Raw genomic sequence first — 109860 nt, forward strand, 5'->3', positions numbered from 1 at the left:
TTGCTTGGTGCCTTCGAGGGACAGATACGCGGGTGTTGGCATGAAAGCGCTCCTTGCCGTGATGAAGTGATGGGCCCCGGGGTCACATGACACCGCGGACATCGCTTTGCCAACAAGTTCCATGCCGGATATGGTGAGGTCACCGTACCACTTGGGCTGCAGCGTGTTTCGATAGCGACTCAAAGGCTGTATTTGCGGGCTGGAAGGGAAAATCTGAGCAGCTTCTTGCGCACTGCTGTGCAGCTTTCTGCCATCTGGCTCCAGGCCGCGAAAACACGGGGTTACAAGTAATATCAGGGTTCCAGAGGCGGCAATGATTTGCACAGCTGAGCATGAGCATGGTCTTGCCGGATACCGGCAGGATGAAGAGCGACTACTTGAGCAGCAAATAGCAAACCCTGCTGTACCCGCAAGCATGCCGCCCATTGTCGTGGACCTTGGTTTCGGCCTTGCACAGGTAGCCCATGCGGTAGAAGTACCCCGAGTAGCCTTCTGCGGCTATGCATGGGTGACACAGGGAAGGCACGAGCCATCGCTACCATGCTCTCTTCGTTTCTCTTGGGCTTGTCGGGGCGCTGTTGCCCGGCAGTGCTTCAACCGGACCTCAGAGGCCTTCCATCCCGATCCGGGAAGGCCGCGAATCCAGTCATGGTGCTCGTGGGCCGCTCGTTACCGTCATGCGATGAGGTGATGGTCCGAGCGACAGCTCGTGGTTAGTACCACGAGCTGTGTGGTGGCGGGTTATTCGGGTATGCGTTGCAGGTGTTGCTGCAGGCGGGTGAGGAAGCCGACTGCGTAGGCGGGCTGTGCATCCTTGGGCTAGATCGGTGGCAGGCCGGGTTGGTCGGCGAAGGGAGGAACGTTGCGGGTGAAGGTGTTGGCGGGAGGGTCGAGGGTGTTGTTGTCTGAAGTCATGAATGGAGCTCCGATGTAGGAAGGGAGCTGCCGCTTCGCTGTCAAACGAAGGAAGGCAGACCACGCGGGGTTGACAGACCGGACATCGGGCCGGCAGACCGCAAGCGGTCTCCCCGCGCGATCTGCCATGACGTCTTCAACCAAAAAACGTGGTCGAAACAGGTCCTGCAAAAAGCATTCGCCGCTTTTCGCATGCACCTGTTGGCGCAATCGCGCCGATGTTCCAGGCTGTCAAACCCGATCACGGATTTGGCCGTGACGGGTGCAGCAGAGGGGCGGCGTCGGAGGCGGACAAGGGGCAGGGTGCGCGCGCGGTAGCTATCGGCCGGGTCTGACAGGAGTTGAGGGCATGGCGCCGTCAGCGTAGCGCGCTCTTGCCCTGCTGGCTGTTGCCGCCGTCATCGATCCACAGGTAGCGCACTTCCCCGCCGCCCGCCGGCAATGCCTGGGTGGGCGTCAGCGTGCGCTTGCTGAACGGCGGCAGCAGCCCGGCTGGCAGGGGCGTGCCGGCGTTGCCCTGGCGCACGTCGGCGCCGGCCAGGGTGACGAAGTAGGGCGTCGGGTTGTCCACCTGCACGGCATCGCCCAGGCGGCGGAAGGTGAGCTGGCCGGGCGCCTCTTCGGCGTCGTTGGCCAGTGCGCGCGGACGGTAGATGACCTTCATCTGCGTGCGCAGGGTCACGGTCAGCCGGGACTGGCCCTCGGCGAGCGGTTCGTTGGACTGCGGCGGGATTTCGTAGAGGTTCAGCCAGTACAGCGACTCGCGGTCCTGCGGTAGCGCCTCCCCGGTATGGAGCAGGCGCAGGCTGCGCTGCTGCTCGGGGTTCAGGCGGAATACCGGCGGCAGCGGCATGATCGGCGCCTGGGCGGTCTCCGGTGCCGATTCGAGGTCGCCGTCGTCGATCCAGGTCTGCACGATCACTGGGTAGGCGTTCTGGTTGACCAGCAGCAGCGAGGCCTCGCGCTGGCCTTCGTGGAAGATCACCCGGGTGCGTTCGGCGGTCACGCCGGCCTGGGCATCCACGCCGGCCAGCAGGCACAGGCACAGCAGCAGGCCGCGCAGGCGTTCACTGGACACGGATCACCACCTGCGCGGTCGCCTCCACCCGGCCGGGGGTGACGGTGGGCATGCTGCCGATGCCGAGCTTTTCCAGGCGGGCGCGGAAGGTCTCGCTGTACTGGGTGATGCCGCCGTTGTCGCCGGTCTGGTTGGAGGCTGCGCCGATCACCGGGTACCAGCCGCGCGCCTCGGCGTTGCTGCCGTTGGCCGAATCGTCGTTGGCCAGCAGGTTCATTACGCTGCCGTTGCGCAGCAGGCGGATGCCCACACCCTGGGCCATGCCGGGCTGGCCGTAGCGGTCGGAAACCAGGTAGGACAACCCGCCGTTGGCGTTGACCAGCCCCAGGCCCGAGGATGCCGCCAAGGCCCCGGCGGAGACCTTGATGCCCAGCGCGGTGCCGCTGGTGCCGGTTTGGCTGGTGCTGGGGGTGGTGCTGCTGAGCACGCCGCTCTGGCACTTGAAGTCCACCTGGAACGGCATCTCGCGCGAGTTGCCGGCATTGATCTCGCCGATGGAGATCGATGGGAACACCACGTGCGGGGTAACGTTGGTGACGGCGCAGGTCGGGTAGCGCTTGAGCGTGACGTCGTTGTACAGGCTGATGGCGCCCGGCCAGTTGGTGTACCAGCCGGACCAGTTGCCGTAGTGGGTCTGGCCAACGTTGGGATAGGACAGCCCCGGCCCCTTGATGGCGATGTAGCCGGCCGGCTGGGTACGGCCATATATCTGCGATTTCGTATTCGGTGAATAGCCCTGGGTGGACTCCAGCGGCGCACTGAAGAGTTCGGCGCGGACCGCGCTGAGGTTCTTCGCCTTGACCAGTTGGAAGCCGCGCGAGTCGATGTCCAACCCGCTCAGCTGGCGTTCGCGCCAGACGTCGGTGAAGTACTGGCCGGTCTCCACGTGGGTCAGGCGCAGCAGCACGTTCGGCCAGGCCGTGCGGTAGGCGGCGGTCAGGCCGATGCTGTTGCCGACGCTGTCGCCGCCCTGGTACCAGCCGCTGTAGAGGTCGTCGCCGTTGGTGGAGAACATCTCGTACACCGCGTCGTCGGCGGCGCAGCGGAAGAACACTCGCTCCGGATCGTAGCCGGCGCTGGCGCCGTACTGGGTAAGCGGTACCACCGAGGCGGCGAGCAGGGTCGGGTAGGGCTGGAAACTGGGGTCGCTGACGTTGACCACGCTGGGCAGCCCCAGCTTGCCGTTGCAGGTATCGCAGGCACCGGTCCAAGCGTCGGCAGTGCCTTCTCCTGGACGAATCTGGTAGGTGGCGGTGGTCGTCGCGGAGCCGACAGAGGTAACCCTGTAGCAGGTTGCCCAGGCGCTCGGCGCCAGCAGCACGGCTACCAGCGGCAGCAGCCGGAGTGCGGAAGTCATGACGCCTCCTTGGTGGGGGTACAGGTACCTTGCAGGCGGATCAGCACCTGCTTGGGGTCCGTGCCTTTCAGCTCGTAAGGCAGCAGGCAGGCATCTTCGGCGCGTTCGCCCCATTGCACGCGCAGTTGGCCTTTCTCGCCCTCGGCGCGGGCGTAGACCTGCCCGCCCTGGCCGACCATGCCGATGTTCACGCCGTGGCTGTCGAGCACGTCGGCGCCCAGCGGCAGGGGCGAGTCATCCGGTAGCCGCGCCTGGATCAGCAACGGGTGGCCGGTCAGGGTCTTGAACTCGACGCGGACGGTGGCGCCGGCATAGGGCGCGATCTTGCGTTCGGTCTCGACCAGTTCGGCGTCTTCGCCGATTCCCTGCGGGTCGAGGCTGATGGGGTTGTAGCGGTATGGCGAGAGCGACGGCACCACGGCATAGCCGTTGCCGTCCACCCGTGCACCCTGGCCGCCGCGTACGCCGGCACCGCTGGCGCCCTTGGCCTCGACCAGGGCGAAGGTGTCGCCGACATAGGGGCCCAGGGTCAGGCCACCGCTGTGCAGGACGGCGGCGCCGCGCAGGCCGCCGTTGATCTGGCGGTAGCTGGAGCTTTCGGCGTAGCCGGCGTTGAGGGTGGCCACCGCGGTCTGTTTCTGCAGGTTGCCGTTCCAGTCGGTGCCCTGGCTTTCGCTGTCGCGTCCGGCGGAGAGCGCGTAGCTCAGTGTGCGGTCTGCGCCGAGGGTGCCATTGATACCGGTCTGGTAGCTGCTGCCACGGCTGTCGCCGGAACGCCGCGAAGCCATCGCGCTGAGGTTCGGCGCATTGCTGGTGGAGCCCAGCGGCATGGAAATGCTCAGGGTCAGGGTGTTGCTGCGGGTGTTGCCGTGCTGCACGTTGTAGTCGGGCGGCAGCGCCGGGTCGTAGTCGGTATCGATGTTGCGGTACCAGGTGGTCTGCTGGCGCGAGTAGGCCAGGTTGTAGCTGAGCTGGCGCCAGGTGTTGGAGTAGCCGAACTGCAGTTGGGTGTCGCGGCTCTTGCCGTCGTAGTAGTCGCTGGTGGAGCCGGACAGGTACAGGTTGCCGTAGTGGCCCAGCCCCTGGTTGACCAGCAGGGTGAACTGGTTGCGTTGCTTGTAGCTGCTCGAATCCCAGTTGTCGCCGTGGTCCGCCGCGTCGCGCGAGGCGAGCGCATCGCCCAGGTCGCGGTAGCCTTCGGTGGAGTAGCGGTAGCCGGCCAGGGTCAGCGTGGTGTCGGTGGGCTGGAAGGTACGGCTGTAGTTCAGCCCGACGCGCCAGCCTTCCTTGCGCTGGCCATTCTCCACGGTGGCGCTGGAGAACGTGGTATTCAGTCCGAAGGCGCCGTAGGGCGTGGCCAGCACGCCGCCGCCGAGCAGGGCGAGGTAGTCTTCCGCCACGCGCGTGCCGAGGTTGGCGGTGAGGGCGTTGGTCAGGCCGCGCTGGTAGGTGACGTCGCCGAACAGGTCGTTGCCGTCGCCGTACTGGCGCGCCTGGCCCACGGTGGCGCTGTAGCGCGACTGTCCCGGACGCATGGACTCGGGGACTGCGGAGAAGGGCACGGTGAAGCTCGAGACGCTGCCGTCGGCCTCGATCACCTGTACGTCGAGGTCGCCGTCGTAGGCGGTACCGTAGAGATCGTCGATCACGAAGGGGCCGGGAGCGACGTTGGTCTCGTGGATCTTGTTGCCGTTCTGGCTGATCACCACCCGCGCATTGGTATTGGCCGTGCCGCGTACCTGCGGTGCGTACTGGCGCTGCGAGTCGGGCAGCATGCGGTCGTCGGTGGCCAGGCGCGCGCCGCGATAGCCCATGCTGCCGAACAGGTTGCCTTCGGTGTAGCTGTCGCCCAGGGTCAGTTCGCTGCGCAGGCCGGGAACGGCGCGCTGGGCATAGGTGCGGATGCTGTTCCAGTCGCTGCGGGTCTGGCCGTCATAGCTGGAATAGGTGTAGTTGGACTGGTGGCGCAGGCGCCACAGGCCGAGGTTGATGCCGCCATTGAGACCCAGGTAGCCATAGTCCGAGTCGCCGCCGCCGGCGCTGTCGAAGGTGGAGCGGTACAGGTTGGCGTCGTAGTTGACGAAGGCCATCGTGCTGCCGGCGTCCCACTCGTCCGGGCTGACATAGCCGCGCGGCTTGATGTCCAGCAGGGCCTGCGGAACGGAAAGGTCCAGGCGCAGGCGGGCGGTGTCGAGGTTGAAAGTGGAGCCGGGCAGGCGCTCGCTCAGGCTGTGGCAGCCACCCTGGTCGTCGCGGCCGGCCTTGGGATCCGGGCGTACTCCCAGGCTCTGGCGCAGGAAGCGTTCGCTGAGGCAGGGTTCCACGCTATCGCCGCGTGCGCGGAATTCCACTTCCGCGCGGCTGGCGTACTTGCCGTTGAGGTAAAGGTCGACGTGGTAGTTGCCGGGGTCGACCTGGTTGGCGCGGTTGAAACGCTCCAGGCTGCCGCCGGCCAGCCTCGAACCCATCAGCAGGCTGTCGTCGAAACGATAATCCGCGTCCCCGTTGGCCACCCCCGCCACCGCCAGGGCCAGGCTGCCGAGGGCGATAGGGACGATGGGGCCGCGGAAGAGTTCAGCGCGGCAGGTCATGGCGAACGTCCACTCGCGCGCCATAGTCGTTGATCAACAGGGCGTGCAGGCGGGGAGTGCCGGCCGGCAGTGCGGCGGGTTTGTCCGCGGTCCATTCCGCTGTGCTGCGGGGAGGCAGCATGCTGGTCCGCAGTGTCCATTGGCGCTCGCCGACGCTGAGCGTTGCGCTGCCGAACGAGGCATGGAAACCGGTGGGGTTCTCTACCCGCACGCGCCAGTTGCCAGCGCTCTGCACCAGGCTGAAGTTCAGTTTTTCAGGCAACTGTTCCGGGCTGCCGGGGATGCCGGCCGGACGGTAGAACAGCTTCAGGCGGTTGCGCAGCATCACCAGCATCTGGTTGCGGTCTGCCTTCGCCACGTTGCGGGGCGGGATCTGCAGCACGTTGAGGTAGAACAGCGACTCGCGGTCCTGCGGCAGGCCCGAGCCGGTGAAGAGAATGCGCAGGGTCTGGCCGCTGCCGGGGGCCATGCGCGAGACAGCCGGATTGACCAGGAACGGCGCCTTGGCGGTGTCCGGGGTGGAGGCCGGATCGTCGACGTCGATCCACGCCTGCACCACGTTGGGGAAGGTGTCCTGGTTGGTCATCTGCACGGTTTTCTCCCGTGCGTCGCCGGGATAGATCACCCGGGTGCCGGTGATCACCACGCTGGCCTGGACCATCGAGGCGGCGGCCGACGCCAACAGCATGGCGAGCGCGAGCGTCGCCGCACGGAGGGGCCGCAGTGGGAGGGCATTCATCATGTTCACCTTAAGCCGGGCCGTTCAGGGCGTGGCCGCCCTGAACGGATCGACGCAATGAGGTGCGGCACCTGGGCGGTGCCGCTGGATCACTCGTAGCGCAGGGTGTAGGTCACCGAGCCAAGCACCGGGCCAGGGGTGACGGTGGCGGCTTCGGCCACATACTGCACGGCATAGTCGTAGGTGGTGCTGGTCTCGCCGTCGGCGAGGACGATGTCGCCCGCCTCGACCGCCGCGCCGCCCGCCAGGTTGATGGCGCTACCGCCCGGGGCCTCGAGCAGTTGCAGGGCTACGCCGGTGGCGCCACCGGCGGCGGTGTTGGTCAGGTTGCCGGCGGCGCTGGCGTTGGTCGCCTGGAACAGGGTGGTGAAGTGCTCGGCAGCGCCGGACGGGGCGACACAGCCGGTCAGTTGCATGGTGAAGGTGGTTTCACCGGTGACCGAGCCCAGACCGCTGAAGGCACTGGTCGGTACGCTTTCGAGGATAACGGTCGGGTCGGTGTTGCCGTCCACGACTGCCGAACAGGTCTGGTCGGTTACCTCGCCGCTGAAGTTGATGGTATTGCTGGCGGATGCAATTCCCGGCGCAACGATGATTGCTGCGACAGCCAGGGCAGTTGCGTGAAGTTTCATTCTCTTTGCTCCATGGTCAGGGGGCGTTTCCCCAAGAGAATGCTGCGGCCACTGCGGCCCAGAGTATCTGAGAGGATTCTGAAAAGGACTGCGATGGGGGTAGCGGAGCGTCCAGGGGCGGTTGCCGACCAGTGGCGAAAAGAACGTGGCAGAGCGTCGCGTGGGCTACTCCGGTGGCGCCGTCGAAAAAATTCGCCAGGGTCTGTCGATTTCCGTTGCCGCGCTTCGACTATGGGTTGAACGAGGTCGCCAAGCCGGGAGCCGAGCATGAAATACCTCTGCCTGATCTACGTCGACGACACGCGCGTCGCCAGCCTGCCGGCCGCAGTGTTCCGCCAGGTGATCGACGAGTGCCGCTGCAATGAGGAACGGCTGCGCGAAAACGGCCAGTTGCTGGCGGCGCAGGCACTGGAGCCGGCGGAGACCGCCACCACGTTGCGCCATGCCGAGGGCGTGCCGACGATCACCGACGGGCCGTTCGCCGAGACCAGGGAGCACCTGGGCGGCTTCGTGCTGCTGGAGGCGCGTGATCTCAACGAGGCATTGCAGATCGCCGGCCGCCTGCCGTCGGGCCGGTTGGGCTGCGTCGAGGTTCGACCGGTCCGCGACTGGGATCGCTACTTCGCCGGGCAATGAGCCCATCGACACCATCAGGAGGATGTCATGTTCAAGTGGATTGCAGTGGTCGTGGTACTGGCGGTGGTCGTGGTGCTGGTCCTGGCGGCGAGCCGGCCGGACAGCTTCCGCGTGGAGCGCACGGTGCGTATCCAGGCGCCACCGGAGAAGGTCTACGCCTATATCGAGGACTTCCACCTGTGGCCGCAATGGTCGCCCTTCGAGAAACTCGACCCGGACATGCAGCGCAGCTTCTCGGGCGCGGCCAAGGGGCTGGGCGCGGTGTACGCCTGGGCCGGCAACGGCAAGGCCGGGGCAGGGCGCATGGAAATCATCGAGAGCACACGGGCTTCGCGGGTGACCATCGCGCTGGACTTCCTCAAGCCGTTCAAGGCCAGCAACACCGCCGAGTTCACCCTGCTGCCGCGCGACGGCGCCACCGAGGTGACCTGGGCGATGTTCGGCCCCACGCCCTTCGTGGCGAAGATCATCCACCTGTTCTTCAGCATGGACGGCATGGTCGGCCAGGACTTCGAGACAGGCCTTGCCACCCTCAAGTGGCTCAGCGAGCAGGGCTGAGCCCGCCAGGGCGCCGCCCGAGGAGGTCCGCCATGTGCCCCGTGTGCCTTTCCACCCTGACGCTGGCAGTGTCCGGCGTCCTCTCCGCCGGCGGCGCCAGCGCGTTCGCCATCATCCGCCTGCGTGGCAAACGCCGCGTACGTCCCAACCGCAACCGGGTCATCCCCAGGAGCGTGCATCATGAATCTCGCCAACCAAGCCTTCCCCCGCGTGGTGTCACGTGATGAGTGGCTGCAGGCGCGCAAGCGCCTGCTGGAGCAGGAGAAGGCCGCCACCCATGCCCGCGATGCGCTGAGCGCCGTGCGGCGGGCGCTGCCGGTGGTGCGCATCGACAAGGACTACCGTTTCGAAGGCCCGCGCGGCCCGCTGCGGCTGGTGGACCTGTTCGAGGGGCGCCCGCAACTGATCGTCTACCACTTCATGTTCCACCGCGACAAAGCCCTGGGCTGCGAAGGCTGCTCCTTCCTTATCGACAACCTGGGCCGGCTGGAGCACCTGCATGCGCGCGGCACCACCCTGGCGATGGTTTCCCGCGCGCCGCTGGAGGAGATCGCACCGTTCCGGGAGCGCATGGGCTGGCACCTGCCCTGGTATTCCTCGTTCGGCAGCGACTTCAACTACGACTTCCACGTCAGCATCGACGAGGCGGTCGCGCCGGTGCAGTACAACTACCGCGACAAGGCGGAACTCGAACGTCTCGGCCAGGGCTACCACGTGCAGGGCGAGCAGCCGGGCATGAGCGTCTTCCTGCGCGATGGCGACCAGGTGTTCCATAGTTATTCGACCTATGGACGCGGACTGGAAGCGCCGCTGTTCACCTACCATCTGCTCGACCTCACGCCGCTGGGGCGCGGCGAAGGCTGGGGTGGCATGCCCGACTACCAAGGCAAGGGCATGAACTGGACGCGCTTCCACGACGAGTACGACGAGCCCGCCAAACCGCACGGCTGCTGTGCATCCTGAACCGACGAAGAGAGGAGGACACTCCCATGACCACCGCCGACAACACCCACGCCGAACTGCACGCGCTGCTGGAAAACTGGGTGAGCGCCGTGCGTGCCCTTGACGTGCCGGGCATCACCGCTCACTACAGCCGCGATATCCTCGCCTTCGATGCGGTGAAACAGTTGCAGTTCAAGGGCGTGGACGCCTACGCCAGGCACTGGAGCGAGTGCCTGCAGATGTGCACCCAGCACACCTTCGACATGCATCAGCTGAGCTTCGAGTCCTCCGGCGACATCGCCTTCGGCCATTACCTGGCCTACTGCGGCGGGACCGACCAGGATGGCGTCCAGAACGCCTCCTGGGTACGTGTCACGGTCGGCCTGCGCCGCGAACAGGGGCAGTGGAAGATCGCGCATGAGCACTACTCGATTCCGTTCGACCCGCTGACCGGACAATTGCTGTTCGATGCCAGGCCGTAAGCCGCCCGCGCATGGGGACCGCCCCGCCTGTAGGGGCGAGCTTGCTCGCGAACCGCCCAATACCGATACGGCCTGGGAACACTGTTCGCGAGCAAGCGCGCTCCTACGAAAGACGCGAGCCAGGGCGTTACCGCCATCAAGCGAAATACCCCGCAACGATCTCCCCCGCACACCCGTCCGGCCGCTTCCCACGTCGCCGAAAACCCGTGCAGGATAGGCAGACCCCTCTCCGCCAAGGACGCCGGCAACCATGCACGACTACGCCCCACAGGCCCTGCGCGATGTGGTGGACGATATCTACCGCCGCGAATCGCGCCGCGTGCTGGCCACCCTGATCCGCCTGCTGGGTGATTTCGACCTGGCCGAGGAGGCGTTGCACGAAGCCTTCGTCGCCGCCGTGGAGCAGTGGCGGCGCGACGGCGTGCCGGCCAATCCGCGCGCCTGGCTGGTGTCCGCCGGACGCTTCAAGGCCATCGACGGCCTGCGCCGTCGTTCGCGCTTCGACGCCTCGCTGCTGCAGATCGCCGAACAACTGGAGATCGACACCCAGGCGGTGGAGGAACAGGCCGACGAGAGCGTCGAGGACGACCGCCTGCGCCTGATCTTCACCTGCTGTCACCCGGCGTTGCCGGTGGATGCCCAGGTGCCGCTGACCCTGCGCGAAGTCTGCGACCTGAAGACCGAGGAAATCGCCCGCGCCTACCTGGTTTCGCCCTCCACCATCGCCCAGCGCATCGTCCGCGCCAAGGCGAAGATCCGCGATGCGCAGATTCCCTACCAGGTGCCGGAGGCCGCCGAGTTGCCCGAACGTCTGGCCAGCGTGCTGCGGGTGATCTACCTGGTGTTCAACGAAGGCTATTCGGCGTCGGCGGGCGATTCGCTGACCCGCACCGACCTGTCCGCCGAAGCCATACGGCTGGGCCGCCAGTTGCTCGAGCTGCTGCCCGATGCGGAAGTGATGGGGTTGCTGGCGCTGATGCTGCTGCACGAGTCGCGGCGCGAGGCGCGTACCGGCCGGGACGGGCGGATGGTGCTGCTCGAACAGCAGGATCGCCGGCACTGGAGCCGCGAGCGGATCGACGAGGGCCGGCAGTTGATCGTCGCCGCGCTGGCGACCCGCCAGGTCGGCCCCTACACCCTGCAGGCGGCGATTTCCGCCGTGCATGCGGTGGCGCCCGACTTCGCCAGCACCGACTGGGTGGAGATCGTCGACCTCTACGACGCGCTGCTGGGCATCCAGCCCTCGCCGGTGATCGAGCTCAATCGCGCGGTAGCGCTGGCCATGCGCGACGGCCCGCAGGCCGGGCTTGCGCAGGTGGACGCCATCCTCGCCCGTGGCGAGCTGCAGGATTACCACCTGGCCCACGCGGCCCGCGCCGACCTGTGCCGGCGCCTGGATCGTCGCGACGAGGCCCGCGAGTCCTACCTTCGGGCCCTGGAACTGGTGCGGCAGGAGCCGGAGCGGCGTTTCCTGGAGCAGCGCCTGCGCGAACTGGCCGAATGACCGCCGCGTGCGCCGGTAGGCTCGAGCCATTGCGAGCGCCATCGGTGGCATGATCGCCGGTCCCGCGCGTTCGCCCCCGCTGCCAGCGCCGGAGGGCCGCCACCGCCTTCATGCTTCGGAACAGACTGGCAGGGCCGATCCGAACCCACTGATCAACGGCGTTTTTTGTGCGCGCGACGGCGTCGTGCGGGCTGCGCCTCGGCTACGCTGGAACATGGGGATCGCCCGCGGCAACCGGGCCATCGACGACAGCGTGCGGACCTTGGAAAGCCAGCGAAAGACTGGACATTCCACGGCGGTAGTCGGAGATCGGCTGACAGGGGCGGAGCGGACATTCACACCTATGCCGATCCGCTTCGACGATCCAGGCGGTCGAGCCGATCCGGCCTGTTTCTGGGGCTCGGGTCGGGTGCGAACAACCCGCGGCAGCGCGCGGCGCAACGGCGCAATGAGATTTGAATCGATGGCCATTTCGAGGAAAGACCATGCTTGATTACTTTGCCCTGGGGGTGCTGTGCTTCGTCGGGGTGGTGCTGTTCTACGGCATCATCGTGCTGCACGACATACCCTATGAGATCGCGGTGCACCGCAAGCACCCGCACCAGGACGCGATCCACGCCGCTGGCTGGGTCAGCCTGTTCACCCTGCATGCCCTGTGGCCGTTCCTGTGGATCTGGGCGATGCTCTACCGCGAGGACCGTGGCTGGGGCTTCCGTGACGGCGGCTCGCCCAAGGAACACGTGCAGCACCTGGAAGCCCAGGTCAGCGAACTGCAGGCGCGCCTGGAGCGACTGGAGGCCAGGGTGCCACCGGAGCCGCAGGGCTCCATCCAGGAAGGAGGGCGCTGAAGATGGATCTCCTGCTCGTCCTGACCTATACCGCGTTCTGCATCGCCATCTTCAAGATCTTCAAGATCCCGTTGAACAAGTGGAGCGTTCCCACCGCCGTGCTGGGGGGCGTGGTGCTGATCGGTACGCTGATCTTCACCATGAACTACAACCACCCCTACAGCGAGGCGGCGCGCACCTACTTCATCTCCACGCCGATCGTCCCCGTGGTGTCGGGCGACGTGGTCGAGGTGCCGGTCAAGGGGAATGAAATGCTGAACAAGGGGGATGTGCTGTTCCGCATCGATCCCTTGCCGTTCCAGGACAAGGTGCATTCCCTGCAGGCGCAACTGGTTTCGGCGCGCGCCGACCTGAGCCGGGCCAGCGAACTGTTCCGGCGCAACGTCGGCAACCGCCGCGACGTCGATGTGCTTAACGCGCGCGTCAACGATCTCTCCGCGCAACTGTCGACCGCCCAGTACAACCTCGACCACACCACGGTGCGCGCGCCGTCGCGCGGCTATGTCACCCATGTGTCGTTGCGCCCGGGGATGCGCGTGAGCAAGCTGCCGCTGCGCCCGCCGATGGTGTTCATTCCGGATGAAGGCCAGTACTTCGTGGCCTGGATGCGCCAGAACAGCCAACTGCGCCTGAGCCCCGGCGACCAGGCCGAGGTTGCGTTCGACGGCATTCCGGGGGAGGTGTTCCAGGGCAAGGTCAAGCAGGTCATCGCGGTGATCGGCGAAGGCCAGGTGCAGCCCTCGGGCACGCTGATCAGCTACACGACGTCGCCGCCGCCGGGACGGGTGCCGGTGTTCATCGAGATCACCGATCCGGCCTACGATCAGTACAAGAACCTGATGCCGGGTGGCTCCTACGGGCAGGCGGCGATCTATACCGAGCACTTCCACCACGTGGCGATCATCCGCAAGGTCCTCCTGCGCATGGCTGCCTGGATGAACTACATCTTCCCGTTCCACTGATGGCCTGAGCCGATGACCGCCATGCGCCTGTCGCATTGGCGGTTTATCCTCGGACGGTCCTGGCCGTCCGAGGAGGGCGGTGTCTGTTCCCGGAAGGTTGTCGCCACGCATGTTCCCGCCACGCCGGACCGAAGCGTCCGTTTCCGTTCTCAGGGTCTTCCTGATCTTCCTGCGCCTGGGGCTGACCTCCTTCGGCGGCCCGGTGGCGCACCTGGGCTACTTCCGCGAGGAGTTCGTCCACCGGCGCCGTTGGCTGGATGAAGCCCACTACGCGGAGCTGATCGGCCTCTGCCAGTTCCTGCCGGGGCCGGCCAGCAGCCAGGTCGGCATGGCCCTGGGGGCCCTGCGCGCCGGCCAGGCCGGTGCCGTGGCGGCCTGGCTGGGCTTCACGCTGCCTTCGGCGCTGCTCATGGCTCTGTTCGCCCTGGGACTGAGCGGCCAGGCCGGCTGGCTGCCCGCCGGCGCCTTGCACGGGCTGATGCTGGTTTCGGTGGCGGTGGTCGTGCAGGCGGTCTGGGGGATGGCCCGCTCGCTGTGCCCGGACTGGCCGCGACGGGCGCTGATGCTGGCGGCGGCGCTGCTGGCGTTGCTCTGGCCGGGCGCCGTGGGGCAGGTGCTGTTGATCGTCGCGGCCGGCGTGATCGGCGTACTGGCGCTGCGTCCGCCGCCGGTGCCGGAGAGCCCGTCCTGGGCCGGACTGCCCTCGCGCCGTATCGGCGCAGTCTATCTGCTGCTGTTCTTCGTCCTGTTGGCACTGCTGCCGGTGCTGGCCGGTCTGGCGTCCAGCAGCGCGCTGGCGCGCTTCGAGGCCTTCTACCGGGTAGGGGCGCTGGTGTTCGGCGGCGGCCACGTGGTGCTGCCGTTGTTGCAGGCCGCCGTGGTCGAGCCGGGCTGGGTCGACGGGCAGGCTTTTCTCGCCGGTTATGGCGCTGCCCAGGCGATGCCGGGGCCGCTGTTCAGCTTCGCCGCCTTCCTCGGGGCGGCGATGCAGTCCCCTCCCGGCGGCGCGTGGGGCGCGCTGCTCTGCCTGCTGGCGATCTTCCTGCCGTCCTTCCTGCTGGTGCTCGGCGTGCTGCCGTTCTGGGACAGCGTGCGGCGCCGGCGCTGGCTGCGCGCGGCGCTGGCGGGGGTGAACGCGGGCGTGGTCGGCCTGCTGCTGGCGGCGCTCTACCAGCCGATCGGCCGTGACGCCATCGCCGGGCCACTGGACATTGGCCTGGTCGCGCTGGCCTACCTGGCGTTGGCCAGCGGCAAGCTGCCAGTGTGGGCGCTGGTCCTGCTGGCGGCGCTGCTCGGAGTCCTGGTCGGCGCCTTGTAAGGACTGGCCCGCCGCGAAAACCGGCGGTCTTCGCGGCGTGGCGAGGGGTTACAGGCTGCTCACCAGGTGTCCGCCATCCACCGCCAGCACGGCGCCGGTCATGAAGGCGCCGGCGTCGCTGGCCAGCAGCAGGAAGGGGCCTTCCAGCTCGCGGAGCTGGCCCAGGCGGCGCATGGGCACGGTATCGCGGATATAGGCCTGGCCCTTGTCGCTGTCGAAATAGGCGTCGTTCATTTCCGTCTTGAAGTAGCCCGGCGCGATGGCGTTGACCCGCACCTGGTAGCGTGCCAGCTCCAGGGCCAGGGACTTGCTCAACTGCACTACGCCGGCCTTGGCCGCGCAGTAATGGCTGTAGCCGCCGCCCACGCGCAGGCCGAGGATCGAGGCGATGTTGACGATGCTGCCGCCGCGCTGGGCCTTGGCCAGGCGCTGCGCCGCGCACTGGGCGACGCGCCAGACGCCGTCGAGGTTGGTGGAAAGCATGCTGCGCCAGTCGTCCTCGTTGATCTCCAGCGCGCGCTGGCCATTGCCGATGCCGGCGTTGTTGAGCACCACGTCGACCACGCCGAACTGCGCTTCGGCGCTGTCGAAGGCTGCCTCCACGCTGGCGCGGTCGGTCACGTCCAGCGCCACCGCGAGGGCTTCGCCGCCGTCGTGGCGGATGGCGTCGGCCAGCTGCGCCAGGCGCTCGGTACGCCGTGCGGCCAGTACCACCCTGGCTCCGGCCTGGGCGGCGACCCGCGCCAGATGGGCACCGATACCGCTGGAGGCGCCGGTGATCAGTACGGTCTTGCCGGCCAGGGAGAAGAGGTCGTTGCTCATGGCTGTACCTTTGTCGTCAGAGCGAAATCGCTGATCGCCAAGGTTAGCCCGAAGCGCCCTCAAGGGCATGCAGGGTGCGCCATTCGCACCGCGAATGACGAGCCCCAGGGGCTCTTCGTAGGAGCGAGCTTGCTCGCGAACGGCCCAACGCAGGAGCACTACTGAAATCCGTTCGCGAGCAAGCTCGTTCCTACAGGGAGCAGAAAGGAAAAAGCCCGGCGCAAGGGCCGGGCTTTTTCAGGGCGCGGGAAGCGAATCAGGCCGCGAGTGCGCGGGCCTGCTTCTTCTTCACCTGCGCGCGGCAGGCATCGCCGAACGCCTTGAAGATCTTCACCGAGTCGGGGTTCTGCGCGGCCTTCCATTCCGGGTGCCACTGCACCGCGAAGAGGAAGGGCGACAGGGTTGGGGCGTGGATCGCCTCGACCAGGCCGTCTTCGGCATGGGCGATGGGTTCGATGCCCTTGCCGAGGTTCTTCAGGCCCTGGCCGTGCAGCGAGTTCACGCGGATCTCGTCGCCCAGCAACTGCTGCAGCCAACTGCCCGGGATCGGACGAACGCCGTGAACCTGGCTGTACTGCACGTCGACCGGGTCTTCGGGATTCTCGCGATGGTCGTTGAAGCCGGGCTCGGCGTAGACCTTCTGGTAGATGTCGCCGCCGAGGGCAACGTTGATTTCCTGCATGCCACGGCAGATGCCGAAGATCGGCAGGCCACGGGCGATGGCGGCCTTGATCAGCGGCATGTCGAAGTTGTCGCGGTCCTTGTCCTGGCCCTTGCCGGGAGTCTCGTTCTCCTGGCCATAGAGCGCCGGATCGATGTTGCTGCCGGCGCCGGTGAGGTACACGCCGTCGGCCATGTCCAGGTATTGCTCGAGGTCTTCGATACCGCAGCAGGTCGGTACCAGCACCGGCACGCACTCGGCCTGTTCGACCAGGGGCACGATGTATTTGTGGGTCATTACCTGATAGTCGTGGCCTTTGCGCTCTTGGCTGCCCATGGACATCAGGACGACGGGTTTGCGGAGGGTCTGTTTCTTGTTGCCAATGTTGCTGTTGGACATATGTCACCTTTGGACGGGCTGCAGCCCATCGTTTTTGTGCAGGCGCGCAGCTGAAGAGCACGCTACCTGAGGTCCCGAGCACTGCCGGGAACGCACAGAAGGCGAAGTTTCCCGGTCGAAACCTGCCTACCAGCCTGCCAGAGCCGTTAAATATGTCAAACGAAATCGCTGATTGGCGTCAAAAATAATGACCGAAGTCTTGTCGAGAAATAAGAGTAATGCTTTGTTTTTTAAGGATTTTTTAAAATAACCAAGCAAAGCAAAAAGTCCATTATTTACAACGTTCGTAAATAATGGTGAAAAATTCTGAACATTTTTTCATGGCAGCGGCAGGGCGCGCCGGGCGGCGCGCTCTGCCTCGCGGGTTGCCGCTCAGTCGCACTCGATGCGGTTACGGCCGTTCTGCTTGGCGCGATAGAGCGCGCTGTCGCTGCGCGAAAGGGCGGCCTCGGCGGAGACGTCGTTGGCCTGGAGGGTAGCGACGCCGATGCTGATGCTCAGCGGGATGCGTTCGCAGCCCAGGAGCAGCGGCCGGTCGGCCAGTTGCTGCTGCAGGCGCCTGGCGAAGGTCACCGCGCTGCTGACGTCGGCGTCGCCGAGCACGATGGCGAACTCCTCGCCGCCCATGCGTCCGGCGAAATCGATGCGACGGATCGCCCGCCCGAGAATGCCGGCGAAGTGGCGCAGCGCCTCGTCTCCGATGCCGTGGCCCCAGCGGTCGTTGATGGCCTTGAAGTGGTCCAGGTCGCACATCAGGATCGCGGCACTGCGCGTCAGCGAACGCTGCACGCGGCCCAGCTCGGCCTCGATCAGTTGCATGAAGTGGCGGCGGTTGGGCAACTGGGTGAGGAAGTCGGTGGTTGCCAGCACCTGTAGCTCGACTTCGATGCGTTTGCGCTCGGTGACGTCGGTGACCAGGCCGTGCCAGATCACGCTGCCGTCGGCCAGGCGCTTGGGCTGGGCGTTGCCCTGGCGCCAGAGGATGCCGCGTCCGGGAAGCTGCACGCGGAACTCATGCCGCCACGGATGCAGCGTCGAGGCGGAGAGGTCCAGCGAGGCGAGGAGCGCGGGCAGGTCGTCCGGGTGGACCCGGTCGTGCAGGACCGCCGCATTACCGCTGATCTGCTCGGCGGTCATGCCGTAGATGTCCATCACACCGGCGCTGACGTAGGGGAAGGTGCTGGTGCCATCGGGCCGGTGCCGGAACTGGAAGACCATGCCGGGGATTTCATCGGTCAGGTCGGTCAGCAGTTCGACGTTCTGCCGCAACTGTTCCGAGACGCTCCGCAACGCGGTGATGTCGGTGGTGGTGCCGATCATGCGCAAGGGGCGGCCGGCATCGTCGCGCTCGATCACCTTGCCGCGGCTGCAGACCCAGATGTAGTGACCATCCTTGTGGCGCAGCCGGTGCTCCACTTCATAGGCCGGGGTGTGGCCGTCGAAGTGTGCGCTGATGGTCGCCTGGACGTAGTCGAGATCGTCGGGGTGAACGCGCGCATAGGCGTCTTCGATGCGCTTGCCGACTTCGTCGTCGGTGTAGCCCAGCAGGGCCTTCCAGCCGGGGGAATAGTGAATCTCGCCGCTGGGGACGTGCCGGTCCCACACGCCGGTACCGCTGCCGGCGATGGCCAGTGCCAGGCGTCGTTCATCGGGGCGCTCCAGCAGTTCCCGGGCGATGCTGGCGGCATCGTCCAGCGCGCCGCGCGCGGCGACATCCAGTGCGCGTGGTTGGTTGTCCAGCACGCACAGCCAGCCGAGGGCGGCGCCGTCGGCGGCATGCAGGACGACGACCGCCAGCGGGTACAGGTCGGCTTCGCGGGTGCGCAGGGGAGCCGAAGCGGCATTCAGGCAAAGCAGGGTGGCGAAGGATTGCGCCGCTTCGCGGGCCAGGCCATCGAAACCCAGCAGGCGGCCGTGGACGTCGGCCAGCAAGGCGGCGGCCGCGCCGAGTGGATAGCGGGCAAGGCGTAGGAGACTGTCGAATCGCCCGTACTCCTGAACATCAGGATCACTGGAAGTTTGCATCGGATGGCTGCTTCTTCACCGGAGAGTGGGGGCGTTTCCCTGTCTGGCGGAGGGGCGGGGGGCCTCGCGTCCGGCAGATGGCCCTATGAGATCACGCGCGGGCACGCGCCACAATCTCCACATGAAGGACGGGCGACGAGTGAACTGATGGCCCGCGTCCGCCACGCTGCGTGCGCAGCGCGGGGCACAGGTCGATTAGCCCAGGAGTTGGTCGATCAGGACGGCATTGGTGTAGATCAGGCTGCCATCGCTGGCCCGGTGGCCGACCAGGTGGAAGTGCCCGCGCTGGTCGCCGTGGCTCAGGTAGACGCGGTACTGGCAATCGGAGAGCGGGCCGAAGCCTTCGGGCATCTTCAGGTCGAGGTTGTCCAGGTCGGCGTCCACCATCACGTCATGCGCCCCACTGTTCTGCAGGTATTCCTCGGCGTGTTCCAGGCGCAGGTGGTCGGCATCGCTGACGAAGAAGTGGATGTCTTCCAGCGGGGTGGGTTTCTGGTCGGGGCGGGTCTTGCACCAGCCTTCGAGAGTCATCGCGCTCATGGTAGTGGCCTCCTTCAGCTATGTGGGCATTCGGATTGCCGCGACTGTCTCTGTTTTGACCGCCGATGTTCCCGTGTGATTCCGCCAGGAGTGCGCCAGCGATGGGCGGGCATAAAAAAAACCGCTCCAGGGAGCGGTTCGGAAGGACGTTGAAGGAGCAATCACAATATCAACGTCAGGAGTCATCTTTCGATAATCGGCAAGAGACGATATCGAAAGCGGGAAAGATGGTGGGGATTCTAGAAAGTTTGCCGGAGTGGATAAACCCCGATCCGGGGAAGAGACTTTATATCGCAGTGCAATAATGGACGATGAAATAGCAAGGGCAACTCTCGAATGAGTCCGAAAGTTGCCCTTTGATTATTCGCGCCGAATTACAGGATCGACAGCGGATAATCGACGATCAGACGCAGTTCGTTGTTGTCGGACTCGCCCTGATCGGTATTGGAGCGGTGGAAGGCCTGGCGCAGGCGGAAGGACATGTCCTTCACCGGGCCGGACTGCACGACGTACTTGGCTTCGAAGTCGGTTTCGTGGTGCTTGCCGTCTTCACCGTACATGCCGACGTACCGGCCGTTCGGGTCGGCGTGGGTGCCGTCGATGTTGTCGCCGTTGATGTAGCGGGCCATGAAGCTCAGGCCGGGTACGCCGTAGGTGTCCATCGCCAGGTCGTAGCGTGCCTGCCAGGAGCGTTCGCCCGGGCCGTTGAAGTCGGAGAACTGCACGGAGTTGGCGAGGAAGATCGAGTCGCCGCCGGCGCCCGAGCCGTTGTCGCCGAAGCCCACGTAGTCGAACGGGGTGTCGCCGTGGACCTTCTGGAAGGCCAGGGTGACGGTGTGCGCCTGCAGGAAGGCGTACGCGGCTGCCAGCGACCAGGTGGTGTTGCTGATCTCGCCGGCCTTGGCCTGGCCGTAGTCATTGGTGCGGTAGATGTTGAAATCCAGGCCCAGCGACTGGTCGCCGCCCAGCGGCTGCAGGTAGTTCACGTTGGCGTAGTACTGGCGCCAGATGTCCTCGAACTCGGAACCGTACAGCGAGACGTTCAGGTTGTCGGTGATCGCGTACAGGCCGCCGACATAGTCGACGCTGTCGGCTTCGACGTCCGCGTAGGTCGCGTACAGGCCGCCGTCGTGGCTGGTGGTGATCGGGCTGGTACCAGCGGTGAAGTGGCCGGCTTCCAGGTCCAGGCCCTCGATTTCGCTGCTCAGCAGGTTGAAGCCCGACGCGGTTTGCGGAATCAGGCGGCTGCCGCCGGCGGCGAACACCGGTGCGACCGGCTGCATGTCGCCGAATTTCAGCTCGGTCTTGGAAATACGCACCTTCAGCGCGCCACCGGCCTTGCCGTAGTCGTCCTCGGGCTTGCCGTGGTTGTCCACCGGCAGGTTGCCGGTGCCGGTACGGCCGCCGCCGGCGTCGAGCTTGATGCCCAGGTAGCCGAAGGCGTCCACGCCGAAACCGACGGTGCCCTGGGTGTAGCCGGAGGAGAAGTTGGCGAGGAAGCCCTGGGTCCAGTCGCGGTTATCGGCGGTGTGATTCTTGCCGTCGTGGTCGTAGTAGTAGTTGCGCAGCAGCACGTCGAACTTGGCATCGTCGACGAAGCCCTTGGCATCGGCCTGGTCGGTGACGAAGGGTTCGGCGCTGGCGAACTGGCTGGCGGCGGCGGAAACGGCAAGCACGATGGCGCTGCGTTTGAGGTGCTTCATGGATATTGCCCCTAGAGTCTTGGAGAACCGGCCTGTTCAATTGCGTGAGGGCCGGAATTTTTATAGGCAGGCACAATGAATCCGATCATGGAATAACCACGGCGGAAATCGCAGGAAGTTGCGTTGGCATTGTTGCAATCAACTTTCCCCGGCCCGCTCCAGGCAGGGAAAAGCCAGCGTCATAATGCCGAAAGAGTGCCCGGTTTAAATAACGGATTGTGAAAAGGTCTATATCCCAAACTGTAATAATCCTCGTGGGAAGTTCTTGGAAAATATGGTCCGCCTATACGATGGATGTATTGACTGGCGACAAAAATAAAGGGTCTGGGCGAGGTGGAAGGTCGCCGTCCGGCGTGGCGGCGAGGGGAGCAATGGGGCTAAGCTGCGCGTCCCGGGCGGGCCGAACGGGCACCGCTCATACACCCGATAGTAGAGAGCATCTCATGGCGCAGAATGACAGCCCCTTCTTCATTCCCGACGCGGACCCCGAATCCATCTCTTCCGACGTGGCCGGCTTCGGCGGCCTGCTGGTTTCCACGCAGATCCCCACCCGCGAGGACGGCAGCCTGGAGCTGGGCGACATCAAGGCCCAGAGCGAGGCCACCCTGCGCAGCCTGAAGGTCGCGCTGGAAAAGGCCGGCAGCGGCCTGGAGCACGTCCTGCACCTGACCATCTACCTGACCAGCATGGCCGAGCGCGCCGCCTTCAACGAGGTGTACTGCAGCTTCTTCGGCAAGCCTTATCCGGTGCGCGCCGCCGTTGGCGTGTCCGAGCTGGCCTTCGATGGCATGAAGGTGGAAGTCACCGCCATCGCCGCGCGTCGAGCGGGCTGATTACCCCGAACATGGCCCGCGCTGCTCCTGCAAAAGCGCCCGAAGCCGACCCGCTCTTGTAGGAGCGAGCTTGTTCGCGAATGGATTCGCCAGCAGCCCCGAAGCCGGGCGCTGCGCTCCCGTAGGAGCAACTGTCTTCTATCGGGGAAATCCGTACCAGCGCTTCCCCCTCACCCCAACCCTTTCCCTCAGGGAGAGGGGGCAGACCGTGCCGACTGAGACCGAGATTTCCTCCTGCACCGAACGGTCCCCTCTCTCGCTCCTGCGCGCACCCCCCACGAAGGGCTGACACGTTCGCGCCTACGGTCCCGCACCCGGCCACGCCACCGAGCCAACCGTTCCCGCCCATGTATTCCTTTGTATCCGCCATCCCCTGAGCGGGCACTGGCATACAAAAGACTCCCGCTCCAGATACGCCGGCGATACATCGCTACGGCGAAATAGCCCTACCCGAACGAGCAACGCGACGGCAGGGCAGAACCTCCAGCGCGCTTCGTTCCAGGGATTCCGCCATCAAGGCATGAACCGGCGTGTGAATGCGCCCAAGCATCTGGAGAAGCACCATGACGCGTATTTCGAAAACCCAACTCGGCTTGCTCGCTGTCGCCCTGACCGGCGGACTGAACATGGCGTCCTCCGCCTTCGCCGTCGAAGCGCTGCCGCAGGGCTACCAGTTGGCCTCCGCCGCCAAGACCGGGGAGGGCAAGTGCGGCGAGGGCAAGTGCGGCGCCGCCGAGACCAAGACCAAGACCAAGGCCACCCAGGGTGAAGGCAAGTGCGGCGAGGGCAAATGCGGTGCCGCCGGTGCCCAGGCCAAGGCCACCGGCGCCGAGGGCAAGTGCGGTGAAGGCAAGTGCGGCGATGCCTCCTTCGCCCGTACCGACACCGACCACGATGGCCGCGTCTCCCGCGCCGAACTGCTGGCCGTGGCGCCCAAGGCCAACGCCGAGTTCGATGCCATCGACGCCAACCACGACGGTTATCTCTCCGAGGGCGAGGTCTACCAGTTCCGCAAGAATCAGTTCGACGTCAACGGCAAACCGTTCCCGTCCGATCTGTACAGCAAGCTGAGCCAGGCCAGGAACTGACCCGCGCCGACAGCCTCCCCGCGCCGCTGGCCGGGGAGGGCACTTCGCCAAGGAGACTGCCCATGAGCACTTCCGTATCCCTGCAAGGAGCCGGCCTCGGCCTGCGCCGCGCGCTGCTGCCCGACCTGCTGACGATGGACGCCGGTGCCGTCGACTTCCTCGAATGCGCCCCGGACAACTGGATCGGCGTCGGTGGCTCCTACGGCGAAGGCCTGGTCCGCCTGGCCGAACGCTTCCCGTTGTCCTGCCACGGCCTGTCGCTGTCCCTCGGCGGCCCCGAGCCTCTGGACCACGTCTTCCTGGGGCGCATCCGCGGGTTCCTCGACCAGCACAACGTCCCGCTGTTCAGCGAACACCTGAGCTACTGCTCCGACGAAGGCCACCTCTACGACCTGATTCCCATACCCTTCACCGACGAAGCCGTGCGCCACATTGCCGGCCGCATCCGTGAAGTGCAGGACGTCCTCGGCCGCCGTATCGCCGTGGAAAACATCTCCTACTACGCCGCGCCCTACCAGGCACTGAGCGAAATCGACTTCCTCCGCGCGGTGCTCAGCGAGGCCGACTGCGACCTGCTACTGGACGTCAACAACCTCTACGTCAACGCCCACAACCACGGCTACGATGCCGCCGGGTTCCTCGCCCGCGTACCGGCGGAGCGCGTCGTCTGCCTGCACGTCGCCGGGCACTACGACGAGGCGCCGGACCTGAAGATCGACACCCACGGCGCTGCCGTGAAGGACGACGTGTGGAGCCTGCTGGCCAGCGCCTACCAGCACCTGGGCAGGGTGCCGACCCTGCTGGAGCGCGACTTCAACCTGCCGCCGCTGGCCGAGCTGCTGGGCGAGATCGGGCACATTCGTGGCCTGCAGTCCGCCGCGCAATCGAAGGCGGTGCGCCATGACTGAGAGCCTGCGCGAACAGCAATTGCGCATGACCCGCTTCATCCGGAACCCGCAGGCCCATGAGCCGCCGCCGGGCATCGAAGCGCGGCGCCTGGCGGTCTACCGGCAGCTGTTCTTCGGCAACCTGCAATCGTTGCTGGCCGGCAACTTCCCGGTGCTCCACGCCAGCCTGCCACGCGAGCAGTGGCAGGGGCTGACCGAGGACTTCTACGCCGTTTTCCACTGCCGGACACCGTTGTTCACCGAGGTTGCCGGCGAGTTCGTCGACTACCTGGAAGGGCGCGCCGGCCAGCCCGGCTGGGTGGCTGAACTGGCCCACTACGAATGGATCGAGACCGCGCTGTTGCTCAGCGACAAGGCCGAACCGGACCACGATCCGGACGGCGACCTGCTCGACGGCGTGCCGTTGCTGTCCAGCCTCGCCGCGCCACTGGCCTATACCTGGCCGGTCAGCCATATCGGTCCCGACGACATTCCGTCGGAAATGCCGGCCGAACCCACGCTGCTGCTGGCTCGCCGGGGCGCCGATCTGCAGGTGCATTTCTCGCGCCTGGCGCCGCTGGCCCATGCCCTGCTGGTATCGCTGCAACAGTGGCAGCTTACCGGCCGCGAACACCTCAAGGCGCTGGCGGAGATCGCCGGCGTCGAACCGGCCGCCATCGAAGGACAGGGCATCGCCCTGCTGCGCAGCCTGAAAGAACAGGGCGTGGTGCTCGGCACCCGCCCCAACTGCGGCGCTCCACGTCGTTCACCATTGGCTCGCTTCTGAAGGAGAAGCATCATGACCGATACCCTGGCAACCGTGATCTACACCGCCCACACCCACACCACCGGCGGCCGCGACGGACGCGGCCAGACCGTCGATGGTGAACTGGACCTGCCGCTGAGCCCGCCCGGCTCCGGCCGTCCCGGCACCAACCCCGAGCAACTGTTCGCCGTCGGCTGGTCCGCCTGCTTCATCGGCGCCCTGCGCCGCGCGGGGCAGAAGTACAACCTTCGTCTTCCCAATGACGTGGCGGTGGACGCCGAAGTTTCCCTGGGCAACACCGACGACGGTGGTTTCGCTCTGGCCGCCCAACTCACCGTGCACCTGCCCGGCCTGACGGTGGAGGACAAGGCGAAACTGGTGGCCGAGGCGCACCAGATCTGCCCGTACTCCAGGGCGACTCGCGGCAACATCGAGGTTGGGTTCGTCATTCCCTGATCGCGGTTATCCACAGCCTGGCCCGCGCACCGTCATCGGTGCGCGGGCTTTTTGCTTTCTGTTGTTCGTAGGCGCGGGCTTGCTCGCGAACCTGCCCAGCGTTGGCGTCGCCGGGAAATCCGTTCGCGGGCCAGCTCGCCCCTACCGTTTGGGCCCGCCTCCGGCCGTTTGGATCGAGCCCGCCTATGGCTGTGTGTTTCCTTGTGGGCGCGGGCGATGCCCGCGATCGCGGACAAAGTCCGCTCCTACAGGTGGGGCCTGCGTCGGTGTTGGCGCGCGTGAACGTATGAATCGAACGCACCCGCAGGAGGGGGCGCGCAGCGATACCCAGGCTGCCATGCACATGGCTGGACGCGTGGCACCCCAGTCCTCCACGGCAGCACGACCGTTACGCGGACAAATGAAAACGCCCTCTCCAATGGAGAGGGCGTTTCTGTCGAGCCGCCGGATGGCGAAAGCGATCAGTCGATCCGCGAACCCCCCAGGAAGCGCTGTGCCAGGCCATCCACGCTCAGCGCCCCAGAGCCCTTCAGCAGCAGCGGCAGCAACGCCACCAGGTAGATCAGCGGCAGCTTGTAGTTGCCGAACCCGTGGTCGGTGATCGAGTATCCCTGGGCCAGCTCGGCCAGGCTCGACCATTGCGCCGGCCAGTGCACGGCGGCGATGGCGACGAGGGTCACGACGATCAGTGAGGCCGAGGCGAAGCGGGTCGCCAGGCCCAGCAGTAGCAGGACCGGTGCGATCAGCTCGGCCCACATTGACACCTGCCAGTCGAAGCCGGCGGAGAAGTGGTTGAAGGGGAAGGGGAAGCTGGCGTGGATCTGTTCGAACCAGTTGTCGCCGTGCCATTTCTCCAGGCCCGATTCGAAGAACTCCCAGGCCAGGAACAGCCGCAGGGGAATGTCCCAGCTCCAAGTGGCGAGACGGTCGAGTTGGTCGAAGGCGGTCTTGAGCGGATTCAGGGTGAGCAGGATCATGGTGCACCTCATGGGCAAGGTCGTGGGCAAGGCAGGGGCGGCCGGGCGATGGTTTCGCCCGGTCGCGGGGGAAGTTGGAGTCACGCGTTCGGCAGGGCCGGGCGGACGCTACGGCGCAGGCGTCCGGCCAGCTTGGCGATCAGCTTGAAGGCGAGGGCGCTGAAGATCAGGCCGAAGCCCAGCGGGTACCAGGAGCCCATCGGCAGGCGCTTGTAGAAGGACAGGAGGAACACCCCGGCGATCACCCAGGTGCCGGTGCTGTGCAGGCCCTTCCAGAGGCGGAAGCCGAGCAGCTTCACCGCAGCGGGGAAGGAAGTGATCGTCAGCAGGATGATGAACAGGTAGCCGATGGAGCCGGGGATGTTCGCAGCGGCGCTGCGGCCGTGCCAGAAAGTCTCGGGGAAGAACTTCACGTAGAGGAGGATCAGCACCGCGTGCACGGCGTGGGAGAAGGCGAAGGCCAGGCCGAGGAAGCGTCGTTCGCGCAGCAGGCCACGGGTGAAGGCGCTCGGCACCAGCGCCGCCAGGGACGAGGCGAGGAAGGTGGCAAGGAACAGCGCGAAGGAGGTGCGGGCGGTGACGCGGATCGAACTGCGCAGCGCTTCCACCCATTGCGGCTGCGCCCACAAGGCCAGCGCGGTGACGATCAGCACCAGCAGCGAGAGCAGGGAGAACAGGCGCCAGCCCTGCAGGCTGGCGGTTTCGACGGGACGGTTCATGGCAGGCTCCGAAGTGTGAACGCGGCGTGCGGGATGCCGCCGCGATTCGTGGAACCATGCTGTCAACGGGCCTTATCTCGGATGTGTCCGGTAAGGCCCGTCATGTATCGCTTTGTACATTCCTTTCACGGGCGTTCCTTTCACGAGCAAGCCTTTCGCGAGCAAGGTGTCAGGCGGTGGGGCGCAGTTCCAGTTGCGCACACAGCCCGCCGGTCGCGCGGTTGGACAGGCTCAGCGTGCCGCCCAGCGCCTGGCTCAGTTGCTGGGCGATCGCCAGCCCCAGGCCGGTGCCGCCGGTGCTGCGGTTGCGCGAGCTCTCCACCCGGTAGAAGGGTTTCACCACGTCTTCCAGCTCTGCCTCGGGGATGCCGGGGCCCTCGTCCAGTACACGAACACACACGACGCCCTGCGTATCGCGTTCGACTTCCACCTGGGCCGAGCCACCGAATTTCAGCGCGTTGTCCACCAGGTTGGTGAGCACCCGGCGCAGTGCGTGCGGGCGGGTTTCCAGCACGGCGTGGCTGTTGCCGTGCAGCTCCACGGCCTGGCCGCTGTCCTGGTAGTCGAGCACCAGGCTGTCGAGGAAGGCATCGAGGTTGACCTTCACCGCCGCCTCGCTGGCACCGTCCATGCTGCGGGCGTAGGCCACGCCTTCGCGGACCAGGTGCTGCATTTCTTCCAGGTCGCTCCACAGGCGCTCGCGCTCGGGCGAGTCGTCCATTTGCTCGACGCGCAGCTTCATCCGCGTGATGGGGGTCTGCAGGTCGTGGGAGATGGCGGCGAGCAGTTGCATGCGCTCCTTCAGGTAGGCGCCGATGCGGCCTTGCAACGCATTGAAGGCGCGGGCCGCATAGGCGACTTCGCTGGGGCCGCGTTCGTCCAGTTCCGGCGCCGGGGCGTCAGGGTCGAGGTGGTCCACGGCTTGCGCCAGGTGCGTCAGCGGACGGATGGCCAGGCGCACGGCGATCCAGGTGCAGAACAGCAACAGCGCCAGTTGCACGACCAGCACCCAGGGCAACCACTGCGCCACCGGCACGCCCTTGGGCGTCACGTCGATGGTCAGCGGGCTGCCGTCCCTCAGTTTCAAGTGCACCTGGAAGTGCGGGATGGAGCCGGGAATGTTCTCGAAACGCAGCGGGTAGCGCGGCCCGACGACATCGGCAATGGAGGTGGCGGCCATCGGCGCCCGCGCCATGTTCATCGGCTCGCCCGGTTGGCCTTCGCTCAGCAGGTAGCGGTAGTTGGGCCGCTGCACCATCGGCAGCCACGCCTCGCGTTCATCTTTCGGCAGGCGGTCGAGCAGGGCGACGGCGGTGCTGACATCGGTTTCCAGGTTGCCCAGCATCATGTTGCGCGCGCTCTGGTAGCGCTCGTAGAACTGCGAGCAGAACGACAGGCTGTAGGCGAACACCAGTCCGGCGAGGAAGATCAGCGCCAGGCGTGCGGCCAGCGTGCGTGGCCAGTGCAGGACGGATTTCATTCGTTGGGCTCGAGCAGTTCGACCGCGAGGGCGAAGACATAGCCTTCGCTGCGCACCGTCTTGATGTAGGCCGGCTCGCGGGCGTCATCCAGCAGGCGCTGGCGCAGGCGGCTGACCAGCAGGTCGATGGAGCGGTCGAAGATGTCCGCTTCGCGGCCCTGGGTGAGGTTCAGCAGTTGCTCGCGGCTGAGCACCCGCTGCGGGTGATCGACGAACACCCGCAGCAGACGGTATTCGGCGCCGCTCAGGGCGACCAGGGTGCCGTCCTCGTCGAGCAGGTGGCGCGCGGTGGTGTCCAGTTTCCAGCGGCCGAAGCCGATCAGCCGGCTGGCCTCGCTGACCTGCAGGTTCGGCGGCAGCATGCGGGTGCGCCGCAGTACGGCATTGATCCGCGCCAGCAGCTCACGGGCGGAGAAGGGCTTGGTGAGGTAGTCGTCGGCGCCCATTTCCAGGCCGATGATGCGGTCGGTCTCGTCGTTGCGCGCAGTGAGCATCAGCACCGGGGTGGACTTGTGCTTGCCCACGCGCAGCTCGCGGCACAGTTTCAGGCCGTCGTCGCCGGGCATCATGATGTCGAGGACGATCAGGTCGACCGTGTTGCCGTCGAGGAAGGCGCGCATCTGCCGGCCGTCCGCCGCCAGGCTCACGCGCAGGCCGTTCTTCTTCAGGTAGTTGCCGACCAGCCCGCGGATCTCGCGGTCGTCATCGACGATCAGTACGTGATCGACATGGTCCATGCCGGTTCCTCGTTCGTAGTGGGTTGAAACGAGTGTATAGCGCCGCGCCGCGCTTGCCTGCCGGGCTTTGTATTGCACTGTATCCAGGGCCGCCGGCGATACCCGGCGCCGCAAACCCAGGGCTGGCGCGACACAAGCCCGATACCTCCTGAGCGTGAAATGGGTACCAACGGCGAGGCACACAGCCGCCGCCGGGCAAACCCGACACAGGACAGGAGAACCACCATGAAAGCCATCCAGCTCGCCAACGCTTGCCTCTTCGCTGCCATCGCCGCCTTCGCCAGCTTCGGCGCCCAGGCTGCCGATACCCAACCCGCCGAGCAGTACCACTACGGTCAGAAACTGGATGTGAAGCGCGTCCTGGCCATCCACGAAGAGAGCGCCTCGCCGTTCGACTGCGGCATCGTCGACGCCCGCATGGATTACCTGGATTCCAACGGCCAGCCGCGCAGCCTGGCCTATCGCAAGTTCGCCACCAACTGCAACGAAGGCGGCTGATTCCCCTGAAGCCGCGGCCACGGACGGCCTCGGCGTTCATTCCCTGGCGTTCATTCATTGCGACCCCACGGGCCGACGGCTCACTGAGGTACCCATGCTGCTCATCGCCTTTCTCGGCGGGGCGCTGACCCTGCTCAGCCCCTGCATCCTTCCCGTACTGCCCTTGTTGCTGCAGCGCGCCGGCGGCCCGGCGTGGTCGCCGTGGGTCACGTTGCTGGGCCTGGCCAGCGGCTTCACGGTGCTGGCGAGCCTGGCGACCGTCTCCAGCAACTGGGTGATCGCCGCCAGCGAGTGGGGGCGCTACGTCGCCCTCGCGCTGCTGTCGGTTTCTGCAGTTGCGTTGCTCTGGCCGCGCTTCGGCGACACTCTGGCCAAGCCCTGGACGTGGATCGGCGATCGCCTGCAGGGCGAATCCCGGCGCCTGCCGCCGGCGCTTTCCGCGTGGCTGCCGGGCTTCGCCGCCAGCTTGCTGTGGGCGCCCTGCGCCGGGCCGGTGCTCGGGCTGATTCTCTCCGGCGCCATGCTGCAAGGGCCGAGTGCGCAGACCAGCCTGCTGTTGTTCGCCTATGGCCTGGGCAGTGCCACCGTACTGGGCATCGTGCTCTTCGCCGGTCGCCGCCTGATGCGGCATCTGCGCCCGCGCATGGCGGTCATCGAAGGCCTGCGCCGTGCCACTGGCGTGCTCGCCCTGCTGGCTGTGGTCGGCATCGCCAGCGGTGCCAGCGCACAACTGGCTTCCGGCAGCTCATCCACGCTGGTGAACAGCCTGGAGCGCAAGGTCGTCGAGGGCGTGCCCGTACTGCTCACCCGGCTCATGCCCGGCGACACCGCCCAGGGCGCCGAACGCCTGCCCGACCTCGGCCCGGCTCCGGAACTGCTAGGCGCCGTGGAGTGGATCAACAGCCCCGAACTGCACCTGCGTGACCTGCGCGGCAAGGTGGTGCTGATCGACTTCTGGACCTACGACTGCATCAACTGCCAGCACAGCCTGCCGTACGTGAACGCCTGGGCGAAGACGTACGCCGACCAGGGCCTGGTGGTGATCGGCGTGCACACCCCGGAATACCCCTACGAACGCATCCCGGCCAACGTCCGCGAAGCGGTGAAGAAACACGACATCCACTACCCCGTGGCGCTGGACAACCAGTACCGCATCTGGAATGCCTTCGGTAACCAGTACTGGCCGGCGCACTACCTCATCGATGCTCAGGGGCGGATTCGCTACCTGGCGATCGGGGAGGGCGGCTATGGGGAGCAGGAGGCGGTGATCAAGGCGTTGTTGAAGGAGCGTGATGGCGCTGCTGGATAAAGCGGCTAGGTTGCCGAGTTGCCAGGGGCTGGCCGAACCCGTTCCTCCTTTTCGTGTGATCGAAGTAGCGATTGTCGGCTCCATTGCAGAACAGGCAGGCGGTAACAATGAAGTCTTCGTTGTCGCGGTTCGGATCTCCTGTGGGGAGCAAATGATCCCAGGAAGGTGCAAGCCAATTAGCGAACGACAAGGTTCCGTCTAGGCCGCAGTAGCGGCAGACGAAATGGTCGCGTTTATGGCCGTTATGGGAGTACCCGCGGAGGGAGTCGTTGACCTTCTGCATCGTTGTTCCCTGTCGACGGTTTCGGTCTCAGCGATTGAGTTGGGAGTGCCAATCGCCAAGTCGTGAGAGTACGCACGGTACCGCAGGGGCTCCCACACACAAGTACAGTGGTTTCGAATCGTTTTCGGGCTACTGGAGTCAGCTGGAGGCTTATAGTGATTAGCGTGGTCCGCCTCGTTCTTCGGCGGGGCGAGCAGCGGAGCGACGAAACGCCGGTGCCCTACGGTCTGTTGCGGTAGAGCGGGCAGGTGATTACGGGGCACCTGGCCCACGCATTCGTGGTGAGCCAGGAGCGCGTTGTTGGTGACGGTCCTCTGTCAGGCCGTGCCCCGCGCCGGACGCCGCACCGCGCGCAGCTTGCCGCTGCCGCCACCGCCGCAGAAGAAGCGCTCGCCACCGTCGGACTCCAGCCCGGACACGCCGATGCCGGCCGGCATTTCCACGCTTTCCAGGACGTCGCCGCTGCCGGGGTCGATGCGCCGGATGTCGCTCTGCTCGTTCTCCCAGGTGCCGTGCCAGAGCTCACCGTCGACCCAGGAAACCCCGGTGACGAAGCGGTTGGATTCCAGCGTACGCAGTACCTTTCCGCTGTCCGGGTCGATCTGGTGGATCTTCCGTTCGCGGTACTGCCCGACCCAGAGCGTGCCTTCGGCCCAGGCCAGGCCCGAATCCTCGCCGTTGCCGGGAGCGGGAATGCTGGCGAGGATTTCGCCAGTCGCCGGGTCGATCTTCTGGATGCGCGCGTCGGTGATCTGGTACAGGTGCCGGCCATCGAAGGCCGTTCCGGCATCGCCGGGGGTGTCCAGGGTGCGGACGGTTTCGCCGCTGTCCGGGTCGAGGGCGACCAGCCGCTCACCCGCGGCGAACCAGACGCGTTCGCCATCGAAGGTGACGCCGTGTACCGCGTCGACTCCGGGGAAGGGACCGAACTCGCCGAGGATCTCGGCTGTTGAACGCTTCATCTGACAGTCCTCGCTGATGGGTCTGAGACTCCAGCCTAGTTCCCCGACCAGGGCGTGGGGAGTAACAAGGTCGTCGCGAAACCCGGCACCGTGGGAGCGGTCCAGCGCCGCGCGCGGCCCTGGCCGAAGGACTGCACCTTGCCGCTCTCGGCCAGCGCATCGAGCGCGCGCTGCACGGTGCGCTGGCTGCCGCCCAGGGCGAGGGCCAGCGCCGAACTCGACCAGGCCTCGCCATCGGCCAGGCACGCCAGCACCGCCGCGTGGCGCTCCTCCAGCGGCCGGGCCAGCACGTACACGTCCCGCGTGGCCAGTGGGACCAGTATGAAACCACGCGGCGTCGCCTTGACCCCGGCCAGCGTGGCAAGCGACTTGCGCAGCCGGCCGATCTCGACTCGCAGGCGGGCGCGATGGCTTTCGTCCGGCGCGCGAGTGCGGAAGGCCCGGGCGATCAGCGTGTTGCGCGGTACATCGGTCGGCCAGCTTTCGGCGAGCGCCTGGGCCAGGCAGAACAGCACCGGTCGCCGCGCCAGCGAAATCACCTGCTCGCCCCGGCACACCGCGTAGCGACAGGCATTGACCAGCAGCGCGTCGGACGCCCGCAGCCGCTCCACCTCATCCAGTCGCAGCGGACGCTCGTCGTTGTCGTCGATCAGGCGGGCGGCGGGCGCATCGAGCAGCGCCGTGGCCCGTTCCACCTCCGCCAGCAGCGCGGGAATGCCGGCACGCCGCGCAGTGAGCCGCGCCTGTGAAAGAGCCTCCCGAGCCGCCGCGCTCTGTACGCGGCGCAGCGCGATGCCGGCGGCGATCAGCGCGTGGGTCGTGCCCAGGGCCGGGGGCAGGGGCGAGGGATCCAGATCGGCCAGTTGCCGTTCGGCCTCGTCGACGTGGCCGATCAGTAGCAGGCGACGGATTTCCAGGTAACTGGCGTGGGCGGCATTCACCCGGTCGCCGTGGGTCACCAGTGTCGCCCGTGCGGCGGCCAGCGCACGGGGCGGCCAGCCGAGGTCGCGGCTGGCGAGCGCCACCTCCGCCTCGGCGACGATGCAGCGGGCGCGCGACGTCGCTTCCCGTGGCCCGAACGCGCGGGCCGCCCGGCGCAGCAGCAGGCGGGCGCGGTCCAGGTCGCCCAGCTGCGCCATCGCGATACCGCGCAAGGCCAGCGCCGGCGGATCGTCGCGCAGGGCGATGCGGTTCAGCGCCGCCAGCGGATCGCCCGCCGCCAGCGCCCGCGCGGCGGCCGTTACCAGAGCGTCCATCGCAATCCCGCCACACTTGTCACTCCCGCCATGCCTGGTCCCGAGCCTAGCCTATCCCTCGCCCATCGACCGACTTGTCGCCACCGGCGACCGGAGGAACTCCACATGGCAACGCACCCTCTCGCCACCCGCGAACAATGGCTGGCGGCACGCCTGGAACTGCTCGACGCCGAGAAGGCCCTGACCCGCCACAGTGACGAACTCGCTCGCCGGCGCCAGGCATTGCCCTGGGTCAAGGTCGACAAGCCCTACCGCTTCGACACGGCGGACGGCCCCGCCACCCTGGTCGAGCTGTTCCAGGGGCGCTCGCAACTACTGGTCTACCATTTCATGTTCGGCCCGGACTACAGCGCCGGCTGCCCGTCCTGTTCGGCCATCGCCGACGGCTTCGACGGCATCGTCGTTCACCTGGCCCATCACGACGTGACGCTGTGTGCGGTTTCCCGTGCGCCCCTGGAGAAGCTGCGGGCCTACCAGCGGCGCATGGGCTGGCGCTTCCCCTGGGCGTCCTCGAAGGACAGCGACTTCAACTTCGACTTCAACGTCGCCTTCACCCAGGAACAGCAGCGCGTCGGTGACATCGACTACAACTACGGCCGTGGCGAGCCGGCCCTCGATGCTTCGTGTATCCCCGAGACCATGACCCGCTTCGCCGCCCGCTGCGGTACCGACGCTCCCACCTTCGCCCGCGACCGCCCGGGCTTGAGCACTTTCATCCGCGAGGGCGACGTCATCTACCACAGCTACTCCACCTATTCGCGCGGACTGGATGCGCTGTGGAACATGTACGCCTGGCTGGACCGCGCGCCGCTGGGACGCAATGAGCACGGGCTCTGGTGGCGGCGGCACGATGAATATGAGGCGTGATGGTAACTCTGGCGCTTCAGCCGCGGCCGCTGCCAGCACAACAGCCTGGAGATGACGGAGCGCCAGAGCACCGTTCAGTGCTCTGGCGGGAGGATGTCAGGCAGGTACGCCGACGATGACGTGGGATGCCTTGATGACGGCGGTGGCGTTTACGCCAGGGGCCAGGCCCAACGCCTGCAAAAGAAAGGCCGCCATGGGAAAGGAGTAAAGCCATGGCGGCCGCAGAGTGTCCTCAGCATGGACAGTGACAGGATAGATCAAAGTTGACTCGCGCGTCAGGAAAATGTGCGCGGCAGCGTCAATGGCTGACCTCGGGAACGGCGGTTACCGCAGTCGCCCCGCTCGACCTCGCAGCTTTCCGGGCGCCAGCCGAGCTCGCGTCCGCTTCGATGGCCGAGCGGTTGGCGATCAGCACAGAGGGCGGCAGTACGGCATTGAGCGGCCAGTGGTGCAGGTGATAGCGCGCGTCCAGTGGGTGGGGCATGCCGAAGGTGGCGCGGCCGATGCAAGTCTGCGCCGACACCACGCAGGCGACGAAGGCTACCAGTACGATGGCCACGAACGGCTGCTCGACCCGGGCGCCGAAGGCGTCCATCGCCGCCAGGGTCGCCGAGTCGACGATCTGGCCACTGACCACGGCGGCCGGGTCCTGGTACGACAGGGTGACGGCGAAGGCAGTGAGCATCACGGTCAGGCCGACCACCAGCATCGAGCGCAGGGTGGCGAGCCGGCCCTCGTCGTCACCATCGGCGAGTTTGCGGAAGTCAGTCATGCTGGCCTCCGTCGATCATGCAAAGGGGGATATCACGGCCCGGCTCCAGCGAATGAGCCGGGTTCAAGAGCTCTCGGCGGGAAACGAGGCCGGTTCCGGGTGTTATCATGTAACCCTCATGACGCATGTTTGGAGCAGGCTGCCCGCCAGCAGGGGAGCCTGTGCCTATCCAGCGTCGAAGCGGATCGGTGGCAATCTTGAATGGACAGGTGCAAGCGCGGATGCAGTGTGGTGATTTGAAGTGAAGCGAAACGATGTGAAAGCCCGGAATGCCGCCGGCATCTCCTTTTACACCCACGTGATTGCCAACCCGGCCAATACCCGGGAGTGGATCGTGTTCTTCAAGAAGGACGCGGGGCGCAGTTTCTTCCTGGTGGATGAGAACGAGGACGTCGAGTCGTTTGCGCACCTGGACGGCCTGATCGATGAGTTGCGCGCGCTCGGCATCAAGAATGTCGAAATCCATCTCTAATCCGAGAGGTGCCGCCATGTCAGTGACGATCACGGATCCGGCCCTGCGCAAGCGTTATCCGCGCAGGGCCGGCAAGGGCCTGGGGTGGACAACCCCATGAGCTGCACGACCCGTCGAAAGATCGACCATCTGCGCCGGCAGATCCCGACGTTCGCCTGTGTGCCTGGCTGCCACGATTGCTGCGGGCCGGTGACCGCGTCCTCCGAGGAAATGTCGCGGCTCCCGAGGAAAAGCGACGCCGAGCATGAGGCCGCCCTCGAGCAATGGAACTGCGTGCACCTGGGGCCCCAGGGCTGCGAGGTGTACGGGGAGCGTCCGTTGATCTGCCGTCTGTTCGGGACTACCCCGAGCCTGCCATGCCCGCGCGGCCGTGGGCCGGAAGCCGCAACGGACGAACAGGTTGAGCGCCAGGTGCATGAGCTGATAGCCAGTACCCGGCAAGTGCTCGTCTAGCCGGCGGGTGTGCCCGGGAACTACCGGGGCATGTAGCCCAATTGCCAGGCGCGCGGGACGAAGTGGACGACCACGGCCAGTGTGCAGGCCAGGGCACTGCTCGCGGCCATCGCCATCAGCCCCAGGTGATGCTCCAGAAAGGCCCCCGCCGTGGCCCCCAGCAGCATGCCGCTCCAGGGGATGAGCTGAACGCGCCAGCCGTTATTGCGCTCCCCGAGCAGCCAGCGCCCGAGGCCCCGGCCGAAACGGGACAGCGCGCCGGTGACATACGTGAGGCCGATGGGCATGCCATTCACCTGTTCCACGACCGCGTTCAGCATCCCCATCGAGACGATCGCGGCAGCGAAGGCCGGGAGGTTCCGGGCCTCAGGCCACAGCGCGGCAAAGCCCAGCAGCGCGGCGACGACGATGAGCAACGGCGTGGCCTGCCTCTTGAATCCGCGGGCGAGGACAATGCCCAGGGCATTGCCGGCGACGAAACACACCACCGCGAGCGACAGCCGCCACAGCGTGGTGAGGTCGTGGTCATTCACGGCGACGGCAAGGCGGGTGGTATTGCCGCTCATGAAGGACACGAAGTCCCCGGTCGCCAGAAAACCGATGGCATCGGTCATTCCCGCCAGCACCGACATGCCGGCGACGAGTCCCAGCCCGACACGTCCGCGCAGCACATGTAGCCGCGATCGTTTGGCGCTGCGGGGTTTTGCAACATGAGGGAGCATTTGCACTATCGCCTGGTTGGATGGGGGGCTTTCAGCATTGCGCGGTGGGCACTTCGTCTTCGCTGATGCAATGCTCGATTTCGGTCACCTTGCGCAACGCGAGATCGGCAGTGGGATAGGCGCCAAAGATACGCCCCTGGTAGAACACCACCCAGACGAAGCCCGCCGACTCCGAACCCGCGGGCGCCTGGAGCAGCGCCTGAAACCTGGCGGGCAGGTCGTCGATGTGCATGTGTGCCATACCGCGCAGAATCATGGCGGGTCACCTCGTTTTCAGCAGCCGGTATTCTCGATTCTCGCTGGCCGATGAGCAATACGACGGAAGTGTGGGATGGAACAATGGCGGCGCTGGCCGTAGCGGAAGCAGCGGGTTCCAGGGATTGCGCCGCTTCGTTGAAAGCGGCGACGAGGAGCGACGTGCTGGGGCGGGTGGGCCGGTTCGTTGATTGTCGAGTCGATCGTTGAGTCTGCTCGCTGAACCGGGTGGCGCGCCACAGATATGACCCTCCGGCATTGCCTCCGTTTGCCGGCGAGGACGGGGCCGGATCGAAGCGCCCGGACCGATATTATTGTGCTACTGCGAGTTTCGTTTTTTGCTACGAACGGTCGTACGTGGGCTGGGCCTGTGATCTAGAGTTCTGCGCAGGAACTTAGCCCTGCTGGATCTAGTCCGGGTGCTGTAGTAGTGAGCGGATGCTCCAAGGAGTGTGCCCTGAGCGGGGATTCTGTGCTGTTTCGATCGTGTCGCGACGTGTGCCGGCACCGAACGAAAGAGGAGAGAGTCCATGCGCTTTCCCATACGTTCTGCCTGCCAGTGGCTCGCCCTGTGCGTCCTGGGCTCCGCCAGTGAACTGGCCATTGCGGCCCCCGCAGGGGCAACGCTCGGCGCGCCGTCCCCCGTCCTTTGCCAACGCACGTTGCGTGCCGAGGTAGTGGCGCTGGAGCAGGCCTACGTACTCAACCGTTTCGGCGCGTTCAACCCGGCCGGCATGCTCTATGCGTTGCGCCGCGACGTGGTGTTTTCCGGCCATCCGCGGATCGCCGATGGCACGCCGGTCGACGACGGCAACCTGACCCAGGCCCCCGGCCACGTGCGCCTGCGTCCCGGTAAGCGTCCGCGCCCGCTGGTGTTGCGCGCCAACGAAGGCGACTGCCTGGAGGTGCGCTTCCACAACCTGCTCCTGCCGGGTGTGCCCGAGGAGCGCAGCAACCTGCCTGAGCAATATGCCGGAAAGGTCCCCGCGCACATGGAGGACAACTACGGCACGGTCTACCCCGCCAATGGCAGCGACGGCCGCAACCTGGTTCGCGCCATGTCGGTCAGCAACGACCTGCCCTATACCCGTGCCGCCGCGTTCCACGTCAATGGCCTCAACCTGGTGCCGATGCGCCCTGACGAGTGCCCGCCTTCGACTGCCGGTCACGCCTGGCTGTGCGGCACCGACGGGGATAACGTCGGCCTCAATCGCGCCGTGCTGAACCCCGCCACCGATGCCGCGCTGCGCCAGCGCCTGGAACAGCAGGGCGGCCAGGTCTACCCCGGACAGAGTGCCATCTACCGTCTGCAGGCGGTACGCGAAGGAACCTACTTCGCATACTCCACCGGCGCCAGCGTCGGCGGGGAGGGGGACGGCGGGCAACTCGGCGCGGGGCTCTTCGGCGCCGTCAACGTGCAGCCGCGCGGCGCCCGCTGGTACCGTTCGCAGGTCACTCACGGCGATCTGCAGGCCGCCGCCCATCCGGCCGCGTCGGGCAGCCATCCATTCTCCAATCTCGACTACGACAACGCCCGCTATGCCAGCGGGCCGCAGGCGGGCATGCCGATACTGGCCATGCTCGATGGCGACGAGATCGTCCACTCCGACCTCAATGCCATCGTCGTGCTCACCGGCGAGGCGCCAGACCACAACGACACCACCGGCCCCGACCGTCACTGCCAGGCATACGCCTTCGGTAACAGCTGCGGTCACGCCTACCGCGAATTCACCGTGATCATGCACGATGAGATCAAGGCGGTGCAGGCGTTCGCGGAACTGGAGGACGAGTCCAACCCGCTGTTCTACATCCGCGACAACATGGGGGTGAACTACGGCGCCGGCGGCATGGGCGCTATGGTGCTGGCCCGCAATCGGCGCACCGGTCCGGCCAGGGATTGCCCGGAGTGCCGCGCGGAAGAGTTCTTCCTGAGCTCCTGGGCCAACGGCGACCCGGCGCTGCTGCTGCGCTGGAGCGATGACGGCCGGAAACCGGTCGGCGCGCTGTATCCCGACGACCCCTCCAACGTGCACCACTCGTACCTGAACGACGCGGTACGTTTTCGCAATATCCATGCGGGGCCCAAGGAAACCCACGTCTTCCACCTGCATGCCCACCAGTGGGTGCAGAACCCCAGCGCCGCTGGCTCCACCTACCTCGACTCGCAGACCATCTCCCCCGGCGCCACCTTCAGTTACGAGATCGAGTTCGGCGGCTCGGGTAACCGCAACCTGACGCCTGGCGACTCGATCTTCCATTGCCATCTCTATCCGCACTTCGCCCAGGGCATGTGGGAGCTGTGGCGCACCCACGACGTATTCGAGGATGGCTCCGACGCACGCAAGCTGCCGGACGCCGAAGTCGCCGGCGGCACGGAAAGCCCGGCTCTGGTGCCGATCCCCGGTTCCGCACTGGCACCGATGCCCACCGAGCAGTTCGCCGGCTATCCCTTCTATATTCCCGGTGAGCCCGGTCACCGGCCGCCGCAACCGCCCAAGGACATGGACGTAGTCGACGGCCAGCCGGTCAACGGCGGCCTGCCGCGCCATGTGCTCACCGGCTGGGAGAACAAGGGCAACCTCACCGAGCGCGCGCTGGCCAACCAGGATGTGCTCGAAGCGGCGCTGGCCAAGGGCACGCCGAGCGCGCAACTGAACGCCCGGCGAGTCTTCGAGCAGAACCCCAATGCGTTGTACGCGCTGGCCGAGGAGTGGAAGTCCATCGCCGGCATCCGGCTGCTCGACGAGGAGGGCGAGCCGAAGGAGCGCAGCGCAATGGCGTTTCATGCCGGCACCCTGAGCGCGCCGGGGCTGGAGCCGGTGAGCGAGGCGGACGATCCGCGCAATCCACTGTGGGAACAGGAGGCGCGCGGCTACAAGTCGAGCCGCGCCAGCACTGTCGAACAGCAGGACACGCCCGAGGGCCCGCCGGTGTTCTGGGTCAATGGTCGCGCACCGGTGTCCGGCGCGCCCTTCGCCGACCCATGCCCGGCCCCGGCGCCGGTGCGCGACTATCGCGTGGGCGTGATCCAGACCGAACTCACCGTCAACCGCCACGGCTGGTTCGATCCGCAGGCGCGCATCCTCTCGCTGGAGCAGGACATCAAGGACATCATCGATCCCAACACCCGCGCGCGCCTGCCCGAGCCGCTATTCTTCCGCGCCAACTCCGGCGACTGCATCAACTTCAAGCACAGCAACCTGGTGCCCAACGCACTGGCGCTGGACGATTTCCAGATCTATACGCCGACCGACACCATCGGCCAGCACATCCACCTGGTGAAGTTCGACGTAACCGCCTCCGATGGGGCGGGCAACGGCTGGAACTACGAGGACGGCACGTTCTCCCCCGAGGAAGTGCGCGAGCGCGTGCATGCCTATAACAATACCGCCGGCGCCCGCGGAGTCGCCCCGCTGGCGCTGCGCACCCACCCGCTGTTCGCCGCTCCGTGCGCGCCGGGCAATGCGCGTTGTGCAGCGTTGAAGAAAAAGGGCACCTGTCCCGCGAATGCGGCCGGGCTGCCACTCAAGACCCTTGCCGAGAAATACCCGTTCTGCGGCGCCCAGCGCACGGTACAGCGCTGGTATGCCGACCCGTTGCTCGACCCGCGCAATGGCCGCGACTACACCTTGCGCACGGTGTTCACCCATGACCATTTCGGCCCCAGCTCGCACCAGCAGCATGGCCTCTACGCCGCGCTGATCGTCGAGCCGAGCAACTCGGTCTGGCTGCGCCTGGACGCCAGGGACCTCGACTGGAGCAAGCTGTGCAGCCGCGACGCGGCGCTGCGGGACAAGGAGCGCGGCAAGCTGATCGGCGGCGCCAATCTTTCCCAATGGACCATCGAACTGGACAAGCGCTGCAAGGTTCGCGCGCCCGACCCCGCCGCCCGTGCGGTGGCCGCCAACGAGCTGCGCGAGCCGCTGAAGTTGCGCGAGGACGGCGGTCCGACCGCGACCCGTGCCAACATCGTCTCGCCGCTGTGCCTCTGGGGTGGCGTGCCGACCCCGCAGCAAAGCGGATCGCGCAAGGACTCCAACCCGCTCGACCCGGCCCGTACCGACGCCAAGCTGGACTGCCCGCCGGCGCTGCGCGCCCCCGACACCCGGCGCGAATACGCGCTGACCCTGGCTGACTTCTCGATCCTCTACAACGCCGCGCTGGAGCCGATCAACCCGGAGGACCCGGACCGTTCGCAGATCCGCCTCGGGCATCGCCAGGTCGCCCTCAATCAGCCGCGCCCGCTGGCGATCTCCTCGGAGGACCCCGGCACGCAATTGATCAACTACCGCAACGAGCCGGTGCCGCTGCGCATCACCGAGCGCACGCCGAACACGTCACTGGGCGGCTTCGACTACCGCCAGAAGGATTGCCCGCCGGGGCGCTACGACTGTGTCGGCGACATGGCCAACGTGTTCAGCACCCAGGTGCATGCCTCTCCCGATCGGCTGCTCGCCACCCAGTCCTATGGCGCGGTGGTGTCGCCCCGGACACGGCAGATCCTCAAGCAGGCCGGCCTGGGCAACCGGCTGGACAAGACCCTAGCCGACATCGAGCGCTGGCGCCGGGACTTCAACTGCGCGCTCTATCCCGCCACGCAACTGCCGGGCGCCTGCCGGCTGCAACTCGAGGAGCCCTGGCGCATGCTGGGCGACCCGGCGACGCCGGTGGTCGCCGGCTACGAAGGGGACCCGCTGTACATCCGGCTGATCCAGGGGGCCCAGGAGGCCCAGCACGTCTTCGCCATGAGCGAGTACAAGTGGTCCCGCGAGCCGGACAACCCCCGTTCCGGCTGGACCAGCGCCCAGCCGCTGGGCATCTCCGAGCACATGGAGTTCGACATCAAGGTCAACCCGCTGGCCACTCCGGTGCTCGATTCGCTGTACTTCGGTTCCTCCGTAGACCAGCTCTGGGATGGCATGTGGGGCCTGGTGCGCAGCTACGGGCGCAAGGACAGCCCGGCGCGCAACGGCCAGGCGCCTGTCAGCGAACCGGTGGTCCAGGCCGGCATCGCCCGGCTCGACGGCTTGCCCGGCAACCCGGTGCCGTTGCCGCCACGGCCGGCGGACGACCAAGCTTCGCTCCGGGTCTGCCCGGCTGGCAGCCCGCAGCTGTTCTTCGATATCAGCGCGGTGCGCGCCTGCGAGCTGACGGGCGGATGCGGCGCGGGCCGGCGCGGCATCCCCTACAACCAGCGCCTGCGCCTGGACGATCCGAACGCCATCCTTTACGTGCGCAACAACCGCCTGCCCGGCGAGGACGAACCCAAGGGGTTCTACGACGACCTGGTGGAGGAAGACGCGGCCCTCGCGGAGGCAGCCGCCCCGTATCTCGATGCCGGCCAGTTGAACCGCTTCATCCTCACCCAGCTGCGCCAGCAGGTACAGAACGGCACGCGGCCAATCGAGCCGTTGGTGCTGCGCGCGCCGGCTGGCGCCTGCCTGTTCGTCAAACTGCGCAACCACCTGCCGGCGGTACTGCCGGATGGCCCGGTGGTCAATGGCGAACGCACCACGGCGCATTTCAGCGACAACTTCATGTCGATGATTCTCGACGGCTTCAACTACAACCAGCTGCGCATGTCGTCGAGCATCGGCCTCTCGACGCCGATGCTCGCCCGCTACAGCCGTGACGCCGATGGCGCCAATATCGGCAGCAACGGCCGCTGGGATGCCGGGCGCGACGACCCCGCCCAGGACCGCCCGCAAGGCAACCTGATACCGCCTTGCACTGCCGATGCGCCCGACGACAGCGCCTGTACGTCGGCATCGTTCGCCATCTGGTACGCCGGCGAGTACCGGATGGACGACAAGGGTCGACAGGTGCCCACGCCGGTGGAGTTTGGTGCGCTGCCGTTGAGCAGCTACGCCGACGTGATCAAGCACCCGGCGCACGGCGCCATCGGCGCGCTGGTGATCGGTCCGCAGGGCAGCCGCGTGTGCCGTTCCGAGAATGTCGAGGAGCGTGAGGCCGACCGTCGCAGCGATATCAGCGCCACGGTCTGCTTCTCTCCGACCCTGGACAAGGACGGCAACGCCATCGCCGAGGACCGGCGCGAGCAACGCCGCTACCGCGACCTGGTGCTGGTGCTGCAGGACGCGGTGGACGCCAAGATCGACGGCAACCGCCTGGAGAACCTCGCCGGCGCCGAGGAGCCGGACGACTATGGCGCCAAGGCCGTCAACTACCGTAGCGAGCCACTCTGGGGCCGCCGCGGCGGCGATCCGTCGGTGCCCTTCGAGGATCGCAACCAGCTCGATTACGCCGGGGTGCTCAGCTCCAAGGTGCAGCGCAATGACGCCCGGCGCATGCCGGTGAGCCCGGCCAGCGCCGACCAGTTGGTCAAGGCGAAAGGCGCGCTGGTCGCCGCGCGGGACATCCGCTGCCAGGCCGGCATCGACCTGCTGGCGCAACCCTTGCGGCATGTCTGCGACCCCGAGACGCCACTGCTGCTGGCTCGCGCCGGCAGCGAAGTGCGCCTGCGCATCGTCCACCCCGGCGGCCACACCCGCCAGCAGGCCATCGCCGTGCATGGCCATGAGTGGGACCCGATGCCGTACCACCTGGTCCGCGACGTGCAACCGGGCAACGCCGGCGTGCCCGTGCCCTTCGCCAGCCATGCCGACGCGGTGGAACACGGCTGGATCAACCAGGGCAGCTACAACGGCGTGGGTCCGCTGATGAGCGCCAACCTGTTGCTCAAGGCCGGCGGACGCCAGGGCGTGGCAATGGACTACCTGTGGCGCAGCCAGGCCAGCTTCGTCTTCGACGGCGGGACCTGGGGCCTGCTGCGGGTGACGTCGGGCGCCACTGAAGACCTCAAGGAGGACAAACCATGAGCGCGGACCTCGAAGCGGTGCTCGACCGCAATGCCCTCAGCGCCGATTGCCAGACGGCGTCCTGGCAATCGTTCGCCGACTTCAACGGCGGCGTTCGACCCCTCGTCCAGGACGTGTCGGTCAGTGGCCGTTACCGCGCCTTCGTCGTCGGTGACCAGCGCATCACCATCGTGCGCAACGGTCCGACACTGGTGTATTCGCAATGCCGTGACGGGCTGTTCGGCTACAACTTCGACGTCGACGAACCCCTGCTGCTGGGTTCGATCCGTGGCGCGGGTGAATTGATGAAACCGATCCACCTGAAGTTCTCCCAGCCGGTCAGCAAGGTCGGTGCGTGCCTCTCGGCCAACGGCAACCTCGGCGACTACTACATCGCCTCGCTGAAGGTCCGTCTGGACAACGGCCTGTGGTTCCGTCTGGTGGCGCCGGCCGTCGCCCTCAGCCAGCAGCGTGGCAGCGCGCCGGTCCTGGGCGCCAGGACCGGCAATGGACGCAGCATCGACGAGGTCAAGTTCGACCTGATCGACGCCAACAACACCGGCCAGTTCAAGCGCGTGGCCGTTGGCCGGGTGTATTTCCTGTGATGATCTGCATGGCCCGGTTTCTCCTCCTGCTGGCGTTGGCCGCGCCGGCCTTCGCCGGCGAGCCGAGCGTACTCAGCGCCACCCAGGGCGGGGTGACCGTGGAACTCAGCTACCAGGCGCTGCACGACGGCAACGGCCTGACCCGCATCAGCCTCAGCGACGCGCGCAGCGGCCTGCCCATCGAGGGTGCGCGGCCGGCGGCGTGGATGCTCAGGCGCCACTCCGAGCAGGTCGCCAACGAACTGGGGTGCACATTCAAGGCGCAGACGCTGATGGCCGGTTCGCTCGGCTCGCGGGCGGACGTAGACCTCAATGGGTATCGCCTGGTGACGCTCAACCAGGACGACACCGTGGCGTTCATCAACCCCCATGTCGGCCTGCGCAACAGTAAGCTCGAATCCATCGTCCAACTGCCGTCCCGGGGTTACGACTGGGTATGGCTGGCCCAGGCGCAGCGGCTGTTCATCAGCCTGCGCGAGATCGGCAAGGTCGCCCTGGTCGACAGCCTGACGCGGCGCCTGGTCGGCCTTGTCGATACCGGGGAAGGCAGCTTGCCCACGCGCCTGGTCGCCGACCCTGACGGGCGCAAGGTCTGGGTCGGCCTCGATGGCGGCGCCGAGCTGCTGGCGCTGGACGCCAGCGACGGCCGGGTGCTCGAGCGGCTGGCGGTGGGCGAGGGCCCGCACACCCTGATGGTCGATGCGGGCGCCCGATGGCTCGCCGCGACCAACGCCGATGGCAACAGCGTGTCGCTGATCGAGCGCGTCGGTGGCCGTATCACCACCGTCGAGGTGCCCGGTACGCCGGTGGCGAGCGCCTGGAGCGCAGCGGCGCAACGCTTGGCGGTGCTGGCGATCAACGCCGGTACGCTGAGTCTGATCGACCCCGCCAGCGGCGAGGTCGAACGCATCGCCCTGCAGCCGGGCGTGGAAGCCCTCGGGCTGTTCGACGACGGACGCTACGCGCTGGTGCTCAACGGCATGAGCAACCGCCTGAGCCTGATCGACCTGGCCACTGCCCGGCGCGTCGACGAGCTGGAAATCCCCGGTCGTCCCGACCACCTGGGGTTCTCGCGGGATTTCGCCTATGTGCGCAGCCAGGAGTCGGCCGACATGCGCCTGGTCAACCTCGGCGAGGCGCGGCGCGGCAAGCTGGTGACGGTCAATGTGCCGATGGGGCGCGGCACTCCGGCGGAGCTTGCACGGAGCCTGAACGTTGCCAGCCCGATGGCCCCGGCGCCGGAGGGCAATGGCATGCTGGTGGGCAACCCGGCCGACGCCATGATCTACCGCTATGTCGAAGGGATGATGGTGCCGGTGGGCAGCTTCAGTAACTACCGCCGGCCCATGCGGGGGCTGCTGGTCCTCGACAGCAGCCTGGTGGAGCGCAGGCCCGGCCGCTTCGAGGCGGCGACTCAGGTCGAGCGCAGCGGGCGCTATGACGTGGTGATCCGCAACCTGCAACCGTCGATCACCAGTTGCTTCGTGCTCGATCTGCAGGGCATGCCGGCCGCACCGCAGGAACACCCGTCGGCCACGCCGAAGCTGCAGGCGGTGCGCGCCGCGACGGAGGATGTCGCGCAGGTCGAATTTGCCCTGCACGATGCCGCCGGCAAGGCACTGGACACGGGCGACGTCACGCTGCTGGCAGTGCAGTGGCAAGGCCCCTGGCAAGGTCGCACGACGGCCGTGCCGCTGGGCGAGGGCCGTTATCGGGCCGAGCTGCATGGCTTGCGTGGCGGGCGTTTCGAACTGCTGGTGCGTGCGCCGGCGCTGGGCACCGGCTATGAGCGCGGCCGCCTCGGCACGCTGCGCTGGCCGCTGGAGGCGCCGCGATGAGACGCCGTAGCCTGTTCACCACCTTGCTTGCCGGGGCTTGCCTGTCCGGCTCCTGGTCACGTGCTCTGCTGGCGGCGGACTGGCTGGGTTCGCCGGCGTTGCCGGACGTCACCTTGCTCGACCAGCATGGCCAGTCCTGGCGCCTGGCCGAGGTTTTCGCCGAGCGCCTGGTCGCGGTGGGATTCATGTTCACCGCCTGCACCACGCTATGCCCGCCGCAGACCGCGCTGATGCGCGAGACCTACCGGCGCCTGCGTGGCGAGCCGGGCCTGGACGGATTGCGGGTCGTCTCCATCACCGTCGATCCCTACGGCGATGGCCCGGAACAGTTGCGCGCCTACGCCGAGCGCTTCCAACTGCCCGAGTCCGACTGGTTGTTGCTCACCGGCGAGGCGGATGACATCGGCCGGGTGCTGCGCGCCTTCGAGGTGCGCTCGACGAACCTCAGCGAGCATCCGCCGCTGCTGTGGCTGGGCGACACTCGCCGTGGCCGCTGGACGCGCACCTCGTCGCTCAATCCGCCGCAGACGGTGGTCGAGCTCCTGCGGGAGTTGGCCGCATGAGGAGCGTAGCGGCGCTGCTGGCCCTGGCGCTGGCGGGAGGGGCGCTGGCGGACGAGTCTGTCTTGCAGATGGGCCGCGCGCTCTACCGTGGCGAGCGCGAGTTCAGCCGTGCGCCGCGGCTCAATGGCGTCGAGCTCAGCGGCATGGCCTGTATCCAGTGTCATGGCAGCGAGGGCGCCGGGCTGCGTGAGGGCGGCGTCCGGGCTCCGGCGTTGCAATGGCACCTGCTGATGCTGGGCAACCCGGATGGGCCCGGCTACGCGGATGCCGACGCAGTGCTGGCGGCCATTCGCGACGGACGTGGCCGCGCGCAACGAGTGCTGAAGGCGCCAATGCCGCGCTTCGCCCTCAGTGCTGACGAAGGCCAGGCGCTGGTTGCCTACCTGCGGCAGCTAAGCGGTCGTGGCGATGAGCCCCGCGGCGTCACCGACGAGCGAATCACCGTCGCCAGTGTGCTGCCCTTGAGCGGACCGCAGGCCGCAGTCGGTCGGTTGGTGCGCAGCACGCTGGAGCAGCGCTTCGCCGCCCTCAATGCCGACGGTGGTCTGTTCGGCCGGCGTATCGAGCTGGTGGTGGTCGATGCCGGGGACTCGCCGGCCCGCGCCTCGCGGGCCGCCCGCGACTTGCTCGACTCCGGGGCTCCGCCGGTATTCGCATTGGTCGGCAGCCTGCTGCCCGAGCCGAATGCCGAGCTGCGCCAGGCGTTGGCGCAGCGCCAGGTGGCGATGGTCGCCACGCTGGGCGTGCCCCGGGAGGACTCGTCCGAGGCGCGGCTCAGCTACCTGTTGCCGAGCCTGGCCGCGCAGGTCGGCCGGCTGGCCGCCGAGCTGGCGCGTCAGTGTCCGCAGCCCGACGGTGCCACGCTGCTGCTCCATCACTCCGGCGACCCGCTGGCGGATCGGCTCGGCAGCGATCCTGGCGTGCGCACGCTCGCCATCACCGATACCCGGCAGTTGCAAGCGCAGTTGGCCGACGCCGGGGCTTCCCGCGTGATCGCGCTGCTCGATTCACGGTTGCTGGACGAGGCGCGCCAGCAATTGGCGCAACGCTCGGCCCGCGTTTGCCTGGGAAGCCTCGCGGTGATCTCCGGGGCGCCGCCGCAACGGACTCCGGGCCCCCTGCGCGAGTGGGTGGCGTTGCCGATGCCCGAGGCCGTATCACCGGGCGACGGCCTGTCGGCGAGCCAGCACCTGTGGACGCTGCTGGCCGACACGGCAGCACAGACCCTGATCGAAACCCTGGCCCGCAGCGGCAAGCGCCTCACTGCGGAAAATCTCATCACTGCCCTCGGCACGCTGCAGCAGTTCGAGCCCAGCCCCGGAGTGGTGCTCAACTTCACCCGGCAACAGCACCACGGGTTCGCTGTCGGCCTGTGGACAGGAGGCGACCATGCCTACACGCAACGGCAATGAATACGGGCTGGCCTTGGGGCAATGCGTGCTGGCGCTGCTCCTGCTCGGCGGGCTGGGCGATGCGCGCGGCGAAGACCCCAATCCATCGTTCCTGCTGACCGGATACCTGCAGGAGCTGAAGGTGGATAACCCCGGCGATCCGTTGTCGGGCGGTAGCCTCACCGTCAATGGCGCGCGGGTGATCCTGCCCAGGAACCTGCTGATCACCATGCCCGGCCAGTACCTCACCCTGAGCGATCTGTTCCGTGGCAAGCAACCGGGCTGGGGCGAGGCCTTGGCAGCGCCCCAGGCGGCCAGCGGTCTGGCGTTCGCCGACCAGCCACCGCCGACGCTGCCGGTGATGGTGCAGGCGCTGGGTAACATGGTCGGCGGACGGTACATCGCTGGCGTGGTCAACCTCATGCCGCAGGGGTTCAACGAAGAAGGCGAGGGTGCCGGCTTCATCCGCGCCATCGATTATGACAAGGGTGAGCTGCTGGTCGGCACGTTGACGGGCACCGCTACGGCGCGGGTACGGATCAACGACGCGTTGGGTGTCTACGGTCGCAAGAACAGCGAGAAGAGCGGTGGCGAGCTGATCGATGATCGTTTCACCTCCGATCCGGGTAACGCGCCGGTGACGGCGAGCACCGGCTTTCCCATGTGCATTCCCCGGGTCGCCCCGCCGGCGGAGGATGCATTGTGCCCGCGCGGGAACCGTCGCGCTGCCGGCGATCCCGGGCAGCCCGGGCGTTTCACCTGCGGCGCCGTGGCCGCCGAACCCACCGCTGCGCCGCTCTCGGGCTGCGACCCGGAAAAGCCCGCACCGCTGGTGGTCGGCGACTACATCACCTACAGCGGCATGCCGATCGTCGATGCGCCCGGCACCTCGTTCGTCGCCGCCCATGCGCTGCAGGCGCTGACCGGCATCTACACGTCGCCCCGTGCCGATCCGGCTTATGTGCTGGTGGAGGTGGCGCTGGTGGGGACGTTGGGGGAACCGTTCCCGGGCATCGACCAGGAGCAGACTTCCCGCTTCCGTATCGTCGGTTTCACCACCGACCCGGCGCGCCGCGTGGACGTTTTCGTCATCGATCAGGAGGGCGACCAGGAGAAGGAGCGGCGACTGACTACCCTGACGCCACAGCCCACCGCGCAGATCGGCCGCATCCGCATCGACCTGCCGGCCAAGGCCAACTTCCTGCCGGTCGCCCGCGATGTGCGCATTCGCATCGAGGGTCACAGTTCACGCAAGGTCGTCAACGGCCACCTGGACTCGGGACAGTACACCCTGCCGGTATCCGGCTATATCGCCCCGGAAAACACACGCTTCGGCATTCCACGCCTGCCGGTTGGCGTACCGTTTGAAAGCTTCTGTTTCCTGAAGAACGGCGGCGGCGCCCTGGCCACCCTTGGTCGCGAGGGGCCTGCCCCGAAGATTGGCCGCCTCGATCCTTTCCCTGCGTCGGGCCACGCTGATGCACAGCCGATGGCCGACGGCACGCGCGCGTGCCCGTGATGGGGAGCGCACGCTGCGGGATTGTGGTGTTCTAATGATTTCCTCTCTCCCTGAAAGCAAGCGAGCAGACCTGTTGTCCGGAAGGAAACGCTACCTGCCGATGTCCGTCATCGGCCCGGAGCGTGTAAAGACATTGGCATCACTCAACGAGTTGGCAGCAGCGCACCAAAGGCCACAAAGAGTCCACCACACACTCGATTGAAACGCTGTCCCGCCCTTGCTAGCCAGGGCCGCACGCGATTGGCGGCGCTGGCCACGCCGAATTCAACTGCAAATTCCACCGTCGCATAGGTCAGCGCCATGACAACCGTTTGGAGCAGAAGATTCCGATGCGGGTCGATGAAGGGTGTGATGAATGCGGTGAACAGCAGCAAGGCCTTGGGATTGGAGATGGCGGACAACAGACCCTGGCGAAACAGCAACAGTTGGCTGGAGTTTGAAAGATCGCCCAGGGAAAGTGTCACCGGCTCCGAACGCCAGAGATTGACACCCAGCCAGATGAGATAGAGCCCGCCGATAACTTTCAGGACGGTCAGCCAGAGGATCGAGGCCTTCAGCAGAGCGCCCAGGCCGAGCACGCACAGTGCGATCATGGCGATGAAGCCGATGACGCCGCCGGAGATCGTGAAAAGCGTCTTGCGGGTGCCGTGAAGGGCACCGTGGGTGAGGACGAGCAGTGCATTCGGGCCGGGGACGACCGAAATACCGCCGCAGGTCAGCAGATAGAGCAGCCAGGTGTCGAAGTGCATGAAATCTCCAGGATGAATGCCGCCGGCGGCGCGCCCATCAATCATGCAAAGACATTGGCTGGACGAAAAGCGCATATTCTGGCAATCAGCTATTCGTTTTTCGAATGCAGGAGTGGTGCAGATGTCGCCTCGGGATCTACAGATCGATTGGCTCAAATGCTTTGTCGCGGTGGTCGATACGGGCTCTCTGTCCAGCGCCACCGCCGAGGTGCATCGGTCCCAATCCGCCGTGAGCATGCAGCTCAAGAAGCTGGAGGCAGCGCTCGGCCGACAGGTGCTGAGCCGGGGGCCACGGCATCTTGAATTGACCGACGACGGACAGACGCTGCTGGGCTATGCGCGACGGATGCTGGCATTGCACGCCGAGACACAAGCAGCCTTCCGGGGCGAGGAACTGACCGGGAGAATCCGCCTGGGTGTCGCCGAGGACTACGCAGCGCACTACCTCACGCCGGTCTTGAAACGTTTTGCGCCAAGGCATGGCGGTGTTGAGATCGAGCTGACCTGCGAACAGTCGACCGCGCTCATTCCCCGAGTGATGAGCGGTGACCTCGATCTGGCATTGGTCTCGCGTGACAGCCCACGGCGCGGAGCGTTCCTGTTCCAGGAGCCCATGGCATGGGTGGGATCTGCGCAATTCGACCTGTGGCGGCGCGATCCCTTGCCGATTGCGGTCTACGAATCGGCCAGCCTCGCGCGCCGATGCGCCGTCGATTCCCTGGCCAGGCAAGGCCGTCATTACAAGGTCGTCTATAACAGCTCGAGCCTGGCGGGGCAGGTCGCTGCCGTCGAGAGCGGAATCGCGGTGGCGGTGCTGACACGCTGTACCGTGCCGGCCCATCTCCAGATCTTGGGAAGGGAGCATAACCTGGGGCCGCTGGATTCGATGGACGTTGCTGTCTATCGCAGCAAGGCGTCGCAGGGTTCCAAGGCTGTAGATAGTCTCCGGAGCTTCCTGATCAGAATGCTTGCCTCGTCATCAACGCAATGACGCTTGTTTCGCTTCTGGCCCAGGCTGTGTAAAAACGAGGCCAGTGCCCTTGCTATCCCTCCGTCGGCAAGCATAGCGGGGGTAGTCCATGAAGCCTTTCATCCAAGGCGGGCCCGAGGTCCATGCAGCGTTGCCGCCTGAGCGCCTGGGTGATTGCATCGCGGACAATCACTGTCGGCGATTGCCAGGCGGCTGGCTCATCGCAAGGGGGGCCAACGCTGCATGGCGTACCAGCATCGCGGTCGATCTGAATCAGGATCGACCGCGATCGGACGTTACTGCGAGCGCGGCGGGAAGCCGGCCTCGCGCAGGGCCGCAACGATCTTTTCCTCCGGTGCCGACGTTTGTACCCGGACCAGGCGGGTTGGCGGGTCCGTGACGATGTGAGCGCTGGGGTCTATGGTCTGGATGGCCTTGGTCACGGTACGGGCGCAGCCGCCGCAGGTCATGTCATCAAGATGGAATTGCATGGAAAACTCCTTTCGTGTTGGGGTGCCAGGCAGTGTGGTTCTTGCCACGGTTGGAAGGTCAAGGGATAGGCTGGCCAATGCGGTACGCCGCGCCTTAGGGGGTCTCCTTGGCATGGTTGATCGTGTATCTGGGGATTTCGATGGTCAGGTCTTCCCCGGCCAGGATGGCCTGGCAGCTCAGGCGCGACTGCGCCTCCAGTCCCCAGGCCCGATCGAGCAGGTCGTCCTCGTACTCATCGGCTTCCTTGAGAGAGCCGAAGCCGTTGCGCACGATGCAGTGGCAGGTCGTGCAGGCGCGTTTCATATCGCACGCGTGCTCTATGTCGATGCCATTTTTCAGCAGCGCCTCGCAGATCGAGATGCCGGCAGGTGCGTCCAGCACGGCGCCTTCTGGCGCCAGACCGGGATGGGGAAGAACGGTGATTCTGGGCATGTCGTGTTCCTGACGGTCAGTACGCTCACGTGCGTCTTGATAGCCCGTTGCCGGGATAGCGGCGCGGCACGGCGCCGGTGCGCGCTTCGGGCTCCTGCTCCCCGTCATCGGGGCGCTCGAGGATGAGCAGGATCGGGCAGTTGGGCCGCTCGTCGCCCGCACAGCAGTGGATCAGTGCTTTGAGCGTCGCGGCCATCTGCTGCAGGCTCTTGATGCGCCGGTCCAGCTCGGAGATATGCTGCTGTGCGAGATGCTTGACGTCGGCGCTCTGGCGCGACTGGTCGTTCCACAGATTCAATAGGTCACCGATCTCGGCCACCGAGAATCCGAGGTCGCGGGCGCGACGGATGAAATGCAACGGGTGAACGTCGGCCTGGGTATACGCGCGATAGCCCGAGTCGGTTCGCTTCGCGGCGGGGATCAGGCCGATCTGCTCGTAGTAGCGGATCATCTTGGCCGAGACTCTGGATATCCTGGATGCTTCGCCAATGTTCATGGCTATCCCCTTCGCTCAATGAGCTGTCTCGGACGCTGTTGCCAGCGGTGCCCGGAAGTGGCGAAGGCGTAGCGCGTTGCCCAGCACGAATACGCTCGACATGGCCATGGCACCTGCGGCGAAGACGGGGGACAGCAGCACGCCCAATGTCGGGTACAAGGCCCCGGCGGCCACGGGAATCAGCGCTGTGTTGTAGGCAAAGGCCCAGAACAGGTTCTGGCGGATGTTGCCAATGGTGGCCTTGGAGAGCGCGATGGCATTGGGCACGCCTTGCAGGCTGCCGGACATCAGCACCACATCGGCGGACTCCACTGCCACATCGGTGCCGGTACCGATGGCCAGGCCCACGTCGGCCTCGGCCAGCGCCGGTGCGTCGTTGATGCCATCGCCCACGAAGGCGGTCCGGCCATGTTCCGCCTTCAGCCTGCGTACCGCTTCCACCTTGCCTTCGGGCAGAACCTCGGCCACCACTTCATCGATGCCCAGTTGCCTGGCGATGGCCTGCGCCGTGCGTGCGTTGTCTCCCGTGATCATGGCGACCTTCAGGCCGAGCTGGTGCAGCGCCGCGATGGCGGCGGGCGTGGTGGCCTTGATCGGGTCGGCAACGGCAATGATTGCGGCCAGCCGACCGTCGATGGCGGCATAGAGTGGCGATTTTCCTTCATGCCCCAGACGCTCGGCCGCAAGGGCAAACTCATCCACGTCCAGACCCAGCTCACGCATATAGCGGTCAGCGCCCACTTCCACGCGCGCGCCGTTCACTGTGGCGCGCACGCCCATGCCCGTGACGGATTCGAAATCCGTCATCGTTTGCAGTTCGACTCCACCTTCCACGGCGGACTCTACGATGGCGCGGGCAATCGGATGCTCCGAGCGCGATTCCACCGCGGCCACCTTTGCCAGAACCTCGTTGCGCTCAAAGCCAGGGGCGACTTCCAGGTCAGTCAGGGTCGGGCGGCCCTCGGTCAGGGTACCGGTCTTGTCCACGGCTACCACTTGGGCATCCTTGAGCAATTGCAGTGCCTCGCCCTTGCGGAACAGCACGCCCATTTCCGCGCCGCGGCCCGTGCCGACCATGATCGAGGTCGGTGTAGCCAGCCCCATTGCACAGGGGCACGCGATGATAAGCACCGCCACGGCATTGACCAGGGCAAAGGTCAGGGCCGGTGACGGCCCAAGCGCGAGCCACAGCAGGAAGGTCAGTCCGGCGACCGCCATCACCGCCGGCACGAACCACAGCGTTACCTTGTCCACCACGGCCTGGATCGGCAGCTTGGAGCCCTGGGCCTGTTCTACCAGGCGGATGATCTGCGCGAGCATGGTCTGCCCGCCCACGGCGGTGGCGCGCAGCATCAGCGCACCTTTCTGGTTGACGGTGCCGCCAACCACCGCGCTGCCTGTCGCCTTCTCGACCGGGATCGGCTCGCCCGTGATCATCGACTCGTCCACGAAGCTGCGGCCTTCGGTCACTTCGCCATCGACCGGCACGCGTTCGCCGGGCCGGACCTCCACGAGGTCGCCCAGGATCACGTCGTTGATCGAAATGTCCACGATGCGGCCATCGCGTGAAACGTGTGCCATCTTGGCCTGCAAGCCGACCAGACGCTTGATGGCCTCGGAGGTACGACCCTTGGCCCGCGCCTCCAGAAAGCGCCCCAGCAGGATCAGCGCCACGATGACCGCCGCCGCCTCGTAATAGACGTTGACCGTTCCTGCGGGCAGCAGGCCGGGGGCAAAGGTGGCTACCAGCGAATAGCCGAACGCGGCGGCCGTACCGACTGCCACGAGTGAGTTCATGTCAGGGGCCAGGCGCACCAGGGCAGGAAATCCCTTCTCGTAGAAGCGCCAGCCCGGAATTGCCAGTACCAGCAAGGTCAGCACGAATTGCAGATACCAGCTTTCCTGGATGCCGATGACATCCATGACCCATGCGTGCATGCCTGGAATGAGGTGCGAGCCCATTTCGAGCACGAATACCGGCAATGCCAGCACGCTCGCGAGGATGAGGTCGCGTTTGAGCCTGGCCAGCTCGGCATCCTTCTTTTCTGCGGCCTCGTCCTCGGCCCGGGCGCCGGTATCAACCAGGCGGGCCTCGTAACCGGCTTTCTCGATGGCGGCTATCAGCGCCTGCACGACCGCCATGCCGTGCACGGTGGCGCGCTCGGTCGCCAGGTTCACCGTGGCATCCGTGACGCCTGGCACGGCCTTGAGCGCTTTCTCGACGCGCCCTACGCACGAGGCGCAGGTCATGCCCTCGACCGCCAGCTCGGTGGTGTCGACCGGTACGTCGTAACCCACTTTCCTGACTGCCTGGATCAGCGCCATGCGATCAACCGGGCCGGTCGGGCGGACGTCGGCGCGTTCGGTGGCGAGATTGACGGACACGCTGCCAACGCCTTCGATCCTGGCCAGGGCGGCTTCGACCCGGCCCACGCAGCTTGCGCAGGTCATCCCTTCGATAGGCAGGCTTATCGGGGCTGTGGCTGCGCGCGCATTGCTGGTACTCGGCATGCTCATGGTGTGCTCCCTGTCGGTGAACATTCGATGCAAGGGAGCCTGGGGCTTGCCATTGTTGGAAGGTCAAGCCTATTCGGTTCGTGCTGCCTGATTGGGAGGCTCGACGCACAGCGAAAGGGCGTCTGCCGGATCAGGCAGGTGATGGCCGCCAAGCGCTTGTGCCAGGCCGCCCCGGACAGGGGCACCGGTGTTGCTCGGGCCCATAGCGGCGAGCGCCATTGCGGTGTTGCCTGCACAATGAAGCACGGCTGGGCGAGGTGTCTGTTTCATGTCATGCGCGATTGCGCTTTCGACGATCGATCGGCTTGCTGCTAAAGCCTTCGATGCGCCGGTATTGTTCAGCCAGCAACGCAATTCCCTGGTGTTCCGCCGCAGCGTGCTCGACCGGCCGATGCCCGGTCGCGACCCTCGCTTGCTGGCCATCGTCATCGAAAGCATGCGCATGCTCGGCGGACAGGCAGGCGTACCGAATCGCCCAGGCATCGTCGATGACGTCAAGTCGCAGGTAAGGACGTTGCTTGGCGATGGCTATCCGAGCCTGGAGCAGGTCGCCGAGCAACTGCGCCTACCCAGCTGGACCGTGCAACGGCGCCTGCAGGAGCATGGCCTGAGTTTCTCTGCCTTGGTCGACACGGTGCGTCAGGAACTGGCCACCTATTATCTGCAGCAATCCGCTCTGCCAATCTCAGAGCTGGCCCTGCTGCTGGGCTATTCAGAGATCAGTGCTTTCTCGCGCGCCTTCCGACGCTGGTTCGATGTCAGTCCGAAACAGTGGCGGCAGGCACACAAGAGCCAGATGGCGAGAGCCTGACGAGGCTGCACGAACCTGCAACCGAACAGCCAAGTGCCGCGGCGTTGTCTCGAGCGTAGATGGGCCTTGGCAAGTCATTGTTGATCCCAGGCATCTGTACGCGGGTGACAGCAAGCGCTTCAAGGCTTGGCCAGCCCTGGTACCACATGAATAGAAACGACGCGCATAAGGCGCCATAGGCGCACTATTGGGTGGAAGCAATCGATGGTGGCCAAATGCCATTTTGCATGGAAGAATGCGTCCCTCCTGTCAACGTGAACAGGATTCGGAGCACAAAGTCGCCTCTAGTAAGGAGCACTCATGAAGAGGGTTGCGACCGCCATTGCATTGGCTTTGGTAATGCAGAATTGTCTTGCAGCCACAGAAGTGACCAAGGCGGCACAAAATAGCGGGATCAAGTCTTGCCTTGAGCAACTGCGCGGCGTATCGGACTTCGTAATTGGCAAGTCCGATCACGGTACCAATAGCGTCTGGAACACAGCACAGCCGAACAAGCGGCTTTTCGAGACATTCTCAGTGAAGAAATACTCGGATGCCTACTCGCAGATCATCATGACGGCGTCCCCCAATTCAGCCGGCAAGTGCGACCTCAGCAGCAACGAAACAATGGTGATGCGAGGTTCTTGCATGAAGATCAGGGAGACCACGTTCAAGGACTGGAAATATATTGGCTCAATCCTGAACACTGCAGTCATCGAGAATACCAACAAAGTGAGCGTGTTCCTCACTCCGCAACTGGATGACAGTGTCTGCCTCGTCAATCGACAGGAAGTTTCGTACGAGAAATAAGAGGCGAATCTGCTCCATCCCCGAAAGCCTGCTTCCGCCATCGAGACTCATCGTAGTGGTCCGTTTCACCTTCGACCGATCAATCAGGCCAGGAAGAACCCCCTGACCTGAAAGACCGGCTATGAAAGCGACGACCAGAAATGCACGCGGCCTGAATTCGTTCTCGCTGATGGCACTGGAACGAAAGCCCCGCCGGGGAGGCGGGGCTTCAAGACATCGAGCATTGTACCGACAGGGGATGAACGGCCAGTGTCCATCCGTGGCATGTTCGATGGGGCCAGATGAGGTTTTCCACGGCTATCCGGCAGGTCGATCAGTCCAGGACGTTGTTCAGGACTTCGTAGATGACACCGGTGGCGATAGTGACCAGGAGCAGATCGGTGCCGGCCTGCTGCCATTCGTAGCCATCGTAGCGGGGCAGGCGGCCAATCAGGCGGCCGTCGAGCTTCTTGGCGATACCGGGAGGCAGTGGTTTGCCGCGTGCGAGGTTCTTGCGGATGCCAGGCGGTAGCGCCGCGCCCGGACTCCAGTAGTCGCGGTTGTTGTCGAGGACGACGCGAACGCCACCGATATCGATCTGCGGGCCGCCTTGCCAGTTGCCACCGCCTTGCCCCTGATTGCCGTGTTGGGCGTTCTTGGCGTGGCCATTGCCGTTCCCGTTCCCATTACCGGCCAGTAGCGTCGGGCTGGCGCCAACCAGGGCGAGGCCGAGGGCCGTTGCCAGCAGGGTATTGGATCTGGACATGTTCGTTTGTTCTCCGTTTGGCCTGTGCTGCTGAGCGTAGCCGTTGTCACTCCGTTCCGGTAGCAGGCGAATGACCGCCAAAGTGCCTTCATCTTGTCGGAGCCCCAAGAGCTGCGGGGGTGTGGCGTGGCCAGGAGGTTTACTTACCGGCGCTCGAACTCTCCCGACTCCACGCCAAGCCCCATCGTTGGATCTGGTAAAGATTACTGAAAAAAACGGTATACATCGTTCCAAGTAACATTACGCCGAAAGACACAATACTTAAAAATGAGTCATTGAGATGACGCCACACCCCCGGGATCTGATTCTCAAGTTTCTTCTGAGCAGAGATGATGGTGTGCTCAGTGCCCGCGATGCGATTTCTGCTTGCGCCCTGTTCGGCATTCGCGAGAACAGCGTGAGAGTGGCCCTTGTCCGGCTGGCAGCCGCCGGCATGATCGAGGCGGCGGGACGAGGCGACTACTGCCTGGGAGCCAAGGCTGCGGATCTGGCGGAAGATGTGCGTGGCTGGCGTAACGCTGAAATGCGTATCGGCCACTGGCATGGTGCCTGGGTAGTGGCGCACTGCGCCGGCCTGGGCCGTACTGACCGCGCACAATTGCGTCGCCGCGAGCGAGCTCTGGAACTGCTGGGTTTCCGCGAGCTGGAGCGCGAGCTTTTCATCCGCCCCGACAATCTGGCGGGCGGTGTTGTCCTGGTGAGGGAGCGCCTGCTCAAGCTGGGCCTCGAATCGAGCGCCTCGGTCTTCCTGGCGGCAGAGTTCGACCCCATGCGCGAGGTGCGAGCACGCGCACTATGGGACGGCAAGGTGCTCAACCGCGGCTACCGCGAGACTGCCGAGAAACTCGGCAAATGGCTGACACGAGTCGATGAGATGGAAGTGGAAGTCGCTGCCCGGGAGTCCTTCCTGATGGGTAATGCAGCCATTCGCCAACTGATCTACGACCCACTGCTTCCCGAGCCGCTGGTCAATCCTCAGGAACGGCACGCCTTCATCGATGTGCTGCTGCGCTATGACGATGTCGGCCATGCCATCTGGCGTGGTCTACGAGCGTCGCCACCTGTCGAATCGTCGACCGGTACCACCCAAAGTCCTATCAACCACTGACCGCTACGAGGTAGCCATGCATCAGGACTCAACCGTTAGCCAGGAAAGCCTCCCCGGCATCCGCCGCAAGGTCACCGAAATTTTCAGTCGCGACGAAATACGCATGCTGACCGAGCGCTCCGACCTGATGGGATTCGCTGCCGTCGGTTTTACCTGGGGTGTCATTGCCCTGGCTTTCATCGTCATGGCCTGGGCCAGCACACAACCGCTGGCAGTCGCAATCCCGGTTTTCCTGATTGCGCTGGCGCTGCTGGCCGGCCGCCAACTGGCGCTGGCCATTCTCATGCATGACGCATCTCACGGGACGCTGTTCAAGACCCGCTTTCTGAATGAGGTCCTGGTCGACTGGATCTGCGCCAGGCCCATCTGGAATGACCTGAAGAAATACCGCACACACCATCTGGTACATCATGCAAAAACTGGCCAGGCAGAAGACACCGACCTCTCGCTGGTAGCTCCCTTCCCGACGACACGAGCTTCGCTGATACGCAAGCTTGTACGCGATATCAGCGGACTGACGGGCCTGAAGTTCTTTGCCGGGCGATTTCTCATGGATGCCGGATACCTGAAGTGGACAGTGGCCAACGACCTGACCAGGCTGCCCACCGAGGGACAAACGTTCGCCAGCCGCAGCCGACTGTTCCTGCGCAACGTGACGCCTACCGTCATCACCAATGCCGTGCTCTTCGGAGTGCTCTGGGCGACCGGATACCCCTGGCTGTACCTCGCCTGGATATTCGCTTACATGACCCCCTTTGCCGCCTTCGTGCGCATCCGCTCCATGGCCGAACACGCCTGCACGGAAGTCTCCGCCGACAGTTTCCTCAATACCCGAACTACTCGCGCCGGCCTGATCGCCAGGGCCACGGTAGCGCCCATCAATGTGAACTATCACATCGAGCACCACGTCATGGCGTCGGTGCCCTACTTTCGCTTGCCACTGATGCACCGGATGCTGCGCGAACGCAACGCGACTGGCGAGCCCCCAGGCTATCTGGAAGTACTGCGCATCGTGTCTTCGGGGGCCGGAGTTACTGACCGCGCGTGATGCTCGAACCGCCTTGCCGCATCCGGGGCTGACCGTCGCCAACGCCAAGTCGAAGCGTGTTCGCTCAGTGCCGATTTCGCAAGGATTGGCCAAGGAGATTCGCCAGCACTGGCAGACTCCCGGCCCCTTCACCAACCGCCTTGGGGTGTTCCGCATCGTGCTGCTGTCCACCTCGATCAAGCTACCGAGAGGGCAGGCCAGCCACATGCTGCGGCAAACCTTCGCCAGTCACTTCATCATGAACGGCAGGCACATCGTGACGTTGCAGCACATCCTGGGGCATGCCTCGCTCTCGATGACGATGCGGTATGCGCATTTGTCTCATCGGGATCATCTGGCCGAGGCCGTGCTGCCAGGAGGGTGTAGACAAAATAAAAAACTGTCCGCCCCATTTCCCTGGACGGCCTTGAAGCCATGCCTCGAACCGGCCGCCTGCCCTCGATCGTCGCTGCCGGCCTGGCCCCCGACAACCTTGCCGTGAGGACCCGAGCAAGATGAACTTCGGCGGCGACGCGAAGAAGGCCTGGAAGGACATCTGGGGTTGCGGGCAGGGCATCGGGCCGATTACCCGGGTACAGAAGACGGCCGAGTACATCGCCCGGCTCAAGCGCGGATACGCGCAGGCCAAGCCCCGCCTGGCCGAGCTCTGAGGGCGCGGGCGGCGGGCCTCCAGCACGCTTCAGCGTTCATCAGATGGAACACTGAGGATCAACAGCTGGGGCTACCGGGCTTGTCGTTGCGGACCTACCGTTATTCCCGTTGTGTTTCGGGAGGTGCGCGATGAAGAAGGTGCTTGGCGTCTACACCAGCCACCGGTCCCACTGGATGGGAGACGGATTCCCGGTTCGTACATCGTTTTCCTACGACAGTCTGGGAAAGCACATTAGTCCTTTCCTGCTGCTCGACCTTGCCGGTCCCCAGGATTTCCAGAGTGGCCGCTTCGGCCAGATGGACCGGCCGAATCCCGGTCCACAGCGCAGCAGGGGAGCCAGGCCATGAGTAGCCATGCAGTTCAGTGCGAGCTGTCATCCCGCGCGCTGGGCAAGCCACCGCGAGGGCGAGGGCCATACCGCCCCGGGAGCGCCGACGGCGACTCCAGTACCGATGGGTACCACCCAATCGGTTATCCGGTGAGCCTGTCCTGAGGCGTTGAATGTGAAACCCTTGATCGCATATTTCAAGCTGGCCCTGCGGCCAGGCCCCGATATCCTGCTTTTTGCTCTGCGCACAGTCGCTGCCGGCCTGCTTTGTCTGTACCTGGCTTTCGTCTTCGACCTGGACCAACCCAAATGGGCGCTGATGACGGTGATCATCATCAGTCTTCCCCTGGCTGGCATGACCCTCAAGCGCAGCTTCGCCCAGGTACTGGGGACTGCGGGCGGTGCCTCGGCGGCGGTAGTGATCATGGCGCTGTTCCCGCAGCAGCCGGTGCTGTTCATCGTCGCCCTGGCGTCCTGGCTGGCCTTCTGTACCGCAGGTGGAACCCTGCTGCGCTACACCGATTCACATGCCTTCGTGCTCAGTGGGTTCACCGCCGTAGTCGTGGCGATGCTGTCCGTCCCCGAGCCGGATGGAACCTTGCTACTGGCGATCACCCGCTTGAGCGAAACCCTCCTGGCGGTGGCTTGCGTGGCAGTCGTCAGCCTGTTGACGGCACGCCCCCAGGCCGTTGCCAAGGGCTACTTCGCCAAGGTCGATGGCCTGGTCAGGCTGATTGCCCAGCACGCGGCCGCGACCATCAGGACGGAGGAGGCGCCGGAGGCGTTCCACCAGCGCCAGGCGCAGTTGGTCGCCGAGGTCAGTGCGCTTGAGGGCCTGCGCCGCCACCTGTATTTCGACGCACCGCATCTGCGTAACTCTGATGGCCTGGTGCGGTTGTTCGCCAACCAACTGGTCCTGCTGGTGTCGCGCTTGCTGGTGCTGCGGCAGCAGCGGGAATTGATCGCACGGCAATGGGAGGGGCCGCTGCCGGCTGATATCCAGTTGTTGCGCGAGAGGGAGCTACAGAGCCTGGATGAGGTGGCGCGCCGTGGCGTCGCCTTGCCGGCGAACGACCGTGCCGCGCTTGGCAGCTTGCGCCAGGGGTTCGACGAGGCTGCCGATCGCGCCGAGCACCTCGCCGAGCCGCTGCCCGCGCCGCTGCGTTCCCTGGCCTGGGCGCTACGTTGGGAGCAGGCCCGGTTCCTCCAGCAGTTGGAGGAGTTGCTCGAACTCGACGAGGCGATCCGCCACGGCCGGGCGGCCAGTAGCCCTAACAGCGCAGGGCAGGCGAACGCCTTGCACCTGGACTTCCGTCTGGCCGGTATGAACGCCTTGCGTGCGTTCCTCGCCCTGGTGGTCGCGGGCGCGATCTGGATTGGTAGCGCCTGGGACGGAGCTCGCTCGGGGGTGATCCTGGTCGGTGTCATGTGCTCGCTGATGGCGACCTTGCCGCGGCCATTGCTGGCCAGCCAGAACTATAACCGTGGCCTGCTGCTGGCCATCGGCCTGTCGGCCCTCTACCAGTTCGCCCTTCTGCCAGTGTTCGACGATTTCGAGATGCTCGCCCTGTGCCTGGTCCCCTTGCTCTACCTCGCCGCGGTCGGCCTGGCCAACCCGGCGACCGCCGGCATCGGCATGGGTATCGGCCTGATCAGTCTGTTGATGATCGGACCGCAGAACGTCGGGGCTTACCACAATAGCGCGGTGCAGTGGTTCGAGTTCGCGGGGGGCTACTTCACCGGTGGGATGCTCTCCATGCTGGTGTTCGCCCTGGTGTTCCCCTTCGACCCTCAGAAGCGCATCGCCTGGTTGTTCCGTCACGTGCGCGAGGATGTGTACCGGCAGGTGTCGGATGGCAACGGCCTGGCCCAGCAGTTCGAGTTCGAGAGCCGCATGCTCGATCGGCTGGCCACGATGGCCGGCTTGCTTGCGGCTACCGGCGACCCGGTGTCGAAGGAGCGCTTCGAGTGCAGCTTGAGCTGCGTGGTACTGGCCGCTGCCCTGGGCCAGATCAATGCCCAGTGCACTCGCGGCGCGGCTCTCACGCCAGGGGCCCGGACCCGCCTGCGCCAAGGGGTGCAGGACATGGTCGATTTTGTCGGTGGCCGTCGCCCGGTGAAACTGGACGGGCTGTTGGCGACCCTGGATCAACTGGGTCGCTCGCTGGATGAGCAGCACGGCACGTACCTGGCGTTCGGTCGCGGGGAGCTGCGACGGATGTTCATCCTGCGGGTGTCGCTTTCGATCGCGCTCATGTTGCTGCAGCGCTATCGCGCTGTGCTGGAGGTGCCGGTGTCACCGGCCGTGGAGGAGCAGGCCCATGCCCGCTGATTTCGAACTGGGCGGCATCTACCTGCCGCCCATCGCCCAGGTCTTCTTGCTGGCTCTGCCGTTGTTCCTGGTGCTGGATGCCTTGCTGCGACGCGCGGGGGTACTGGCATACGCCTGGCATCCAGCGCTGTTCCAGGGCGCTCTGTATGCCGTGACCTGCGCTGTTCTGGTGCTGTTGATGGGAGCGATTAGCTGAAATGTCTTCGTTGAAACCTTTCCTGGCCGGGGCCCTGACCCTGGTGATGCTGGCGCTGGCCATCGTGCTGGGCGGTTTTGCCTGGGAGTATTACACCCGGGCGCCCTGGACCCGTGATGCCCGGGTGCGGGCCGGTGTGGTGACGCTGTCCGCGGACGTCGGTGGGCGCATCGTCGAGTTGCCGATACGCGACAACCAGTTCGTCGGCAAGGGCGATCTGTTGCTGCGTATAGACCCGGCCAGCTATGAACTCGCCGTGCTGCACGCGCAGCGCGAGGTCGATGTCGCGCGTGCCACGCTTGGGTTGTCGCAGGCGGCCATCGTCGCCCAACAGGCGTTGCTGAAGCAACGACGCAGCGAGGAACAGCGCCGTCGGCAGCTCAAGTCGCGCTCGGCGATTTCCGCCGAAGAGTGGGAACAGTCCAGCACCGACGTGGCGGTGGCGGCGGCCAACCTGCTCAGGGAACAGTCCAACCTGGTACTGGCGCAGACCAACGTGCAGCTTGCCGACGCCGCTCTGAAGCAGGCTCGGCTCGACCTCGAGCGTACCCGGGTCCTGGCGCCAGTCAGTGGCTACGTGACCAACCTGCTGACCCGCCAGGGAGACTTCGCCCAGTCGGGGTCACCCTTGCTGGCCCTGGTGGACAGCGACTCCTTCCACGTCAGCGGCTATTTCGAGGAGACCAAGCTGCCGAAGATTCGCGTCGGCAGCCGAGCGCGGATTTCCCTGATGAGCGGGGAGGAGCTGCAGGGCACGGTGGAGAGCATCGCCTATGCCATTACCGACCAGGAGAACCTCCCGGGCAGCCGCCTGCTGGCCAACGTCAACCCGAACTACACCTGGGTGAAGCTGGCACAGCGGATTCCGGTGCGCCTGCGCCTGGACCCGCGCACGGCAGAGGCTCCGCCGTTGCGCGCGGGCACCACCGCCACCGTCACTATCCTCGAATGAGCCCGGACGATGCCCTCGATGTTGTGCCTGGCCAATGCCCATGTCTGGTCTGAGCGACCGCTGAGCCGCCGCCGTGGCCTCCATTCCCTCGCGTCCACGCCTGGTCTCCGACGGCCTGGCCATCCTGCGCGAGGGTGTGCTGGCGGGTATGGGCTGGGGATGACGTCTCGGGACGGGGGAGGTAGTCGCCATCTTCTCCCGCCGTTCGGGGGCGTCGTCATGGTTCGGTCTGTCCGAACTCCGGGTTCGCGATTCCGGGCAGCACAACGCGCCCATGCTTGGCTAGCATCGCAGTGTGAACGGTCGTGCGGCCATTCGTCCCCGCGAATCGCGCGGCCGCTTCACGCATCCGCGTGGTGCCCAGCCTCGGAAATCGGTGAGAACCCTGGGGCCGTGGCTGCCGCCGGACCTCATGGGGCACGCGAGGCTGCGGATGGCGAGGGCGGTATCACTTCAACATCCCCCCATCGAGCGAGGAAGAACGATGACCCATATCGTTGGTGTGGCCGGTAGCTTGCGGCATGCCTCCTACAACCTGGGCCTGCTGCGCGCAGCGGCAATGCTGATGCCCGACGGCGCAACCCTTGAAGTGAGGAGTATTGCCGGCATTCCGCTGTTCAATGCCGATGACGAGGCTGCTGTCGGCATTCCGTCGGCGGTCGCCGAACTGAAGCAGGCCCTCATGGCCGCCGATGGCGTGATCCTGGCGACGCCGGAATACAACAACGGCATTCCCGGCGTATTCAAGAATGCCATCGACTGGGCGTCGCGGCCCGTGGCCGATATCCCCCGGGTGTTCGGCGGCAGGCCGTTCGCCGTGGTAGGGGCCTCGCCAGGCGGTTTCGGGACGCTGCTTGCACAGGACGCCTGGCTCTCCGTGCTGCGCATGCTCGGCGCCGAGCCCTGGTTCGGCGGGCGTTTGGTGGTATCCCACGCCGGGCAACTCTTCGATGACGCCGGCAATCTGCTCGATGCGGAGCTGCGCGAGCGGCTGCAGGCCTATCTGTCCGGCTTCGTCGAGTTCGTCCGCTCCCACCCCGGACAGCGTTGATTCCCCCAATGAAATATCAGGAGAAGTATCCCATGCAGGAATTTGGACGAGAGGACCCTGTTTGGGTCGACAGGATTCTCGACTGGCGCTGGACCTGGCTGCTGGCACGGACGGCGATGGTCGTGATCTTTCTCGTGAGCGCCATTCTCAAGTCGCTCGACTTCCATGCTGCCGTGCTCGAACAGGAGGAAATGGGACTCCATCCCGGGGCCTTCTGGGCGGGGCTCACCATTGCCGTTCAGGGCATAGGTTGCCTGTTGGTCATTTCAGGTCGCTTCGTCTGGCTCGGTGCAGGCGCCCTGGGCGTCTTCACCGCCATCGCCGCCGTCATGGCGCATGGCTTCTGGACCCTGGAGGGGCAGGAGCGTTTCGTCGCGATGAACGTGTTCCTCGAACACATGGGCCTGATCGGCGGCCTGGTGATGACCGCGCTCGTCGCCGAGCATGCCAAGCGCGAAGGCCGTCCCTGATTCCTGCGCATTCTCGTCGCGGGGGCACGATGAATGTTCTGTCCTGGTGAAACCTGTGTTCGTGATTGCCGGGACTAGCCGGACAGAGAGTGCCGTTAGGATTTTCACGATGCGAACCCTCCTCGAGACCTATCGATTCGTTGAATAGAGGACCTGTCATGCGAGTGCGTGCAGCCGTTATCGAAGAGAAAGCCGGTCCATTCGTTTTTCGCGATCTTGAGTTGGACGAGCCCCGTCCGAACGAAGTGCTCGTCAGGATCTGTGCTGTCGGCATCTGCCAGACCGATATCCATGTCCGCAACCAGGACTATCCCGTTCCCCTGCCAGTGGTGCTCGGTCACGAGGGGGCGGGGATCGTCGAGAAGGTCGGCGCGGGGGTCAAGGGCATCGAGGTCGGTGACCATGTGGTGCTTTCTTATCCTTCCTGCGAGGAGTGCCGATACTGCCGCAGCGGTCACAACGCCTACTGCGAGCACGCTTTCGAGATCTGCTTCGGCGGTTCCCGCCTGGATGGTAGCAACGCCCTCGGATGGCCCGAAGGCGAGGCACATGAAGCGGCGATGCACGGACATTTCTTCGGGCAGTCGTCCTTCGCCACCCATGCCGTCGTCGATCAAAGCAGTGTGGTAAAGGTGCCGGACGACCTGCCGCTCGAGCTTCTCGCGCCGCTGGGATGCGGCTTCCAGACCGGCGCCGGGGCGATCCTCAACTCGCTCGAGGTCCGGCCCGGCTCCCATGTTGCCGTCTTCGGAACCGGCGCGGTCGGCCTTGCCGCCATCATGGCGGCGAAGGTCGCCGGGGCCGCCTCGATCATTGCGGTCGACATCAATGCGTCGCGGCTCGCGGTCGCCCGTGAGCTGGGAGCGACGCACACGATCAACGGCCGCGACGGCAACACCGCCGAGCAGATCAGGGGCATCACGGGCATTGGCGCGGACTACGTCCTGGAGATCACCGCGCGACCGGAGATGCTCAAGCTCGCCGTCGATGTCCTCGCCCCCCTGGGCACGGCGGCGCTGATCGGTGGCGCCCCCGCGGGCGCCGAGGCGCCGGTCGACATGAACGTCCTGCTCAACGGGCGGATGGCCCGCGGCATCATCCAGGGCGACGCCGTGCCCCAGGTCTTCATACCCCGGCTGATCGAGCTTTACCGCGCCGGCCAGTTCCCGATCGACCGACTCGTCCGGTTCTTCGACTTCGAGCAGATCAACGACGCGGTCGAACAAGCTCGCAAAGGCGATGCCATCAAGGCGGTACTGCGCGTCGCCGCCTCCTGACGTTCCAGGCCCAACCCCGGAGAAAACCCCATGTGTTCTGATCCGAACTGTTCCCACGGCAAGTCCCTGCCGTCGTGGTTTGTCGATGATCTCGGCCCGCTTGGTGTTCCCTATGACAAGAAGGAGGACTTCCTGATACCTCCCGAATCGTCCCATGGCTCGCTCTTCCTGCCCGGTCGCCTGGAGAAGGGCTACCACGTCGCCGAGCTCAAGGATGGAGTCTACTGGGTGACCTCGGGCTGGTACGACTGCCTGTTCATTCGGACCGGCTCAGGCGTGATCGTCGTCGATGCGCCGCCGGCACTGGGCGAGAACCTGCTTGAGGCGATCGAAAGCGTCACCGACGAACCGGTCACCCACGTGATCTACAGCCATTGGCACGCCGATCACATCGGCGCGGCCTCGATCTTCGGGCCCAAGGTCAAGCGCGTCGGGCATGAAAAGACGCGTGAGCTCCTGGAGCGCTTCCCCGATCCAGACCGTCCGCCGCCCATGGAGACCTTCTCCCGCGAGACGACGCTCGATGTGAACGGCGTCAAGGTCGAGCTCTCCTACAAAGGGCAGAACCATTGCGAGGGCAATATCTTCATCTACGTCCCCGGGCCCAAGGTGCTCGCGGCCATCGATGTCGCAAGCCCGGGCTGGGTCACCTTCAGGGATTGCGACTCCTCCGAGAGCCTCTGCGGGTACGCCGATGCCTTCGACAAGATTCTCGAGTACGACTTCGACTACCTGATCTCCGGACATGTCTCCAAGACCGGTGGGCGCGAGGATGTCATCGAGGGCCGCGAGTACATGCACGATCTGATGGGCTCGGCACGCGAGGCACTCGAAACCATACCGATCAGCTATTTCCTGAAGGACATCGAAGGGACGTCCTATCGCGCGGCCTTCCGCTGGGCGGAGCAGGCCTACTTCAACGCGCTCACCAACTACGTCACCAAACAGGTGCTGACGAAGAAGACCTCCAATGGCAAGACCTGGGCGCAGCGCCTGAACGGCGCGGATGTCATGACCAAGAACAATGCCTATTTCTGCATCGAGAAGACTCGGCTGGAGATGAACCACAACGGCTACGTCAAACGTGGCAACGTGCATCCGCCCAAGTTCTTCGGCTGAGCACCCTGGAACCGGTTGCCCGACCGGTTCCCCCCAACCACGAGTGCGATCACTGCCCCTCGATCGCCGCTGGACAGGAGGCCCCATGGCCGAGCAGAAGCAGGAAACCAAGGTTGCGCTGAACTGGATCGATGGTCAGTGGTGCGATGGTGAACGTCACGGCGACAGCATCAATCCGGCCACGGGCGAGATCATCGGCCGCTACGCCCAGGCCGGCGTCGCCGAAGCGCAGCGCGCCATCGCCGCGGCCAGGCGTGCCTTCCGCGAGGAGAACTGGAAGCAGGATCGCCTGCTACGGGCCCGTGTCCTCAACCGCATGGCCGATCGTTTCGAAGCCAGCGGCGAGGCACTGGCGCGGCTCATCACCACCGAGAATGGCAAGACCCTCGAGCAGGCCCGTTTCGAGATCGGTATCGTGCCACTCACCTTGCGCTTCAACGCCGCTCTTGCGCTGACCGACCATGGACACGCTGCCCAAGTCGAGCCGGGCCAGTTGTCCATGGTCCTGCGTGAGCCGGTGGGTGTCGCCGGCATTATCGCCCCCTGGAACTCACCGGGTGCGCTGATGGTCCGCTCGCTGGCACCCGCCCTCGCGGCCGGCGCCACGGCGGTGATCAGCCTGCCGCGCCAGACCGCGCAGGTGAATGCCTTGATGGCCGGGATCATCGCCGGCACCGAGGGCCTTCCGCGTGGCGTGGTGAATCTCTTCACCGGCGGACACGAGGCCGGCAACGTCCTCGTCGAATCCCCGGATGTTCCCAGCATCAGCTTCACCGGCAGCACCAGGACGGGCCGTGCGATCTCCGCCACCGCCTCGGCCAATCTCAAACGGCTCGGCCTTGAACTCGGTGGCAAGACGCCCGTCATTCTCTTCGACGACGCCGATCTCGACGCGGCCCTGCCCAAGGTCGTCGAGGCGTTGACCGTCTTCTCCGGACAGTTCTGCATGACCGGCAGCCGCCTGCTCGTACAGCGCGGCATCGCCGAGAGGGTGCGCGACGAGCTTTCCCGGCGCCTCGAGGCCGTCAAGGTCGGGCCGGGACTGGAGCCCGGCGTGGAGATGGGGCCGCTCATCGACAGGTCCAATGTCGAGCGCGTCAACGGCATGGTGACGGACGCCATCGCTGCCGGCGCGAAGGTGCTCGTGCGTGGCGGGCCGGTGAGCGAGGGCGACCTCGCCAGGGGCGCGTTCTATCGGCCGACGCTCCTGGAAGTGACGGACTCCTCGCTCGACATAGTCCAGAAGGAAGTGTTCGGCCCCGTGCTAACCCTGCAGTTGTTCGACACCGAGCAACAGGCGGTCGTGCTCGCCAACGACAGTGAGTACGGCCTTGCCGCCAGCATCTGGTCGCGTGACATCGACCGGCCGCTGCGGGTAGCTCGGGAAATCGAGGCGGGCACCATCTGGGTGAACGACTGGGCCGTGCTGTACGACCAGTTCGAGGAAGGTGGCTTCAAGCAGAGCGGGCAAGGGCGCATGCGCGGCTATGCGGTGATCGACGATTTCGTCGAGTTCAAGCACATCGCGCTCCGCCCGGGTGTCGTCGAGACCTGAGCAACATCCATTCCCCACCTGGGAGGTTCTGGTCATGAAAGCCCTGCGGTTCGAGACATACGGTCCGCCTTCGGTGCTGGGCATCGCCCAAGTCCCGCGTCCGCAACTGCGCCCCGGCGAAGTCCTGGTTGAAGTCAGGGCGTCGGCCATCAACCCGAGCGACGTGAAGAATATCGCCGGGGCTTTCCAGACTCCGCTGCCGCGCGTGCCCGGCCGCGACTTCGCCGGCGTGGTTGTCGAGGGCGGCGGTGCACAATGGAACGGCAAGGCGGTTTGGGGCAGCGGCGCCGGCTTCGGGGTTAACCGCGATGGCAGCCATGCCGAGTATCTGGCGATCCCGCTCCGCTGGCTCTCCGAGAAGCCCCATCAGTTGTCGATGGAGGAGGCCGCCTGCGTCGGCATTCCCTATATCGTCTCGTGGATGGCGCTGGTTGACGCGGCAAGGCTGCAGGCGAGCGACACCGTGCTGATCATCGGTGCCGCGGGGGCCGTCGGCCAGGCCGCGACGCAGATTGCCCGCTGGCGGGGCGCGACGGTGATCGGAGCGGTGCGTAGCGACACGGTGTCCGATACCGACCTGCGGATCGATACCCGAACCCATGACCTTACCGAGGAAGTCCGGCGTCTTACGGCAAGCAAAGGCGTGGATGTGGTACTCGATACTGTTGGCGGGCCGATGTTCGAGCCCGCCCTCAAGTCGCTCGGGTGTGGCGGGCGTCAGGTCGCCATCGCAAGCGCCGGCAACCCACGCGTCGAGTTCAACCTCGTCGACTTCTACCATGGGTCAAAGCGGCTCATCGGTATCGACTCGATGAAGCTGGGCGGCGAGGAAGTAGCGAACATTCTGGACAAGCTCCGGGACGGTTTTGCGCAGGGCCAGCTCAATCCGCCGGCCTTCGATTCATGGGCGCTGGACAGGGGCGTGGAGGCTTTCGAGGCAGTCGTCAGTGGTGGCCGGCGAGCGAAGCAGGTGCTGCTGCCCAACGACTAGCGAACGGTACCACCCCGATACCTCCCTGGAGCGGGCTCTTCGACCCTGTATTCCGCTGGTGAGTTCAGGCTCATTGTTCTGCTGGGCAGAACGCTGGGTTCGCGGCAAGCGCTCTTATCGTAGCCGGAGAGTTTCACTACTTTTTCTGGACCACCTTCGAAGACATTCGGGGTGAGAAACAGGTTGCCGTTCCCACTCATTGGAAGGACATACTCATGGCAAGCGAACCAATCCGCGATCAGGTCAAGGACCAACTCCTGACTCCCAAGAATTCCGCTTTCATCATCATCGACTACCAGCCCGTTCAGGTGAACTCGATCGCCTCCATGGATCGCCAACTGCTCCTGAACAATATCGTCGGTTGTGCCAAGGCCGCCGTTGCCTATGGTCTGCCGATCGTGCATTCCACCGTCAATGTGCAGACTGGCCTGAACAAGCCACCGGTGCCGCAGATTCAGAAAGCGCTGAAGGGCGTCCCCACGGTTGACCGCACCAGCATCAACTCCTGGGAGGACGTCGAGTTCCGCCAGGCTGTCGAAGCCACCGGTCGTAAGAAACTGATCATGACCGCGCTCTGGACTGAAGCTTGCCTGACCTTTCCTGCGCTCGATGCGCTGGCCGCGGGCTACGAGGTCTACGTGCCCGTCGATGCGGTCGGCGGTACCTCCGTCGCTGCGCACGACGCTGCGTTGCGCCGTATCGAACAGGCCGGCGGCAAGATGATCAGCGTCGCGCAACTGTTCTGCGAGCTTCAGCGTGACTGGAAACGCAGCGAGACGGTGCCGGCCTTCGTCGACCTGTTCATCGAGACCGGCGGCACCGCCGGCTTGCAGTTCTCCTACGATCGTAGCGAGTGATCGTCGTCCGGCCGGCGCCGCCATGTGGCAATACGAAAGCGCTGGCCGGATCGAGCACGCCCATTTTCTTCGTCGCCACGGCCTGGCTGGATACTGGGAGCCATCATGTCGGATCTGCACATCGTCGTTGGCCTGCGGGCCAAGAAGGGCAAGGAGCGGGAACTGGAAAAGGACCTCATCGCGCTGGTCGAACCTACTCGCAAGGAGGAGGGCAACCTACGCTATGAACTGTTCGTGAATGACGAGGATCCCGGGTATTTCGTTTTTGTCGAACAGTGGACGTCGGCCGACGCCCAACTGAGGCATCACAACCACGGCCCGCACATCCAGCATTTCAATGCACATGGGGCGACCAACGTCGAGGGCATCACTTTCCTGCATCGGTTGACCCGCATCGCCTGAACCTCCTGCAGGTTGGCCCGTGCGGATGTGCGCGGGGAGCTGCGGGAGTGAGGGATTGTCCAGTTCAGGCTGGAGAGCGGTTTGCATCTGCCAGAATTGAACGAGGAGGCCGGCATGATCGGAGGCCAGGTTCGTCATGGGTGAACAATGAAGTGGCGTTTTGAAGACATACTCACGTTCATCCGGGTGATGGAGTCCGGCAGCATTACCGCCGCCGCCGACCGGATGAATCTCTCCAAGTCAGTGATCAGCAAACGTATCAGCGACCTGGAGTCGGCATTGGGCGTGGAGCTGTTCCAGCGCTCCACGCGTCAGCTCAAACCGACCGAGAATGGGGATGCTTTCTACGAGCGCATGGTACCGCTGATCCATGAGATCAACCTGACTGCGGAGAGCCTGTCGGCCAAACGCGAGAGCTCCTTGCGGGGACAACTGCGCATCACCACGCCCATGTCGTTCGGCGACATGTATCTGGGGCCGGTCATTGCCGAGTTTGCCCGACGTCATCCCAACCTGGAGCTCGCCGTCGACTACGAAGACCGCTCGGTCGACCTCGTCCAGGGGGGCTACGATGTCGGCATTCGAATCAGTCATCTGCGCGATTCCAGCCTGCGCGCCCGAACGCTCTGCGAGTGCCCGAGGGTGGTGGTTTGCAGCCCTTCGTACATTGAATCCAACGGTCAGCCTCGAACCGTCGCCGAGCTCGCCGACCACCAGTGCATCGACTATGCCTATGTCCACGCCAACAGGCTCTGGCAATTCGAGTCTCAAGCCGGGGGAGGCTCGCCAATCAGCGTCTCGACCCGTAGTCGGATCGTCATCAACAACGGTGGTGCGCTGAGAGATATGGCGATCGCCGGGCTCGGGATCGCGTCGTTACCCATTTTCCTGGCTGCCGAGGGGTTGCGCAAAGGCCTTCTCGTTCCAGTTCTTACGGGGTATCGGCAACCACCGTACACGATCTCTGCCATCTATCCGCCGACTCACCATGTGTCGACGAAAGTGCGGACTTTCATCGACTATCTTGTAGAACTTTTCGTTCCCCCTCTGCCCTGGGACGAGACTCTGGATGGCGCTCAAGGAGCTGTGCCGAATCGGTTCCGCCAGCTCCAGCTGCCCGATAGCGACTGACCGTCTCAAGTCAAGTCGGGCCAAGGAGCGCCGGAGTGCCATGACAGGCACCTCCGGCACTCGAGCAGGGGAAGTTCGTCGGCCCTCAGGGAGGGTCTGAAATAGCCCGGTATTTTCGGCTAACTTCGGTGTCTGCCAATTTTTGAAGGTGGCCGATCGCTCCAAAACAGGGCAAATCGCCCGAGCGTTCCCGGTTTCTTGACCGCCGAGCGACTCTCGGCGGCCGTTTCTCGCACTACAGGCGCACCGCTCCTGCGCTGGCCGGCAAATGTCGGCGGGCCATCCACAGATTCGACAGGGCGAACAGCGTCACCATCTGTACGGCATTCTTGGCCAATCCGCGAAAGCGCACCTTGGTGTAGCCGAACTGCCGCTTGATCACGCGGAACGGGTGCTCGACCTTCGCCCGTACCTGGGTCTTGGCTTTCTCGATTTTGCGGATCGTCTTGTACAAGACACTGCACTTGCCATGCTTCTTGTAGGTGCCGCGCCGAGCCGCGATCTGCCAGATGACTGGGCGCCCTTCATGTTCAGGGCGCTTTTCGACCCCGATACAGCCGGCATCGGCACCCTGCCGCCGCGGACATTTACATTCCCTACTGTCGTCGAGGTCACTTACTTCATCAGCCTGTGCAACCAGTTGCGGATGCCGGTGCAGAGCCAGGTTCGTTCGGACAGCGGGCTACAAGTTGATCCGTTCAACTTCTGCACGCTGTGCTGGAGGCATCCTCTGCCAGGGCGGAAGTTATGCGTGGACCATTCTCCCAGCTCTCCGCGGCGGGCGAATGCAGACGGACAGCGCGCTGCCGCTGCTCGTTACAAGTCAGGTGCTCGCCAGCGAGAACGTTTCGACAAGGCGGTGAACCGTATCCTGACCCGCGAGGTGACGGAGTTTCATGAGGGGCTTTTCACGCCTGCTGTGCTCTTTCCTGAGCACGGCATAGCCGAGTGGCTGAATCAGCGTCGGCCGCTGCTCTGGCAATGGCTCGGTGAGGGGCAGCTAATGCTGAACGATGAGAATGCGGTTAAGGCACTGCTGGGCCTGCTGCATAACCCGGAAGGCCTATCGCCCAAGGCGCAGCAGTTCTATCGACAGATCAACCAGCAGCTGCGCACCTATCCATGCTTATCTGGCCGATGCTGATTCGCGCGGAAGGCTGGTTGCAGAGCCGAAAGGAAATGCGGGAAATATGGGGCGGGAAACGTCCTGGGGCCTGGCGGCCTCCAGAACGGGCAAAGGATGAGTAACTACTTGGCCATATACTGGTCAACCAACGGGCGCAGCTCACGATTGTGCTTGCCGTAGGTCCGCAACGCTTGCTGGTAGACCGTCACATCAGCGCCTGGCAGGGCATATTCAACGTCGAAGACCTCCTGCTGCAAGGCTTCCCAAGAGGCGATCAATTCCGCATCCGGCAGGAGGCGCTGGCTCTCGGCATGAATCAGGTAGGTCAGCGTGGCGAATAAGAAGTGGAGTGTATCCTCAACGCCCTCCAGCAGCTCCAGGCATTGGCGCTGGTTCATCCTCTGGGTTTCGGCACCCGGCAGCAGCATGTTGATCTCCCCGTTTACGGCGTCGTGACAGCCGTTCTACAAGCGCCCCGGCAGGGTATTCGTGGCATCCAGATACGGCTCGTTGCTGAGCAGTTTGGCACGCCAGGCGGGGATATCGCTCTCATCCACATCCAAGCGCTTGAGCCACTGATCGGCCGACCAGCCGACCAGCCGCAATTCGCCGTCATGCGAGCCGCCGTGCAGCGAACCGACGGTTTCGTAGCGGATGCCTTTGAGCACGTGGTTCAGCAACACGTAAGCAGCCGGTTTCGGGTCTTCGCCATCCCCCCCTGATGGGTAAGCTCCGGCCTGTATCACCACACCGGCGCCGTAGTCGTAGAAGGCGAAATGACTGGGCGGCAGCTGTGCACGCAGTGCCTCCATGCCACCAGCCAGTTCCAGACGTGCGTGGTCGAGTAGGGTCAGCCAACTGACGGTCTTGATCTTGGTCGGTTTGAACTCAGGGATATTGGCCAACAGACCGGCTGTTCCTACATCCAATCCCGGCATCCGTGCGGCCATAAAGGCTTCGGTGGGCTCGTTGTTGTCTCGGCTGGTAGGCGAAAGGTTGTAAGCGTGCCCGGCATAGCCTTGCTCCGGAGCCAGTCGACGTGCGACGTCAAGGAATAGGCGTAGGAAATTCAGCGGGTTCTGCTCCTGGTACAGCAGCGGCACAGAGAACTCCAGCACGCTTAGATCGCGCCCAATCTTCGCTTCCCATGCAGATTGGCCAAAAATTTCAAAGTGCCAATCAGGGGCATCAATCGACTGCTTGCCACTGCTGTAGTAGAAGCTCAGTGGATAATCCTCATCCATGCTGAACAGCATTTCACGCAATGGCTTTGCGTCACTGTATGCAGTCAGCGGCTTACCCTCTGGCGGCTCTTCGCGCCAAAGCCAGGAGAGGTGCGGCTCGGCCTGACGCTTGAACTCATCGAAGCACTGGCATAATGCTTCGCGCACCAGAGGGGTATGGGCTTCCTTGAAATAGAGCGTGCCCCGCAGGCAGAGCACGGCGCCGATATAGTCCTCTCGACCACCTTTCATCAGCAGGTTGCCGGGCATCTCCAGCAGATGGGGGTGTTTGGCCAGCTCTTCGGCCAGGTTGAATTTCGGTTCCATGAGTGTTTCTCCGAATCAATAGGCCGGGATCATGGGGCGCGGGGAACGGCCACGAGTCAGGAAGTACACCACGCCACTAGCGATGGCGGCAGCCCACCCTAGCTCCTCTACGGGTACCTTGGACTGCTGATTTTCCTGGCTGCAGTCGCAGTCGGTAGACTGCATCTCGACGACCTTATTTTTACTGCCGGCGATGGCACCGTAGGCGTCACTCTGCCTCGCATTACGCTGATCGGGTGGAAACTTCATCTCCACCACCTGCTTGATATTGTCCTGGGTCGGCGGCTTGCTGGGGTCCTTGACGATCACCACGTCGGGCCGGCGAATCATGCCGCGACCAGGCCTGAACGACGGATGCTCTGGATCTTCATCCCAATACTTGCTGATCCAGCCCGGAATCCAACCATGCGGACTGTTGCCGGTCTGGCTGTCGAGGATCGGCTGCGGCGGGTTCTTGGTCATGTCGTAACTGACCTCGGGCTTGTACGGGCTACGCCCCTGGAGGATTTCGTCCAACTCCCCCAGACGCTGAGCCACGCAGGCCTGCTTGAGGTTCTTGCCGTCCTGGCTGACGTTGGGTGTGCTGCTGCAATAGCAGATCGCCGAGCACAACACCTTCTTGTCCTGTGGATCGAGCTTGGGCTCCAGGATGCCAACGGGGTTGGTCTTGCCTTCGGGGCTCATGCCGCCCTGAGCGAGGCTGGGCTGATCGCTCATGCTTCGCCTCCCTGCATCAGGTCGATCTGGATAGACTCCGACGCCTCGTGGTTGATCCACGAGGTCATGCCTTCGGCATCTGTGGCATCGAGTGCGCTCCAACCACCACTCGACCAGACCTTTACCCTACGTCCGGCAATGGGCTTACCGGTTTCCTGGTCAATGAGCTGGAAGCGCCCGGAATACGGTGCCGTGACGCTGGATAGCGGGGTGATTGGCGTAAAGGGGCGGGAGTGAATACATCACCGATGATGACGGTCCCCGAGCCACCAATGATCACGTTGCCGTGGGCACCGATGCTGCCCAGGGTGGCAGCGGGCTGGCCGTTGATGAACACCGTCGCTGAAACAGCTGACGCTATGGGGCTTCCGCAAGCAGAAGCATCGCCCTGTCGTGCAGCAGGCAGGCCGTCAAACACGACGTCAGGAGAACCTTGGGCTATGGGGTTGGTGCCATGCCCCGGTATTGGGCAGGCTGTAGGATCGGTGACGCGGGCGGCGGGTTTTCCACTCATGTGCGAATCCTTGCATCAGCGAGATGATGGTCAGTCACTTATGAGCGACATGTCACGCGCGAAAGTAACAGAGCTGGGGTGTGCAACTTCTTGCTCGCCTCGCCTGCAGCTCGCATAAATACGATGCAGCATGACTTTGTAACTTTTTTATTCATGGCTGGCTGAGTGGAGTAGCCGCCTCTCGCTGTTGCGGGGTGGGTCAGAATCACTGGAACAAGGTGTCAGAATCACCAGCGCCTACACTTTGGCTATCAGGAATAGCCGTGTAGGTACGCCTGCGGCGAGCAGAAACCCTCGAATTAACCATCAAACCTGAGCCCGGACGCTCAGTTAATCGCCGAAAGGCAACTTGAAGTGGCTTGCAGCCATTTCGAATGCTGGCGCACCTGGCCGGCTGGCTGCCGCAGAACCGCCTTTTTTCAACAGAATCCACCCTAAGCGGACGTCAGGCATAGCGCTCGCTGTTGTTAAGGCTGGATGCCTGCTGCAGGCCGATGGCCGGCCATCTCAGAAAGAGCGTACCGCGGGGCTGGCCAGCTCCTGCAGGTAGGGAATGTCGCAAAGCAGCCACTGCCGGAGTCGCCCTTCGATGCGCCCTGCGTGCTGCCAGTCGGAGAGCAGTCGACTCAGGGATTCAGGGCGAATGCCCAGGTGCGTGGCGAGTTGGCGTTGGCTGATCGGCAGATTGAGACACTCGCCCTGGCGACGGTGCAGGCCGAGCAGATAGGCGGCCAGGCGCTGGGAGGCGGAACTCGCCGTCAGCCAGTCGACCTCGTTGACCTGGCGGTAGAGGCGCAGGCTGAGGTTCTCCAGCATGCGCATGGCCAGCGGAGGATGGCCCTCGCAGGCCTTGCGCAGTGCATTGCGGCCCAGTCGGAAGAATTCGCCGCTGCCCTGGCTGCGGGCATTCATCGGGTAGCGGCCGTGGGGCATGAACATGGCCGCTTCGGCGATCAACTGACCTTCGCGGAACAGGTGGAAGACGCGCTCCTCGCCATCGCAGGTGAAGCGCAGCATTTCCACGCAACCATGCCGGACCAGCAGGAAATGCTCGGCGGGATCGCCCTCGCGGAACAGCAGCTTGCCGGCCCCGGCGCGGAGCAGTGCGGCTGACTCGCACAGGCCGGCCAAGAGCGCTTCCGGCAGGTCTGCGAACTGGGGCAGGGCACCCAGCAATCGCTGGCATTCACCAGGATCTGGGGCGAACTTAACATTTGTCATTCGTGATGAGCGTGCGGGCTGCAATGATTTGCGAATGAAGATAAGACTTATTCGCATATCAATCAATCGGAGGCTCCCGCGCCTCTTCCTTTCACTTGCACTGGTCGCCGGCACCTGTCTGGCGTCACCGGCCGGCATGACCCGGGAAAAGGTGTTGCGGTTGGGTGGCCCCGGCGCGGTGGTCAGCTTCCCGCTGCTACACATGGTGGAAACCAATGCCCTGGCGGATCACGCCGAGCGTGTCGAATTCCGCCTCTGGCAGAACCCCGATCAGTTGCGCGTGCTGCTGGCCAAGAACGAACTCGACTACAGCGCCGCCCCGGTGAACCTGCCGGCGCTGATGGCCGGGCGCGGGCAGCCCGTGCGGCTGCTCAACGTCTCGGTGTGGGGAATTATCTGGCTGGTGAGCCGCGACCCACAGGTGAAAGGTTTCGCCGACCTCGCCGGCAAGGACGTGGTGCTGCCTTTCCAGCGCGACCTGCCGGCGATCCTGATCGATGAGCTGTTGCTCAGCCATGGCCTGGAGCCGGGCAAGGACCTGACGCTGCGCCCGGTCCGCGACGGCCAGGACGCCCAGGCGCTGCTGCTGGCAGGTCGCGCCGATCACGCCCTGCTGGTGGAGCCGGCGGTGTCCCTGCTGCTCTGGCGCAACCGCAGCGAGGGTGGGGCGCCGCTCTACCGTGTGCAAAGTCTGGAAAGCGCCTGGAAGCAGGCTTTCCCGCAACAGCCCGAATTGCCTCAGGCAGGACTGATGAGCAGCCCGCAGCGCGCCGAGAACGGCGAGTTGGCGCGCGCCGTGGAGGCCGCCTACGCCGAGTCCGCCCGCTGGTGCAGTACGCAGCCGCGGGACTGCGCGGAACTGGTGCATCGGCACCTGCCGCACCTGCCGGTGGAGGCGGTCGAGGAGTCCATCCGCGTCACGCGCCTGGACAGTGTGGCCGCCAGCGCCGCGCGCGGGCCGCTGGAGGCGCTGTTCGGCCTGATCGCCGAACGCCATCCGCAGGCCATCGGTGGCTCCATGCCACCTGCCAGCTTCTATGGGCCGTGAGATGAGCCGAATGACTTCCCGACGCTGGGCCGTGCTGGGTGGCGCCTTGTTGCTGGTGGGCTGGCAACTGCTGGCGATGCGCCTGGGCTCGCTGCTCATGGCAACTCCCTGGCAGACGCTGCAAGCCATGGCTCGCCTGCCTTTCGAGGCCGACTTCCGTCTTCAAGCCGGAACCAGTCTGCTGCGTATCGTGCTGGGCGTTGGCCTGGGTTGCCTGCTGGGCTTCTGCCTGGGCCTGCTGGCCGGGCTGGACGCTCGTGTACGTGGCCTGCTGGAGCCGCTGCGCTGGCTGCTGATGTCGGTGCCGCCGGTGGTGGTCGTGGTGCTGGCGATGCTCTGGGTCGGGCTCGGCTCGGCCATGGTGGTGCTGATCAGCGTTCTCATGCTGGCGCCGGGCATGTACGTGAACACCGTCAAAGGCATGCAGATGGTCGACCGCGGCCTGCTGGAGATGGCGCGGGTCTACCGCTTCAGTCCCTGGCAGAAGTTGCGGCGGCTCTACATCCCTTCACTGACCGCGCCGCTTGGAGCGGCACTGTTGATCGCCACCTGCGGCGGCGTGCGCCTGGTGGTGATGGCTGAAGTGCTTGGCGCGGAAAGTGGAGCCGGTTTCGCGCTGGCTAACGCGCGCAGCACGTTCGACAGCGCCGGGCTGTATGCCTGGACTCTGCTGATCCTGCTGCTGGTCGCTGCACTGGAGTTCCTCCTGCTGCAGCCGCTGCAGCGGCGCATGGGCCGTTGGCAGGAGGCCGCCCATGCTTGAGTGGTACGGAGTCGATCTGCGGCTGGGCGAACGGCGTGTACTCGCCGACGCTTCCCTGCGCCTGCTACCCGGTGAGCGGGTTGGCATTCTCGGGCCCAGCGGCGCCGGCAAGAGCAGCCTGTTGCGCCTGGCGGCCGGCCTCCTGAGGCCCCATCGGGGGCAGGCAGACAACGGATTCCGCCATCCCGTGCTGGCCTTCCAGGAGCCGCGCCTGCTGCCCTGGTGCCGGGTTGCGGAAAACCTGGAAATCCCCCTGCGCGCCATCGGCCACGAGCGTGCAACGGCGCGGCGGCTGGCCAGCCATTGGTTGGAGCGCGTCGGCCTCGCCGGGCATGAGGGGGCCTGGCCGAATCAGCTGTCCGGCGGCATGGCCCAGCGTGTTGCCCTGGCGCGCTCGTTCGCGGTCGAGCCGGACCTGCTGCTGCTCGACGAGCCATTCAGCGCGCTGGACCCGGCCCTGCGCGAATCCCTGCTGGATCTCTGCCGCGACTGGTTAGCCAGCTCGGGTGCGGCCCTGCTGTGCGTCAGCCACCACCCCGGCGAGCTGGTCGGCCTCGTCGAGCGCTTCGTGCTGGTCAACGACGGCGCGCTACGTCCCTTCGACCTCAGTGGATACACCGCCGATCAAGCGGCGGCGGTCCTTCATCAGACCCTGCTGGCCCTGGAGATACCTGCGCCATGATCTATCCGATCCTGCTGACCCTGCACCTGTTCGCCGCGCTGATGTTCATCGGCACGGTGTTCTTCGAGGTGCTGATCTTCGAAAGCGTGCGCCAGCACGTGCCGGCCGCGGTAATGCGCCAGGTGGAGCAGGGCATCGGCAAACGTGCGCGGCGGCTGATGCCCTGGGTGCTGCTGGTGCTGTTCAGCGCCGGCCTGGGCATGGTCTGGACGCGCTACCTGCCGCTGCTGGCGGACCCGCTGGCGTCCTCCTTCGGCACCTTGCTGAGCCTGAAGATCCTCCTCGCCATGAGCGTGCTCGGGCACTTCTTCAGCGCCATGTTCCTGCTCTACAGCGGGCGCATGAACTCGACGTATTTCCGCCGGATTCACCTGAGTGTCTTCAGCCACATGGTCGGCATCGTGCTGCTGGCCAAGGGCATGTTCTACCTGAGCTGGTAAGCCAGATTTCGTGCAGACGGAGCTTGTCATGAGTCGTTGCTTCAACCCCAAACGCCGCTTTCCTTCGAAACTCTCATTTCCCCTGCTGGCCCTCGGCCTGTTGCCCCTGACGGTGGCGGCGGAAGATCGCCTCGAGCTCGAGCCGATGCAGATCCGCGAGAAAAGCCCCGCGCCGGTCAGCGTGTCGGCGCAGGCCGAACGCGAACGCCTGGCCCGCGTGCCCGGCGGCACCAATCTCGCCGAACCGCAGCAGGAGAAGCGCGCCGTGGACCGGGAGTGGAAGCGGCTGCAAGCAGGTTCCTCGCGAAACTGAGGCAGTGCTGGCCGCGCCCTTTGCGCCTTCCAGATCGGTAACGCAATAGCGATGCACGCCATGAAGCAGGCCTTTGGAAATTATCGGAGGTAGTTCTCAAGCCAGCCTTGTTGCAAAAATACGGTTTGTTGAAATGAGGATCGCCGTGTAGGCTTGTCTCAAATAACAGAATTTTTGAGATTTACCATGCTGAAATCCCCACCTCCGACGACTCTGAACCCATTCCAAAAGGTAGATTTGGGGAATGCAGAGCTCCTGCGGGAATACATAGCCCTGCATAGTCCGCTCGATCCAAAGGGGCGCTATCTCCACTATGACAAGCTTCGGTTTAGGTTCCATAAAGACCTGGATCACACGGTCGCTTGGTCGCTAGTAAAACAGGCAAGAAGAAGCCAACTAAAAGAAGTTATAAAACTAGGAGAGCCAGCGCAACCAGGGTTCTTGCTTTTGACTCCTGGTATACAGCGAGCCATTTCCGAGTGCGATAGGAGAACTACCACCGCAGCATTAGAGTGGATGTGCAATAAAATCGGCGAACAGCAGCACTTAGAGTACCTACTAAATGACTTGGTAGAAGACGAAGCCATTAGCAGTAGCCAGCTAGAAGGCGCCGCAACAACCACTCAAATTGCAAAGGACATGTTGAAGCGGAAGCGTCAGCCCCGGACTCCTTCCGAAAAAATGATACTTGGCAATTTCAAGATGATGAACTTTGCCTGGAAAAACAGAGCACTTCCTTTAAGCTTAGAGCTCATTGCGGAACTCCATTCAACGGGCGTAGAGGGAATTGACGACGACAAATATCGGCCTGGTGTCTTTAGGCAAACAGATGATGTTGTGGTTGTCGACGGAGAAGGCGAAACGATTCACACACCGCCACCTGCGGCCGGCCTTGAAAATCGGCTCCAGCGCCTGATTGACTGGGTGAATACGGATCACTGCCATGCAAAAGACGACCACTATATTCATCCGCTGGTAAAAGCGATCATCATTCACTTTGCCATAGGTTATGAACATCCCTTCCACGATGGAAATGGCCGGGTTGCTAGGTCCTTATTTTACTGGCTTATGTTCAAACATGAATTTGGCGCCTTCAGATACATTGCCATAAGCACCCTGCTGAAATCAGCACCAGCTAAATATGGGAAAAGCTACCTATACACCGAAACTGATGATCTCGACTTAACCTATTTTGTTGACTACCAGTGCGACATTATAAGCAGAGCAATTCATGCTTACATGGACCAGTACAACAAAACATTAAGAGACGTTGAAGAGTTCAACGCCTTCCTCTATGAGTCCGGTCTCTATAGGGAGCTTAGCGACAAGCAGAGAACCATCTTCCAAGTAGCAAAAAATGGACGCGCCACCGATTTCACAGCCCAGAATGTTCGTGAAAACCTGCGGTGCTCTTACAATACCGCTTCAACAGCGCTAAATGGACTAGTCGAAAAAGGACTCTTCACGAAGTACAAGGAAGGAAGGGAATGGGTCTTCTCCATGCTTCCTCGTGGCGACATCATCAGCAATTGGAAGAGGTAGCTTCGGCCCAGTTATCAAGGAAATCCTGACAACTGGCAGCGATGGAGGACAGTACGGCATGACTTTCCAGCCCCTACGGGATGAGGCTCTGTTTTCAACCGTGTGTATCACGCACATGGTTGCTAGCGACGGGATAATGCGGGAGGTGGTTGCTCTCCCGCCCGGCAAGCTCAAAGGATGGCTGTTCGGCATCGATACCAAGCCTCGCCCCCAGGGAGCCCATTGATGATCGCAGCACAGCATCTGATACCTGTCCCTTTCTACGAGGACACCATCGTTCTTGTTGGGCAGGATGAACAGCCCTTCGTGGCGATGAAACCCATCGTCACCAATATGGGGCTGGACTGGGCGACCCAGTACATAAAGCTATCGGAGAGATTCGCTTCTACTGTTGGGGAAATCCCAATGGTTGCTGAGGATGGAAAGCTCCGGCCAATGGTCTGCCTTCCTCTCCGCAAGCTTCCCGCGTGGCTCTACTCCATCAGCCCCAACAAGGTGAAGCCCGAACTGCGCGACAAGATCGTTCGTTACCAGAACGAATGCGACGACGCCCTCTGGGACTACTGGAGCAAAGGCAACGCGGCACGCGCAAGCGCGTCCGGCGTAACCCAACAACTGGCCGTCTCCCGCCATCGCCTGGCGTTGCTCAAGGAGCTTCACCGAACTCGCAACAGCTCACTAAGGGCTGCCATTCACCAACAGGTTGACCATGCCTCTCGTCTACTGGGCTTGCCAACGCCTGAGCTCAACAGCATCGGTTGGAGTGCGCCGGCCGAACCCGAAGTCCTCGCCCGTTTCTGGGCTGCGCTGGCTGACCTCGATGCCAAAGGGGTGGAATACAACCACCACCGCACTCCGGGGCTACTGGCAATCAACTTGCGGGGGCTGGCTCGATTGCTCGCAGAGCACGGGCAGCCAATGCTGTTCGACCGTACCTTGCGGGACGCACTCGCGCTGAGTCAGGAGCCGCGATGCTTGCACGTCAACCACGCCGTCAACAGCTATCTGGCCGGGAAGTCCGTGCGCTGTTGGGTGTTTGAGAAGCCCCAGCCGAGAGAGGCTAAGGCCTGAATCAGAACGCCCCGGCGCTTGCCGGGGCGGTTCTCACTTGCCCGACCGCGCGAACGCTTCCATCACTCTCGCCAGGTCCCGCTGCTGCTGCTCACTGAGCTGCCGCAGAAGGTCCAGAAAGAGTCGTTCAGCCTGGGTAAGTTTTTCCATCGTAGGTACTCCATTTCCATGTGACGGGCGCCTGGTGCAACTGCACCGCCCACTGCGCCCGGGAGTTCCCCATTCTCTGCACGTTTTCGCGTGCCACCAGCCTGCCTTAGCGAAATGCGAAAAGTGTTCGGGATGGCCTCCGACGGGCGGCCACTCCCTAAGCTACGCATGATTTCCAAAGTGCAAGCGCCAATCCGCCCCACTTCGCGGGCACAAAAAAGCCCAGGTACTTGCCTGGGCTTTCTGTTGTTGGCTGACCTGCCGCGCTACCCAATGATCGCGAATGCCTCGCTCACACGGATGATCGTTTCGCGGTTGTCCTGCCCCATTCCGCGATAGAGACCGATCAACTTGGCCTCATCTTCGGTAAGGCTGTCAGCCGCTGATGGTGTACGTACCCCGGTGACCACATACAGCACGTCAACGCCTACGGCAGCAACGGCAGCCAGATACGCCACGTCTGGGCATCGCTCCGCCTTTTCGTAGTTGAACTGCGATGTCTTGGCGACGCCGCCAATGGCTGCGAAATCGCCCTGGTTGTACCCCAGGCGAACACGCTCTTCTTTCAGCCTCTCACCGAAATTCAACAAAACGACCCCTTTTAAGCTTGACGATTCAACGTTCGTTGAATATCTTCAGCCTGCCATCACACGAAATCACACGAACGTGAACTATGCCGAACGCCTACCCCACGGAGCAAGCCTGCGCGGCTGCCCGCAAACGCATCACCAACCAGGGCCTGTCCGTCCGGGAATGGGCCGAGAGGCATGTTCATGTACGCGCCCAACGGCAAGAAGGACGGCTTGCAGCTGATCCCCATCAGCGAAGTGGCCGCCAAGGACGACTTCGGCGCCATCAAGAACATCAGCCGCGACGACCAGCTCGCTATGCTGCGCATCCCGCCACAGCTCCTGGCCGTCGTGCCGCAGAACGCTGGGGGCTTCGGCTCGATCCGCGAAGCCGCCCAGGTGTGGGCCGTCAACGAGCTGGAGCCGGAGCAGGCGCGGCTGCGTCAGATCAACGATTGGCTCGGGGAAGAGGTGGTGCAGTTCAACCCATATGAGTTGCCGCTGCTGCCAAACTCGAACTGACAAAGTGAGCGTGATCGAGTATATGCCGCCGAACTCATGCCTCTTGAGATTTGGCGGCAATAGCCTCGATCTTGATAGAGTCTTTATAAAGGGTTGCAATAATCACTGTCATGTAATTATCGAACTTATTTCTATCATTTGGATTGACCGAGTTTAGTAGTTCCTCGTCAGTGATTCCAACGCTTATAAGTATTCCTTGCAATCTCTTAAGCCAATCATTCATGAATCCGGCGAATAGCTCGGGCATTGCCGAAAAAACTGAGGCGATTGACTTCGCTACAGCTACATCGTCAAGGGTAGATATCACCTCATGAGCAAATTTATTCCTGGCATTGCGAAGCGCGTGCAGCAAGTTGAACATTTCTTCGGAAATCAGGCCCAGACGGTATGCCATATCAATTTTTCTTGCATACTGGAAATCGTCTCGGCCTTTGCCGTTGGTGGGCATAGGTATAAGCTTTTTTCCGATCATTTCATCTAAAACGGCGTCCGTTAAAATTCCGCTTAGTAGAACTGCACCTCTGTCATTCTCTGCTGAAAGTAATTTATAGGTGGTTTGATAAACTTCGCTGACAGATTTGTTGGCAAATATCATAGTTTTCCTTAGGCGTTTATTTTCCGCTGGGGCTATAGATTTGAAGATTCCCTGTTAAGTAATTTTTGCTATCTGGCCTTCAACTTGTCTCGATCAAATTTTGAGTTTGCCTAGTTGCAGATCATCAATCAATGATAGTGCTGTTTATCTTCGAACTATTCCGCCACCATCGCACACTCTGCAGTCATCACGCAGGTCAAATCCGTCGCGGCAGGCGGGGCAGAGACCGAATGGCGCTATGGCCAGCGCCTGCTGCAGCGACTGACACGCCTTGTCGCATCCCTCTTCGCGTAGCGCGTTCAACTGATCCAGCGCCAGCCGGCATGAATCCAGGTCTGACAGGTACGGTATCCGGCGCCCCTGCTGGTACTTGCCGACCTTCACCAGGTTGAGCACGCGCCCATCGCGAGTCGTCCAGGTCAGTCCACGAATGGGGCCGAGGTCATCGGCACTCATCGTGACCATGCTGAGCTGCCCCTCGCGGTTGTAGCGCACTAGGCCTTCGACCGAAGCACGCCCCATCGGCCCGCTGCTGTTCTCGCGCAGGTACGTACCAGTGGTGATGACGCCAACCAGCTCTTCCCTGGCGTGCATGAGTGCTGCGTCCGCAAAGTCGGCCATGTCCTGGTGCTCGCCCTCGGTGATGACGTGTCGAGCGAGCAGGTCGTTGGCCACAGCCTGGACGGCCTGGTGATGGGCCTCGGGGTTGCGTATTCGTTCTCCGGCGTCGTCCAGGAGGCGCTGCCAGCGGGCCAGGTCTGGGTGCTGGTGGGCTGTCATGGGGGCACGAAACATACTGTATGAACATCCAGTATATCCAGCAGGATGGACGCGGGACAGCACCTGGCGCGCGCAGTCGTCCCCCCGCCACGCCGGCGGGCTAAATGGGGCGTTTTTTCTTCACCCCTGCACCCTCCTCAGAGCCGCCCAGGCGCTGCGCTTCCCGACGGGTAGGGCGTCACTCGAAACCCTGCGAAACCCTGCAGGAAGGGCGTTCCTGGGGCTTGGTGGTTGCACAGCGGAATACGGGATAGGGGGGTATTTCGAAAAGAGTAATTTCGGTGATCTGCGATCAGACCACAGCTGGAAGCCGCGTCGTTCGGGGCTTCTGAGATTACAAAGGGGAGTAATACTGGAGTAACTGGAAAAGTAATTTTTTCCTAAGTGATTGATTTTAAAGGCTTTGACGATCCTGAAAAATCACTTCAAGAAAGAGTAACCAGATTACTTCTATGTTACTCAGAAATTACCTTTTGCCATCGCCGGAAAACCCTTGCAGTTCAACGGCTTGCGGCCGTTCGGCGGGGAAGATTACCGATGTTACTCTTTTTGCAGCCCCCCCAGTACCTAGGATTCATCCACGGCGTATAGGACGGGCGCGCATGGTGCGGCAGTTACATCTTGGGGTTTGCGTCACCCAAACCAGCTGCAACTCGCGCTGGCAGGACAAACAAGAACTGGGCGAGCGCCAAGGCGAATTCGATGGACCGCTCAGCATCTGCCTCATCAGGAAGGGCAGCCTCTTCATCTGCATGGCGCTGTTCGTTGGCGTCAAGCCGAACAGCGTGAGCCCATTTCGCCATTTCGTTTGTGATGAGGTGTTGCTCTGCAGCCTTGTCGATGCGCTTGAACAAGGAACCTTCTTTCAGACCTTTGTCTTTGAGCATTGCATCAACCGACGACGCGGTCAGCATGACGGCTCCCGCTGGAGCGTGGATGCTTGCAATAGCCTGCTCGAGGAAAGTCCGTGCTCGCTCTGGCACTGTCTCTTCAACCGATTTGGTGGAGGGCCAGTAATAGGTGATGTCGGCCATTCCTTGCTGCACCACTGGGGCCACGGTGGTAACCATGCCCCCGCAAGTCAGGCACACATAGGTCTTCCAATTTCGGCGGTTTCTGCCGTTCGCATCTTTGGTATCACCAGACCAGTGCCCTGTGAGGTTGGGCTTGGCTACTTGGCAATGGGGGCAGCGGTCCAGCTTAAGGTTTGCTTCTTGCTTCACTCTGGATCATCCATTCCCACAAAGTGTCGATGCTTAAAACGGCCCCCGAAACGGCCCCCAGCTGTTGGCGAAATGCTCGCTGGGCTGCTGGGAGGCCCGGAAATACTGGAGGGCGAAGGGAATCGAAGTGTGGCGTGGTTACTGGCTTTTAGGCTTGTTAAGAGTTCGGGCATACAAGTAGGCATACAAGGTGCCTACTGTTGGAGCTGAATTGATCACTATTTGATCAACCCTTTTTAGCGGTCGAGCAGTCCGAGAATGCGCCTCAAAAGGAAGCCCGCCAGGCTAACCAAGCGGGCTCTTGTAGGGCGATTAGATGACGAGGGGGATAGTGCTCCAGGTCGGTGGCGGCTGTCGCAGGCATCCATATCTGACCGCATCCGCACCGTGGTCGGGTCCAGTGCTGTCTACATCCTCCACGCGCTTCTGGTCACGTGCGAGGGTGGGCAGAGTCTCCCACAGGTAGGAGCAGTGCCGGCTGATGTACAGGCCGGGCTTGTCGGGCTTACCAGCGTCGGAGAGCAGCCGGCGCATCACGTTCCATCCGGTAATACGGTCGGCCTTCTTCGCAGGGTGGAAGGTCACGCCACTGATGCGGAACTCGTCGGCAATCGAGCCTGCAGCATGGCCACCCTTGGCAAAGATCGCATCGTCCGCCACGCCGATCGGTCTGATATCCCATTGCTTGCACCACTTCACGATCTCTTCCGCCAGGATGGGTACCGTCCAGTTCAGGCCTACGTTCGGGTTGTCACGCTTGGCGGTGACCAGCTCGTCCACCAGCACCAGGCTACCGCGAGGGTAGTACTTGCCATCCGGCCCCAGGCCGCCTGGAGCCTTCGCGATGATGTAGGTGGCACTCGGGGCTGACGAACCGAAGTCGTGCGCCAGGTAGGTTTCCCATTCGTCCGGGATGTGGTCCCACGGGTCGACGGCATTGCGGCTCTCATCGAGCACTGACGCAAAGTAGGCGCCGCGGTTCACCGCCCAGTCACCGGTAGTCCAGGCGCGTAGCAACTCGGGATCATCCGGGCAGGCCGACTCCAGTTGGTCGCGATACTGATCCGTATCGATGAAGCGGTTGCCCTCGAAGGTGGACGGGGCATACACCCATTGCCGTTTGCTCTTCGCCTCCAGGAAGGGCTTCCAGGGGCCGGACTGGAACACATAACGCTTGGCCAGCCAGTAGTGGCCAGGCCCACCCGGATTGGCCGAGATGATCATGCGAATGGGCATGTCCTTCGGGCCGCGCAGGTTGGACCGCATGATGTCGAGCAATTCCGGGGTAGGGTACTGACCCGCCTCGTCGATCAGCAGCAGGGTGAAGCTGCGGCCCTGATACTTCGTATAGTCGGCTTGGGTCTCCAGTTGACCAAGCTCCAGGTATCCGCCATTGGGGAAGCGCCAGACGTGCTCTGCAGCGTTGTAACGGGCAGCGCTGCCATAGATGGTGCCGTATAGCTCGCGGCAGATCAGCTCGAAGTCGGCCAGGCCCTTGTAGGTGCGGCGCAAGTACAGGATGCGAGCCTTCTCGGCATACTGTTCGACGTGACGTAGGCAGAGCAGCGCGAGGCCATAGGACTTGCCACCACCTCGGCCACCACCACAGAACACATCGAGTTCCTCCGGGAGCAGCATCAGCCGATCCTGGAACTTGTTCAGTTCAATCGTGCTCATGGGTGACTCCCTTGGTGAAGTCCTCCAGGCGCAGTGCCCCGGGAAGCTGGAAGTTGATGCTGACCTTGTTGGAGATCTCGGTCTGATCGCCTTCGCGATAGCCGTGGCGGGCCTTCAGTAGGAAGATCGCGGCGGTGACGTTGCCGCCCTTGGTGGCGTTGTCATACAACGAAGTGAACAGGGCGTTGTGCTCGCGCTCGCGGCCTTCATCGAGGGCCTGTTGCAGTTCGGGATACAGCTCCAGCCACTTCTTCAAGGTGTCGTAGCTGGTGCCCAGCCGGTAGGCCAGGCCCTTCATGTTGTAGCCTTGGGCAGCCATCTCCATCAGCTTCTGTGCTGCGTTGGCTGGGGGCTTCTTACGGGTGCCGGTCACGGGCCGGCGAGGTGTCTTCTCGGTCATAACGACAAAGGGGGCATTGCTGCCCCCTGCCTCGCTTACTTGGTGATCAGGAACGCCAGGGGAACGGCCTTGCGCTCCACCACTCGCAGCCAGTGCGATGCATCAGCCAGTTCTGCGATGGTTGGGCTCTCACCGTCGATGGTGCCCTCGGCCCAACTGAAGCCGCTGGGGTGGACCGCCAGGTTGATTCGGCTGTGCAGGATTTGCTGACCACCGCCACGGCCGGCACTTGGCAGGTTCTCGACTTCGGTACCAGCTGCCACGCGAGGCTCCGCTACGGCATAACCAACGGCGCCGGCACCGAAGAGGACCGTGGTGTAGTTGCCGGACGCCAGGGGTAGGCCGTCGTCTACGATCACCGCGAGGCCGCGGAAGGTGCGAATCACGCTGCCGTCGCTTTGCGGGATGGTGTCGATCAGGTCGTTCTTCAGCGCCTGGCGGTAGATGTCCGAGTGCATGGCGATTGCGGTCACGGTGTCCATTGCGTCACCCAGCTCTGCGGTCGCATCGATCACGGCGATGGCGCTGAACTTCGCTGCATCTCCAGTCTCGCCACTGATATCCAGGACCATGTCCGAGCCGTTGTTGGCCACGTTGCCGGCCAGCACGCCCTTCAGGCTGGCGACCAGGCGACGTTGGGTCTGTCGTTCCCAGTAGGCGGTAACGCGGGACTGGATGCGTGCCAGGGCATCGGCGCCGGAGATCTCGCTAGCGAGGTTCATTGCCGACCAGGAGTTGTGCAGGAAGGACTTGCGGATGAGTTGCTTGCCGGAGCCGATCTTGTTCGGCGTGGAGAGGTCGGCGGGGTCGTCGTTGACCACGTTCGCTTCTTCGTTGCCGATGTCGTTCCAGAACGGCACGTTGAAGGAGTGGGCGCCGGCGCTGAGCTGTTCAGCGATGACGGCATTGCGGGCCATCACACCGGACTGGACCAGAGCGGTCTTCTCCATGGTGTTCTGGATGATGTAGTCGGTGAAAACTTGCGGCTCGATGATATCGGCCAAGCGTACGGTTGCCATAAGGGCATTACCTCGAATCAAGTGTTGGGGTTGATTCGCGGCGGTCTACTGACGTGGCGAGTGGCCTACGGGCCAGGCGGGGTATAACGGTGGTCTACTGACTAAGAGAGGGGCGGCAGCCCCGACTGGGGCCGCCTGTGCTCTGCTCAAGCATTGTTACAGTATAACCCTATTTCAGGCCGAAATTAGTCTTGGCCGTCGCGGGCTGTTGCGGCTTCTCCTGCCGAACTCCGGAAGAGAAGGATGCTGATGGCCCGGCTCCACCGCCACTGGCCCGGCTACTCCGGATGATGTGGTTGAAGTTGCCGGTGTTCACCAGGTAACGCCAGATGTCCATTTCCTCGAAGCGGACCGGGCGGGTAGCGTCCTTTCCGTCCACTTTCTCGGTGACGGTGACCGCATTTCCATCCAGATCGCGCATCTCGATCTCGCCGGCCTCGTTCAGCTCGAACTTGAAGTGTTCAGCCAGCTCCTGAGCGGAGTACTTCGGACTGACCAATACGCCAGCCAGCATGGTGGCGACGGGCTGGTGCAATCGCAGGTTCATCACTTCGGCACGGAGTTGTTCAACCTCGCTACCTCCTTCGGTCTGTGATGCTTCGAGCTCTTTGATACGGGCGCGAGCCTTGGTGAGATTGGTGTGCATGTCGTCCTTCACCTGGCGCAACTTCTGTACTTCGTCACGCAGGGTTTCGACCTCGGCGGCCAGTTCTTCATAGGTCGGATCAGCCATGGTGAGCTCCTTGCTTGAACAGACGGGCCATCAGGCCCTGAGGTTGGGGTTGAGTCAAGATCGCGCTCACTTCCAGGGTGAGGTAGGCGCGGGGCTCGCCTTTGTCGTTCAGCACCGGAACCACGCGAAGCAAGCCGGAGACGGAAACTGGAGAGCCAAAGGGCAGGGCGAGCAGTTGGTCGGAGAGCACCTTGCGGCGACAGCTGAGCCGTACCGAGCGCTCGTCGTCGAAGGTGGAGACAGTGGCCTCGCAGGTGCCATTGCTGGTGATGTGAGCGGCCTTTACCAAGCGGCCGGCAATTAGAGCGCTGATCATTGGTCCTGCTCCTGGTTGTCGATTTCGAGCCGGGGCGGGAACTCGAAAGCCTTCTGGATGGAAATGCTGTCCCGGCGAACCTCAGCGATGAAGAGCCGGCCACCTGCCGCGAACTCAGGCATCCGCTCACGCGAGAGCCGGCTCTGGTGCTGGGCAAGAGCGATCATCCCTTGGCGATCGGCGTGGATACCGGCCGGAAGGTCTTCGCGGGACCAGAAGGGCGCAATGGATTGACCTACGATTAGTTCGGACTGAGCGGCGTCAGCCCCGACTTCCCACTTGATCATGTATCCGACCACTTCTTTCTTGGCCTGCGAATATCCGACCAGCACGAGGTTAGTAGCGAGGTGCTCTTCAGGCGGCTGGTAATGTTCGCGGCAGTGCTTGATAACGTCCGTGAGGAAACGGGGTAGATCGTCAGCCAGTGCTTCCAGCGTGCCCTTGAAACCAACCAGATTGGGGCTCGCGGTCGCTTGGACGAAATCAAGGCCGCGGAAGCCGATCACGGCGTTGATGTGCGGGAGCACAATCACCTTGCAGCCTTCGACCACTGAGCCGTCAGGCATGACGCCTTCGGTATCGAACCCAACCAGGCCCAGGTCTGGTGTGATAAATGCGTTGAGAATGCTCATCGTGCATCGACCTCCTCGGTCTTTTTATCGATTCCGATAGCAATTTCGTCCTTCACTTCGAGTAGCGGGCCTACCGCCGCCGGGATTCCGGCAGATGCGAGAGGGCCAATCGGGGTGAAGGAGCCAACCGTGGCTCCAATTACGGCGCCTACTACTTGCCCGGTGCTCATGCCTTGTGTGCTCATGGTGTTTCTCCTGCTTTGATAAGGACTGCTATTGCTCGGGAACCAGGTCGGCGTTAGGCCAACGCCACCTGGCTGCTTCGAGGGCTTCAGCGCGTGTCATCGGCTCGCCGATCATCACGCAGATGGGTTTGCCTTCCAGGAAGATCCGCCAGTTGCTTCGGCGCTCCTGGCCGTCGTTGGCAGCCAGTTCAGCCAGCAGCTCTAGACGGTGGGAGTTGATGTATTTGCGAACGTCTTCGGTCAGGCGGCTGGCCGGGGAGACCACCAGCCGTTTGCCGGACACGCGGGCGGAAAAGCCGTGAGCAGTGAGGTAGTCGATGGCGGTCATCAGAAACCCTCCATGTCCGACTCATCGAATGAGGGAGGCTGGACTCCGCAGAAGGTGCTCACGTTTTCCAGAAGGTGCTCACTGTTTTGAGTGAGCACCTTCTGGGTTTTTTGAGCACCTTCTGCATTCAGGCGCCAAACCCACTGCTGTTTCTCGTCACCGAGTCGACCTCCCTCTTTGATCGCCACGGCTCCGATTGCCTTCTGCGCTCTGCGGACAGTTGCCCAGGACAGACCGGCATCATTCGCTTCCGCTTTGATCTGCTTGGTGGGTACGGGGCCGTGTTTAAGGGCGTCGCGCAGGAAGTCGCAGGCCTCCTCCAGTTCGGTGCGCTGATCGTCGTCGCCCGTGCTCTCGACATCGGCCAGGATGTCGCGGGCGCTGTCCTCGATGCGGTCGCCCCACAGTACTCGGGTCGTCTCCAGCCCATCGCCGACGGTGCAGGGTTCCACCAGGTAGCCGACGCCGCCTTGGTCGTCGCTGATGTTGGACTTGGCGCGGGCCAGGACACGGACATCCGAGTCTTCCTGCTTGGCGGCCACCAGCACGGCGCGGGCGAGGGCGCCGAAGGCCTGGCTGCCGATCACCCGATCCGCCGGAGAGGCGCCACCGCTGCCCTTGCTGAAGTGGCTGATGCCCAGCACGGCGCACCAGTGCGACTCGGCGAAGTCCACCACGGCTTGGAGCGCCCGACGGACATCGTTGGCCCGGTGCATGTCGCCCTTCACCACGTTTACCACGGGATCGAGCAGCAGCAGGGAGGCCCCGCCAATCGACTCCACCGCTTCGCGCAGCAGGTCGAAGTCCGTGGCCGGGTCGAAGGGTTCACGCTCGCCCAGGGCGTTCACACGGCCCTGGATGATGTGGACGCGCTCCAGGTTCGCGCCGGCGGCCATCAGGCGCGGCACCAGTGTGTCCGCCGGATCGTCCTCGGACGACCAGATCAGGGCATTGGCGGGCTCGTGGCAGATCTCGCCATCCGGCCAGCGGCCGCCGCTGGTCAGAGTGCCGATCAGCCCCATGGCCAGGGTGGTCTTGCCGCTGCCGCCGGCACCCGCCAGGACGGTCAACTTGCCCCGGGCGATCCAGCCAGGCCACAGCCAGCGGATCGGGACCGGAACGATGGAGGCGGCCGGAGTCAGTTCGGCGCGCCATTCGGGCTTGAGGGCTTCCGGTTTGGCCACCTGTGCCGCGCCTTCCCATTCCTTTGCAAAGCGATCCTGTGCCGTCATGGCGCGACCCCCAGTCGTTGCTTGGCGAGGTCAAAGCGGGCCTGATCCTCGGCGTTCAGACGGTTGCCGTTCGCCTGGATCGACAGGCCGATCTGGTACACGACGCGCTCGTGCTCGACAGCTGCGCGGCTCGGTCCATTACGGGGTTGGCGCTCGCCCGGGAACAGGTCGCGCAACTCCAGGCCGACTGCCGCAGTGATGTCGGATGCGGAGCAGCCTGCCCAGCAGTGCAACAACACTTTGCCGTCGCCGGCTTCGCGGATGCTCAAGCTGGGCTCCCTGTCGTCGTGGCCGGGGCAGCAGGCTTTCCACTGCCCCGGTTTCACGGCCTTCACCTTGTCCAGGCGAGCCAGTAGGGTTTCGACTGGGCTGGTCATACGCGACCCTCCAACTCCAGCATGGCCATCGCGGTTGCATGGAGGACGCGCTGCCCCCAGGCCTTGGCCCGTACCCGGTCGATCAGCCCCGCCAGGGACAGGGCGTCGATGCGCCCCAGCGATTTATGGGCTTCGAGTTCCAGCTCCCGGAAGCTCCCGGCCTTGGCGATCAGCGACAGGCCGCGCTCGAGGATTTCCTCGGTAGAGAGGCTTTTTTCAGATAAGCCGATCCCGTCGCCGCTGCTGCGGCGTTTTTTGTCATCCATGGTTAGGCTCCCAGTGCGTCTAGTTTTTCGAGCGCTTTGGCGTACTCGGTATCTAGTTCGGTATCGGTCACAAGGTCGTCAGCCAGGCCGCATTTGCGGCTGACGATGGCCGCGCCCGGGAATTTCGCCTTGATCCTGTCGATCGCCGCCTGCATTTCATTGGGGCTCGGGAAAGGCCCAACCTTGCCGAACGGGGCAATTTGTTCGACGGCGTTGTCGAGCGTGTAGTAGGTCACGAACCCGAGCTCGTGGTGCCATTTGTGGGCAGATACGCCTACTGAACAGCCGGCGATGACGGGAGTGGTAAGCGATTGGATAGGTGCGTTCACTGTTCACCCCCTTCCTGCTGCTGAGCGGCCCACTTCAGCGAATCGATGACCGCTTTGGCGCTTTCCAGTGCGTGGTGAACAAGCCATGCCGGATTGTCGACAAGGGGTGTGCCCATCCCTGCCTGTTCAATCGGGTCAAGGCACATCGAAAGGAGATCGGAGGCGCTGTCCAATGCATCCGCGAGATCGACGCCCGGGGTGACGGAGAACAGGTACTGGTTCTTATCCACCCAGCCGCTTCCGTAGAACTTGAACGGTCCAGAAGTCTGGATTTGGGCTGCTTTGATATTGGCCTTAGCGTTCATTTCGTACCTCCAGCATTCGCAGCATCGAGCGCACGGGAGCGCTCCATATGAGCGTTGTAGCGAGCGAGGCGAGTGGCAAGGCTGGAGTCGGCGCGCAATGCAGCCAGGGCGCAAGCGCGGTGAAAAGCTGCACGAGCGCGAGACGGATTGAGGGTGAGGATTCGACGCTTGGTCATGATGGTGTTCCCTTCGAAGCGGTTAATTTTTCCGCTTGCCCTAACGCCAATTAGGGTGAGCGGAACCGTGCGGGTTGGCGTACCGGTCGAAGGGGCCGGCGCATCTTGCGATGCCCACACACGGCCCGCCCATGAAGGGTGTAGCCATGCTGCAGACACAAAAAAACCGCTCAGTGGCGGTGTGTCCGCCTTCGAGTTCAGGACGCCAATCCTGGTCGCAGGATTTACTGCGACAGCCTGACGATACATGCGGGGGCGTGCGGAAGCAAGCGTGAGCAGGGCGGTTTTCATGCTGCATCCCTCGCCTGGATCTTCGACTGGAGCCATTTATCCACCTCAGCCACCACGTAAAACGCAGCGGCCTGGCGGCTCTCGCCATCCTTGAGCGGTTTGGGGAACGTGGGGTCTTTCTTGCGGAGCTTGTCCAGGCCGGAGCGGGACAGGTCCAGCCATGCGCAGAGCGAGGTTTGGCGGATCAGGGCCTTGCTGGGTGCGGGCGTGTGCATGTGAGCGACGTCCTCGAAAGAGTTTTCAAGGCTCACGCTCCAGAAACGAAAAAGGGAAGCGTGAGCGTTTAGGCTCAATCGCTTCCCCCTCAGGGACTTAGGAATTTACTCCTGCACAGGCCATCCGGCCGCCCCCTCAGGGCCTAGTCCCATCCGGGACATTGGTGCAGTGCCTCATTCCAGCAATTGCGGGGCAGACGGCTACTGCCGTGCTGCTGGTGGCGATGTTAGGAAGCGTCTTTACGGATATACAAGCGTTTTTCGCAAGAATGTCGCTTATGCCGCCTCATTTGGCTGCTATGCCCGTTTCACTAGCTCGATCACGTTGTCCTCCACCACGTTCACCTGGCGGTCAAACTCGGTGCGCTGGGCCGGGGTCATGCCGACGGCCAACTGGTCCAGGTAGTCGGCGTACCACTGCATCATTGCGCGGCGCTGGGGTAGGTACTGGGCCTGGTTGTAGACGCCAGATACGCCTGCCTCCTTGTGCGCGAGCTGGGCCTCCACGTGCTCCTTGAGCCATCCGTGTTCGCGCAGCAGGGTGCTGGCGGTGTGGCGGCTGCCATGGCCTACCAACTTGCCGCGATAGCCGACCTTAGAGAGCGTCAGGTTGATGGTGTTCTCGCTGATCACGGGCTTCTTCGGGCCAATGCCGGGGAATAGATAGCGGCTGCGCCCAGTCATGCGCTGCAGATCGCGCAGGGCGTCCAGCATCTGGCGAGAGAGGGGCACCACATGGTCACGGCGCATCTTCATCTTGTCCGCGGGGATGGTCCACAGCGCGTTGTCGAAGTCGATCTCCGACCATTCGGCCCAGCGCACCATACCGGGACGGCTGGCAGTCCACAGGCACATCCAGGTCGCGGTGCGGGCAGGCAAGCGGCTGGTAGTGTTGCGTAGGCTGTGCAGGAAGGCGGGCAGCTCGGGCTCCAGAAGGTGAGGGTACTGCTTGGCCTTGGGGGTCTTGGTGGAGATAGACAGCAGCTCGCTGGCTGGGTTGTTCTCGCACAGGCCGCGGGCAATGGCCTGACTGAAGATCTGGCGCAGGGCTACCCGCACCTTATCCCGGGTGTTCGGTGCGTTGCGTGCTTCGATGCTGGCCTGCAGGTCTGCACAGTCCTTCCGGGTCACTTCGGTGATGGGCTTGTCGCCCAGTGCCGGGAGCACGTCATTGTCCAGGTAGCCCCGCATCAGGCGCAGAGTACTGTCTGCGAGACCGTCATCTATCTTGCGCTGGTACCAGTGTTCGACAGCGGTGCGGAAAGTGTTCGCGGCGGCGATGGCGTCGGCCATCTTGGTCGCTGCCTTGTGCTCCACCGGGTCGATGCCAGCAGCCAGCAGCTTGCGTACATCGGCAGCCTTCTCTCTGGCTTTGGCGCCTGAGAGCTCGGGGTAGCCACCCAGGCCATGCCAGGACCACTTGCCGTCGGGCTTCTTGTAGCGCAGCTCCCAGGACTTGGTGTCGTTGGGCTTTACGCGGAAGTACAGGCCGTTTCCGTCCACCTCGCGGTAGGCCGTAGCCTCGGGCTCCAGAGTCGCGAGAACAGTGTCGGCCAGGGGGCGGCGTTTGATATCTGATCGCTTCATTTTTGTATGCCCAAGTTCGTACTTTTCCTGAGCATACAAGCAGGCATACAAGCAGGCATACAAGCTATCAAGGGTTATGTGGATGCATCCACATGCTTCCGGGCACAAAAAACCGGCTCAAGTGGCCGGTTTCTCTAGGTTTCGTCACCATGCGTGAGCACGTGGAAACATAGTATTGGAGCGGGCGAAGGGAATCGAACCCTCGTCATGAGCTTGGGAAGCTCAGGTAATGCCATTATACGACGCCCGCTTGGGGGTGCCTTTTTACCAGAAGGCGGAGGCTTAGTGAAGCCTTGGTCGGCGAAGTGCGCTGGCGGCGCGGACTGGATGGGGTGCCGCGCGCAATGAAAAACCGGGGACGGTGGGTGGTGTCCGGCCCCGGTGTCCTGCGCTGGGTGCATCAGCCCACCATGGCGGCGATCGGTACGCCCTGGTTGTTGGGCAGGTACGACGGGGTGAGCATGGGCTTGCGCTGGGGTTGGAGGAAGGCGAGGAGGTGGTCCCGGGTTTCCTGCCAGGCCTGCTTGTGTTCCACGTCGATGAAGTGGCCGGCGTTGCGGATGGTGCGAAACTCGCAATCGCGGATCAGTTGCTGGAACAGACGCGCTTCGGCCGGGGTGGTGTAGATGTCCAGCTCGCCGTTGAGGAACAACAACGGGATGTCGATGGCCGAGAAGTTCTCCATGTAGCTTTCCGCGCTGAGCTGGAGCACCTGGCAGATGTGGAAGTGCATCTGCTGGTATTCGTGCTCGTCGAGGCTGCTGACGTGGCGGAAGTTGTAGCGCTTGAACAACTGCGGCAGGTAGCGGCCGATGGTGTCGTTGACCAGGTTGCCGACGTTGGGACGGTCGCAGGCGGAGAGGTAATCCAGCCCGCGGTGCAGGTAGTCGAGCATGGCGGCGTTGAGCAGCGGCGAGAAGGAGTTGATGACCGCCTTCTGGATGCGTGCCGGGCGCTGGGCCAGGGCCAGCAGCGTGGCAACGCCGCCCCAGGAGAAGGACATCACCACGTCGGCCTGGTAGTGCTCGATCAGTTCCAGCAGCAGGGCTGCCTCGTACTCCTTGGTGATCGGCTCGCGGCAGTCGTTGTGGGGCTTGGACTGGCCGGCGTACGGCTGGTCGTAGCAGACCACGTTGAAGTGTGGCTGCAGGTATTTCACCGTTTGCGCGAAGGAGGCGGTGGTCGCCAGCGAGCCGTTGACCAGGATGATGGTCTGGCGCGCTTCCCTGTTGGCGTGGAACTCCGTGTGTACCCGGTGTTGCTGAATCTCGACGACGGCGGTTTCCGGCCTCATGTCGTTTTCCTCCAGACGCAGGTCATAGGACGCACCCACGATCGGATGCGAAGAAAGTACCCAGGCAGAGGAAAGCGCCTTGACGTGACAGCTTCGTGTCACACGGCGAAAGTTAATATTTTCTTAATTTTCAATCGATTACGGCGCCAAAAGGTGTCGTTCCGGCACTGTTTCCAGCGCGGAATGACGGCTCTTGACCAGGCAGGGAAGGGGCGGCGTGGGGAACGGCTGCCGCGATGAAGCGTTCTTGGACGTAGTGCGTGACTCGCTGGTCACGCTTGGGCCAGAGTTAAGCAGGCGAGGTCGCGGCGTGCAACCGCCTGTGGGTGATTGTTCGGAGCTGTCGGGAGTATTCCGACGAAGTGACATTTCTCCGCGCGATGGACCGGCGCTTTGGAGAAGGCCGATTACACTCTTTGTGTTAGTCACTTCTTCCTGCCGCAGATGAGCGAATTTGGCGTGCTCCTCTTAAGGCCGACACCGCGGACGGAGCGGGTCAATGGCACTCAACCCCATGCTGCGCACTCTGCAGGTCTTGCCGGCTGCCTGGCTGTGTGCGGTAGCTATGGCCGCCGATCGCTATGGCTGCGAAGCGCCGATCCGTGTCGCCTATACCCGCAATCTGGTGTTCTTCCACGATGATGGTGGCATTGATTTCGACCTGATCGCCGAGCTGGCGCGGCGCAGCGGCTGTCAGTTCGAGGCGACGGTACGGCCGCGCGAGGAGATCTGGCGGATGCTGGAAAGTGGCGACCTGGAGATGGGCACCAGCGGGGTCGCCACGCCGCAGCGGCGCACCTTCACTTACCTGCTGCCGTACGTTTACCTGCGCAACAAGCTGATCGTACCGGCCGAGCTGGGCCAGCTGTCGTCCCTGGACGATTTCCACGACATGCCCGGCGCGCGGATCGGCGTGATCGCCGGCTACCGCCACGGCCCCTCCATCGACGCCATGCTGCGCACCCTCAAGGGCGAGGGACGGGTGGTCGAGTTCCACGATGACGCCACGCGCTTCACCGCTCTGCTCAACGGTAATGTGGAAGGGGTCATCGGCCATGAGCTGAACCTGGAGGGCGCCGTCACCGATCGTCGGGAGCGCGCGCGGTTCCGGGTGGTGGATGTCATGAACGGTCCAGCCACGCCGCACAACCTGATGCTCTCGCGCAAGCGCTTCACCCCGGCGCAGAGCGCCGAATGGCTGCGGTTGATCGAGACGCTGTGGCTGGACGGCAGCCTGGCCAGGATCATTCGACGCAACACGTCGCCGGTTATGGCGACAGAACTTCTCGATAGCGGATATCGCTACGGCTCAACGGACAGAGGCTGGTGATGATGAACGCATTCAAACGAGGCATTCCGCTGCAGTTGCTGGTGGCCGGGGCCATCATCCTCAGCATGCTGGCGCTGGCGGGGGCGTTGCTGATACAGGGCTACCGGGGCGTGGAAGGGGCGCTGGTGGCGGCGGCGGGCGAGTCGGCCAGCCAGTTGGGGGCGACCATCAACGAGCGCATCCGCCGGTTGATCGATCCGGCGGAAAGCGCGTTGCGGCTGATGACCCACGATCCCATTTCGCAGACCGACAACCTGCCGGCGCGCCTGGATCGCTTGCCGATGCTGGTCGAGAACCTGCGCGCCAACCGCACCTTGAGCGCGGTGTACATCGGATACCCGAACGGCGAGTTCATGCTGATCCGCGCGCTGCGCGTGCCCGAGGTACGCCGCAGCCTGCAGGCGCCGGATCAGTCGAAGTACCTGGTGCAGAGCCTGACCCTGGACGACCAGAGCACGCTGCGGGGCGAGTGGCGCTTCTACGACAGCGAACTGCGGCTGCTGCGGGTGCAGGAGCGGCCGGACTACCGGTTCGATCCACGGCAGCGCCCGTGGTACCTCGAGTCGCTCAACACCGGCAAGACGGTGCTGACCCAGCCCTATGTGTTCTTCACCACCCGCGAGATCGGCCTGACCCTGGCGCACCGCAGCGTCGATGGCGCGGCGGTGATCGGCATGGACGCCTCGGTCAACGACCTCGGCGGCGAGATGGGTGACCTGCGCCAGACGGCCCACACGGAGCTGGCGGTGGTGGATGGCAAGGGCACGGTGATTGCCTATCCGGATCTCTCGAAGCTGATGATCCATCGTGGCGACGAGCTGCGCCTGGCGACCCTGGATGAACTGGGCGTGCCCAGCCTGACCCGGCTCAACGTCGCCTCGATACCGGCAGGCACGCCCCAGGCCTATGACGTCGGGGGGCAGAGTTGGTACGGCATCTGGGTGCCGCTGTCGAACTTCACCAGCAGCGAGGTGCGCGTGCTGATCGCCATCCCGGCCGTCGAGCTGCTGGCCGGCGCCCGCCAACTGCTGTTCAACCAGGCGCTGTGGAGCGGGGCGTTGCTGCTGGTGCTGCTGCTGATCGGTTGGTACCTGGGGCGGCGCATCGCCCGTCCGCTGACGGCGCTGGCCGACCAGGTGGGCGCCTTGGCGGCGTTCGATTTCGCCCGGCCGGTGGGGGTGGAGTCGAAGATCGCCGAAGTGCGTGACCTGAGCAGCGTGATGGGCAGCATGTCGCGCACCATCCACAACTTCCAGGCCATCACCCTGACGCTGAGCCGCGAAACGCGCCTGGAGAGCATGCTCGACGGCGTGCTCTCGCGCCTGGTGGAGGCCACCGGCGTCATGGGTGGCGCCGTGTACCTGCTGGAGGACCAGGACTGCCGACTGCGCCTGGCCTGCGCGGTCAACGGAAAGCAGTACCCGCAGTCGATGCTCATCGAGGGTTTCACCGAGGCGCAACTGGCCGAGCGGGTGGATCAGGCGCTGGCCAACCGCGGGCAGTACCTGGAGGTGTCGCTGCGCAATCGCAGCGACGACCTGCTGGGCATTCTCGTCCTGCAACTGGCCGAGGAGGGCGCCGCCAGCCGCCAACCGCGCAAACCGTTCAAGCAGTTCGTCGAGGAGCTTTCCGGCGCCGCCGCGGTGGCCATCGAGACCCGTCAGTTGATCGAGGCCCAGCAGCGTTTGCTGGACGCCATCATCAAGCTGCTGGCCGACGCGATCGACGCCAAGAGCCCCTACACCGGCGGCCACTGCGAACGCGTGCCGCAACTGGCGGATCTGCTGCTGCAGAAGGTGATCGACGCCCGCGACGGCGAGTACGCCAGCTTCACCATGAGCGATGTGGAGCGCTACGAGTTCCAGATCGCCGCCTGGCTGCACGATTGCGGCAAGATCACCAGCCCCGAGTACGTGGTGGACAAGGCCACCAAGCTGGAGACGCTGTACAACCGCCTGCACGAGGTCCGCACGCGTTTCGAGGTGGTCTGGCGCGACATCGAGCTCGATTACTGGCGCGGCATGGCCGCGGGCAACGATATCGGCCTGCTGGCGGCGCGGCGGGATGCGCTGCATGAGGCCTTGCGCGAGGACTACGCCTTCGTCGCCCAGGCCAACATCGGCGGCGAGTTCATGAAGGACGAGGACATCGAGCGCCTGAAACGCATCGGCGAGCGCCGCTGGCTACGTTATTTCGACGACCGCCTGGGCATTTCCCGCGATGAACTGGAGCGCCTGGAAGGCCGCCCGGAACCGACCTTGCCGGTGGAAGAGTTCCTGCTCGCGGACAAACCCGAGCACCGCGTGCCCTGGGGCGAGCGCAAGCCGCCGGTGGACAAGGACGACCCGCGCAACGTCTGGGGCTTCGACATGCGCCTGCCGCCCTGCGCGAGCAACCACGGCGAGCTGTACAACCTGGGCGTACGGCGCGGCACGCTCAACGAGGAAGAGCGCTTCAAGATCAACGAGCACATCGTCCAGACGCTGATGATGCTGACCACCCTGCCGCTGCCGCGTCACCTGCGCCGGGTGCCGACCATCGCCGCCAACCACCACGAGAAGATGGATGGCACCGGCTACCCGCGCAAACTGTCGCGGGAGCAGATGAGCATTCCCGAACGGGTCATGGCGATCGCCGATATCTTCGAGGCGCTGACCGCCGCCGACCGCCCCTACAAGGCGCCGAAGACCCTGTCGGAGTCGCTGAAGATCCTGGCTTTCATGGCCCGCGACCAGCATATCGACGGGGAGCTGTTCCGGGTGTTCCTGATCCAGGGGGTGTACCTGGAGTACGGCGAGCGCTTCCTGCGGCCCGAGCAGATGGATGCGGTGGACGTGCGGGCGATGCTGGATGTGCTGGAGGGAGTGAAGGCGTAACGCGGGTCCCTGTATTCCGCCGGGCTGCGGCTCTTGTAGGGGGAATTGTCGCTCTCATCACCCCAGCCTTCTCCCGCGTGAGAAGCGGGAGAGGGCTGGGGTGAGTGGCCTTTGATCTAGCGAACAGCCTCGCAGCGGGGGTTGTTCGCGAGCCAGCTCGCTCTTACGAAGAGCCGGCGCCGCGCGCGACGGTGTTCCGCATGTGCCCCTCAGCGGTTGGCGAGGTTCTGCGCGTAACGGGTGTTGCGCGGGGTCTTCGCCACGGTGCAGCTTTGGCCGGCGAGGAACTGCGAGTTCTTCAGCCATTCCTGCTGGGGGTAGTAGGCGAACACGTAGCTGCCGTTCTTCACCGTGTCGATCAGTTTCTGCGCCACCTGCGGGCGCACCGCCGGGCAGCCCAGGCTGCGGCCGAGACGGCCGAGGCCGGGGACGACCTTGGGATCGGCGTAGGCCGCGGCATGCATGACGATGGCGCGCTCTTCGCTGTTGTCGTTGAAGCCCGGTTCCAGCCCCAGCAGGCGCAGCGAGCGGCCGTGCTTGCCGCTGTAGGTCTGGCCGGTCTGGTAGAGACCGATGGAGGACTGGTTGCTCTCGGGACGGTTGGAGAACGAGGTGGCCAAGTCAGCGCCACTTTTCTTGCCGTGGGCGACCCATTCCTCGAACAGCAGCTTGCGCTGCTTGAGATCGAAGACCCACAGGCGCTTGTCGCGCGAGGGCTTGGAGTAGTCGATGACGGTCAGCAACTGGTTGTCGCCGCCCAACTGGGTGCTGGCGCACTGCAGGGCGTTGAGCGCCAGGCGCAGCGTTTCGGTATTGGTGGCGGGGGCGAGGCGGTGCAGTTCCTCGGCCGTCGGCAGGCGGGCGGCGGACGCAGGTTGCCAGCTACCGAACGCGAAGAGCGCGGTGCTGGCGACAGTGATCCGGAAGATCCCCCGTAACTTCGAAAAAGTCAGCATGAATACAACATTCCCGTTGAATCGATATGGTTTTTTCTGGGAAACGCCGCATTGTGCGCGATTTTTGACCAGTGGTGTGGTTGTTTTTTAAGCATTTTCGAACCCGCCCGTCGGTAAATACGCAGGTATGGCGCTGCGGAACCTTGTCTGGCGCAGGAACGCCAGGCTGCGAATCTTTCCTGGCGTCATCGCCTGTGCACACGCTGTTTCGAAGTCTTTCGGCCGGCGCGGCAGGGCGATGAGTGCCGTTGATCCGGACGCCGGCGCACGGCCAGGGTTGCCCGATTGCCGCAGGGCGCAGGTGGGCGCGCGGGTGCCGCCGATGGGCGATAGGGGGGAATCCGGAACGGCGCGGGGCAGGTGGTGCGCCGCGCCATGACGTCAGTTGACCGGCTGGTTCTTGACCGGCTTCTGTTCCGCCTGCCGGTCGTTGGTAGTGATCACCGTGAAGTCCGGGTTGCTGCGCATGGCGCGCGTGGACGGCAGGTCGGTGATGATCAGGGTGCTGCCGACATCCATGCTCGTCAGCAGGCTGCGCAGGAACTCGCGGTCCATGCTGAACTTGCCCAGTTGCTCGGCGGGTGTCAGGCCTTTCTGCGGGTCGCTGACCTGCACGGTGGTCCAGCGCAGGTTGGGACTCTGGCTGTCGATTTCGCTCTGGGTCGGCTTCTCCATCAGCGAGAAGGCGGCGACGCCGGTTTTTTCCTCGGGATGCTCGAAGGCCACCGGGGCGGTACCGATCTGCAGGCCGCCGCGGTAGACATAGGCGCGGCGGTCGGCGCGGCTGATCAGCACGGAGAGCGGACCTTTCTCCACCCCCGGATCGCTCCAGAACGGCACCACCATGCCACTGTCGTCGTGCGGGCCGGCGGGGCGTCCCTCACTGACGATGGGGGCGAGCAGACCGGGGTGATAGACCTCCACGGGCGAGCTCTTGGCGTCGGAGATGATCACGGTGGTGGAGCTGAAGCCGGTGACTTCGTAGAGCTTCTTGGCGAAGGCCATCGGCAGGCGGATGCAGCCGTGGGAGGCCGGGTAGCCGGGGAGATTGCCGGCGTGCAGGGCGATGCCGTCCCAGGTCAGGCGCTGCATGTAGGGCATGGGCGCGCTGTTGTAGAGGTCGGAGTGGTACTCGACTTTCTTCTGCAGGATGGAGAACACGCCGGTGGGGGTTTCCTTGCCCTTCTTGCCGGTGCTGACCGTGGCCACGCCGATGGCGATGCCGTTGCGGTACACGTAGGCGCGTTGCTCGGTGAGGCTGACCACCAGCGTTACCGGGCCGGCCGGGGAAATCTCCGGGTACCAGAGGTACTGGCCGGGCTTGAGCGTCTTCAGCGCCGCCTGCAGGTCGGACAGCGGCGAGGGCTTGCTCGGGGTTGCGATGGCGACACTGGCGCTCAGGGCGAGCAGCAGGGCGACCGACAGTTTCTTCATCACCTTTCCTTGGGACGCGGATTTGACTGGAGCTTAGCCAAGCCGCAGCGACGGCTGCAAACCGCCGGGCTGAACGGTGCGCGGGGGGAATTGGCAGAGTGCGGGGCAGGCCTCGGCGCGAAGTGCTTTTCATGTAGGAGCGAACTTGCTCGCGAACAGAATCAGCCGGCAGCTCCAATGCCTGGAGGTTCGCGAGCAAGCTCGCTCCTGCAAGTACCCGATCACCCCAGCTCCGTGATCTCCTGCGCCGTCAGCGCGCGATACTGGCCGGGTTGCAATGCCGGATCGAGCACGAGGCTGCCCATGCTCTCGCGGTGCAGGCGGGTCACCTTGTTCTGGAAGTGGCCGAACATGCGCTTGACCTGGTGGTAGCGGCCTTCGTGCAGGGTCAGGCGCGCGGCGCGGGTGTCGAGGATTTCCAGCTGAGCGGGCAGGGTGGTGAGGTCTTCGAAGGCGAAGTACAGGCCTTGCTCGAAGGCCTGCGCGTAGTGCGCTTCGATCGGGTCCTGAGTCTCGACGTAATAGACCTTGGGCAGCTTGCGCCCCGGCAGGGTCATGCGCCGCGACCACTGGCCGTCGTTGGTGATCAGCAGCAGGCCGGTGGTGTTGTAGTCCAGGCGGCCGCCGATGTGCAGTTCGTGCTTGTCCGGCTCGTCCAGCAGGTCGAGCACGGTGCGGTGCTCGGCGTCGCGGGTGGCGCTGACGCAGCCGACGGGCTTGTGCAGCATGAAGTAGCGCGCCGGCTTGCCGGCCTGTAGCAGGTCGTCGTCCAGTTCCACGCGGGAGAATTCGCGCACCTCGTGGCGACCCTCGCGCACCACCTGGCCATCCACGCGCAGGCGGCCTTCGGCGAGCAGTTGACGGGCCTGCTGGCGGTTCAGGTGGGGCAGGTTGGCGATGAAACGGTCCAGGCGCATCAGGCGTTCTCGTCGTCCTTCAGTCCGGAGGCGCAGCGAGGGCAGAGGCAGGCGCGGTCGACGGATTCGGGCGGGATGCGCTCCAGCGCGGTGCGCTCGATGGGCGTGCTGAAGCACCAGCAGTCCTGGCCTTCCAGTGCCGGGTCGGCCTGGCTGCAACGGTTGGACTGGCCGCAGAGTGGGCAGCGGCTGGGATCGGGGGTGACGTCGTTCATGGCCGGTCAGGGCGAGCAATGGCGGTGAGGCGGGCGCACAGGGTGCAGCGCCGCTCCGTATCGCGCAAGCGGATTCGGATCGGCGCGGCGGGCGTCGGTCAGGGCATGTCGATGCGCTCGATCCAGGGTTCCAGGCGCCGGCCGAAAGCGACTTCGGCAATGAACGGCTGGGCGCGGCCGTCCGCCGCCCGGTGGGGTTGCGTGGTGATCCGGTCCAGGCGCTCGCGCCATTGGTACGGCACGTTGATGCTGTCGGTGCCGATGGCGCTGGCGGTGCCGCCGAGCGTCCAGATGTGCTGGTAGTAGTTGGAGACGGGGCGCACGCGGCCGTGGACGATCAGGTAGCGCTGGCGATCGGGGTACTGGGCGCGCAGGGCCTTGAGGTCCAGCCCGACGTCCTTGAGCAACAGGCGCGTGTCGGTCTTCTCCTCGCTGTCCAGTTCGCGGCGGATGAAGTCTCGCTCATCGGCGAGGCGGGCATTCTGCGGGGCGGCGTCGGCGGCTTGGCGAGCCTCGTCGAGGCGCTTGCGCGTCAGCTGCACTTCGCGCTGGTACAGCGGGCCGTCCAGTTCCAGCACCAGCAGGGCATCGCGCGATTGCTGGCGGCTGAAGCGCGGAGCGCTGTCGTCGTCCACCTGCGCGGGCATGACGAAGCCCAGCCTGGCCATCTTCTGCGCGTCGATGGCCGGCAGCCAGCCACGGTTGTGCCGCGTGCCCTCATCCCGGGTGGGCGTGCGCCAGCGCAGGCGCAAGCTCAGGCCGCTGTTCTCGTTGTGCCAGGAACTGTTGCGATCCAGCTCGCGCTGGGTGAGGGGGAGCCGGCTGTCCGGCTCGCCCGAGCAGTTCCAGGCCACGCCGCCGAGCGCCACGGCGTTGACCAGCAGGATCAGCCCGACGCCGCCGAGCAGCGCATGGGTGCGGGTCCAGTTCATGGACGGTTCCCTCCCAGCAGGCCGTGGGCGCTGCGCAGGCGGCGCAGTACCAGCAGGATCAGCACCGCGCACAGGCCGAGCAAGAGGAAGAACAGATACTTGGGCATCACCTCCCACCACCAGTCGAAGAACTTGGTGTAGAGGAACACCACGAAGAAGGTCAGCCCGGTATTCACCACCTCCGGCCATTCGCGGCGTGCGCCGAGCCAGATGACCAGCCCCGAGGCGACGAAGCCGAGCACCTGGTAGAGGTTTTCCACCGTGCCGGAACCCAGCGCCAGGTAGCTGCCGCCGCCCCAGTTGGCCAGCACCAGCATCGGCAGGAACAGCCCGAGCAGGCCGAACACCCGGTAGGTCGCGGCGAAGCCATCGAAGCGCCCCTGGCCGACCAGCGAGGGCACGAGGAAGATCAGCAGGGCGGCGGGGAAGAAGTTTTCTGGGCGCTCGCCCACGTCCAGCCAGTACACGCCGCTCCAGGTGCCGACCCGCGCGGCGACGTAGCCCATCGCGCAGATCAGCGCGGCGGCCAGCAGCAGGCGGGCGTTGCTGGTGTAGGCCAGCAGCAGGGCGTAGGCGGCCCAGGGCAGCAGGGCCTTGTCCGAGGGCGTGATGTTGAAGATCTGCCCGACCATCACCACGTTCAGCACCAGGCAGGCGAAGGCCAGCATGGCGCCGAGCCTGGCGAAATAGCCGGAGGCGTCGCGGCGCTGCAGGACGAGGGTGAGCAGCAGGCTGCCGAGGGACGCGGCGATGAGGATGAGTACCTGGGCGGTTTCCGCGAACAGCCCCCAGAACTGGTAGAAGAGGAAGAACAGGCTGGCCGCCAGGGCCAGCGCGCCGAGGAAGGATGCGATGCGCATGCCCAGCGACAGCCGATGGTCCTGGCTGTCGCGGTCGATGTCGAAACGTGCGCGGTAGTCGGCGAGCAGGCGGTGCTGGTGGTCGCGCAGGCGTTCGCGTTGCGCGGCATCGAGGGCGAGGGCGCCCTCGTCGTTCAGGCGTTGCAGCTCCCGCTCGAAGGCAAGGATGTCGTCGACGCGGCGCTGCGCCTGCTGGTGGCTGAGTTCGGGCATGGCCGCTCCTTGCGGCGGGGGTGTTGGTCGGACTCTAGCTTCAACCGGGCCGGGCTTCCATGAGTTGGGGCAGTTCGGTGGGTAAGGTCAGCCGGCGGGTTCGGTGTGGTACCGGGTTCGCGAGCAAGCTCGCTCCTACGAAGGGCGCACCCGTGCATACCTGTAGGAGCGAGCTTGCTCGCGAACAGGGCATGCTGCCTCGGCGAAATGCACCGCCAGTCGAAAGACAGGAGCATTCAGGACGAGCCGGACGGCAGACTGCTCCGACCTTAATCCAGGGAAAGATCGTCATGTCCGAATTGCTGAGTTTCGCCAAGGGCGCGCTGGCCATGTTCTGGCTCGCCGCCGTCCTCAATCTCGCCTACCCCTTCGGCGAGTTGCATCGCCCGTTGCTGTGGGTGTCCGGCGTGATGCTGCTGGCGCATGTCGGCGAGGTATTGCTGCTGGCGCGCGGTCGTTCGCTGGGCGAGCAGTTGCAGGTTTTGCTGTTCGGCGTGCTGCACCTGCAGAGCCGCCGTCAGCGCCGTCTGGAAACTGTAAACGGCTGATTTACCAAAGCTTTACCTTGCGCGACCGCACCGGCGCCTGGCCGCAATGTCTGATCCTGTGAGACCGGAAGAATCATCGCCCCGCATTCCCGTGGGGCTGCCGGCTCGTTTCAGGAGGCGCCATGCGTCGCATCTTCGCTGCTGTACTGCTCATCCTTCCGTTGACCGGTTGCGTGATTCACGAATACGACCACGATCGCGGCTGGCATGACCGCGACTGGAATGACCGCCCGCACCGTGATTACCGCCGGGACTACCACGACCGCGATCACGATCGCTACGAGGGCTGGAGTCGCTGAGCCGTGGCGGTCAGGGCGCGGCGCGAAACGCCGCGTCCTCCTCCAGCAACAACGCGACGAACTGGTTGGCCGCAGGAGACAGGCTGCGGCTGGCATGACGCACCAGGGCATAGGCGGAGCCACGCGCGGAAGCATCGTCGCGGTTGGGCCAGGGCAGCACGGCCAAGCGCCCGGCCTGTACGTCTTCGGCCACCACGTCCCAGGTGGCGAGGCAGAGTACGTCGCTGCCTTTCACCAGCTCCTTGAGCATCAGCACGTCATCGCATTGCACGCTCAGCGGTTGCTCGCGCCCGAGGTTCCGGGCCAGGCGCTCCTGAGCGTCGCGCGGCAGGCGCGGGCCGGCCAGCGGGTAGTCGAGCAGGCGTTCGACCGAGGGCCGCGTGT

The 109860-nt window shown here is 64.4% G+C and carries 111 protein-coding genes, 1 tRNA gene and 7 pseudogenes (1 of these 119 only partly in view); 57 read left to right on the plus strand and 62 right to left on the minus strand.

From position 1 onward, the window contains the following. The 6 genes from ACYCAX_RS18950 to ACYCAX_RS18975 all read right to left on the minus strand — a co-directional run. Positions 1–324: hypothetical protein (locus tag ACYCAX_RS18950; RefSeq protein WP_460248588.1), on the minus strand; the 324-nt coding region annotated here is incomplete at its 3' end. Between the two features lie 949 nt (positions 325–1273). Further along, positions 1274–1993, minus strand: coding sequence for a fimbrial biogenesis chaperone (locus tag ACYCAX_RS18955; protein WP_460248589.1), 720 nt, complete (start codon positions 1991–1993; stop codon positions 1274–1276). Continuing rightward, positions 1983–3350 carry a fimbrial protein gene (locus tag ACYCAX_RS18960; protein ID WP_015475963.1) on the minus strand — a complete coding sequence of 456 codons (1368 nt, stop codon included), beginning with the start codon at positions 3348–3350 and terminating at the stop codon, positions 1983–1985. Before ACYCAX_RS18960 ends, ACYCAX_RS18955 begins: the two co-directional genes overlap by 11 nt. Further along, entirely contained in the window at positions 3347–5941 is a 2595-nt protein-coding gene (locus ACYCAX_RS18965) for a fimbria/pilus outer membrane usher protein (RefSeq protein WP_294972863.1), read from the minus strand. The genes ACYCAX_RS18960 and ACYCAX_RS18965 overlap by 4 nt, the downstream gene beginning before the upstream one ends. Next, complete coding sequence (locus ACYCAX_RS18970) at positions 5925–6629, minus strand: fimbrial biogenesis chaperone (protein WP_460248651.1); 705 nt, start codon at positions 6627–6629, stop codon at positions 5925–5927. Before ACYCAX_RS18970 ends, ACYCAX_RS18965 begins: the two co-directional genes overlap by 17 nt. A 140-nt stretch (positions 6630–6769) precedes the next feature. After that, positions 6770–7312: a fimbrial protein gene (locus ACYCAX_RS18975; protein ID WP_294972859.1), complete on the minus strand. Its 543-nt coding sequence runs from the start codon at positions 7310–7312 to the stop codon at positions 6770–6772. A 267-nt stretch (positions 7313–7579) separates the two neighbouring features. Between ACYCAX_RS18975 and ACYCAX_RS18980 the strand changes: the two genes are divergently transcribed. The 8 genes from ACYCAX_RS18980 to chrA all read left to right on the plus strand — a co-directional run bounded on the left by ACYCAX_RS18980 (position 7580) and on the right by chrA (position 14562). Then, positions 7580–7948 (plus strand): YciI family protein, encoded by a 369-nt coding sequence (locus ACYCAX_RS18980; protein WP_015475967.1) that lies wholly within the window; start codon positions 7580–7582, stop codon positions 7946–7948. Positions 7949–7975: 27 nt separating this feature from the next. Continuing rightward, positions 7976–8506, plus strand: coding sequence for an SRPBCC family protein (locus ACYCAX_RS18985; protein WP_460248590.1), 531 nt, complete (start codon positions 7976–7978; stop codon positions 8504–8506). A gap of 180 nt (positions 8507–8686) precedes the next feature. Beyond that, on the plus strand, positions 8687–9469 hold the full coding sequence (locus ACYCAX_RS18990) for a DUF899 domain-containing protein (protein ID WP_015475969.1): 783 nt from the start codon (positions 8687–8689) through the stop codon (positions 9467–9469). 26 nt (positions 9470–9495) lie between these two features. Continuing rightward, complete coding sequence (locus tag ACYCAX_RS18995; RefSeq protein ID WP_460248591.1) at positions 9496–9930, plus strand: YybH family protein; 435 nt, start codon at positions 9496–9498, stop codon at positions 9928–9930. Positions 9931–10180: 250 nt separating this feature from the next. Next, positions 10181–11434 carry an RNA polymerase sigma factor gene (locus ACYCAX_RS19000; RefSeq protein ID WP_460248592.1) on the plus strand — a complete coding sequence of 418 codons (1254 nt, stop codon included), beginning with the start codon at positions 10181–10183 and terminating at the stop codon, positions 11432–11434. A gap of 485 nt (positions 11435–11919) precedes the next feature. Beyond that, positions 11920–12282, plus strand: coding sequence for a DUF3302 domain-containing protein (locus ACYCAX_RS19005; protein WP_015475972.1), 363 nt, complete (start codon positions 11920–11922; stop codon positions 12280–12282). A gap of 2 nt (positions 12283–12284) precedes the next feature. Continuing rightward, positions 12285–13244: an HlyD family secretion protein gene (locus ACYCAX_RS19010; RefSeq protein ID WP_015475973.1), complete on the plus strand. Its 960-nt coding sequence runs from the start codon at positions 12285–12287 to the stop codon at positions 13242–13244. 109 nt (positions 13245–13353) lie between these two features. After that, a complete protein-coding gene (gene chrA, locus ACYCAX_RS19015; protein WP_015475974.1) occupies positions 13354–14562 on the plus strand; it encodes a chromate efflux transporter in 1209 nt (402 codons plus the stop codon). A gap of 48 nt (positions 14563–14610) precedes the next feature. Here chrA and ACYCAX_RS19020 read toward each other — a convergent pair whose 3' ends face one another. From ACYCAX_RS19020 to ACYCAX_RS19040, 5 genes are all read right to left on the minus strand, one after another. After that, positions 14611–15384, minus strand: a complete 774-nt coding sequence (locus ACYCAX_RS19020; RefSeq protein ID WP_015475975.1) for an SDR family NAD(P)-dependent oxidoreductase — start codon at positions 15382–15384, stop codon at positions 14611–14613. A gap of 256 nt (positions 15385–15640) precedes the next feature. Next, positions 15641–16444, minus strand: a complete 804-nt coding sequence (locus tag ACYCAX_RS19025; protein WP_015475976.1) for a gamma-glutamyl-gamma-aminobutyrate hydrolase family protein — start codon at positions 16442–16444, stop codon at positions 15641–15643. A 372-nt stretch (positions 16445–16816) separates the two neighbouring features. Next, positions 16817–18469, minus strand: a complete 1653-nt coding sequence (locus tag ACYCAX_RS19030) for a sensor domain-containing diguanylate cyclase (RefSeq protein WP_051070423.1) — start codon at positions 18467–18469, stop codon at positions 16817–16819. 195 nt (positions 18470–18664) lie between these two features. Beyond that, positions 18665–19009, minus strand: a complete 345-nt coding sequence (locus ACYCAX_RS19035; RefSeq protein WP_015475978.1) for a hypothetical protein — start codon at positions 19007–19009, stop codon at positions 18665–18667. 374 nt (positions 19010–19383) lie between these two features. Beyond that, the gene (locus ACYCAX_RS19040; protein ID WP_015475979.1) at positions 19384–20712 is read right to left on the minus strand and encodes an OprD family porin; all 1329 of its coding nucleotides are present in this window, start codon (positions 20710–20712) and stop codon (positions 19384–19386) included. Positions 20713–21155: 443 nt separating this feature from the next. Between ACYCAX_RS19040 and ACYCAX_RS19045 the strand changes: the two genes are divergently transcribed. The 5 genes from ACYCAX_RS19045 to ACYCAX_RS19065 all read left to right on the plus strand — a co-directional run bounded on the left by ACYCAX_RS19045 (position 21156) and on the right by ACYCAX_RS19065 (position 24742). Then, positions 21156–21545, plus strand: a complete 390-nt coding sequence (locus ACYCAX_RS19045; RefSeq protein WP_015475980.1) for a RidA family protein — start codon at positions 21156–21158, stop codon at positions 21543–21545. Positions 21546–22108: 563 nt separating this feature from the next. Further along, positions 22109–22633, plus strand: a complete 525-nt coding sequence (locus tag ACYCAX_RS19050) for an HvfA family oxazolone/thioamide-modified RiPP metallophore (protein WP_294972838.1) — start codon at positions 22109–22111, stop codon at positions 22631–22633. A 62-nt stretch (positions 22634–22695) separates the two neighbouring features. Beyond that, positions 22696–23541 carry an HvfB family MNIO-type RiPP peptide maturase gene (locus ACYCAX_RS19055; protein WP_015475983.1) on the plus strand — a complete coding sequence of 282 codons (846 nt, stop codon included), beginning with the start codon at positions 22696–22698 and terminating at the stop codon, positions 23539–23541. Continuing rightward, entirely contained in the window at positions 23534–24307 is a 774-nt protein-coding gene (locus ACYCAX_RS19060) for an HvfC family RiPP maturation protein (protein WP_294972835.1), read from the plus strand. Before ACYCAX_RS19055 ends, ACYCAX_RS19060 begins: the two co-directional genes overlap by 8 nt. 12 nt (positions 24308–24319) lie before the next feature. Beyond that, positions 24320–24742: an organic hydroperoxide resistance protein gene (locus ACYCAX_RS19065; RefSeq protein WP_015475985.1), complete on the plus strand. Its 423-nt coding sequence runs from the start codon at positions 24320–24322 to the stop codon at positions 24740–24742. A gap of 461 nt (positions 24743–25203) precedes the next feature. Here the strand turns inward: ACYCAX_RS19065 and ACYCAX_RS19070 are convergent, their stop codons facing one another. The 4 genes from ACYCAX_RS19070 to ACYCAX_RS19085 form a co-directional block, all read right to left on the minus strand. Then, the gene (locus ACYCAX_RS19070; protein ID WP_460248593.1) at positions 25204–25719 is read right to left on the minus strand and encodes an HvfX family Cu-binding RiPP maturation protein; all 516 of its coding nucleotides are present in this window, start codon (positions 25717–25719) and stop codon (positions 25204–25206) included. A gap of 80 nt (positions 25720–25799) precedes the next feature. Continuing rightward, a complete protein-coding gene (locus ACYCAX_RS19075) occupies positions 25800–26438 on the minus strand; it encodes a ferric reductase-like transmembrane domain-containing protein (RefSeq protein WP_015475987.1) in 639 nt (212 codons plus the stop codon). Between the two features lie 169 nt (positions 26439–26607). After that, positions 26608–27918 (minus strand): ATP-binding protein, encoded by a 1311-nt coding sequence (locus ACYCAX_RS19080; protein WP_460248594.1) that lies wholly within the window; start codon positions 27916–27918, stop codon positions 26608–26610. Continuing rightward, a complete protein-coding gene (locus ACYCAX_RS19085; RefSeq protein ID WP_294972826.1) occupies positions 27915–28655 on the minus strand; it encodes a response regulator in 741 nt (246 codons plus the stop codon). Before ACYCAX_RS19085 ends, ACYCAX_RS19080 begins: the two co-directional genes overlap by 4 nt. Before the next feature lie 225 nt (positions 28656–28880). Here ACYCAX_RS19085 and ACYCAX_RS19090 point away from each other — a divergent pair, with 225 nt between their 5' ends. Both ACYCAX_RS19090 and ACYCAX_RS19095 read left to right on the plus strand, forming a co-directional pair. Then, a complete protein-coding gene (locus ACYCAX_RS19090; RefSeq protein WP_015475990.1) occupies positions 28881–29153 on the plus strand; it encodes a DUF2790 domain-containing protein in 273 nt (90 codons plus the stop codon). Between the two features lie 94 nt (positions 29154–29247). Continuing rightward, on the plus strand, positions 29248–30462 hold the full coding sequence (locus ACYCAX_RS19095) for a cytochrome c biogenesis protein DipZ (RefSeq protein WP_460248595.1): 1215 nt from the start codon (positions 29248–29250) through the stop codon (positions 30460–30462). A 600-nt stretch (positions 30463–31062) separates the two neighbouring features. Here the strand turns inward: ACYCAX_RS19095 and ACYCAX_RS19100 are convergent. Both ACYCAX_RS19100 and ACYCAX_RS19105 read right to left on the minus strand, forming a co-directional pair. After that, entirely contained in the window at positions 31063–31707 is a 645-nt protein-coding gene (locus ACYCAX_RS19100; protein WP_015475992.1) for a Vgb family protein, read from the minus strand. Between the two features lie 35 nt (positions 31708–31742). Next, entirely contained in the window at positions 31743–32963 is a 1221-nt protein-coding gene (locus ACYCAX_RS19105) for a helix-turn-helix domain-containing protein (protein ID WP_460248596.1), read from the minus strand. Positions 32964–33068: 105 nt separating this feature from the next. On the opposite strand from ACYCAX_RS19105, the gene ACYCAX_RS19110 reads away from it, so the two are divergent. Continuing rightward, positions 33069–33830 carry a DUF899 domain-containing protein gene (locus tag ACYCAX_RS19110; protein ID WP_460248597.1) on the plus strand — a complete coding sequence of 254 codons (762 nt, stop codon included), beginning with the start codon at positions 33069–33071 and terminating at the stop codon, positions 33828–33830. Positions 33831–33926: 96 nt separating this feature from the next. On the opposite strand, the pseudogene ACYCAX_RS19115 reads toward ACYCAX_RS19110, so the two are convergent. Continuing rightward, positions 33927–34001, minus strand: a pseudogene (locus ACYCAX_RS19115) (TOBE domain-containing protein); the annotation flags it as partial. A gap of 310 nt (positions 34002–34311) precedes the next feature. After that, positions 34312–34554, minus strand: a pseudogene (locus tag ACYCAX_RS19120) (APC family permease); the annotation flags it as partial. Between the two features lie 289 nt (positions 34555–34843). Between ACYCAX_RS19120 and ACYCAX_RS19125 the strand changes: the two are divergent. Next, the gene (locus ACYCAX_RS19125; protein WP_460248598.1) at positions 34844–35074 is read left to right on the plus strand and encodes a hypothetical protein; all 231 of its coding nucleotides are present in this window, start codon (positions 34844–34846) and stop codon (positions 35072–35074) included. Positions 35075–35170: 96 nt separating this feature from the next. Continuing rightward, positions 35171–35527, plus strand: a complete 357-nt coding sequence (locus ACYCAX_RS19130; RefSeq protein ID WP_294972814.1) for a YkgJ family cysteine cluster protein — start codon at positions 35171–35173, stop codon at positions 35525–35527. Positions 35528–35547: 20 nt separating this feature from the next. On the opposite strand, the gene ACYCAX_RS19135 is transcribed toward ACYCAX_RS19130, so the two are convergent. Further along, positions 35548–36249, minus strand: coding sequence for a YoaK family protein (locus tag ACYCAX_RS19135; RefSeq protein WP_015475998.1), 702 nt, complete (start codon positions 36247–36249; stop codon positions 35548–35550). 31 nt (positions 36250–36280) lie between these two features. Then, a complete protein-coding gene (locus tag ACYCAX_RS19140; RefSeq protein ID WP_015475999.1) occupies positions 36281–36505 on the minus strand; it encodes a hypothetical protein in 225 nt (74 codons plus the stop codon). 529 nt (positions 36506–37034) lie between these two features. On the opposite strand from ACYCAX_RS19140, the gene ACYCAX_RS19145 reads away from it, so the two are divergent. The 6 genes from ACYCAX_RS19145 to ACYCAX_RS19170 are packed head-to-tail and all read left to right on the plus strand — an operon-like array spanning position 37035 to position 49238. After that, positions 37035–43343: a hypothetical protein gene (locus tag ACYCAX_RS19145; protein WP_460248599.1), complete on the plus strand. Its 6309-nt coding sequence runs from the start codon at positions 37035–37037 to the stop codon at positions 43341–43343. Further along, a complete protein-coding gene (locus ACYCAX_RS19150) occupies positions 43340–43927 on the plus strand; it encodes a hypothetical protein (protein ID WP_015476001.1) in 588 nt (195 codons plus the stop codon). Before ACYCAX_RS19145 ends, ACYCAX_RS19150 begins: the two co-directional genes overlap by 4 nt. Positions 43928–43935: 8 nt before the next feature. Next, complete coding sequence (locus ACYCAX_RS19155; protein ID WP_460248600.1) at positions 43936–45765, plus strand: YncE family protein; 1830 nt, start codon at positions 43936–43938, stop codon at positions 45763–45765. Beyond that, the gene (locus ACYCAX_RS19160) at positions 45762–46328 is read left to right on the plus strand and encodes an SCO family protein (RefSeq protein WP_015476003.1); all 567 of its coding nucleotides are present in this window, start codon (positions 45762–45764) and stop codon (positions 46326–46328) included. Before ACYCAX_RS19155 ends, ACYCAX_RS19160 begins: the two co-directional genes overlap by 4 nt. Further along, positions 46325–47740 (plus strand): cytochrome c/ABC transporter substrate-binding protein, encoded by a 1416-nt coding sequence (locus tag ACYCAX_RS19165; RefSeq protein WP_294972806.1) that lies wholly within the window; start codon positions 46325–46327, stop codon positions 47738–47740. Before ACYCAX_RS19160 ends, ACYCAX_RS19165 begins: the two co-directional genes overlap by 4 nt. Continuing rightward, on the plus strand, positions 47718–49238 hold the full coding sequence (locus ACYCAX_RS19170; RefSeq protein WP_015476005.1) for a hypothetical protein: 1521 nt from the start codon (positions 47718–47720) through the stop codon (positions 49236–49238). Before ACYCAX_RS19165 ends, ACYCAX_RS19170 begins: the two co-directional genes overlap by 23 nt. A gap of 143 nt (positions 49239–49381) precedes the next feature. On the opposite strand, the gene ACYCAX_RS19175 is transcribed toward ACYCAX_RS19170, so the two are convergent. Further along, entirely contained in the window at positions 49382–49987 is a 606-nt protein-coding gene (locus tag ACYCAX_RS19175; RefSeq protein ID WP_294972803.1) for a LysE family translocator, read from the minus strand. 121 nt (positions 49988–50108) lie between these two features. Between ACYCAX_RS19175 and ACYCAX_RS19180 the strand changes: the two genes are divergently transcribed. Then, positions 50109–50978, plus strand: a complete 870-nt coding sequence (locus tag ACYCAX_RS19180; RefSeq protein WP_294972801.1) for a LysR family transcriptional regulator — start codon at positions 50109–50111, stop codon at positions 50976–50978. A 275-nt stretch (positions 50979–51253) separates the two neighbouring features. Here the strand turns inward: ACYCAX_RS19180 and ACYCAX_RS19185 are convergent, their stop codons facing one another. The 4 genes from ACYCAX_RS19185 to ACYCAX_RS19200 form a co-directional block, all read right to left on the minus strand. Beyond that, positions 51254–51448 carry a heavy-metal-associated domain-containing protein gene (locus ACYCAX_RS19185; RefSeq protein ID WP_015476008.1) on the minus strand — a complete coding sequence of 65 codons (195 nt, stop codon included), beginning with the start codon at positions 51446–51448 and terminating at the stop codon, positions 51254–51256. Between the two features lie 94 nt (positions 51449–51542). Next, complete coding sequence (fdx, locus tag ACYCAX_RS19190) at positions 51543–51881, minus strand: ISC system 2Fe-2S type ferredoxin (protein WP_294972799.1); 339 nt, start codon at positions 51879–51881, stop codon at positions 51543–51545. Between the two features lie 25 nt (positions 51882–51906). Next, positions 51907–52377 carry a Cu(I)-responsive transcriptional regulator gene (gene cueR / locus ACYCAX_RS19195; protein WP_294972797.1) on the minus strand — a complete coding sequence of 157 codons (471 nt, stop codon included), beginning with the start codon at positions 52375–52377 and terminating at the stop codon, positions 51907–51909. 15 nt (positions 52378–52392) lie between these two features. Next, complete coding sequence (locus ACYCAX_RS19200; RefSeq protein ID WP_460248601.1) at positions 52393–54894, minus strand: heavy metal translocating P-type ATPase; 2502 nt, start codon at positions 54892–54894, stop codon at positions 52393–52395. Positions 54895–55162: 268 nt separating this feature from the next. Here ACYCAX_RS19200 and ACYCAX_RS19205 point away from each other — a divergent pair, with 268 nt between their 5' ends. Further along, positions 55163–55705 carry a helix-turn-helix transcriptional regulator gene (locus tag ACYCAX_RS19205; RefSeq protein WP_015476012.1) on the plus strand — a complete coding sequence of 181 codons (543 nt, stop codon included), beginning with the start codon at positions 55163–55165 and terminating at the stop codon, positions 55703–55705. Between the two features lie 300 nt (positions 55706–56005). After that, positions 56006–56494: a hypothetical protein gene (locus ACYCAX_RS19210; RefSeq protein ID WP_015476013.1), complete on the plus strand. Its 489-nt coding sequence runs from the start codon at positions 56006–56008 to the stop codon at positions 56492–56494. A 313-nt stretch (positions 56495–56807) separates the two neighbouring features. On the opposite strand, the gene ACYCAX_RS19215 is transcribed toward ACYCAX_RS19210, so the two are convergent. Continuing rightward, on the minus strand, positions 56808–57239 hold the full coding sequence (locus tag ACYCAX_RS19215) for an anti-virulence regulator CigR family protein (RefSeq protein ID WP_015476014.1): 432 nt from the start codon (positions 57237–57239) through the stop codon (positions 56808–56810). A gap of 280 nt (positions 57240–57519) precedes the next feature. Between ACYCAX_RS19215 and ACYCAX_RS19220 the strand changes: the two genes are divergently transcribed. From ACYCAX_RS19220 to ACYCAX_RS19300, 17 genes and pseudogenes are all read left to right on the plus strand, one after another. After that, entirely contained in the window at positions 57520–58347 is an 828-nt protein-coding gene (locus ACYCAX_RS19220) for a PaaX family transcriptional regulator C-terminal domain-containing protein (protein ID WP_460248602.1), read from the plus strand. Positions 58348–58363: 16 nt separating this feature from the next. Next, positions 58364–59395 (plus strand): fatty acid desaturase family protein, encoded by a 1032-nt coding sequence (locus ACYCAX_RS19225; protein ID WP_015476016.1) that lies wholly within the window; start codon positions 58364–58366, stop codon positions 59393–59395. Then, positions 59376–59744, plus strand: a pseudogene (locus ACYCAX_RS19230) (tyrosine-type recombinase/integrase); the annotation flags it as partial. The gene ACYCAX_RS19225 and the pseudogene ACYCAX_RS19230, both read left to right, overlap by 20 nt. A 145-nt stretch (positions 59745–59889) precedes the next feature. Further along, the gene (locus ACYCAX_RS19235) at positions 59890–60045 is read left to right on the plus strand and encodes a 2-nitropropane dioxygenase (protein ID WP_460248603.1); all 156 of its coding nucleotides are present in this window, start codon (positions 59890–59892) and stop codon (positions 60043–60045) included. 130 nt (positions 60046–60175) lie between these two features. Further along, positions 60176–60322: pseudogene (locus ACYCAX_RS19240) on the plus strand (pirin family protein); the annotation flags it as partial. A 228-nt stretch (positions 60323–60550) separates the two neighbouring features. Next, the gene (locus ACYCAX_RS19245; RefSeq protein WP_460248604.1) at positions 60551–62707 is read left to right on the plus strand and encodes an FUSC family protein; all 2157 of its coding nucleotides are present in this window, start codon (positions 60551–60553) and stop codon (positions 62705–62707) included. Then, complete coding sequence (locus ACYCAX_RS19250) at positions 62697–62903, plus strand: DUF1656 domain-containing protein (protein ID WP_294972786.1); 207 nt, start codon at positions 62697–62699, stop codon at positions 62901–62903. Before ACYCAX_RS19245 ends, ACYCAX_RS19250 begins: the two co-directional genes overlap by 11 nt. 1 nt (position 62904) lies before the next feature. Further along, a complete protein-coding gene (locus tag ACYCAX_RS19255) occupies positions 62905–63855 on the plus strand; it encodes an HlyD family efflux transporter periplasmic adaptor subunit (RefSeq protein WP_460248605.1) in 951 nt (316 codons plus the stop codon). 484 nt (positions 63856–64339) lie between these two features. After that, a complete protein-coding gene (locus tag ACYCAX_RS19260; RefSeq protein ID WP_460248606.1) occupies positions 64340–64906 on the plus strand; it encodes an NADPH-dependent FMN reductase in 567 nt (188 codons plus the stop codon). 8 nt (positions 64907–64914) lie between these two features. Then, positions 64915–65376, plus strand: a complete 462-nt coding sequence (locus ACYCAX_RS19265; RefSeq protein ID WP_460248607.1) for a DoxX family protein — start codon at positions 64915–64917, stop codon at positions 65374–65376. A 158-nt stretch (positions 65377–65534) separates the two neighbouring features. After that, complete coding sequence (locus ACYCAX_RS19270; RefSeq protein ID WP_041711778.1) at positions 65535–66653, plus strand: NAD(P)-dependent alcohol dehydrogenase; 1119 nt, start codon at positions 65535–65537, stop codon at positions 66651–66653. A gap of 30 nt (positions 66654–66683) precedes the next feature. Then, complete coding sequence (locus ACYCAX_RS19275; RefSeq protein WP_015476027.1) at positions 66684–67772, plus strand: MBL fold metallo-hydrolase; 1089 nt, start codon at positions 66684–66686, stop codon at positions 67770–67772. A gap of 85 nt (positions 67773–67857) precedes the next feature. Next, positions 67858–69327 (plus strand): aldehyde dehydrogenase family protein, encoded by a 1470-nt coding sequence (locus tag ACYCAX_RS19280; protein WP_460248608.1) that lies wholly within the window; start codon positions 67858–67860, stop codon positions 69325–69327. A gap of 34 nt (positions 69328–69361) precedes the next feature. Further along, positions 69362–70318: a quinone oxidoreductase family protein gene (locus tag ACYCAX_RS19285; RefSeq protein WP_460248609.1), complete on the plus strand. Its 957-nt coding sequence runs from the start codon at positions 69362–69364 to the stop codon at positions 70316–70318. Between the two features lie 215 nt (positions 70319–70533). After that, the gene (locus tag ACYCAX_RS19290; RefSeq protein ID WP_015476030.1) at positions 70534–71175 is read left to right on the plus strand and encodes a hydrolase; all 642 of its coding nucleotides are present in this window, start codon (positions 70534–70536) and stop codon (positions 71173–71175) included. A 105-nt stretch (positions 71176–71280) separates the two neighbouring features. Further along, complete coding sequence (locus ACYCAX_RS19295; protein WP_460248610.1) at positions 71281–71577, plus strand: putative quinol monooxygenase; 297 nt, start codon at positions 71281–71283, stop codon at positions 71575–71577. A gap of 147 nt (positions 71578–71724) precedes the next feature. Next, positions 71725–72708, plus strand: coding sequence for a LysR family transcriptional regulator (locus tag ACYCAX_RS19300; RefSeq protein WP_460248611.1), 984 nt, complete (start codon positions 71725–71727; stop codon positions 72706–72708). A 235-nt stretch (positions 72709–72943) separates the two neighbouring features. On the opposite strand, the pseudogene ACYCAX_RS19305 reads toward ACYCAX_RS19300, so the two are convergent. Continuing rightward, a pseudogene (locus ACYCAX_RS19305) lies at positions 72944–73276 on the minus strand (transposase); the annotation flags it as partial. On the opposite strand from ACYCAX_RS19305, the gene ACYCAX_RS19310 reads away from it, so the two are divergent. Further along, the gene (locus ACYCAX_RS19310) at positions 73178–73852 is read left to right on the plus strand and encodes a hypothetical protein (protein WP_460248612.1); all 675 of its coding nucleotides are present in this window, start codon (positions 73178–73180) and stop codon (positions 73850–73852) included. The pseudogene ACYCAX_RS19305 and the gene ACYCAX_RS19310 sit on opposite strands and share 99 nt — an antisense overlap. 104 nt (positions 73853–73956) lie before the next feature. Here ACYCAX_RS19310 and ACYCAX_RS19315 read toward each other — a convergent pair whose 3' ends face one another. The 5 genes and pseudogenes from ACYCAX_RS19315 to ACYCAX_RS19335 all read right to left on the minus strand — a co-directional run bounded on the left by ACYCAX_RS19315 (position 73957) and on the right by ACYCAX_RS19335 (position 77746). After that, positions 73957–74262 (minus strand): hypothetical protein, encoded by a 306-nt coding sequence (locus tag ACYCAX_RS19315; RefSeq protein ID WP_460248613.1) that lies wholly within the window; start codon positions 74260–74262, stop codon positions 73957–73959. A 36-nt stretch (positions 74263–74298) separates the two neighbouring features. Continuing rightward, positions 74299–75384, minus strand: a complete 1086-nt coding sequence (locus ACYCAX_RS19320; protein ID WP_460248614.1) for a DUF3396 domain-containing protein — start codon at positions 75382–75384, stop codon at positions 74299–74301. A gap of 15 nt (positions 75385–75399) precedes the next feature. Beyond that, positions 75400–76101, minus strand: a complete 702-nt coding sequence (locus ACYCAX_RS19325) for a VRR-NUC domain-containing protein (RefSeq protein ID WP_460248615.1) — start codon at positions 76099–76101, stop codon at positions 75400–75402. After that, a pseudogene (locus ACYCAX_RS19330) lies at positions 76098–76615 on the minus strand (PAAR domain-containing protein). Before ACYCAX_RS19330 ends, ACYCAX_RS19325 begins: the two are co-directional and overlap by 4 nt. Positions 76616–77122: 507 nt before the next feature. After that, positions 77123–77746: a Crp/Fnr family transcriptional regulator gene (locus ACYCAX_RS19335; protein WP_460248616.1), complete on the minus strand. Its 624-nt coding sequence runs from the start codon at positions 77744–77746 to the stop codon at positions 77123–77125. 226 nt (positions 77747–77972) lie between these two features. Between ACYCAX_RS19335 and ACYCAX_RS19340 the strand changes: the two genes are divergently transcribed. The 7 genes from ACYCAX_RS19340 to ACYCAX_RS19370 all read left to right on the plus strand — a co-directional run bounded on the left by ACYCAX_RS19340 (position 77973) and on the right by ACYCAX_RS19370 (position 83695). Then, the gene (locus ACYCAX_RS19340; RefSeq protein ID WP_460248617.1) at positions 77973–78884 is read left to right on the plus strand and encodes an ABC transporter substrate-binding protein; all 912 of its coding nucleotides are present in this window, start codon (positions 77973–77975) and stop codon (positions 78882–78884) included. 10 nt (positions 78885–78894) lie between these two features. Beyond that, entirely contained in the window at positions 78895–79647 is a 753-nt protein-coding gene (locus ACYCAX_RS19345) for an ABC transporter permease (RefSeq protein WP_015476040.1), read from the plus strand. Then, positions 79640–80329, plus strand: coding sequence for an ATP-binding cassette domain-containing protein (locus ACYCAX_RS19350; protein WP_460248618.1), 690 nt, complete (start codon positions 79640–79642; stop codon positions 80327–80329). Before ACYCAX_RS19345 ends, ACYCAX_RS19350 begins: the two co-directional genes overlap by 8 nt. Beyond that, positions 80326–80769 carry a CopD family copper resistance protein gene (locus tag ACYCAX_RS19355; protein WP_460248619.1) on the plus strand — a complete coding sequence of 148 codons (444 nt, stop codon included), beginning with the start codon at positions 80326–80328 and terminating at the stop codon, positions 80767–80769. The genes ACYCAX_RS19350 and ACYCAX_RS19355 overlap by 4 nt, the downstream gene beginning before the upstream one ends. Before the next feature lie 28 nt (positions 80770–80797). Continuing rightward, positions 80798–81082, plus strand: a complete 285-nt coding sequence (locus tag ACYCAX_RS19360) for a hypothetical protein (protein ID WP_460248620.1) — start codon at positions 80798–80800, stop codon at positions 81080–81082. Between the two features lie 186 nt (positions 81083–81268). Continuing rightward, entirely contained in the window at positions 81269–82624 is a 1356-nt protein-coding gene (locus tag ACYCAX_RS19365; RefSeq protein ID WP_460248621.1) for a Fic family protein, read from the plus strand. A 225-nt stretch (positions 82625–82849) separates the two neighbouring features. Further along, on the plus strand, positions 82850–83695 hold the full coding sequence (locus ACYCAX_RS19370) for a phage antirepressor N-terminal domain-containing protein (protein WP_460248622.1): 846 nt from the start codon (positions 82850–82852) through the stop codon (positions 83693–83695). Between the two features lie 416 nt (positions 83696–84111). On the opposite strand, the gene ACYCAX_RS19375 is transcribed toward ACYCAX_RS19370, so the two are convergent. Then, positions 84112–84432 (minus strand): helix-turn-helix domain-containing protein, encoded by a 321-nt coding sequence (locus ACYCAX_RS19375; protein WP_460248623.1) that lies wholly within the window; start codon positions 84430–84432, stop codon positions 84112–84114. A gap of 150 nt (positions 84433–84582) precedes the next feature. On the opposite strand from ACYCAX_RS19375, the pseudogene ACYCAX_RS19380 reads away from it, so the two are divergent. Further along, positions 84583–84936 (plus strand): annotated as a pseudogene (locus tag ACYCAX_RS19380) (phage portal protein); the annotation flags it as partial. A 34-nt stretch (positions 84937–84970) separates the two neighbouring features. Here the strand turns inward: ACYCAX_RS19380 and ACYCAX_RS19385 are convergent. The 21 genes from ACYCAX_RS19385 to ACYCAX_RS19485 all read right to left on the minus strand — a co-directional run bounded on the left by ACYCAX_RS19385 (position 84971) and on the right by ACYCAX_RS19485 (position 98896). Further along, positions 84971–85531, minus strand: a complete 561-nt coding sequence (locus ACYCAX_RS19385; protein ID WP_460248624.1) for a DUF4145 domain-containing protein — start codon at positions 85529–85531, stop codon at positions 84971–84973. 144 nt (positions 85532–85675) lie between these two features. Continuing rightward, positions 85676–86311 (minus strand): hypothetical protein, encoded by a 636-nt coding sequence (locus ACYCAX_RS19390; RefSeq protein WP_460248625.1) that lies wholly within the window; start codon positions 86309–86311, stop codon positions 85676–85678. Between the two features lie 614 nt (positions 86312–86925). Beyond that, positions 86926–87534 carry a DUF4145 domain-containing protein gene (locus tag ACYCAX_RS19395; protein ID WP_460248626.1) on the minus strand — a complete coding sequence of 203 codons (609 nt, stop codon included), beginning with the start codon at positions 87532–87534 and terminating at the stop codon, positions 86926–86928. A 312-nt stretch (positions 87535–87846) separates the two neighbouring features. After that, entirely contained in the window at positions 87847–89211 is a 1365-nt protein-coding gene (locus tag ACYCAX_RS19400; protein WP_460248627.1) for a phage terminase large subunit, read from the minus strand. Next, complete coding sequence (locus ACYCAX_RS19405) at positions 89198–89530, minus strand: hypothetical protein (protein WP_460248628.1); 333 nt, start codon at positions 89528–89530, stop codon at positions 89198–89200. Before ACYCAX_RS19405 ends, ACYCAX_RS19400 begins: the two co-directional genes overlap by 14 nt. Positions 89531–89646: 116 nt before the next feature. Continuing rightward, positions 89647–90630 (minus strand): major capsid protein, encoded by a 984-nt coding sequence (locus tag ACYCAX_RS19410; RefSeq protein ID WP_460248629.1) that lies wholly within the window; start codon positions 90628–90630, stop codon positions 89647–89649. A 169-nt stretch (positions 90631–90799) separates the two neighbouring features. Continuing rightward, positions 90800–91363 carry a hypothetical protein gene (locus ACYCAX_RS19415; RefSeq protein WP_460248630.1) on the minus strand — a complete coding sequence of 188 codons (564 nt, stop codon included), beginning with the start codon at positions 91361–91363 and terminating at the stop codon, positions 90800–90802. Continuing rightward, a complete protein-coding gene (locus ACYCAX_RS19420) occupies positions 91356–91679 on the minus strand; it encodes a hypothetical protein (RefSeq protein ID WP_460248631.1) in 324 nt (107 codons plus the stop codon). The genes ACYCAX_RS19415 and ACYCAX_RS19420 overlap by 8 nt, the downstream gene beginning before the upstream one ends. Then, on the minus strand, positions 91676–92311 hold the full coding sequence (locus tag ACYCAX_RS19425; protein ID WP_460248632.1) for a hypothetical protein: 636 nt from the start codon (positions 92309–92311) through the stop codon (positions 91676–91678). The genes ACYCAX_RS19420 and ACYCAX_RS19425 overlap by 4 nt, the downstream gene beginning before the upstream one ends. Continuing rightward, positions 92308–92496 (minus strand): hypothetical protein, encoded by a 189-nt coding sequence (locus ACYCAX_RS19430; protein WP_460248633.1) that lies wholly within the window; start codon positions 92494–92496, stop codon positions 92308–92310. The genes ACYCAX_RS19425 and ACYCAX_RS19430 overlap by 4 nt, the downstream gene beginning before the upstream one ends. A gap of 28 nt (positions 92497–92524) precedes the next feature. Further along, on the minus strand, positions 92525–92824 hold the full coding sequence (locus ACYCAX_RS19435; RefSeq protein ID WP_460248634.1) for a hypothetical protein: 300 nt from the start codon (positions 92822–92824) through the stop codon (positions 92525–92527). Further along, entirely contained in the window at positions 92824–94056 is a 1233-nt protein-coding gene (locus ACYCAX_RS19440) for an AAA family ATPase (protein ID WP_460248635.1), read from the minus strand. The genes ACYCAX_RS19435 and ACYCAX_RS19440 overlap by 1 nt, the downstream gene beginning before the upstream one ends. After that, on the minus strand, positions 94053–94433 hold the full coding sequence (locus ACYCAX_RS19445) for a virulence-associated protein E (RefSeq protein WP_460248636.1): 381 nt from the start codon (positions 94431–94433) through the stop codon (positions 94053–94055). Before ACYCAX_RS19445 ends, ACYCAX_RS19440 begins: the two co-directional genes overlap by 4 nt. Further along, positions 94430–94699, minus strand: a complete 270-nt coding sequence (locus tag ACYCAX_RS19450) for a hypothetical protein (protein WP_460248637.1) — start codon at positions 94697–94699, stop codon at positions 94430–94432. Before ACYCAX_RS19450 ends, ACYCAX_RS19445 begins: the two co-directional genes overlap by 4 nt. A 2-nt stretch (positions 94700–94701) precedes the next feature. Then, positions 94702–94935 (minus strand): hypothetical protein, encoded by a 234-nt coding sequence (locus ACYCAX_RS19455; protein WP_460248638.1) that lies wholly within the window; start codon positions 94933–94935, stop codon positions 94702–94704. Between the two features lie 89 nt (positions 94936–95024). After that, entirely contained in the window at positions 95025–95333 is a 309-nt protein-coding gene (locus ACYCAX_RS19460) for a DUF3077 domain-containing protein (protein ID WP_460248639.1), read from the minus strand. Next, positions 95330–95800 carry a hypothetical protein gene (locus tag ACYCAX_RS19465; RefSeq protein WP_460248652.1) on the minus strand — a complete coding sequence of 157 codons (471 nt, stop codon included), beginning with the start codon at positions 95798–95800 and terminating at the stop codon, positions 95330–95332. The genes ACYCAX_RS19460 and ACYCAX_RS19465 overlap by 4 nt, the downstream gene beginning before the upstream one ends. Beyond that, a complete protein-coding gene (locus ACYCAX_RS19470; protein WP_460248640.1) occupies positions 95797–96015 on the minus strand; it encodes a helix-turn-helix transcriptional regulator in 219 nt (72 codons plus the stop codon). Before ACYCAX_RS19470 ends, ACYCAX_RS19465 begins: the two co-directional genes overlap by 4 nt. Positions 96016–96312: 297 nt before the next feature. Then, the gene (locus ACYCAX_RS19475; protein WP_460248641.1) at positions 96313–97602 is read right to left on the minus strand and encodes a tyrosine-type recombinase/integrase; all 1290 of its coding nucleotides are present in this window, start codon (positions 97600–97602) and stop codon (positions 96313–96315) included. A 176-nt stretch (positions 97603–97778) separates the two neighbouring features. Continuing rightward, positions 97779–97852: transfer RNA gene (locus ACYCAX_RS19480), tRNA-Gly, on the minus strand. A gap of 150 nt (positions 97853–98002) precedes the next feature. Then, positions 98003–98896, minus strand: coding sequence for an alpha/beta fold hydrolase (locus ACYCAX_RS19485; protein ID WP_015476046.1), 894 nt, complete (start codon positions 98894–98896; stop codon positions 98003–98005). Positions 98897–99395: 499 nt separating this feature from the next. On the opposite strand from ACYCAX_RS19485, the gene ACYCAX_RS19490 reads away from it, so the two are divergent. Both ACYCAX_RS19490 and ACYCAX_RS19495 read left to right on the plus strand, forming a co-directional pair. Next, on the plus strand, positions 99396–100226 hold the full coding sequence (locus ACYCAX_RS19490; RefSeq protein WP_460248642.1) for a substrate-binding periplasmic protein: 831 nt from the start codon (positions 99396–99398) through the stop codon (positions 100224–100226). A gap of 2 nt (positions 100227–100228) precedes the next feature. Then, positions 100229–103102: an HD domain-containing phosphohydrolase gene (locus tag ACYCAX_RS19495; protein WP_041712467.1), complete on the plus strand. Its 2874-nt coding sequence runs from the start codon at positions 100229–100231 to the stop codon at positions 103100–103102. Between the two features lie 209 nt (positions 103103–103311). Here ACYCAX_RS19495 and ACYCAX_RS19500 read toward each other — a convergent pair whose 3' ends face one another. The 6 genes from ACYCAX_RS19500 to ACYCAX_RS19525 form a co-directional block, all read right to left on the minus strand. Then, positions 103312–104058 carry a murein L,D-transpeptidase catalytic domain family protein gene (locus tag ACYCAX_RS19500; protein WP_294978554.1) on the minus strand — a complete coding sequence of 249 codons (747 nt, stop codon included), beginning with the start codon at positions 104056–104058 and terminating at the stop codon, positions 103312–103314. Between the two features lie 381 nt (positions 104059–104439). Then, positions 104440–105492, minus strand: a complete 1053-nt coding sequence (locus ACYCAX_RS19505; RefSeq protein ID WP_015476050.1) for a L,D-transpeptidase — start codon at positions 105490–105492, stop codon at positions 104440–104442. 221 nt (positions 105493–105713) lie between these two features. Further along, positions 105714–106409 (minus strand): pseudouridine synthase, encoded by a 696-nt coding sequence (locus ACYCAX_RS19510; RefSeq protein ID WP_460248643.1) that lies wholly within the window; start codon positions 106407–106409, stop codon positions 105714–105716. Further along, positions 106409–106624: a cysteine-rich CWC family protein gene (locus tag ACYCAX_RS19515; protein WP_460248644.1), complete on the minus strand. Its 216-nt coding sequence runs from the start codon at positions 106622–106624 to the stop codon at positions 106409–106411. Before ACYCAX_RS19515 ends, ACYCAX_RS19510 begins: the two co-directional genes overlap by 1 nt. 98 nt (positions 106625–106722) lie before the next feature. Next, positions 106723–107556, minus strand: coding sequence for a DUF4824 family protein (locus ACYCAX_RS19520; protein WP_460248645.1), 834 nt, complete (start codon positions 107554–107556; stop codon positions 106723–106725). Beyond that, entirely contained in the window at positions 107553–108629 is a 1077-nt protein-coding gene (locus ACYCAX_RS19525) for a DUF2157 domain-containing protein (protein ID WP_460248646.1), read from the minus strand. Before ACYCAX_RS19525 ends, ACYCAX_RS19520 begins: the two co-directional genes overlap by 4 nt. A 290-nt stretch (positions 108630–108919) precedes the next feature. On the opposite strand from ACYCAX_RS19525, the gene ACYCAX_RS19530 reads away from it, so the two are divergent. After that, complete coding sequence (locus ACYCAX_RS19530; RefSeq protein WP_015476055.1) at positions 108920–109177, plus strand: DUF1145 domain-containing protein; 258 nt, start codon at positions 108920–108922, stop codon at positions 109175–109177. A 122-nt stretch (positions 109178–109299) separates the two neighbouring features. Then, entirely contained in the window at positions 109300–109476 is a 177-nt protein-coding gene (locus ACYCAX_RS19535; RefSeq protein ID WP_275610508.1) for a hypothetical protein, read from the plus strand. Positions 109477–109486: 10 nt separating this feature from the next. Here the strand turns inward: ACYCAX_RS19535 and ACYCAX_RS19540 are convergent, their stop codons facing one another. Beyond that, on the minus strand, positions 109487–109860 hold the final stretch of the coding sequence (locus ACYCAX_RS19540) for a LysR family transcriptional regulator (protein ID WP_460248647.1). It continues 538 nt past the right edge of the window; 374 of the gene's 912 nt are visible here — the last part of the coding sequence; its start codon lies off the right edge, out of view; it ends in the stop codon at positions 109487–109489.

The sequence above is a fragment of the Pseudomonas sp. MT3 genome (assembly GCF_054720805.1).

What these genes read in the sequence shown, in the direction of transcription:
- ACYCAX_RS18960 (WP_015475963.1), bottom strand. Translation starts at nt 3,350, where the DNA reads ATGACTTCCGCACTCCGGCTGCTGCCGCTGGTAGCCGTGCTGCTGGCG.
- ACYCAX_RS18965 (WP_294972863.1), bottom strand. Translation starts at nt 5,941, where the DNA reads ATGACCTGCCGCGCTGAACTCTTCCGCGGCCCCATCGTCCCTATCGCC.
- ACYCAX_RS18970 (WP_460248651.1), bottom strand. Translation starts at nt 6,629, where the DNA reads ATGCTGTTGGCGTCGGCCGCCGCCTCGATGGTCCAGGCCAGCGTGGTG.
- ACYCAX_RS18975 (WP_294972859.1), bottom strand. Translation starts at nt 7,312, where the DNA reads ATGAAACTTCACGCAACTGCCCTGGCTGTCGCAGCAATCATCGTTGCG.
- ACYCAX_RS18980 (WP_015475967.1), top strand. Translation starts at nt 7,580, where the DNA reads ATGAAATACCTCTGCCTGATCTACGTCGACGACACGCGCGTCGCCAGC.
- ACYCAX_RS18985 (WP_460248590.1), top strand. Translation starts at nt 7,976, where the DNA reads ATGTTCAAGTGGATTGCAGTGGTCGTGGTACTGGCGGTGGTCGTGGTG.
- ACYCAX_RS18990 (WP_015475969.1), top strand. Translation starts at nt 8,687, where the DNA reads ATGAATCTCGCCAACCAAGCCTTCCCCCGCGTGGTGTCACGTGATGAG.
- ACYCAX_RS18995 (WP_460248591.1), top strand. Translation starts at nt 9,496, where the DNA reads ATGACCACCGCCGACAACACCCACGCCGAACTGCACGCGCTGCTGGAA.
- ACYCAX_RS19000 (WP_460248592.1), top strand. Translation starts at nt 10,181, where the DNA reads ATGCACGACTACGCCCCACAGGCCCTGCGCGATGTGGTGGACGATATC.
- ACYCAX_RS19005 (WP_015475972.1), top strand. Translation starts at nt 11,920, where the DNA reads ATGCTTGATTACTTTGCCCTGGGGGTGCTGTGCTTCGTCGGGGTGGTG.
- ACYCAX_RS19010 (WP_015475973.1), top strand. Translation starts at nt 12,285, where the DNA reads ATGGATCTCCTGCTCGTCCTGACCTATACCGCGTTCTGCATCGCCATC.
- chrA (WP_015475974.1), top strand. Translation starts at nt 13,354, where the DNA reads ATGTTCCCGCCACGCCGGACCGAAGCGTCCGTTTCCGTTCTCAGGGTC.
- ACYCAX_RS19020 (WP_015475975.1), bottom strand. Translation starts at nt 15,384, where the DNA reads ATGAGCAACGACCTCTTCTCCCTGGCCGGCAAGACCGTACTGATCACC.
- ACYCAX_RS19025 (WP_015475976.1), bottom strand. Translation starts at nt 16,444, where the DNA reads ATGTCCAACAGCAACATTGGCAACAAGAAACAGACCCTCCGCAAACCC.
- ACYCAX_RS19030 (WP_051070423.1), bottom strand. Translation starts at nt 18,469, where the DNA reads ATGCAAACTTCCAGTGATCCTGATGTTCAGGAGTACGGGCGATTCGAC.
- ACYCAX_RS19035 (WP_015475978.1), bottom strand. Translation starts at nt 19,009, where the DNA reads ATGAGCGCGATGACTCTCGAAGGCTGGTGCAAGACCCGCCCCGACCAG.
- ACYCAX_RS19040 (WP_015475979.1), bottom strand. Translation starts at nt 20,712, where the DNA reads ATGAAGCACCTCAAACGCAGCGCCATCGTGCTTGCCGTTTCCGCCGCC.
- ACYCAX_RS19045 (WP_015475980.1), top strand. Translation starts at nt 21,156, where the DNA reads ATGGCGCAGAATGACAGCCCCTTCTTCATTCCCGACGCGGACCCCGAA.
- ACYCAX_RS19050 (WP_294972838.1), top strand. Translation starts at nt 22,109, where the DNA reads ATGACGCGTATTTCGAAAACCCAACTCGGCTTGCTCGCTGTCGCCCTG.
- ACYCAX_RS19055 (WP_015475983.1), top strand. Translation starts at nt 22,696, where the DNA reads ATGAGCACTTCCGTATCCCTGCAAGGAGCCGGCCTCGGCCTGCGCCGC.
- ACYCAX_RS19060 (WP_294972835.1), top strand. Translation starts at nt 23,534, where the DNA reads ATGACTGAGAGCCTGCGCGAACAGCAATTGCGCATGACCCGCTTCATC.
- ACYCAX_RS19065 (WP_015475985.1), top strand. Translation starts at nt 24,320, where the DNA reads ATGACCGATACCCTGGCAACCGTGATCTACACCGCCCACACCCACACC.
- ACYCAX_RS19070 (WP_460248593.1), bottom strand. Translation starts at nt 25,719, where the DNA reads ATGATCCTGCTCACCCTGAATCCGCTCAAGACCGCCTTCGACCAACTC.
- ACYCAX_RS19075 (WP_015475987.1), bottom strand. Translation starts at nt 26,438, where the DNA reads ATGAACCGTCCCGTCGAAACCGCCAGCCTGCAGGGCTGGCGCCTGTTC.
- ACYCAX_RS19080 (WP_460248594.1), bottom strand. Translation starts at nt 27,918, where the DNA reads ATGAAATCCGTCCTGCACTGGCCACGCACGCTGGCCGCACGCCTGGCG.
- ACYCAX_RS19085 (WP_294972826.1), bottom strand. Translation starts at nt 28,655, where the DNA reads ATGGACCATGTCGATCACGTACTGATCGTCGATGACGACCGCGAGATC.
- ACYCAX_RS19090 (WP_015475990.1), top strand. Translation starts at nt 28,881, where the DNA reads ATGAAAGCCATCCAGCTCGCCAACGCTTGCCTCTTCGCTGCCATCGCC.
- ACYCAX_RS19095 (WP_460248595.1), top strand. Translation starts at nt 29,248, where the DNA reads ATGCTGCTCATCGCCTTTCTCGGCGGGGCGCTGACCCTGCTCAGCCCC.
- ACYCAX_RS19100 (WP_015475992.1), bottom strand. Translation starts at nt 31,707, where the DNA reads ATGAAGCGTTCAACAGCCGAGATCCTCGGCGAGTTCGGTCCCTTCCCC.
- ACYCAX_RS19105 (WP_460248596.1), bottom strand. Translation starts at nt 32,963, where the DNA reads ATGGACGCTCTGGTAACGGCCGCCGCGCGGGCGCTGGCGGCGGGCGAT.
- ACYCAX_RS19110 (WP_460248597.1), top strand. Translation starts at nt 33,069, where the DNA reads ATGGCAACGCACCCTCTCGCCACCCGCGAACAATGGCTGGCGGCACGC.
- ACYCAX_RS19130 (WP_294972814.1), top strand. Translation starts at nt 35,171, where the DNA reads ATGAGCTGCACGACCCGTCGAAAGATCGACCATCTGCGCCGGCAGATC.
- ACYCAX_RS19135 (WP_015475998.1), bottom strand. Translation starts at nt 36,249, where the DNA reads ATGCTCCCTCATGTTGCAAAACCCCGCAGCGCCAAACGATCGCGGCTA.
- ACYCAX_RS19140 (WP_015475999.1), bottom strand. Translation starts at nt 36,505, where the DNA reads ATGATTCTGCGCGGTATGGCACACATGCACATCGACGACCTGCCCGCC.
- ACYCAX_RS19145 (WP_460248599.1), top strand. Translation starts at nt 37,035, where the DNA reads ATGCGCTTTCCCATACGTTCTGCCTGCCAGTGGCTCGCCCTGTGCGTC.
- ACYCAX_RS19150 (WP_015476001.1), top strand. Translation starts at nt 43,340, where the DNA reads ATGAGCGCGGACCTCGAAGCGGTGCTCGACCGCAATGCCCTCAGCGCC.
- ACYCAX_RS19155 (WP_460248600.1), top strand. Translation starts at nt 43,936, where the DNA reads ATGGCCCGGTTTCTCCTCCTGCTGGCGTTGGCCGCGCCGGCCTTCGCC.
- ACYCAX_RS19160 (WP_015476003.1), top strand. Translation starts at nt 45,762, where the DNA reads ATGAGACGCCGTAGCCTGTTCACCACCTTGCTTGCCGGGGCTTGCCTG.
- ACYCAX_RS19165 (WP_294972806.1), top strand. Translation starts at nt 46,325, where the DNA reads ATGAGGAGCGTAGCGGCGCTGCTGGCCCTGGCGCTGGCGGGAGGGGCG.
- ACYCAX_RS19170 (WP_015476005.1), top strand. Translation starts at nt 47,718, where the DNA reads ATGCCTACACGCAACGGCAATGAATACGGGCTGGCCTTGGGGCAATGC.
- ACYCAX_RS19175 (WP_294972803.1), bottom strand. Translation starts at nt 49,987, where the DNA reads ATGCACTTCGACACCTGGCTGCTCTATCTGCTGACCTGCGGCGGTATT.
- ACYCAX_RS19180 (WP_294972801.1), top strand. Translation starts at nt 50,109, where the DNA reads ATGTCGCCTCGGGATCTACAGATCGATTGGCTCAAATGCTTTGTCGCG.
- ACYCAX_RS19185 (WP_015476008.1), bottom strand. Translation starts at nt 51,448, where the DNA reads ATGCAATTCCATCTTGATGACATGACCTGCGGCGGCTGCGCCCGTACC.
- fdx (WP_294972799.1), bottom strand. Translation starts at nt 51,881, where the DNA reads ATGCCCAGAATCACCGTTCTTCCCCATCCCGGTCTGGCGCCAGAAGGC.
- cueR (WP_294972797.1), bottom strand. Translation starts at nt 52,377, where the DNA reads ATGAACATTGGCGAAGCATCCAGGATATCCAGAGTCTCGGCCAAGATG.
- ACYCAX_RS19200 (WP_460248601.1), bottom strand. Translation starts at nt 54,894, where the DNA reads ATGAGCATGCCGAGTACCAGCAATGCGCGCGCAGCCACAGCCCCGATA.
- ACYCAX_RS19205 (WP_015476012.1), top strand. Translation starts at nt 55,163, where the DNA reads ATGTCATGCGCGATTGCGCTTTCGACGATCGATCGGCTTGCTGCTAAA.
- ACYCAX_RS19210 (WP_015476013.1), top strand. Translation starts at nt 56,006, where the DNA reads ATGAAGAGGGTTGCGACCGCCATTGCATTGGCTTTGGTAATGCAGAAT.
- ACYCAX_RS19215 (WP_015476014.1), bottom strand. Translation starts at nt 57,239, where the DNA reads ATGTCCAGATCCAATACCCTGCTGGCAACGGCCCTCGGCCTCGCCCTG.
- ACYCAX_RS19220 (WP_460248602.1), top strand. Translation starts at nt 57,520, where the DNA reads ATGACGCCACACCCCCGGGATCTGATTCTCAAGTTTCTTCTGAGCAGA.
- ACYCAX_RS19225 (WP_015476016.1), top strand. Translation starts at nt 58,364, where the DNA reads ATGCATCAGGACTCAACCGTTAGCCAGGAAAGCCTCCCCGGCATCCGC.
- ACYCAX_RS19235 (WP_460248603.1), top strand. Translation starts at nt 59,890, where the DNA reads ATGAACTTCGGCGGCGACGCGAAGAAGGCCTGGAAGGACATCTGGGGT.
- ACYCAX_RS19250 (WP_294972786.1), top strand. Translation starts at nt 62,697, where the DNA reads ATGCCCGCTGATTTCGAACTGGGCGGCATCTACCTGCCGCCCATCGCC.
- ACYCAX_RS19255 (WP_460248605.1), top strand. Translation starts at nt 62,905, where the DNA reads ATGTCTTCGTTGAAACCTTTCCTGGCCGGGGCCCTGACCCTGGTGATG.
- ACYCAX_RS19260 (WP_460248606.1), top strand. Translation starts at nt 64,340, where the DNA reads ATGACCCATATCGTTGGTGTGGCCGGTAGCTTGCGGCATGCCTCCTAC.
- ACYCAX_RS19265 (WP_460248607.1), top strand. Translation starts at nt 64,915, where the DNA reads ATGAAATATCAGGAGAAGTATCCCATGCAGGAATTTGGACGAGAGGAC.
- ACYCAX_RS19270 (WP_041711778.1), top strand. Translation starts at nt 65,535, where the DNA reads ATGCGAGTGCGTGCAGCCGTTATCGAAGAGAAAGCCGGTCCATTCGTT.
- ACYCAX_RS19275 (WP_015476027.1), top strand. Translation starts at nt 66,684, where the DNA reads ATGTGTTCTGATCCGAACTGTTCCCACGGCAAGTCCCTGCCGTCGTGG.
- ACYCAX_RS19280 (WP_460248608.1), top strand. Translation starts at nt 67,858, where the DNA reads ATGGCCGAGCAGAAGCAGGAAACCAAGGTTGCGCTGAACTGGATCGAT.
- ACYCAX_RS19285 (WP_460248609.1), top strand. Translation starts at nt 69,362, where the DNA reads ATGAAAGCCCTGCGGTTCGAGACATACGGTCCGCCTTCGGTGCTGGGC.
- ACYCAX_RS19290 (WP_015476030.1), top strand. Translation starts at nt 70,534, where the DNA reads ATGGCAAGCGAACCAATCCGCGATCAGGTCAAGGACCAACTCCTGACT.
- ACYCAX_RS19295 (WP_460248610.1), top strand. Translation starts at nt 71,281, where the DNA reads ATGTCGGATCTGCACATCGTCGTTGGCCTGCGGGCCAAGAAGGGCAAG.
- ACYCAX_RS19300 (WP_460248611.1), top strand. Translation starts at nt 71,725, where the DNA reads ATGAAGTGGCGTTTTGAAGACATACTCACGTTCATCCGGGTGATGGAG.
- ACYCAX_RS19310 (WP_460248612.1), top strand. Translation starts at nt 73,178, where the DNA reads ATGCTTCTTGTAGGTGCCGCGCCGAGCCGCGATCTGCCAGATGACTGG.
- ACYCAX_RS19315 (WP_460248613.1), bottom strand. Translation starts at nt 74,262, where the DNA reads ATGCTGCTGCCGGGTGCCGAAACCCAGAGGATGAACCAGCGCCAATGC.
- ACYCAX_RS19320 (WP_460248614.1), bottom strand. Translation starts at nt 75,384, where the DNA reads ATGGAACCGAAATTCAACCTGGCCGAAGAGCTGGCCAAACACCCCCAT.
- ACYCAX_RS19325 (WP_460248615.1), bottom strand. Translation starts at nt 76,101, where the DNA reads ATGAGCGATCAGCCCAGCCTCGCTCAGGGCGGCATGAGCCCCGAAGGC.
- ACYCAX_RS19340 (WP_460248617.1), top strand. Translation starts at nt 77,973, where the DNA reads ATGACCCGGGAAAAGGTGTTGCGGTTGGGTGGCCCCGGCGCGGTGGTC.
- ACYCAX_RS19345 (WP_015476040.1), top strand. Translation starts at nt 78,895, where the DNA reads ATGACTTCCCGACGCTGGGCCGTGCTGGGTGGCGCCTTGTTGCTGGTG.
- ACYCAX_RS19350 (WP_460248618.1), top strand. Translation starts at nt 79,640, where the DNA reads ATGCTTGAGTGGTACGGAGTCGATCTGCGGCTGGGCGAACGGCGTGTA.
- ACYCAX_RS19355 (WP_460248619.1), top strand. Translation starts at nt 80,326, where the DNA reads ATGATCTATCCGATCCTGCTGACCCTGCACCTGTTCGCCGCGCTGATG.
- ACYCAX_RS19360 (WP_460248620.1), top strand. Translation starts at nt 80,798, where the DNA reads ATGAGTCGTTGCTTCAACCCCAAACGCCGCTTTCCTTCGAAACTCTCA.
- ACYCAX_RS19365 (WP_460248621.1), top strand. Translation starts at nt 81,269, where the DNA reads ATGCTGAAATCCCCACCTCCGACGACTCTGAACCCATTCCAAAAGGTA.
- ACYCAX_RS19370 (WP_460248622.1), top strand. Translation starts at nt 82,850, where the DNA reads ATGATCGCAGCACAGCATCTGATACCTGTCCCTTTCTACGAGGACACC.
- ACYCAX_RS19385 (WP_460248624.1), bottom strand. Translation starts at nt 85,531, where the DNA reads ATGATATTTGCCAACAAATCTGTCAGCGAAGTTTATCAAACCACCTAT.
- ACYCAX_RS19390 (WP_460248625.1), bottom strand. Translation starts at nt 86,311, where the DNA reads ATGACAGCCCACCAGCACCCAGACCTGGCCCGCTGGCAGCGCCTCCTG.
- ACYCAX_RS19400 (WP_460248627.1), bottom strand. Translation starts at nt 89,211, where the DNA reads ATGAGCACGATTGAACTGAACAAGTTCCAGGATCGGCTGATGCTGCTC.
- ACYCAX_RS19405 (WP_460248628.1), bottom strand. Translation starts at nt 89,530, where the DNA reads ATGGCTGCCCAAGGCTACAACATGAAGGGCCTGGCCTACCGGCTGGGC.
- ACYCAX_RS19410 (WP_460248629.1), bottom strand. Translation starts at nt 90,630, where the DNA reads ATGGCAACCGTACGCTTGGCCGATATCATCGAGCCGCAAGTTTTCACC.
- ACYCAX_RS19415 (WP_460248630.1), bottom strand. Translation starts at nt 91,363, where the DNA reads ATGGCTGATCCGACCTATGAAGAACTGGCCGCCGAGGTCGAAACCCTG.
- ACYCAX_RS19420 (WP_460248631.1), bottom strand. Translation starts at nt 91,679, where the DNA reads ATGATCAGCGCTCTAATTGCCGGCCGCTTGGTAAAGGCCGCTCACATC.
- ACYCAX_RS19425 (WP_460248632.1), bottom strand. Translation starts at nt 92,311, where the DNA reads ATGAGCATTCTCAACGCATTTATCACACCAGACCTGGGCCTGGTTGGG.
- ACYCAX_RS19430 (WP_460248633.1), bottom strand. Translation starts at nt 92,496, where the DNA reads ATGAGCACACAAGGCATGAGCACCGGGCAAGTAGTAGGCGCCGTAATT.
- ACYCAX_RS19435 (WP_460248634.1), bottom strand. Translation starts at nt 92,824, where the DNA reads ATGACCGCCATCGACTACCTCACTGCTCACGGCTTTTCCGCCCGCGTG.
- ACYCAX_RS19440 (WP_460248635.1), bottom strand. Translation starts at nt 94,056, where the DNA reads ATGACGGCACAGGATCGCTTTGCAAAGGAATGGGAAGGCGCGGCACAG.
- ACYCAX_RS19445 (WP_460248636.1), bottom strand. Translation starts at nt 94,433, where the DNA reads ATGACCAGCCCAGTCGAAACCCTACTGGCTCGCCTGGACAAGGTGAAG.
- ACYCAX_RS19450 (WP_460248637.1), bottom strand. Translation starts at nt 94,699, where the DNA reads ATGGATGACAAAAAACGCCGCAGCAGCGGCGACGGGATCGGCTTATCT.
- ACYCAX_RS19460 (WP_460248639.1), bottom strand. Translation starts at nt 95,333, where the DNA reads ATGAACGCTAAGGCCAATATCAAAGCAGCCCAAATCCAGACTTCTGGA.
- ACYCAX_RS19465 (WP_460248652.1), bottom strand. Translation starts at nt 95,800, where the DNA reads ATGAAAACCGCCCTGCTCACGCTTGCTTCCGCACGCCCCCGCATGTAT.
- ACYCAX_RS19470 (WP_460248640.1), bottom strand. Translation starts at nt 96,015, where the DNA reads ATGCACACGCCCGCACCCAGCAAGGCCCTGATCCGCCAAACCTCGCTC.
- ACYCAX_RS19475 (WP_460248641.1), bottom strand. Translation starts at nt 97,602, where the DNA reads ATGAAGCGATCAGATATCAAACGCCGCCCCCTGGCCGACACTGTTCTC.
- ACYCAX_RS19485 (WP_015476046.1), bottom strand. Translation starts at nt 98,896, where the DNA reads ATGAGGCCGGAAACCGCCGTCGTCGAGATTCAGCAACACCGGGTACAC.
- ACYCAX_RS19490 (WP_460248642.1), top strand. Translation starts at nt 99,396, where the DNA reads ATGGCACTCAACCCCATGCTGCGCACTCTGCAGGTCTTGCCGGCTGCC.
- ACYCAX_RS19495 (WP_041712467.1), top strand. Translation starts at nt 100,229, where the DNA reads ATGAACGCATTCAAACGAGGCATTCCGCTGCAGTTGCTGGTGGCCGGG.
- ACYCAX_RS19500 (WP_294978554.1), bottom strand. Translation starts at nt 104,058, where the DNA reads ATGCTGACTTTTTCGAAGTTACGGGGGATCTTCCGGATCACTGTCGCC.
- ACYCAX_RS19505 (WP_015476050.1), bottom strand. Translation starts at nt 105,492, where the DNA reads ATGAAGAAACTGTCGGTCGCCCTGCTGCTCGCCCTGAGCGCCAGTGTC.
- ACYCAX_RS19510 (WP_460248643.1), bottom strand. Translation starts at nt 106,409, where the DNA reads ATGCGCCTGGACCGTTTCATCGCCAACCTGCCCCACCTGAACCGCCAG.
- ACYCAX_RS19515 (WP_460248644.1), bottom strand. Translation starts at nt 106,624, where the DNA reads ATGAACGACGTCACCCCCGATCCCAGCCGCTGCCCACTCTGCGGCCAG.
- ACYCAX_RS19520 (WP_460248645.1), bottom strand. Translation starts at nt 107,556, where the DNA reads ATGAACTGGACCCGCACCCATGCGCTGCTCGGCGGCGTCGGGCTGATC.
- ACYCAX_RS19525 (WP_460248646.1), bottom strand. Translation starts at nt 108,629, where the DNA reads ATGCCCGAACTCAGCCACCAGCAGGCGCAGCGCCGCGTCGACGACATC.
- ACYCAX_RS19530 (WP_015476055.1), top strand. Translation starts at nt 108,920, where the DNA reads ATGTCCGAATTGCTGAGTTTCGCCAAGGGCGCGCTGGCCATGTTCTGG.
- ACYCAX_RS19535 (WP_275610508.1), top strand. Translation starts at nt 109,300, where the DNA reads ATGCGTCGCATCTTCGCTGCTGTACTGCTCATCCTTCCGTTGACCGGT.